This window comes from Streptomyces sp. NPDC048441 (assembly GCF_043200235.1).
Classification (GTDB): Bacteria; Actinomycetota; Actinomycetes; order Streptomycetales; family Streptomycetaceae; genus Streptomyces.
This window is the reverse complement of sequence record NZ_JBICXM010000001.1, coordinates 735026-847271: the sequence shown is the minus strand read 5'-3', so window position 1 is coordinate 847271 and position 112246 is coordinate 735026. Positions and strand designations below refer to the sequence as shown.

Sequence of the window (112246 nt, the reverse complement as noted above, 5' to 3'; positions counted from 1 at the left end):
GTCCCAGACCAGGAGCTTGTGGTACGCCCGCACCGGCAGCGCCTTGTCGTTGTCCACGCCGAACGCGCACTTCAGCCACCAGTACGGCGCGTGCAGCGCGTGCGCGTGGTGCGTGCCGTACGGCTTCAGGCCCGCTTCCCGCATCCTGCCGAGCAGTTCGTCCGCCTTGTAGATGCGGATGTGGCCGCCCTCGACCTCGTGGTACGCGTCGCTGAGCGCCCAGCAGACCTTCTCGGGGCCGTAGCGCGGGACGGTGACCGCGATGCGGCCGCCCGGCTTCAGCACCCGGACCATTTCCGCGAGTACGCCCTTGTCGTCGGGGATGTGCTCCATCACCTCGGAGATGATCACGACGTCGAACGACGCGTCGGGGAAGGGCAGGTTGAGCGCGTCACCCTCCATCGCGGTGGCCGTCGCGCCCTCCGGAGCCTCGCCCGCCTCCTTCATCGCGGCGAACCACTTGGCGACCTCGCGGATCTCCTCGCCGTTCTGGTCGAGTGCCACCACCTGGGCCCCACGCCGGTAACACTCGAAGGCGTGCCGGCCCGCGCCGCAGCCCAGGTCCAGGACGCGGTCGCCCGCGGCGAGCGGGAAGCGGGTGAAGTCGACGGTCAGCATCAGCTAGGGCTCCCGGAGTACGTCGGGGTGGTGGCCGCGGGGGTGATGGCCGCGGGGCGGCCGGATCGCGGGGCGGCGTTTCTTCCGGCGGCGATCGCCGCGCGGTACAGCTCTGCGGTGCCCTGGGCCGCGCGGGCCCAGGTGAATTTCGCAAGGACGCGCTCACGTCCCGCCGCGCCGAGGCGGGCCCGCAGCTCGCGGTCGCCCAGCAGGCGGTTCAGGCCCGCGGCGAGCGCGCCGGGGTCGGCGGGCGGCACGGCGAGGCAGGTCTCGCCGTCCGGGCCCGCGACCTCCGGGATCGCGCCGCCGGTCGTCGCGAGGAGCGGCGTCCCCGTCGCCATCGCCTCCGCCGCGGGCAGCGAGAAGCCCTCGTAGAGCGAAGGGACGCAGGCGACCTGGGCCGAGCGGACCAGGTCGACCAGCTCGGCGTCGGTGATGCCCTTGACGAACTCGATGGCGTCCTCGAGGCCGTAGCGCTCGATGGCCTGCGCCACCGGGCCGTCCTCGGCGCGCTTGCCGACGACGACGAGGTGGGCGGCGGGGTTCTCGGCGCGGACCTTGGCCAGCGCCTCGATCAAGTAGATGAGGCCCTTGAGCGGGACGTCGGCGCTCGACGTGGTCACGATCCGGCCCGGCACCTCGGCGATCGCCGGATCCGGCGAGAAGAGGTCGGTGTCGGCGCCGATGTGGACCACGTGGATACGTTCGTCGCGTACGCCCAGGTGCTCCACGATCTCCTGGCGCGAGGTGCCGGAGACCGTCAGCACGGAGGGCAGACGGCGGGCGACGCGCTTCTGCATACGCGTGAACGCGTACCAGCGGCGCACCGACATGCGGCGCCGCCAGCCGGGCGCCGCGTCGAGGTCCAACCGCCGGTCCACGGTGATGGGGTGATGGATCGTCGAGACGAGCGGGGCGCCGAGGTCGCCGAGGAGGCCGTAGCCGAGCGTCTGGTTGTCGTGCACGATGTCGAAATCGCCCCGCCTCGCCAGCAGATGGCGCCGGGCGCGCAGGCTGAACGTCGCGGGCTCGGGGAAGCCGCCGGTCCACATCGTCGCCACTTCGAGCGCGTCGACCCAGTCGCGGTACTCGCCGCGCTTCGGGGTGCGGAAGGGGTCCGGCGAGCGGTAGAGGTCGAGGCTCGGCAGCTCGGTGAGCTTGAGGCCTTCCAGACCTTCACCCTCGTCGAGGACGGGGTAGGGCTGCGCTCCGATCACCTCGACGCTGTGGCCGAGGCGGGCGAGCTCGCGGGACAGATGCCGTACGTAGACGCCTTGTCCCCCGCAGAACGGGTTCCCTTTGTACGTGAGGAGAGCGATGCGCAACGGACGGTCACCATCGGCGTCCGGCCCCGTCCGGGGGCCCGCCTCCATGGCCTCAGCGGTCACTCTCGGCCCCCTTCTCCCTGCGGTTGTCCGCGAGGTTACGCCGGGACGGTAATCTAGAACAAGTTTCAGACTTGATCGCTGAATGATTGTTCAATGATCGCTGAACGAGCTTTGAATCTACCGGCAGGTAGCCGCGCTGTAAGGCTCGGATCAGGTGATTCGCGCCACGGCCGGTGCCCTGCCATGCTGGCCGACCACGTGATCTGAACCGGACAACGAAACCGGGACTACGGAACAACGGGACATATGACAGCGGAAGCCAAAGCAGCGGAAGTCGCAGCAGCTGATCCGGCGTCGCCACCCCTGACCGAACGGCAGGAGGCGCGCCGCCGCCGGATCCTGCACGCCAGCGCCCAACTCGCGAGCAGGGGCGGATTCGACGCGGTGCAGATGCGCGAGGTCGCCGAGTCGTCGAGTGTCGCCCTCGGCACGCTGTACCGCTACTTCCCCTCCAAGGTGCATCTCCTGGTCGCCACCATGCAGGACCAGCTGCAACACATGCACACGACGCTCCGCAAGCGCCCGCCCGCCGGTGAGACGCCCGCCGAGCGGTGTGCCGAGACGCTGATGCGGGCCTTCAGGGCCCTACAGCGCGAACCGCATCTGGCGGACGCGATGGTGCGGGCACTGACCTTCGCCGACCGCTCGGTGAGCCCCGAGGTGGACACCGTCTCGCGGCTGACCACAGCGATCATCCTGGACGCGATGGGCCTGGCGGAGGCGCCGACCCCCGAGCAGCTCTCGGCGGTCCGGGTCATCGAGCACACCTGGCACTCGGCGCTGATCACCTGGCTTTCGGGACGGGCCTCGATCGCGCAGGTCAAGATCGACATCGAGATGGTGTGCCGCTTGATCGACCTGACGTCGCCCGAGGCCGCTTAGCCCGTCGGGCATCGATTCAGGGGCGCACGGGGCGCACACTCGCCTGGCAATTGCGCCCCCCGAGCCTCTCCTCCTCCCGCTTGGCCAGTTCTCGCGCCCGCGCGGGCGGTCGGCGCGGCTATTAATGGTCTACGTGCTGAACGAAGCAACCGGAAACCGACAGCGGGGAGCTGGAGGATCTGAGAGTGATCCGGGTACTTCTCGTGCACGATGCCTGTCTGCTGCGATCGGCCCTGGCGGAGCGACTCGCCCGTGAACAGGACCTGGAGGTGTTCCATGCACCGTGGCACAGCGCCCGCGCCCGTACCGGCGCGGTGCGTCCCGACCTCTGCGTGGTCGACCCCGACGGCGATGCGGCGTACGCGTCCTCCGAGTTCGGGGAGCACTCCCATCCCGTGACCGGCGGCCTCGGCTGCCCGCTCCTCGTCCTGGTCACCGGAAACCGGCCAGGGCTGCTCCGCCGGTGCATGGAGGCGGGCGCCCTGGGCTATGTGGACAAGTCGAGCCCGCCGGACCGGCTGCTCGCCGGGATCAGGCAGGTCGCGGCCGGCCGGCGGTTCGTGGACGAATCGCTTGGATTCGGTTTCCTGAAGGCTTCTCAGATGCCGCTGACCCAGCGGGAGTTGCTGGTTCTCTCACTCGCCGCCGGTGGCGCCCCGGTCGCCGAGATCGCGCACCGCCTGCACCTGACCAACGGAACGGTGCGCAACTACATGGCCGCCATCACCCGCAAGACCGGGGCCCGCAACAGGATCGACGCCATACGGATCTCGCGCGGGGAGGGCTGGGTGTGAAGTGCCGTTCACCGGGCCCCAGTTACCGGCCAGGTCGCGGTAGAGCGAGGAGCGTTCGATGAGCTCCTCATGGCTGCCGCACAGGGTGCGCGGGCCGTCCATCACCAGGATCCGGTCCGCCCGGCGAGCCGAGCTGATGCGGTGGGCGATCACCACCAGAGTGCCGCCAGGGCGGGCCGCGAACGCCCGCTCGGCGCGGGCCTCCGCCACCGGGTCGAGGTGGCAGGTGGCCTCGTCGAGCAAGGCGAGGGGCGCGTACGAGACATAGGCGCGGGTCAGCGCGATGAGCTGCCGCTCACCTGCGGACAGCGCGGCGGGATCCACGGGGGCGTCGAGTCCGCCGAGCCGCTCGATCACCTCGCTGAGCCCGACGGCTCGCGCGGCGGAGAGGAGTCCGGCGTCCGACACCTCGTCCGACACCTCGACCAGCACCGCCTCCGACACCGCGTCCGCGCGCAGGTACGTCAGGTTCTCCCGCACCGATCCGCTGAAGACGTAAGCCTCCTGCGGGATCAACACCCGCCGCGCGACGGCCCCCTGCCCGTACACGGACCGGCCGTCCACGCGGACGACGCCCTCCCCCGGCTCCAGCAGACCGGACACCAGACCGGCCAGCGTCGACTTCCCGATCCCGCTGGGGCCGACGACGGCCAGATGGCCACCACGGGGGACGGTGAGCGTCAGATCGCGTACGACGGGCTCCGCGCGCGGCCCGTAAGCGAAGCTGACGGAGGCGAGGTGGAGGGCGGGTTCGCCCTCGGGGCCGGGGGCGGACAGCTCCTCGGGCGGCACGGGCGTCGTCTCCGGCGGGGCCCAGGCCAGGCGGCGCAGGACGATCGCCAGGCGGGAGCCGCTCGCGCCGAGGCCGTGGATCAGGTTGTGCAGGGCGGGGAGCAGGGCCTGGGTGACGTAGGCGATGGCTCCCACCAGGGCGCCCGGCGACACTCCGTGGTCCAGGAGCCAGGGGGCCGTGGCGAGGAGCAGGACGAGCGGGAGCTGGCCGCCGGTCGTCAGGGCCGCCGCGCGCAGGATGCCCCAGCGGGCGAGGCTGCGGGCCGCCGCGTACTCGGTGGCGACGCCCCGGTCCAGGTCATCGGCCACGTCCCGCTCGGCGCCCGCGGCCGCGATGTCCCGCAACCCCGGGCAGACCGCGCCCAGTTGGCCGGCGATGCCCTCGTTCGCGACGAGGAACGTCTCCTGGCGTCTGGCCAGCGGACGCAGCGTCGCCACGAAGATGCCGATGCCCGCGAGTAGCGGCGGAGCGACCACCAGGAGCAGGAGCGGAGCCAGCGAGAACAGGCCGACCAGGGCGCCCACCGCCGTGAAAACGAAGGAGCGGGACACGAGCACCAGGCCCGCGAACGTGTCCCTGGCGATCTCCACCTGCTGGGTGAGCCGGGACACGGCGGCCCCGTCCGCGTCCCGCAGTCCGCGCCCCACGACCTGCCGTACAAGGGTGTCCCGCAGCGGCTCCACCAGGTCGGCGACCGCGCGGTACACGCGCCCCGTGCCGTACGCGGCGACCACCACACCGAGCGCGGCCCCGCCGAGCCACCCCAGGCCGACCGCCTCATGCCCCGCGAGGAATCCGTCGTCCAGGGCGCGCGCGAGGGCGTACCCGGTGAGGAAGGTCTGCCCGGTCTCCAGGACGGACCAGAGCGCGAGCCGCAGCACCACCGGCCATCTGCGCCACAGGAAGCGGACGCCACGGCGGTAGGGGCCCTGCGGGGGCGGCGTGGAGTCGCTCGGGGGCGGCGAGGACTCGCCGAGCGACGACCTCACGCGCCGAACACCTCCCGGTACTCCGGCCGCTCCCACAGCTCCTCGTGCGACCCCACCGCCCGGATCCGGCCGTCGTGCAGCCAGGCCACCGCGTCCGCGCGGGCCGCCGTCGCCGCACGGTGGGCGATGATCAGGCGGCTGCGGTGCGGGGTGTGGTGGAGCAGGGCCTCGGCTATGTGGTGTTCCGTCACTGTGTCCAGGCTCGACATCGCGTCGTCCAGGATCAGGAGCCGCCCGCCACGGGCCAATGCCCTTGCCAGGCCCAGGCGTTGGACCTCGCCGCCGGAGAGGGGCGCCTCTGCGCAAGGCGTGGCGTAGCCGTCGGGGAGGCGGGTGATGAAGGTGTCGGCGCGGGCGGCGCGGGCCGCTTCGCGGATGTGGGATGCCGCGGGGCGCGGGGCACCGAAGCCGATGGTGCCCTCCAGGGTCGTGCCGAGCAGCGCGGGCCGCTCGAAGGCGTAGCCGACCTCGCGGCGCAGCTCCTCGCGGCTGAGCGAGCGCAGGGGGACACCGTCGAGGCGTACGTCCCCTTCGTCGGGGTCGGTGAGCCGCCCCGCGATGGACGCGAGCAGCGACTTGCCCGCACCGGAGCGGCCGACCACGGCGAGCGTGCCTCCCGCGGGCACCGTCAGATCGACGCCGTCGAGCACGGTGCGTCCACCACGGGTCGCCTTGATCCCCCGGACCTCCAACAGGCCGTCCCCGAGCGGGAGTTCACCCTCTCCGTAAGAAGCCACCGGTTCGGCGAGCACCTCGCCGAGGCGCCGGGCCGCCGCCCTCGCCCGGACCAGCGCGCCCAGCTGCCCGACGAGCACGCCGATCCCGGTGGCGAGCACCGCGTACCGGGACGCGGCGAGCAACTCACCGACGCTGATGTGCTGTTGGACCACCAGATGACCCGCGACCGCGACGACCGCGATCTGTAGGAGCGGCGCGACCGCGACGGCCTGCGCCTGGGAGCGGCCCTGTACCCGCCACATCCGGTGGCCTTGGCGGGAGAGCTCGGGCAGGGCGTCGAGGACACGCCCCGCCTCTTTGTCCTCGGTGTGCGCGGCCGCGATGGTCCTCGCACCGCCGATCGCCTCGCTCAGGCGGCCCGCGATGCTCCCCTGGACCTGCTGATAGCGCGCCACACAGTCGGAGGAGACGCGCACGAAGGCCCGCAGGAGCAGTACGAGGACGGGCGCCCCGACGATGAACACCACGGCCAGCCGGCCGTCGATCAGGGCGAGCGCCACCACGGCTCCGACGGGCGTGACCAGGGCGGCGAGGGTGGCAGCGAGGGTGGCGGGCGCGACGCCCGCGTGTGCCGCGTTGTCGATGAGGCGGGCCACCAGGTCACCGGGGGCGAAGCGTGCGGTGGTGCGCGGCCCGACGGCGAGCACATGGCGTGCGACACGGCCGCGCAGCCAGGCCGTGGTGCGGGCGTTGGTGGTTCCGGTGAGGACGCTTTCCGAGGCGTCCAGGAGGGCGCTCGCGGCGACGAGAGCCGCGCACACGAGGACCCAGCGGGTGGCGTCACCGCCGCTTTCGCCGGTCGCGTGGCCGGTCAGGACGGCGTCCAGGGCGCGGCCGATGGCGAGCGGCAGGAGGAGGCTCGCGCCCGCGCTCGCGACGGTGCACAGCACCATGGCCGTGCAGCGGGTGGCGCTGTAGCGGGTCGCGGCACGCAACAGGCCCGCGTCGTGGTCGTGTTGGTGATGCGGACGTGGGGTCGTGGTCGCCATGCGGTCCGGGTCCTCGCAGTCCTCGTGTCCGTGGCGGAGTGGCCGTGACGTCGGCGGATCCGGGCGGACCTCTAGGGAGAGGCCCGCCCGTTCCATTAGATTCCGTGCTGCGAAGGCACGGGCAACATCACAGACAGAGCAGCACGCTGGCAGCACTCCAGCAGAGGAGCAGGCTCACCTGACTGCCGCCGCCACCGTGGCCGCCACCGGTCATCTCGTCGGATTCCATGCTCTGCAGGTCGAGAAGCGCCATGATCTTCCCTCTCTTTTGGGGACGTTTCTGTCCTTATGGGTGGTGTCACGACCCCGCGGTGTGGCGGGACCGGGTCAGAGGCCGCCGTAGCGGCGGCAGGAAGGGGACGTGTGCGCGGCCGTCCCCCAGCGCGGCGGCGAGGGCGAGGAGACAGCCCGCCGTTCCGGTGTGGAGGTCCATGGAGAGACGTAGCAACTGGTGGCCTGGGAAGGCGAGTTGGCCCTCGTACGACATGGCGAACCAGCCGAGTCCCTCGATCTGCTCGGCGACGTCCTCGGGCGTGATGCCCGGCGTGGTGCTGCGGTTGACGTGCAGCAGGAGTCCGGCCCGCCCTTGGACCAGGCCGGGCTGCACGCAGAAGCGTGAGCGCGCGGCGGCCAGGATGCCGGGCCGTGCCGCCTCGAACTCCGGGTCGTCCCGGTGCGCGAGATAGTCGTCGACGACCATCCCGATGCCTACGCTGCCGTCGCCGAGGTAGGGCATCGTGCGCCACCCCTCGTCCACCCCGAGGCTGCCGTCCGGCCGCGCCACGCAGCGGGCGAGGTCCGCGCGCAGGGCCCGCGCCGCCAGGTCCAGGAATTCGGGGTCACCGGTCCGCTCGTAGAGCCGCAGGAAGAGCAGTGCGGGGCCGGTGTCGCCGCGCTGCAAGCCTGCCCGGCGGCGCGCGTTCGGCGGCCCTTCCGCCGTGAGCCGCTGCCCCTGCCCCTGCCGCTCGCCGAGCAACTCGCCCGCCCGCAAGGCGTGTCCGGCGAGTCCGCCCTCGCCGGTGCTCTGCGCGAGGGCGTCAAGGACGAGGCCGAGGCCTGCGAGGCCGCCGTCGAAGTCGGAGGGGAGCCGCTGCCAGTTCTCCCGGAGGATGAGCTCCATCAGGTCCAGGGCCCGCGTGTGGTGGCCGAGTCGGTCGAGTACGTGGGCGATGCCCGCGAGGCCGTCGTTGAGCCCGAGAGGGATGCCCTGCGCGGCGGGTTCGGTGTGCTTCAGGAGCCAGCGCTCGCCCTCTTCGTAGCGTTCGGCGCCGCTCTCGGCGAGGGCGAGCAGCACGCCGGCCGCGCCGTGCGCGAGGCCGAGACCGCCGCCGTCGGAGAACTGCGCGATGTCGCCGGGGAAGAGCCGGTCATCACGCTCAGGCGTCGCCGACGCGAGGATGGCCTTGGCCATCGAGTCCCTGCTGTGCGGCCAGTCCCCCAGCTCGGCGGGGAGCGCACCGGCCCCGGCCGCATACGCCTGCCGCGGGGCCGCCGTCTCCCGCCCGATCTCCGTCACCGCACCGTCGAGGAACTCTCGTGGCACAGCAGGGAACTGACGGGCAATCACCTCGGCGAGATGTGCCGCTTTGCCCCGGTCGATGCCGAGCAGCGTGGTGACGGGCAGGAAGAGTGCGAGCCGCAGGCAGGCCAGGGCGTAGCGGTCGATGTCGGTGCCGGTGCGGTCGGGCGGTGCCAGGAACCCGGGGTGTGCGACGACCTGGCGCCCCGATTCGCCCACGGAGGTCGCCGCTTCGAAGTCGACGAGCGCGACGGACTTCTCGTCGGGCGCGACCATGATGTTGAACATGTGGAGGTCGTTGAAGACGACGCCCCGCCCGTGCAGGGCGGCGACGGCCTCCTCGACGGCTCGGTGGATGTGCAGCGCCCAGTCCGTGTACGCGGCGATCGCCTCGGGGTCGGGTTCGCTGACGCAGAGCGGATGGCGGTCCGCGAAGAAGGAGTTGAGGGTGCGGCCCTCGATGAAGTCCATGACGAGGAAGCGGTGGCCGCCGAGTTCGAACCAGTCGCGCACCTCGGGCGCGACGCCGAGCCCCGCCAGCTTCCCCAGCGCGTCCCGCTCGCGCTCCAGGCGGGCCACGGCGTCTGCCCCGTCGGAGGCGAGGCCCGCGTGCGGCCTGCCCTCCTTCAGGACGACCTTGCGGCCGTCGCGGGTGTCGGTGCCCACATAGACACCCCCGCCGTTCGAGAAGTGCAGCGCCTTCTCCATGCGGTACGGCAGGTCGGTCACCGTCGTGTTGTTGCGCGCGGCGAGCTGCGGTTCGAGGAACGACGGCAGCGTCACCCATGCGGGCACCTTGAAGGCGGGGTCGCGCGGGTCGGGGACGAGCGTGCCGCGGTCGTCCTCGATGGCGGGGACGAGGGCGCCGCGCTCGTTGACGCACACGCGGCGGGTGAAGGCGCCGTATCTGACGTAGAGCGGGCCTTCCTGCCAGCGCAGGTCGGTGAGGATGTACGGACCTTCCGAACCTTCGAGAGTCCGCCCCACCTCCCGCAAGATCGCGTGAAGTTGCTCGTCGTCGGCCGGGTAGATCGTCGCGAACTTCCCGCTGCCGTCCCGCCCCGCGTACTTGCTGTTGCGCAGGTGGAGCAGGGCCCGTCCCGCAATGAACTTGAAGGGGATGCCGCGCGGCACGCAGTAGTCCCATACCGCCGCCGCTGCCCGGTCCGCGTTCCGTAGCGTGGCGGACACGTGGATCTTCCAGCCCTGCTGGGGCGCGGGCCGCACCGAGCCGTCCTCGTCGAGCGGGACGAACGTCAGCCAGTCGCCGGCGCGGGCCGAGCGCCAGCCTTGCGGGACCGCGCGTCCCGCCGTCTCGAACTCGGGGGCGCTCACGCCCGCGGACAAGCGGTCCGGAGTCTCGTAGAAGTGCCTGTCGGCCAGACAGTAGACCTCGTACCGCTTGTCCACGGCGTCCCCCTCCCCAGGTGGTGTGGCAGAGAGATTTCCACGCCGCAAAGGGGGGCGGACAGTCACGGATGTCATCGGATCGCCATGCGGAACGCATACGTAAAGTCGTGTTCGCACACGTTCGAGCGCACATAACGCTCACGGCATTCGCACGGAGCGTTGGCCTTAGCATCACAAAAGCGAAGGCACTCTCCTGGTTACTCAAACGCCGGGCGGGCTCAAGGAGTTGAGCCCGCCCGGCGCACACGTACCTGCTGCAACTCCTCCTAGTCCCCCTAATCCTCCGGCGGGAAGACGACCTCCCCGCTGTCCGCCAGCGTGATGGTGATCGCCTCGACCGGACACCCCTCGGCCGCCTCGAGCACCTTCTCGTTGGCGTCGGTCTCGGGGTCCGCGGGGTGCGACTGACGGGCGGAGTCGAGCGTGAAGCCGCCCGGCGCCGTGATCACGCACATCCCGGAGCCGATGCACACGGACCGGTCCACCTCGACGTGCCAGCGGTCACCCATCAGGCACCTGCCCCCTCATAGCCCGCGGGCAGGTGGATCATCTTGTGCTCGAAGTACTCGCCGTACCCCTCGGGCCCGAACTCCCGCCCCAGACCGGAGTTCTTGTAGCCGCCGAACGGGCCGAGCATGTCGAGGCTGAAGGTGTTCACCGAGTACGTTCCGGTGCGCACCCGCCGCGCGATGTCGATGCCGCGCTCCGTGTCCGCCGTCCACACACTGCCGCTGAGTCCGTAGTCGGAGTCGTTGGCGATCTTCACGGCCTCGCTCTCGTCGCCGTACGGAAGAAGGCAGATGACGGGGCCGAAGATCTCCTCGCGGGCGATGCGCATCGAGTTGTCCACGCCGCCGAAGAGCGTCGGCTCGACGTACCAGCCGTCGTCGAGTCCGGCCGGACGCCCGCCGCCCGTAAGGATCTTGGCGCCTTCCTCCTGGCCGATGCGGATGTAGTCGAGCGAGCGCTGCTGCTGGCGCTTGGCGACGAGCGGGCCGAGTTCGGTCTCTGGATCAAGCGGGTCGCCGACCTTGAGCGCGGAGGCCGCGGCGGCGAAGGCCTCGGCGAACTCGTCGTAGCGCGAGTGCGGCACGAGGATGCGGGTCTGGGCCACGCACGCCTGGCCGTTGATCATCCAGGAGAAGGGGACGATGCCCGCGACCGCGGACGCCGCGTCCGCGTCCGGCAGGATCACCGCGGCCGACTTGCCGCCCAGCTCCAGTGTCACGCGCGTGAGGTTGCGCGCCGCGACCTCCATGACGCGCTTGCCCGCGCCGACGGAGCCGGTGAAGGACACCTTGTCGATGCCGGGGTGCCCGACGAGGTACTCACTCACCTCGCGGTCCGCCGAGATGATCGACAGCACGCCCTGCGGGAGCCCGGCCTCGGTGGCGATCTCGGCGAGTATGTACGCGTCGAGCGGCGCTTCCGGCGAGGTCTTGAGGATGACGGGACACCCGGCGAGCAGCGCGGGCGCGAGCTTGGCCGCCGCGGTGAACTGCGGGACGTTCCAGGGGACCACGGCCGCCACGACGCCGACGGGCTCACGCCGGACGAGGATCTTGCCGAGCGCTCCGTCGCGTGCCTCCTCGTACGTGAAGTTCCGCGCGACTGTGAGCGCCGAGTCCCAGACCATCATCGCGGCGAGGGCCTGCACCATCACGCTCGATGTGTACGGGGTGCCGTTCTCGGAGCTGATGACGCGGGCGATCTCCTCGTGCCGTACGGCGAACGCGTCCTTGATCCTGGTGATGACCTCGATCCGCTCGTCGAGCGTCATCCGGGGCCAGGGTCCCTCGTCGAACGCCTTGCGCGCAGTGGCGACGGCCCGGTCGACATCGGCGGGCGCGGCGTGCGGCACCCGCGCGAAGACCTGGCCGGTGTGCGGGGAGACCACCTCGATGACGTCCTTGCCGAGGGGGTCCACCAGCTCTCCGCCGATGAAAAGCTGTCCGTGTTCCACGATCTCGGTCATGGCTGACTGCCTCCTGCGGGATTCCGCCGTACGCGGCACGCTTTCTGACACTGTTTCAGAACTGATACCAGTTCTAGTTCCAGTAGTCCACGGAGGGCAAGACTCAAGTAGCCTGACGAAACAGTCGACTTAGGCGATCATTGGAACTAGTTCTAGTTACGGACGAGAGAAGAAGAGGGCGCCCGATGACGCAGGTGACCGAGCACGGCGGGGGCGTATGGAGCATCAAGGTCCCGATCCCGGACAATCCCCTTGGCTTCACCCTCGTCCACCTCCTGGACACCGACAACGGCCCGGTCCTCATCGACACGGGCTGGGACGACCCCACGTCCTGGGACGCCCTCGCCACCGGGCTCGCCTCCTGCGGTACGTCCGTCGACGCGGTGCACGGCATCGTCATCACCCACCACCACCCCGACCACCACGGCCTCTCCGCCAAGGTCCGCGAGGCGTCGGGCGCGTGGATCGCGATGCACGAGGCTGACGCGTCGGTCGTACGCCGCACGCGGACCGGGCCGCCCGCGCGCTGGTTCGACTACATGGTGGAGAAGCTGACGGCCGCGGGCGCCCCCGCAGACCACCTGGCCCCCCTGCTCGCCGCCCGTGACGCGGGCCGCGCGCCCCGGCTTCCGGGCATGGCCGCCGCGCTCCCCGACCGGGACATCACGCCGGGCGAGCTGATCGACCTGCCGGGGCGCAGGCTCCGCGCGATCTGGACCCCCGGCCACACCCCAGGCCACGTCTGCCTGCACCTGGAGGAGGAGCACCCGGCTCAACTGCCGGGCCACGGCCGCCTGTTCTCCGGTGACCATCTGCTCCCCGGGATCACTCCGCACATCGGCCTGTACGAGGACCCGGACGACGAGACCATCACCGATCCCCTCGGCGACTACATCGACTCCCTGGAGCGCATCGGCCGCCTGGGCCCCGCCGAGGTGCTTCCGGCCCACCAGTACGCGTTCACAGACGCCCCGGCCCGCGTGCGGGAGATCCTGGCCCACCACGAGGACCGCCTGACGGACCTGCTCGCCCTCCTCGCCGAGCCCCTCACCCCCTGGCAGCTCGCCGAGCAGATGGAGTGGAACCGCCCCTGGGCCGAGATCCGCTACGGCTCGCGGAACATCGCGGTCTCCGAGGCGGAGGCCCATGTGCGGCGCCTGGTGAAGCTGGGGCGCGCGGAGGCGGTGGGCCATGATCCGGTGCGCTATCGGGCGGTGTGACCCCGGGCGGGGGCAGGCGCCACGGGCCGCCTCCCCTACGGGCCGGTAGAGTGACCCCGTCGTCATCATGCCCGTACGGGGGGAAGCCGGTGCGAATCCGGCGCTGACCCGCAGCCGTTATCCGCGGCCTTCAAGGCCCAGCGGAGAGCCGGATTGCCCCGCCCGGAGCATGACCGGCTCGCTTCATCGGGGCCCCCGATGAGTGGCACCGTCGAGGTATACGGAGCCGGAGCCGCCCGGTGCCCGTGCCCCTTACGTGCCCGTGCTGCCCCGCTCCCCGCAGGGAGAGGCACCCGCCGCATCATGAACGTTCGCCGCAGCGCAGCGGTCCTGGCCGCCGTCGCCGTGTTCGGGTCGGCAGCCGCCCCGGCCGCCTTCGCTCAGAGCGCGTCCCCGTCGCCGTCCGCCGCGCTTCCCTCCGGTCTGTACGGCGACGCGGACCCCAAGTTCGACGGGGTGTTCCGGCAGTCCTATGCCCTGCTCGCCCAGGACTCGGCCGGCGTGAAGCCCGCCGCGAAGTCCATCGACTGGCTCACGGGACAGCAGTGCGCGAGCGGCGGCTTCGCCGCGTACCGCGCCGACGCGAGCGAGCCGTGCGACTCCAAGACCATGGTCGACAGCAACATGACCGCGTCCGCCGTGCAGGCGCTCGCCGCGCTCGGCGGCCAGGACAAGACGGTCAAGAAGAGCGTCGGCTGGCTGAAGTCCGTGCAGAACCAGGACGGCGGCTGGGGCTACAGCCCGGGTCTGCCCTCCGACGCCAACTCCACCGGCATCGTGATCGGCGCGCTCGCCGCGACGGGCGAGAAGCCGGAGGGGGTGAAGGCCCAGAGCGGCAAGACGCCGTACAGCGCGCTGCCCGCGCTCTCGATGAGCTGCGGCAAAGACGGCGGCGCCTTCGGCCTCGCGGACATGAAGTCCGGCAAGCTCGCGCCGAACGCGGACGCCACGGCGGCCGGTGTCCTGGGCGCCCACGGCAAGGGCCTGGTCGTGGACCCGGCCAAGAAGGCGGCTGCCACTCCCCAGTGCGAGAAGGCGGACACCGCCGAGCAGGCGGCTTCGAACGGCACGGGCTACCTGCTGAAGACCCTCGCCGCGAGCGACGACCACCTGATGTCCTCGATGCCCGGCGCCAAGAACATGCCCGACCTGGGCAACACCGCGGACTCCGTGCTCGCGCTCGCCGCGGCCGGTCAGCCTGAGCAGGCCGAGAAGTCGGCCGAGTGGCTGGCGAAGAACTCCGCGGACTGGGCCAAGAAGTCAGGCCCCGCCGCCTACGCCCAGCTGATCTTCGCCGCCCGTGCGTCGGGCCTCGACCCGCGCGACTTCGGCGGCGCGGACCTGGTCAAGCAGCTCAACGCGACGGGTCCTGCCCCGCAGTCGGCCGAAAAGGCCGCCGACGAGAAGAAGGACAGTGACGACGACGGTGGCCTGAGCATCTGGTGGATCATCGGCGTCGGCATGGTCGCCGGTATCGGCATCGGCTTCCTGTACAGCGGCAACAAGAAGAAGCAGCAGCTGTGACGCGGGGTCGCGTGCGGTGCGGGCGCCTGCTGATCGGGGCGCTCGTCGCCGCCCTGCTCGGCGTCATCGCCGCCGCCCCCGCCCAGGCCGCCGGCTACCGCTACTGGTCCTTCTGGGACCGTGACGGCGCCAAGTGGACGTACGCGAGCCAGGGGCCGAGCACCGCGCGCCCCGACGACGGTGCCGTCCAGGGCTTCCGGTTCTCCGTGTCCGAGGACTCGAAGGACTCCGCGAAGCCGCGTGGCGGTACCGCGGACTTCGGCACCATCTGTGCCAGGACCCCCGCCAAGGACGACCGCAAGCGGGTCGCCCTGGTCATCGACTTCGGTACGCCGGGTGACGCCCCCGGCGGCGAGACCCCGCCGAAGCCGCGTACCGCCTGCGCGCAGGTCGCGGACGACGCGACGAGCGCGGACGCGCTTGCCGCGGTGGCCAAGCCCCTGCGCTACGACCCCAACGCGCTGCTGTGCGCCATCGCGGACTACCCGAAGTCGGGCTGCGGGGAGCAGGTCTCGGGCGACGGGCAGTCCGAGAAGAAGCCGACGGCGAGCAAGTCCAGTGCGTCCGCCGACAAGGAGAGCGACTCCGGTGGTCCCTCCCTCGGCCTGATCGCGGGCGTGGCCGCCATCGCCCTGCTCGGCGGGGCCGCCGTCTGGCAGGCACGCCGCCGACGCGGCTGACCCGCACGATGAGCGATCTCCCGAACACCGCTCCCGGTGCGCTGCGGCGGCGTCTGGCCCCCGAAGCGCACCGGAGCAACGCGCTGCACCCGGGCGCCTGGTGGGTGTGGGCGCTCGGCCTCGGCGTCGCGGCGTCCCGCACCACGAACCCCCTGCTGCTCGGTCTGCTCATCGGGGTCGCGGGCTATGTCGTCGCGGCACGCAGGACGTCGGCGCCGTGGGCGCGGTCGTACGGCGCATTCGTGAAGCTGGGCTTGGCCGTGATCGCGATCCGGCTCGTCTTCGCCGTCGTCCTCGGCTCCCCCATCCCCGGTACGCACGTCATCGTGACGCTCCCCGAAGTGCCGCTGCCCGACTGGGCGAAGGGTGTACGGATCGGTGGCCGCGTGACGGCGGAGGGCCTGCTCTTCGCCCTCTACGACGGGGTGCGCCTCGCCGGGCTCCTCATCTGCGTCGGCGCCGCCAACGCCCTCGCGAGCCCGGCCCGGCTGCTCAAGTCGCTGCCGGGCGCGCTGTACGAGGTGGGGGTGGCCATCGTCGTCGCGATGACGTTCGCGCCGAACCTGATCATGGATGTGCAGCGGCTCCGGGCCGCGCGACGCCTTCGTGGGCGCGCGGACAGCGGCATCCGAGGGCTGCTCCAGGTCGGACTGCCGGTCCTGGAGGGCGCGTTGGAGCGGTCGGTCGCCCTGGCCGCCGCGATGGACGCACGCGGCTTCGGCCGCAGCGCGCCGGTGCCCGCCGGGGTGCGCAGGACGACGGCGGTACTGACCCTCGGCGGCCTGATGGGCGTCTGCGCCGGAACGTACGGCCTGCTCACGGCGGGAGGCACGGGCTACGGTCTGCCGGTCCTGGCTGCCGGGCTGCTCGCCGCTCTGGCCGGACTTCGCCTCGGCGGCCGACGCTCCGTGCGCACCCGCTACCGCCCCGACCCCTGGGGCATCCGCGCCTGGCTCGTCGCCGGGTCGGGGGTCGCGGTGGCGGGCCTGATGATCTGGGCCGCCTCGTACGACGCGTCCGCCCTGCACCCGGGAGTGGTCCCCCTGACGGCACCGACGCTTCCGCTGTGGCCCGCGGCAGCGGTCCTCGTCGGACTGCTGCCCGCCTTCGTGGCGCCGGTGCCCGCCGATTCCACCGCCCCCGTCTCCGCTCGCTCCGAGGAGCCCTCATGATCCGCTTCGAGGATGTCTCCGTGACGTACGAAGGGGTCGCCGAGCCCACCGTGCGCGGGGTCGATCTCGCCGTGCCCGAGGGCGAGTTGGTGCTCCTCGTCGGGCCCTCCGGGGTCGGCAAGTCGACACTGCTCGGCACGGTGAGCGGGCTCGTGCCGCACTTCACCGGGGGCACCCTGCGGGGCCGGGTGACCGTGGCGGGGCGCGACACGCGTACGCACAAGCCGCGTGAACTCGCCGACGTCGTCGGCACCGTGGGCCAGGATCCGCTCTCGCACTTCGTGACGGACACGGTCGAGGACGAGCTGGCGTACGGCATGGAGTCGCTGGGGCTCGCCCCCGACGTCATGCGCCGCCGGGTCGAGGAGACCCTCGATCTGCTCGGCCTCGCCGATCTGCGCGAGCGCCCCATCGCCACCCTCTCCGGCGGTCAGCAGCAGCGCGTCGCCATCGGCTCCGTCCTCACCCCGCACCCCCAGCTCCTCGTCCTCGACGAACCGACGTCGGCCCTCGACCCGGCCGCCGCCGAGGAAGTCCTCGCCGTACTCCAGCGTCTCGTCCACGACCTCGGCACGACGGTCCTGATGGCCGAGCACCGTCTTGAGCGAGTCGTGCAGTACGCCGACCAGGTGCTGCTGCTCGCGGCGCCGGGCGAGGCTCCGGTGCTCGGAGATCCGGCCTCGCTGATGGCCGTCTCGCCGGTCTACCCGCCGGTGGTGGGCCTCGGCCGCCTCGCGGGCTGGTCGCCGCTGCCGCTGACTGTGCGGGACGCACGGCGCAGGGCCGGTGCGCTGCGGGAACGGCTGACTCTCGCCGGGGCCGAGCCGCCCGAAGAGACCGCGGTCGCAAGTACCAAGCACCAGGCGGCGACGCGCTGGGCGCGGCTTCGGGGGCGCACGAAGACCGGTACCCCGGAAGCGGCTGCCGCCGCCGTCTCGGGCCTCGCCGTCCGCCGCGGCCGGGTCGAGGCCCTGCGCCGCGTGGACCTCACCGTCCGCGCCGGAGAGACGGTGGCCCTGATGGGCCGCAACGGCGCCGGGAAGTCCACGCTCCTCTCCACCCTGGTCGGCCTCCTCGAACCCACCTCGGGGTCGGTCCGCGTCGGCGGCGCGGTCCCGCACCGCACGGGCCCGCGCGAACTGATCCGCCACGTGGGCCTCGTCCCCCAGGAACCACGCGACCTCCTGTACGCGGACACGGTGACCGCCGAGTGCACGGCGGCGGACCACGACGCGGGCGCCACGCCGGGCACCTGCCGCGCCCTGGTCACGGAGCTGCTCCCCGGCATCGCGGACGACACCCACCCCCGCGACCTCTCCGAGGGCCAGCGCCTCACCCTGGCCCTGGCCATCGTCCTGACGGCCCGCCCGCCCCTTCTCCTCCTGGACGAACCGACCCGGGGCCTCGACTACGCGGCCAAGGCCCGCCTGGTCACGCTCCTGCGCGGTCTGGCCGCCGAGGGGCACGCGATCGTCCTGGCCACGCACGACGTGGAGCTGGCGGCGGAACTGGCCCACCGGGTGGCGATCCTGGCCGACGGCGAGATCGTCGCGGACGGACCGACCCCGGAGATCGTGGTCTCGTCCCCGTCCTTCGCCCCGCAGACCACCAAGATCCTGGCCCCGCAGAAGTGGCTGACGGTCGCGCAGGTCCGGGAGGCGTTGCGTACGGAGGGTGGGAGCACGTGAGCAGCGCCCCTCCGGAACGCATGAGCACCCCAGCTCCCGCCCGCCAGGCCCGCCCCATCCGCCTGGGCCCCCGCTCCATCGGCGCCCTCGTGCTCGTCAGCGCGGTCGGTGTCGTCGCCTTCGGGTGGCCGCTCATCGCAGGCGGCGATTCGGGGCTCAGCGCACACGCCCAGGACGCGCCCTGGCTCTTCGCGGCCCTGCTGCCGCTCCTTCTCGCCGTGGTCGTGGCCACCATCGCCGACGTCGGGCTCGACGCGAAGGCCATCGCGATGCTCGGGGTGCTCGCCGCGGCCGGGGCGGCGCTGCGGCCGCTGGGGGCGGGGACGGCCGGGATCGAGCCGATGTTCTTCCTGATGGTGCTCAGCGGGCGCGTGCTCGGGCCCGGGTTCGGGTTCGTGCTCGGTGCCGTGTCGATGTTCGCCTCCGCCCTGCTCACCGGGGGTGTCGGGCCGTGGATGCCGTTCCAGATGCTGTCCATGGGGTGGGTCTGCATGGGCGCGGGGCTGCTGCCGGGCCCGGACAGCCTGCGCGGCCGGCGTGAGCTCTGGCTGCTCGCCGCGTACGGGGCCGTCTCGTCCGTCCTGTACGGCACCGTCATGAACCTCCAGGGCTGGCCCTACATCGGCGGCCTCGCGACCGGCGTCTCCTTCGTGCCGGGTGACCCCGTCGGCGAGAACCTCGGCCGCTTCATCGCGTACTGCCTTGCGACGTCCCTCGGCTGGGACCTGCCCCGCGCCGTCGTGACCGTCCTGCTGAGCCTCGCCCTCGGCCCCGCCGTCCTGAAGGCGCTGCGCCGGGCCACGCGCCGGGCCGCGTTCGAGGCCCAGGTCACATTCGAGGGTCCGAAGGCGTAGGCGACCGCTGACTCTCCGTCATCCGGAGCACCCTTCGCGGTGAGGCGGCCCACAGGACTTTGGTCCTCTACTAAGCAGGGCCGTAGATCATCTCCTCTGACGCGGACGCGTCAATATCCCCCCTGACCTGGGGATTGAGAGCCACGTCACACGAAGGACCTTCCGCCCACATGCGACACCAACTAGTAAAAGGGGGCATTGCGGAGACGTGGTCGCCCTGTTTCTCTGGATCGAGTCGCACAGCGCCGATGACCTTCGGGTCCAAGGCGCAGACGCATTTCCCCCGCCAGTTCGCATGGCCACGAAGCGTCCGCGACACCATGTCCCCCACGGAAGGTCACGCTTTGTCCGCCACGCTCCTCCGCCGCATCGCCACCCCGAAGAAGGCCCTCACCGGTGCCGCCGTGGCCGTCGCCACGACCGGCATGGTGCTCGTAGCGGGTCCGGCCCAGGCAGCGGCCCCGGCCGCTGCCCCGACCGCCGCGAAGGCTGCCGCTCCGGCCGCCGTCACCGCCGCGACTCCTTCCTCGGCGCAGGCGATCGCGAAGAAGAAGATCCCGGACGCTGCGCAGTTCCAGGCATTCAGCAAGATCGTGGAACACGAGAGCGGCTGGGACGCCAACGCCTCGAACTCCTCCTCCGGCGCGTACGGCCTCGTCCAGGCCCTGCCCGGCTCGAAGATGGCTTCGGCGGGCTCGGACTGGAAGACCAACCCCGAGACCCAGATCGAATGGGGCCTCGACTACATGAACGACCGCTACGGCAGCCCCGTAGGCGCGTGGAACCACTGGCAGGCCAACGGCTGGTACTGAGCCGCCGAGACGGCCTGAGCCACACGAAGGCGGCCACCCCTGGAGAGGGGTGGCCGCCTTCGTCGTACGCGAGAACCTCTCGAAAGTCCGCTCAGAGCCGCTCGACAAGGCCACTCAGAGCCGCTGAATGATCGTCCCCGTAGCCACAGCCCCGCCCGCGCACATCGTGATCAGCGCGAACTCCTTGTCGCGGCGCTCCAGCTCATGCAGCGCGGTAGTGATCAGCCGCGCCCCGGTCGCCCCGACCGGGTGGCCGAGCGCGATCGCGCCCCCGTTCACGTTCACCTTCTCCAGGTCCTGCTCGAAGACCTGCGCCCAGCTGAGGACCACGGAGGCGAAGGCCTCGTTGATCTCCACGAGATCGATGTCCTTGAGCGACATCCCCGCCTTGCCGAGCACCGCCCGCGTCGCGTCGACGGGTCCGTCCAGATGGAAGTGCGGATCGGCGCCCACCAGGGCCTGCGCCACGATCCGCGCCCGCGGCTTCAGCTTCAGGGCCCGTGCCATCCGCTTGGACGCCCACATGATCGCCGATGCGCCGTCCGAGATCTGCGAGGAGTTGCCGGCCGTGTGCACCGCGGTCGGCATCACCGGTTTGAGGCGCTCCAGGCCCTCCATCGTCGTGTCCCGCAGCCCCTCGTCCCGGTCGACGAGCCGCCACATGCCCTGCCCCGTGGCCTGCTCCTCCTCGGTGGTCGGCACCTGGACGGCGAAGGTCTCCCGTTTGAACCGCTCCTCGGACCAGGCGATGGCGGCGCGCTCCTGCGAGATGAGGCCGAGCGAGTCGACGTTCTCTCGCGTGAGGCCCCGGTGGCGGGCGATCCGCTCGGCCGCCTCGAACTGATTGGGCAGGTCGACGTTCCACTCCTCGGGGAACGGCTTCCCCGGACCGTGCTTGGAGCCCGACCCCAGCGGCACCCGTGACATCGCTTCGACGCCACAGCTGATGCCCACGTCGATGACCCCGGCCGCGACCATGTTGGCGACCATGTGGCTCGCCTGCTGCGAGGAACCGCACTGACAGTCCACCGTCGTCGCCGCGGTCTCGTACGGAAGGCCCATCGTGAGCCAGGCCGTGCGCGCCGGGTTCATGGACTGTTCCCCGGCGTGGGTCACCGTCCCGCCGACGATCTGCTCGACGCAGTCGGCATGGATGCCCGTACGTCCGAGGAGTTCGCGGTAGGTCTCGCCGAGCAGATAGGCGGGGTGGAGGTTGGCGAGCGCGCCACCGCGCTTGCCGATAGGCGTGCGTACGGCTTCGACGATGACAGGTTCCGCGACCATGGGCTCGTCCTCTCCATCCACATCCCGCGGGGCGTCCCGGCGACCCGCGAGAGAACTAGTACGCGTTCTAGTTCTTCATGCAGTCTGCTGAGCCCGACCCCGGCGCCGCAAGGGTCTTGCACGTACCTTGCGCACGACCTGCACGAAAGGAGCCCGTCAAGGGCCTTGCCAGTTATAGAACCCGTTACTACCTTGCGGGGCATCTCCTGATGGACCGTCAGAACCTTGCCAGTGCCTCACCAGAACCTCGCCAGAGCCCAGAACTGAACTCCTGGAGTTGCCGATGCCCTGTCCAGCGCTGCCCGACGGGTTCGACTTCACCGACCCCGACCTGCTTCAAGACCGCGTGCCCCTCCCGGAGTTCGCCCAGCTGCGGCAGACGGAACCGGTGCGCTGGATCACCCAGCCGCCGCGCATATCCGGCTTCGACGACGCGGGCTACTGGGCCGTCACGCGGCACGCGGACGCCAAGTACGTCTCCACGCACCCGGAGTTGTTCTCCTCCAACCTCAACACCGCGGTCATCCGCTTCAACGAGACGATCACCCGGGACCAGATCGAGGTCCAGAAGATGATCATGTTGAACATGGACCCGCCCGAGCACACCCGGGTCCGCCAGATCGTGCAGCGCGGCTTCACGCCCCGCGCCATCCGGTCCCTCGAAGACACCCTGCGCAACCGGGCGGGCTCCATCGTCGAGACCGCCCTGGCGAACGCCGCATCCGACGGCTCCTTCGACTTCGTCACCAACATCGCGGTCGAACTCCCCCTCCAGGCCATCGCCGAACTCATCGGCGTACCCCAGGACGACCGGACGAAGATCTTCGACTGGTCCAACAAGATGGCGGCCTACGACGATCCGGAGTACGCGATCACCGAGGAGGTCGGCGCCGAGGCGGCCATGGAGCTCGTCTCGTACGCGATGAACCTCGCCGCCGCCCGCAAGGAGTGCCCGGCCAAGGACATCGTCAGCCAGCTGGTGGCCGCCGAGGACGAAGGCAACCTCTCCTCCGACGAGTTCGGCTTCTTCGTCATCCTGCTCGCGGTGGCCGGCAACGAGACCACCCGCAACGCCATCACCCACGGGATGCACGCCTTCCTCACCCACCCCGAGCAGTGGGAGCTCTTCAAGCGCGAGCGCCCGGACACCACCGCCGAGGAGATCGTGCGCTGGGCGACCCCCGTCGTCTCCTTCCAGCGCACCGCGACCCAGGACACCGAGCTCGGGGACGTGACGATCAAGCAGGGCGACCGCGTCGGGATCTTCTACTCCTCGGCCAACAACGACCCCGAAGTCTTCGACGAGCCGGAGAAGTTCGACATCACCCGCGACCCGAACCCCCACCTCGGCTTCGGCGGCGGAGGCCCGCACTTCTGCCTCGGCAAGTCGCTCGCGGTCCTGGAGATCAACCTCATCTTCAACGCGATCGCGGACGCGCTACCCGATCTGCGTCTGGTCTCCGACCCTCGTCGGCTCCGCTCGGCCTGGCTCAACGGGGTCAAGGAACTGCAGGTCAGCACCGGCTGAACTGCGGTCAGGGAGGCAGGGGCGACCTTCCCTACGCCCCGCCCCTGCCTCCTCGCCCGGCCTGCGCACCCGGCCTGCGCACCCGGCCTCCATATCCGGCCTCCATATCCGGCCAAGAGCCGCCAGGAGCCAACGTTTCCATTGCGTTACGCGTCTTGTGAAGCAAACCTTGCTTCACCAAGACTTCGAACGGAAACGGTTGCTGTGGTCTCCGCCGGGTTCCCTCTCGCGCCATCGGGCAGCAGCACACCCACTGAGCGGAAGAGGGCCTTCCGGGCACTCTGCCAACGCCACAGGATCCCGCTCATCGCCACCCTGCCCACCCTTCCGCTGTACGCGGTGTGGGCGGCGTTCCTCGCCACCGGCGGCGGCGACCTGGCGGCCCAGGAGGCCTGGGCGCGCTTCGCGTCCGAGCATGGGGCTTCCGCGTACGGCCTGTTCTGGTACGGCGGTATGCACACCGCCAACTACAGCCTGATCTCCCCCTACTTGATGGCCGCCGTGGGCGTGAAGACGGTGACGGTGGTGTCGGGCCTCGCCGGTGCCTGGCTGGTCGCCGCGCTCATCGCGCGCTCCGGAATCCGGCGTCCGCTGTGGCCCGCGGTGCTCGCCTCGCTCGCGGTGTGGTGCAACGTCGCGTCGGGGCGCACGACGTTCGCGCTCGGCATCGCCTTCGGGTTCGCGGCGTGCCTGGTGCTCGTGCGGGAGCGGCGCATCGGGGTCGCGGTGGTGTGCGGGGTGCTCGCCGCCATGTCGAGCCCGGTGGCGGGGCTCTTCCTGATGGTGGCGGGCGGGGGCTATTTCCTCGTACGTGACTGGGCGCGGGCCGTGGCGCTGCTCGTGCCGCCGGTGGTGGTCGTGGGGGCGACCACCATCCTTTTCCCGTTCACCGGCGAGCAGTTGATGCCGTTCGACCGGATCTTCCCGCCCGTCGTCTTCGGCCTCGCGCTCGTCGTGGCGGCCCCGCGCGAGTGGCGGGCACTGCGCTGGGGCGCCGCCGTGTACGCGGCGGGGACGGTCCTGACGTATCTCATCCCGTCCCCGATCGGCACGAACGTGGAGCGCCTAGCCGAACTGCTCGCGCCCGCCGCGCTGCTCGGCGCCCTGCTGATGCCCGCGCTCTCCCGCTCCCGCGTGCGCAGGACCGTGCTCACGATCGCGCTCGTGCTTTCGACGGCCTGGGTGGCGCAGAAGACGGCCGACGATCTGACGGTGTCGACGACCGTGCCGAAGTGGGCTGCCGACACCCACGGCGTGGTGGGCGAACTGGAGCGGCTCGGCGCGGACCGGGGTCGCGTGGAGGTGGTCCCGGCCCGCAATCACCGCGAGGCCACCGCCCTCGCCCCGTACGTGAACATGGCGCGCGGCTGGAACAGGCAGCTCGACATCGAGCGCGGCCGGCTCTTCTACGACGGGTCCTTCTCGGCCGCCACCTATCGGGCGTGGCTCGACAAGTGGGCGGTCGGCTATGTGGTGCTGCCGTCGGGCAAGCCGGACGGGTTCGCCGAGGACGAGGCGGCGCTCGTCGCCAGTGGGCCCAAGTGGCTGGAGCCGGTGTGGCGGGACGCGCACTGGCGGGTGTTCAAGGTGCGTGACGCGGTGCCGATGGTGTCGAGGCCCGCGTCCGTCGTGCGGTCCACCGGTTCGGACATGGTGGTCCGCGTGCCCACGCGCGAGCCGGTGACGCTGCGCCTGGTGTACTCGCCGTGGCTTCGGGCAGAGGGAGCCTGCCTGAAGCGGCACGGCGAGTACACCCGTCTCACGGTGTCCACGCCGGGGACCTACAAGATCAGCTCGGGGTACGGTCCTTCGCCGAGTCCTTCGTCATGTCGATGACCGGCTCCGCGCCCATGACCGGCTCCGCCCCCGTAGCCACCTTCAGGGTCCTGCCCACCCGGGGTCCGGCCAGGAGGTAGCCGAGGCCGAAGCCCGCGCCGACGACGGTCGCGCCGCCCACCGCGTCGAGGACCCAGTGGTTTCCGGTGGCGACGATCGCGGAGACCGTGAACAGCGGATGCAGCAGGCCGAGGGCCTTCATCCACCACTTCGGCGCGAGGATCACGATCACCACACCGCACCACAGCGACCAGCCGAAGTGCAGCGAGGGCATCGCCGCGTACTGGTTGGTGAGCGCGGTCAGCGTGCCGTACTCCGGCTTGCTGAAGTCCTGCACGCCGTGGACCGTGTCGATGAAGCCGAGTCCGGGCATCAGGCGCGGCGGGGCCAGCGGGTAGAGCCAGAACCCGACGAGCGCGAGCAGCGTGGCGAAGCCGAGCGCGGAGCGCGCCCAGCGGTAGTCGGCGGGGCGCCTGATGTAGAGGATGGCCAGGATGCTCAGCGGCACCACGAAGTGGAACGACGTGTAGTAGAAGTTGAAGAACTCCTTGAGCCAGGAGACGTTCACCACCGCGTGGTTGACCCAGTGCTCGATGTCGATGTGCAGGAACTGCTCGATCGCGTAGACCTGGTCGCCGTGGTGCTCGGCGGTGGCGCGCCCGCCCGAGTTGGTACCGCCCGTCGCGGCGAGCCGCGCCTGCTGGTAGGCGGAGTAGCCGACACGGATCAGGAGCAGTTCGAGGAGCAGGTTCGGCCGGGTGGTGACCCGGCGCCAGAACGGGACCAGCGGCACCCAGCTCCAGCGCGCGGGTACGGGCTCGGCGTAGTCGGTGGGGATGAGGGCCTGGTACTGCGGAGCCGTACGGGAAAGGAACGGGACCACGGTGGCGGCGGCGAGCGCGGCGATCAGCACGACGTTGTCGCGGATGGGCTCCACGACCGGCATGTTCGGCAGCATCATCTTCGCGGGCAGCGTCGACACCAGGACGACGGCCACCGGCCACATGTACCGGTCGGACTGCTTCTTGCCGACCCGGCCGACCACCGCGAGCAGCACCCACAGGAGCTGGTGCTGCCAGGTCGTCGGCGACACGGCGACAGCGACACAGCCGGTGATCGCGACGGCGAGCAGGAGCTGCCCGTCCTTGGCGTAGTGGACGGCGCGGCGCAGGCCGAGGTAGCCGACGGCCACGCTCAGGGCCACGAAGAGGCCGATCTCCAGGGGCCCTTCGACGCCGAAGCGGAGCAGCGCGCCGTGCAGCGACTGGTTGGCGAGGCCACCCGGGCGCGCGCCCAGGCCCGCGCCCGCCAGGTGGTGTATCCAGTACGTCCAGGAGTCGTGCGGCATCGCGGCCCAGGCGAGCGCGGTGCAGGCGAGGAAGGTGGCGCCGGTGGAGAGGGAGGCGCGCCTGCGTCCGGTGAACCAGAAGAGCGCGGCGAAGAGCAGCACGGTCGGCTGGAGCGCGGCCCCGATGCCGATGAGGATGCCGCTGGCGCGTTCCCCGCGTACCGCGAAGCAGCCGAGCAGGACGAGCAGCACGGGAATGATGCTGGTCTGGCCCAGATACAGGGTGTTGCGCACGGGCAGCGACAGCATCAGGAGACAGATCGCTATGGGCGCGGCGAGGAGTGAGGTGCGCCGGGACACGGGCTGCGGCAGGGCGCGGGCGGCGACCAGGCCGAGGACCACGACCAGGGCCAGCGTGCCGAAGGTCCAGCCCCAGCCGAGTGCCTGCTCGGCCGCGCGGGAGAACGGCTTGAGCACGAGTCCGGCGAAGGGGGTGCCGGTGAACTTGTCCGTGTCGTAGAAGGAGCCGTTCACATGCAGGACGCCGTCAGGACCGATCCAGGTCTCGAGATCGATGAGCCGCTCGCCCTCCGGCGTACGCAGGACGACGACCAGTTGCCGTACCGCCAGCAGGGCGGCCATCAGCCAGAGGGCGACGCGCACCGCCGCGATCCGCGCTGTCGGTGTACCGGGGGCTCCCGGCCCGAAGGCATTTCCCGGTCCCGGCCCTCTGTGCTCAACATTCGCCACGCGCTGTCGGCCCTCCCGCCCCGCTCGTCATCTGTCTCCTCGGTCCCTCGTACGGCGTCCCTCGTACGGCGTCCCTCGTACGGCGTCAGGTCGGCGCCGAGGTCTCCGTCGGTTCCGCGAGTGCCCACGCCCTAAGGAGAGACGCGCGCAACCCCCATTTCACCTGGCAGCCATACCGCTTTCTACCGGCTTTTGCGCGGAGTACCTAACTGACGGTTTCGGCCAGATGGCTACCGGATGTCCCGCTGGCCCCCTTTGGCTGGTCACACTCCCCCCACCAGGCATCCATGAGGCACCCGCCGCCCGTTGCGGCGCGGTTCCGCGCACCATGCGCGACATAGATCACAAACGCGCCGCGCCGCCGCCGCCGGAAGCGGAACCATCTGACCTGGATAGCGGCACTTTCCGGGCGGTATGCGGTCATCCGGACACCGCCCGTAATGATGCCACCTACACCTATGGTCGTCTGCGGGCCGCCCCTTACCGGGCGGCTCTGTCCTTGTCGTCAACCGAGAGGCAGGCGAGCGAACCCTTGCCGACCGCCACACCCGTCGCACACGCCGAGCACGCCGAGCACGCCGAGCACGCCGCACGCGTCGCACCGCAGACCGACGCCCCGCCGTCCACGGAGGCGTCCGGTTCCGCAGAGGTGTCCGGTTCCGCAGAGGTGTCCGGTTCCGCAGAGGTGTCCGCGGAGGTCACCGTCGTCGACCCGGTGCTGGTCAAGCGGGCAGTGAAGGCGGCCGCACTCGGCAACGCGATGGAGTGGTTCGACTTCGGCGTCTACAGCTACATCGCTGTGACGCTCGGCAAGGTCTTCTTCCCGTCGGGCAACCCCACGGCCCAACTGCTCTCCACCTTCGGCGCCTTCGCGGCCGCGTTCCTGATCCGCCCGCTCGGCGGCATGGTCTTCGGCCCGCTCGGCGACCGCATCGGCCGGCAGAAAATACTCGCCCTCACCATGATCATGATGGCGGCGGGAACCTTCGCGATCGGCCTGATCCCCTCCTACGCGACGATCGGCGTGGGAGCGCCGATCCTGCTCCTCCTGGCCCGCCTGGTGCAGGGCTTCTCAACGGGCGGCGAGTACGCGGGCGCGTCCACCTTCATCGCCGAGTACGCCCCCGACAAGAAGCGGGGCTTCCTCGGCAGCTGGCTGGAATTCGGCACGCTGGCCGGCTACATAGGCGGCGCGGGCCTGGTCACCCTGATGACGGCGCTCCTCTCCTCCGACGACCTGCTCTCCTGGGGCTGGCGCATTCCGTTCCTGATCGCGGGCCCGATGGGCCTGATCGGCCTCTACCTGCGGATGAAGCTGGAGGAGACCCCGGCGTTCGCGGCGGAGCTCGCCAAGGCGCACAAGGACGAGCAGTCCCGTCCGAAGGTGCGCCTGCGCGACATGGTGACCGGCCAGTGGAGGGCCCTCCTCCTCTGCATGGGCCTGGTCCTGGTCTTCAACGTCACGGACTACATGCTGCTCTCGTACATGCCGAGCTATCTGACGAGCGAGCTCAAGTACGACGAGACGCACGGCCTCCTGGTCATCCTGGCGGTGATGGCGCTGATGATGTGCGCCCAGCCGTTCGTGGGCGCACTGACCGACCGGGTGGGCCGCCGCCCGGTGATCGCCGCGGGCTGCGCAGGCTTCCTGCTCTTCTCCATCCCCGCCCTGCTCCTGATCCGCGAGGGCTCACTCTGGGCGATCGGCCTCGGCGTGGCAGCACTCGGCCTGCTCCTGGTCTGCTTCACGGCATCCATGCCGTCGGCGCTCCCCGCCCTGTTCCCGACAAAGGTCCGCTACGGCTCGCTCTCCATCGGCTTCAACATCTCCGTATCAATCTTCGGAGGCACGACACCGCTGGTGGTGACGGCGCTGATCGGGGCGACGGGGAACATGATGATGCCCGCGTATTACATGATGGCGGCGGCTGTGGTGGGCGGTATCGCGGTCTGGTTCATGAGCGAGAGCGCGGGCAGGCCACTGCCGGGGTCGCCTCCGGCGGTGGAGCGGTAGCCCGGCTGCAGCGGCATAGATCCATGGCCCCTGTCCATTGCCCCGCAGGGCCCTCCCCTCCCCCTCCTCACCCCGGCACACCCGCCTGCCAGGCGGTGAACAAGGGCACCTCTCCACTCCCATCGAGCACCACAACCCCGAACGGCCGATTCAAGGCAACCCACTCGATCCGCCGAGCCCGATAAGGCGCCCCGCCGGGAGCCATAGGCACAGCCGTGACTGCCGCCGCCTCGACCCCCTCCTCCGCGACCTTCACCACCGCCTCCTGCACGACCTGCGATATCGCGAGCCGCTCCGGCGACATCCCGGAGAAGTCGGCCCCCTCGCTCATCGCCCACCGCACCCCGAGCGCGGCCAACTGCTCCGTGGCATCGATCCGCGTACGCAAGGACATCCGCGGCACCGCCATATTGATCTGCTCCGCGTCGATCCCGGTCCACCGCCCCTCAGGCGCCCACGCGAGCGGCAACACCTCGGCGGCCCCCGCCCCCGGCTCACCGAGCACGAACCGCACGCGGGCCGGAGCCCGTCCGCCCTCCGCCCGGCACCGCAGCTCGACGACGCTCGCACCGCCCACCGTCCAGGCGCAGTTCAGCGGGACGGGCCGGTGCATGGTGGGCACCCGATGCCGCACCCCGAACACGTCCGTGAACTCCTGATCGCGTGTACCGGCACCTTCGAAGGGGATCTCCCAACGCGCTTTGAGAGCAAGCGCGTTGACAAGGACGAGCAGCACATCCGGAGTGATCACCACCGGCAGCCGCTCGATCAGACCGCCCGTGGCCTCCCGCACCCACGCGTCGATGCCGTCCGGGTCCATCGGCCCGAATCCCACATCCGGCAGCGCTTCCCGATAAGCGCGGTACACCGGAACCCGGCTCCACACCCGGGTGGCGACGGCCACCGCGTCCGTATCACCCAAGGCCCGCGCGACTCCCCGCACCGCACCGGCAGCGTCCTCCCCCGCGACCCCGAGCAACTCCCGCAGCTCCCCAGCGGTTTCCTCCCGGGCACCCACCGCGACGGCGGCCAGCGCGAGCCAGAGCCCGGCGGGCGAGCACACGAAGTCCCCCGCATCCGCGCCACTTCCCTGACCCGCACCCGGCGAAGCCATCATCGGCAGCCACCGATCGGCAAGCCCCCGGATCACCGACGCGGGCAACACCTGCCCAGTCCCGTACGTCATCTCAACCCACCCCCGCAGCCCACAGCCCATGTCCCGCCAACACAGCCCGACGAACCCAGTATGCGAGTCACCACTGACAATCGACCCCCACCCCACTAACATTGTTAGCGAACCTAATGAACACCCGGAAAGGCCCTCATGACCCAGCAGCAATGGAACGCGGTGGACACCTACTTCACCGACCTGCTCACCCCCGCCGACGAGGCGCTGACCGAGGCCCTGCGCGACAGCGACGCCGCCGGTCTGCCGCAGATCAGCGTCGCGCCGAACCAGGGCAAGCTGCTCCAGCTCCTCGCCCAGATCCAGGGCGCGCACCGCATCCTCGAGATCGGGACGCTCGGCGGCTACAGCACGATCTGGCTGGCCCGCGCCCTGCCCGCGGACGGCCGCCTTGTCACCCTGGAGTACTCACCGGTCCACGCCGACGTGGCCCGCGGCAACCTCGCCCGCGCAGGCCTCGACAAGCTCACCGAGGTCCGCGTGGGCCCGGCTCTCGACTCGCTCGCCGCGCTGGTGGCCGAGGACGCGGCCCCGTTCGACCTGGTCTTCATCGACGCGGACAAGGCCAACAACCCGCACTACGTGGAGTGGTCGCTCAAGCTCACCCGCCCCGGCAGCCTGATCATCGTCGACAACGTCGTACGCAGCGGTGAGGTGTCCAACGCCGACAGCACCGACCCCAGCGTTCAGGGCACGCGCAAGGCACTGGACCTCATCGCCCAGCACCCGAAGTTGAGCGGCACGGCGCTGCAGACGGTAGGCACGAAGGGCTACGACGGCCTCGCGCTGGCCCGCGTACTGGACTGAGAACCGGCACGCCCCCAAGCAAGCCAGGACGCGACGCCCCTCAACCCTCCTGATAGAAACCGACATTCACGCTGCGGGGCCCGGCCAGGTCCTGGATGACCACCTCACCGGCCCCGCCCCGAGGCAACGGCACCGTCCCCCCGTACTCAAGAGGCGACGCCACCCCACCCACCATCAACCGCACCTCCGAGGCGGGATCGGGATGCGAACCACGCAGCCAGGTGACGTTCCAGGCACCGTCGGTCCCGCAGCGGAACTCAAGATGCGTACGCGACACGAACAGCCAGTCGTCCGGCGGCACGAGACGACAGACACCGCGATCACGCCCCACGCACAACACGGCTCCCGGCGCGCTCGGCGCCTCAGCCATGATCAGGCCCGCGGTCGCCCCCTCGTCCGCTCCAGGCAAGGAGGCCATGGTCAGCTCCAGCACGTACGCTCCCCCACGCTCGACGACCGAACGCACGGCCCCGGAGCACACCCCGACCCGCTCCACACCGCGCCGCCGCATCCTAAGTCGCCCCTCGCGCGAAAGCACGACCCCCTGGGACAATGAACCCATGACCGAACGGAAGCCACCTGGAGTCAACTTCGAGTCGTGGATCGACAAGCAGATCCGTGAGGCGGAAGAGCGCGGAGACTTCGCCACCCTGCCGGGCCGCGGCAAGCCACTGCCGGACGGCTTGGACGCACCGTACGACGAACAGTGGTGGGTCAAACAGAAGATGGCCCGCGAGGGCCTCTCCTACCTCCCCCCGACCCTCGCCCTGCGCAAGGAGGCCGAGGACGTCCTGGCCGCCGTACCCGACGCCCCTTCCGAACGCGCGGCACGCCAACTGGTGACGGACCTCAACGAAAAGATCCGCGAGTCCCTGCGCAGGCCCCCACCGGGCCCTCCCCTGGGCCTGAAGCCCTTCGACGTCGACGAGGCGGCCCGCACCTGGCGCGAACGCCACCCGGGCTGATCCGCCGGGAGGCATGCGCGAGGATGGGCACATGAGCATCGTGAAAATCAACGTCCTGGCCGTGCCGGCCGAGCAGCGCGAGGTCCTTGAGCAGCGCTTCGCGTCCCGCGCCGGAGCCGTGGAGAACTCCGACGGGTTCGAGTGGTTCGAGCTGCTGCGCCCCATCGAGGGCACCGACGACTACCTGGTCTACACGCGGTGGCGTGACGAGGAGTCCTTCAAGGCGTGGATGGAGGGCCCGATGAAGTCGGCGCATCAGGGCGGTGGCGCAGACGGCGGGGAGCGGCCCAAGCCCGCGTCGAGCAGCTCCGCGGTGTGGTCCTTCGAGGTCGTGCAGCAGGCCGCGCCGAAGAGCGAATAGCTCTCTCAGCGGTAGCTCATCGCCAGGCGATACCGCCAGAACATGCGCACCGCCACGCACGTGGCCGGTCAAGTTGCAACACCAGGGCCCTTGGAGACCAGGGCCTGCCGACCGCCCGAAGCCAGAGCCCGCCGCCAGCGGTTCGACGACATCCGGCTCACCCGGAACCGCCGGGGCCACCTCTCCGTCACTGGCCCCGGCCTCAATCAAGTCAGCGGCCGCGAGACGGACTTGCTCACGCCGGGCCCGCTCCTCCGCCGTCAGCCCACCGCCATCGGGATACCTCATCCCTCCGGCATACCGCGGCCCACTACAGACGTCACGACCCGACGTAACCCACACCGTTAAAGATCTCTAGACGCCCCTAGACCAGTCGCGGACGGCCGTCGTTGATACGAACCCTGGCACTGACAATTTCCGGGCATCACGCAGAAAAGTCCCCCCTTCTCATCTCTGCGATGTGACGTCAGCCATCTGGGACGGTCACCCGGTCCGGGAGCCGAGATGGGACCTCACATTTTGCCTGCTTGTGGGTGGTGTGAGCGAAGTCCAGGGCCAGGTCGATGAGCTTCTGACGCTTTCCCTTGTCGGAACCACGAAGAGATTGCGGCGCGTGGGCATATACGGCCAAGTGGTACGGAAGTTTGTCGAACTTTCCGCTGCCATAGCAAGGTACAGAGATCCCGGCCAAGTTGGATGCCGAGGTACCTTTTATGCCAGCATCGAAATGCCTAATCTCACCGCGGGAGAGAGGCTTGAATACATCACCATCCCATTCCTTCCCGTTACTTTTCTTAGGTTCGGTAGCGGTGAGAAACGCGTTCAAGCGAAGGAACGACTCACCGTCATCTCCTCGCACCTCACAATCGGCACCGTAGTACTCGACCGTTGCACCCTTCGAAGCCTGGATGACGCTGTATTTATTGGACTGCGGAAATAGAGAGTTGAAGATATCGGCGGCCGCTTGCTTGTTGCGCAGATTCTTACAGACGTCACTGGATTCAAAGTGATCACTAGACTTTGAGTCGAACGCTCCCAGAAAATAGGCTAGGAGCAGGGAAATAACGACAGCCGAGCCAGCGGCAGCCAGGAGGTAGACACGAACTCTACGGACAGACATACGGTCACTGGATCCCGTCATAGCAGAGCGCCTCCGGCGCCCTAGGGCTTAGCTAGTGAAACGTTCCTCGGCATGATACTGATCAACTCTGCTATTGGATTCGGAGAATCCCTCGCCAGCGTCACCTCCAGCTTCGGATGCGGCGCCGTCACTGCCGGTGGCGGCCTTCACCGCCTCCTGGGAGGTGCGGAGCACCGAATCCTTGACGTTACCTATAAGTTTCGCATTCTGGTAGACCTGCGCTTTCGCCTCTTTCCCGCCGTCGTCGCCAAAACCGTCAATTATACCCTCGAAGATCTTACCTGCTGCCGTTCCGGCCAGGCCCCCTACCACTACACCTGTGGGACCACTGTACGGTTCAGTCGCAATAGTCACCGCGCTGCCGACAACTGAAGCAATCATCCATCGTGACCACGCAAGAGGCGGTAAAGGCTGCCACTGGCTCAGAGAATCTTGAGTCTCAAGCTGGAGGCGAGGCCGGCCGAGGGTTCGCCGATGCGGATGCGGCGATCCACCAAAGTAAGGCCGAACACACCGTCAAATAGTGCAATATCGATTGGATCACCCATCATGGAAGAAGCGAATGGCCGGAAGCCGGCCAGAAATCTCCGCACCTTCGGCTTGATCGCTGTGACCGTCGTCGGCGCCATCTCCCTGGCCCTAATTTACCACTTCGGGGTATTCGACTCCGAGTCTCGAGGCCATATTAAGGCTGACAGCGTCTGCGAGAATTTGCACGACAGAAAGGGAGCCGCAGAGGTCTTCAACTCAGCGCTGCCCCAGTTCAGCAGCTACGACTTCCAGGAACAGCTGAACCCCCCAGCAGATTATTCCTACCGCAGCAATTGCGAAGTGTTGGGCAATCAAGATACGGCACTCCTGGATTTGACTGCGAACATGGCTTTCGCCGAAGCCTGGCAAAAATGGGAGAAAAAGGTAATCAAACCGCGTTCTCACGGCGAGATCACATACTTCGATGCTGGCATCAGAGGGGTCTCGTCATCCAACCTTGCGGGAATCTACGTGCCTTGCTACACACGTGAGAGGTCAAGCAAACAGGCACACAACCTCAATGTAATCGCGCTGGCAATCGAGCCTTTGCAAGGATCCGAAAAAACAAAGCGCCAGAAACTCATCGCCCTCGCACTGGACTACGCCCACACCGCCCACAAGCAAGCCAAGTGCGATCTCCCCTCCAAACTCCCGAACCGAGTACTCAGGTTGAACTCGTGATGTCCGCGCCCCGGTGACGTTCCTTGATCCCTGCGGTACGAGGGCTCTATGCGGTATGCGCAAGGGGGCGGACTGACGCCCGGCGAGCAGGAGAAGCGGGAACGGCTGCGGCTGGAGGCCGCCGAGCGGTTCGCTTCGCACGCGGTGAGAAGACCGAGGTCATCGCGAAGGCCGCCAGTCCCGAGGTCCGTCATCATTCCGCAGCGTTCGACGGGTCCGGTGTCCGTCGAGCGGCTCAGTGCCCGGCAATGGACACGGCTGGAGCAGGAGTTGAGGCGAGGCCCGCTGGCGCACGGCTGGGATGACGAGTTCCAGGGCTGGACGCTCAAGCGGGTGAAGCTGCTGATCGGGCGGACGTTCCACAGGGACGCCCGGCCGGGCGGCGGCTGCCCGGCGCGCCCTTGAGTCGTCGCGAGCTCTTCATGGCCTTCGGCCGATTCCTAAGACGGCAAGTACCACGGTCAGTAACCCGCCGAGCGAGCCCGCCGTACTTGCACTGTCTTGTTTGCCGATCACGACCAGGACTCCATTGACTCTTTGATAGATGACGTAGACGATCAATCCGTCCAGGCGCTGGCCCTAGGGCCTCTCGGCTGAGCGCGGCCCGGAGCGGGAAAAGCGCTATCGGCTCGCACCGTCCCCGTGGTGCGATGGACCCCATGATGTCCACCGACCGGATACTCGCCTTCGCCGCCATGTCGTTCCTGCTCATCGTGATTCCCGGGCCCAGCGTCCTGTTCGTGATCGGGCGGGCGTTGGCGCAGGGGCGTCGTGCCGCGTTGACCACCGTGGTGGGGAACACCGTCGGGGCGTACGTGCTCGTCGTGGCCGTCGCGCTCGGGGTCGGGTCCGTCGTCGAGCGTTCCGTCGTCGTCTTCACCGTGCTCAAGCTGGTGGGCGCCGCCTATCTGGTCTTCCTCGGTGTGAAAGCCGTGCGTCAACGCGCCTCGTTGCACTCGGCGTTCACGGGTGACGGGCCTGCTCACAGCGGCCTGCGTACGTTGTGGGAAGGGTTCGCCGTCGGTGTGGCCAATCCCAAGACCATCGTCTTCTTCGCCGCCGTGCTGCCGCAGTTCGTCGATCGCGGGCAGGGGCATGTGATGGCGCAGATGCTGTTGCTCGGCCTCGTCTTCAATGTCATCGCGGTGGCCTGCGACAGCGTGTGGGGGCTGGTGGCCGCCACCGCGCGCGGCTGGTTCGGGCGTTCGCCGCGGCGGCTCTCCATGGTCGGTGGGGCCGGTGGGGTCGCCATGATCGGGCTCGGCGTCAGCGTCGCCGCCACTGGGCGCACGGACTGACCTACCTCAGTATGAGGTGGGCGGTATGAGGTGGGCGGTATGAAGTGGGGGCGTAATTCGCTTGCGGGGTGCCGCCGTCGTCTCCCGAGAATGGCCCCCATGAGCCCCATGAGCCCCATGAGTCACGTCGAAACCAGCACCCCCGCACCCGCCTCCTGGACCATCGCCCCCGAAGAGGTCGACTCCCCTGTCGCCGCCGCACTCTGGCGCGCGTACTACACGGACGTCAGCGACCGTTACTACCTGCTCCATGAGGGACGTACGACGGCCCCCGAAGAGCTCGAGCGCGAGGTCGCCGCCGAGACGGGGGACGATCTCCGGGCGCCCACCGGAGTTCTACTAGTAGCCCGTTACGGGGGCGAGCCCGCCGGGACCGCCGGGGTGCGGCTCATGGGCCCGGCCGGAGGGGGCACCACCGCCGAGCTCAAGCGCGTCTTCCTCCGTGCGGACATGCGCGGCAAGGGCGGCGCCGGCCTCCTCCTCGCCGCAGCCGAGGATGCCGCCCGCGCGCTCGGTGCCGAGCAGATCATCCTCGACACTCGCCTCGATCTCGTCGAGGCCAGGGCTCTGTACGCGCGCCACGGCTACGAAGAGACCGCCCCCTTCACCGAGCGGATGTACGCCGAGGTCTGGTACGTCAAGAAGCTTGCCCCTGCGACTACGACTGCGACTGCGGCTGCGGCTGGTTGAACGTCGGTTTGCCGTTGTGCGGCCGTTCGGCGTCCGAGCCGCACATCTCGGCGCCCAGCTCCTCGACGAGTTTGACCAGGTCGGTGGGCCGGTCCGGGCCCCACCAGTCGCCGAGCAGCTCAGACAGCGACTGCTCGCGGGCCTTGGACAGGTCGGCGACGACCGCGCGGCCCTCGTCGGTCAGGGTCAGGCCCATCCCCTCGCGCCGCGCGAGCCTGCGCTCCTCGACCTGGCGGGACGCTGCCGTGATCACGTGCAGCGGCACGGCGCTCCGCTCGGCGAGCGTCGCCGGTTCGACGTGGCCGTGGCGGCTGATGCGCAGGAGGAGCCAGCTGGCGGCGGGCAGCAGGTCGTAGCCCGCGCGCTCGGTGATGCGTACGTAGATCTCGCGGCGGCCCTCCCGCGTGCCGAGGACCGAGAGGGCCCTCGCCACCTCGTCGTACGACGAACGCTCGACGGGATTGCTGGCGAGCGTCTGCGTCGGATCGGGCGCCGTGACCGAGCCACGCAGCTTGTCCTCCTTCAGGAACCAGGCCAGGAGGAAGGCGACAAGGGCCACCGGCGCCGCGTACAGGAAGACGTCCGTGATGGACGACGCGTACGCGTGTACGACGCCGGGGCGCAGAGAGGCGGGGAGTTCCGCGATGCCGCGCGGGTCGGACTTGAGGGAGTCCGCGCTGACGCCGGGCGGCAGTTGTCGGCCCGCGACCGCGTCGGAGAGGTTGGTCACCAGGCGGTTGGCGAAGATCGTGCCGAAGATGGCGACACCGAACGAGGCGCCGATCGAGCGGAAGAACGTCGCGCCGGACGTGGCGACGCCGAGATCCCCGTACGGGACCGCGTTCTGCACGATGAGCACCAGGACCTGCATGACCAGGCCGAGTCCGAAGCCGAAGACGAAGAAGTACGCGCTCATCTCGCCCGTGCCGCTGTTCTCGTTCAGCTGGTGCAGGAGGAGCAGGCCCAGGGCCGTGACTCCGGTGCCCGCGATCGGGAACACCTTCCAGCGGCCCGTACGGCTGACGATCTGGCCGGACGCGGTCGACGAGATCAGCATCCCGATCACCATCGGCAGCATGTGCACGCCCGACATCGTCGGCGAGACGCCCTGGACGACCTGGAGGAACGTCGGCAGATAGGTCATCGCACCGAACATCGCGAAGCCGACCACGAAGCTGATGATCGCGGAGAGCGTGAACGTCCTGACCCGGAACAGCTTCATCGGGATGACCGGTTCGGCCGCCCTGCGCTCGATGGACACGAAGGCCGCGGCGAGCGCGACTCCGAGCACCGCGAGGCCGATGATCTGCGGCGAATCCCAGTCCCAGGTGGTGCCGCCGAGCGAGGCGACGAGGACTAGGCAGGTGGCGACGGCCGCGATCAGGAAGGTGCCGAGGTAGTCGATGGTGTGCTTCTGCGAGCGCACCGGGATGTGCAGGGCCGCGGCGATGACGATGAGCGCGACGACGCCGATGGGCAGATTCACGTAGAAGACCCAGCGCCAGCTGAGATGCTCGGTGAAGAGGCCGCCGAGCAGCGGTCCGAGGACGCTCGTCGCGCCGAAGACCGCGCCGAACAGGCCCTGGTACTTGCCTCGTTCACGCGGCGAGACGATGTCGCCGACGATCGCCATCGACAGGACCATCAGGCCACCGCCGCCGATTCCCTGGAGCGCTCGGAAACCGATGAGCTGCGGCATGTTCTGTGCCATGCCGCAGAGCGCCGAGCTGACCAGGAAGATCACGATGGCCAGCTGGAACAGCTTCTTGCGGCCGTACTGATCGCCGAGCTTGCCCCAGAGCGGCGTCGCGGCCGTCGCGGCGAGGAGGTACGCCGTGACGACCCAGGACAGGTGCTCCATGCCGCCGAGCTCGCTGACGATGGTCGGCAGTGCGGTCGAGACGATGGTCTGGTCGAGGGCGGCGAGCAACATGCCGAGCAGGAGCGCGCCGATGGAGACCAGTACGCCGCCGTGCGCGTGCTCGTCCGGCGGTCCGGGGACGGGATCGGGCTCCGCTCCCATGGGGCGGGCGCTGACGTCCTGCGTCATGGACACCTCCTGAGGGGCGCCTCCTGGGGGGCACCTGCGTGCGCCTCCTGCGTGCCCTGCGGGGCCTCTCCCTCTCCATCCTGGTCCGTGTGACCCGTTATGGCCTGTTGAAGCGGGGCCCGGATACGTGAGGGTCTGCATAATCGCTGGAGTTCTCTGGAGTTCTCTAGAGTTCTCTAGGGGTGGGGTGCGACGGGTGGGCGGCGAGGAAAGACGTGAGGATGGCGCGACGGGTGGCGCGAAGGACGGCTCGGAGGGTGGCGCGAAGGACGGCTCGGAGGGTGGCCGGGGCGGTCAGCTGTGTCCTGAATGCGGTACGTCGCGGGATGCGGGCAGCGCGCCTGCCTGCGGCTGTACGGAGCGGGCCGCCGATGCGGCGCGGGACGCGAGGTCCGCGGACGCCGCCGCCGCAGAGGACTTCGATCCACTGCGGATCCGGCCGTATGTGACGCTGCCCGAGCCTGGGCCTCCGGCCGGGGAGGCGATGGAGGCGGTGGAGGCGGTGGCGGTGGTGGCGGCGGCCGGGACGGGGGCGGAGGAATCCGCGGCCGTTTCCCCGTCGGCGCCGGTGGCCCCGGCACTGCCCCCGCCCCCGCCCGCTCCCCCTCACTCGTACGACGACGAACCGGAACCGCGGCGCGGTCGGCGCGGTCGTATCGGCCTGTACGCGGGCGTCAGCGCGGTGGCCGTGGTGGCAGTGGCCGTCGTGGTGCTCGCGGCGGTCCTGCTCGCGCCCGACAAACCGCAGCGGGATCAGTCGCTGCCGGACGTGCCGACGCGTGTGGTGCACACCCCGTCCGACACAGACACCGGCAGCGAGTCGGCGACGGCTTCCCGGTCGCCCTCCGCGGCACACAAGGCGAGCCCGCCCCCGTCCCCGTCCCTCTCACGCACGGTCTCGGCCAAGCCGGGCCCCACCCCGTCACCGATCCGCTCGACGGCACGGGCGACGGGTTCGGTGGAGTCGGCGTCACCGTCGATCGGCGGCGTACTGAGCCAGGGCGACAGAGGCCCGGAGGTCACGGAGCTCCAACAACGCCTGCAACAGCTGTATCTGTACGTGGACGAGGCCGACGGCATCTACGACACCCCGGTCGCGGACGCGGTGGCCCGCTACCAGTACGCCCGGGGGACGCAGAGAGACGGAGAGGGGGTCTACGGGGAGGAGACGCGGGCGGCGCTGGAAGCGGAGACTTCGGAGCCGCGATAGCCGCCTCGTTGTCCCGCCATGCCGCTGTAGGCAGGCGTCAACATGCAGGTTCAGCCGAACGTCAGCCGAAGCGCCCCGTCCCCGTCAACGGAAACCCGCACCTGCGTCAAGTCATCGACCTGCACAGTGGGCCCGAACTCCGCCGCACGAGGGCCGACCCCCACCACCCGCATCCCCGCAGCAAGCCCCGCCGCGATCCCCGCCCCGGAGTCCTCGAAAACAACGCAGTCCGCGGGGTCAAACCCCAGCTCAGCGGCCCCCTTGAGGAAACCCTCGGGGTCAGGCTTGCTCGCGCCCACGTTCTCCGCGGTGACGCGCACCGCGGGCAGCGGCAGACCCGCCGCGGCCATCCGCCCCGTGGACAACGGCACATCGGCGGACGTCACGAGAGCGTGCGGAAGCCCCTCGAGCGACGCCAGGAAAGCAGCGGCCCCCCGCACCGGAACGACACCCTCCATGTCAGCCGTCTCCGCGGCCAGCATCTCGCGGTTCTCCGCGTAGTTCTCCTCCATGGACCGCTCAGGCAGCAGCACCGCCATGGAGGCGTACCCCTGCCGCCCGTGGACGACCTTGATGACCTCGTCGAAGTCGAGCCCGTGCCGCTCGGCCCAGACCCGCCAGCAGCGCTCGACCACCGCGTCGGAGTTGACGAGGGTCCCGTCCATGTCCAGGAGAAGGGCTCGGGCGGTCAGAACAGAGGCAGTCTCAGCCGTCATCGACGTACTCCAGAGCGCAGAAGGAGATGCAGAGGGATATGAAGAGGGAGGTTCCGCGGAGGAAGAGTCAAGGCGGCTCCGCCCGCCGGTCAGGGAACACGGGCGGAGCCACTTTGTTCCTCCACGATACAAAAAGGGGGCACCAGACGCCAACACCGCAGGTCACACCCACCGCGAGGCCCCGGCCAGAGAGAGCCAGGCAGAGCCAGACAGACCCAGACGCCTCAAGCAATCGCCTCGTACAAGCTCCACACCCCGAGCCCCAGCATCAGCAGCGCCGCGACCTTCGTGATGAGCGCAAGCGGCACCCGCTTCATCAGGGCCTTGCCGCCCACGATGCCGAGCCCGGCGACCGCCCACAGCGCGAGCACCGCGCCGAGGCCCACGGAGAGCGGGTCGTCGTAACGGGCGGCCAGGTTCGCGGTCATGATCTGCGTCAGATCACCGAACTCGGCGACCAGGATCAGCATGAAGCCCGCGCCGGAGACCTTCCAGAAGCTCTGATCCTTGGGCTCACGGACGTCCTCCTCGTCCTCGCCGCCCTTGAGCAGCAGCACCGCCGCGCCTCCGAGGAAGAGCACGCCGGTCAGGGCATGCAGGAGCTGCTGCGGCAGGAGCGTCAGTACGCTGCCCGCCGCCACGGCGAGCACGACATGGACGACGAAGGCGGCCGCCACTCCGACGAAGACGTACGAGGCGCGGTAGCGCGTCCCGAGGACGAGCCCGGCCAGCGCTGTCTTGTCCGGGAGTTCGGCAAGGAAGACGACGCCGAAGACGACCGCCATCACGCTGAAGCTGATCAAGGTTCCTCAATCGGTCGGGGCTGCCCCACCGAGAGTCATCTGTACTTCACGTACGACACCTCGGCACGGCAGCGCACACAGACGTACAAGGGCATGTATGTCACGGACGCACACAGGTGTGTACGTCAGGCACTGCTTGCCGAAGGTCTCGCTGGCCGACCACGTCGATGACGAGGCCTGCCTCCGGGCGCCGGCTCAGCGAGCTGAGCAGTATGTCGACGGTCCGGCGAAGAGCTACTCCCCTTCTGCGCCATCCATCGTACGGGACGCCCCGGCGGCCCGGACCAGGGTCTTTCGGCCCTCTGGAAAGTGACCCGGACCACACCCCCAGGCTGAACTCCGTGGACATTCGGACGCCCGTTCGTCAACTCTCATACAGATGAATGGACATGACACAGCGCCAGAACCCTTGAACTGACCACCCGATTGACGCGACCCTGTCACCTGACGCACACCCGCAGGAAACCCCACCGCGTCAGCATGGCCGCTCCAACGGCCAACATCCCCCCACACCCAGGGAGTTCGTATGTCCGCTGTCTACGCGCGTCGACGTCTCGCCACCCTCACCGCCCTGACCGCCCTCGCCTCCGCCGCGACCTTCCTCACCGGCGCCCCCGCCCAGGCCGCTCCCCCGGAGCCGGTCTCCGCCGCCACCGCCCGCACCTACCTGGGCCAGCTCACGGAGAAGGCCGAGGGCTCGTCCGACGGCTACAGCCGTGAGAAGTTCCCGCACTGGATCACGCAGTCCGGCGCCTGCAACACCCGCGAGGTCGTCCTCAAGCGCGACGGCACGGACGTCCAGCAGGACTCCAGCTGCGCGGCCACATCGGGCACCTGGAAGTCCCCCTACGACGGCGGCACCTGGACCGCGTCGGGTGATGTCGACATCGACCACGTCGTCCCGCTCTCCGAGGCCTGGAAGTCCGGCGCGAGCGCCTGGACCACCGCCCAGAGGCAGGGTTTCGCCAACGACCTGACCCGCCCCCAGCTGATCGCCGTCACCGACAACGTCAACCAGAGCAAGGGCGACCAGGACCCGGCGAAGTGGCTGCCGCCCACCGCGTCGTACCACTGCATGTACGCGCGGATGTGGGTGGACGTGAAGCACCACTACAGCCTCACGGTGAACCCGGAGGAGAAGAGCAAGCTGTCCTCGATCCTCAACGGCTGCTGAGCAACGGCTGCTGAGCAACGGCTGCTGAGGAACGGCTGCTGAGCAACGGCTGCTGAGGAACGGCTGCTGAGGAACGGCTGCTGAGGCCACGAGCCGCTCACCGACCGGTAACCGAGGGCTGAGGTCACCAGGCTGTAACCAGCGGGAATCCGCGGAACCTCGCCACCGCCCTCCGTCGTTCCGTACCGTACGGGGCGACGGAGGGGAGTGATCATCGTGGCACGGCTGCGCCTGGGTCCACTGCTGAGGTATGTCGACGGTTCGGCGGCGACGGTCTGGGTCGAGACCGACCGGCCCTGCACCGCCGAGGTGCGGTGCGCGGACGGCGCCAAAGGCACGGCGAACACCTTCCAGGTGGCGGGCCATCACTACGCGCTCATCCCGGTCACGGGACTGCGGCCGGGCGCGGAGACCGCGTACGAGGTGCGGCTCGGCGACAGCGGCGCCCCCGTGTGGCCGCTGCCCGACTCGCCCTTCCCGCCGAGCACCATCCGCACGCCGGGCGGGGGCGACGACGAGGCGCTCCGGGTCACCTTCGGGTCCTGCCGCTGGGCGGCACCGCCGAGCGGGGAGCACGACCCCGTCGGGCCCGACGCCCTCGACACCCTCGCCGCGAGGATCGCCACCGGCACGGCCGCCGACCGCCCCGACGTCCTGCTCCTCCTGGGCGACCAGGTGTACGCGGACAACACCTCCGCCGCGACGCGCCGCTGGCTCGCGGCACGGCGGAACCTGAGCGACCCGCCGGGCGACCAGGTCGCGGACTACGAGGAGTACACCCACCTCTACTACGAATCGTGGCTCGACCCCGAGGTGCGGTGGCTGCTCTCCACCGTGCCCAGCTGCATGATCTTCGACGACCACGACGTCATCGACGACTGGAACACCAGCGCGGCCTGGCTCGCCGAGATGCGCGCGACACCCTGGTGGCGCGAGCGCGTGCTGAGCGGCCTGATGTCGTACTGGGTCTACCAGCACCTCGGCAATCTGCCGCCCGCCGAGCTCGAGCGGGACGAGTTGTACGCCGCGCTGTGCGCTTCGCCGGACGGCACGGACGAGCTGCGCGCCTTCGCCGCCGCGTCGGACGCCGACCCGACCGCGACCCGGTGGAGCTACCGCCGGGACTTCGGGCGCGTACGCCTGCTCATGATCGATACGCGGGCCGCGCGCGTCCTGGACGAGCAGGACCGCAGGATGATCGACCCGGACGAGGCGCGCTGGCTGCGCGAGCAGGCCCTGGAGGGTGCGGGGGGTCCGGACGGCTGCGACCACCTCCTGATCGGCACGTCACTGCCCTGGCTCCTTCCCCACCTCATCCATGACGCCGAGGGCTGGAACGCCGCGCTGTGCCGTGGCGAGCGCGGCGAGCGCTGGGCCCGTTTCGGCGAGAATCTGCGCAGGCGCTCGGACCTGGAGCACTGGGCGGCGTTCCCCTCGTCCTTCGACGCGCTCACCGACCTGATCGCCGAAGCGGGCACGGGGGCGGGAGCCCCCGCGACGGTGTGCGTGCTGTCCGGCGACGTCCACCACGCGTACATCGCGGAACCGAGCTGGCCGGGGGGCGGCGGCCCGGACTCGCGTGTCCTGCAACTGACCTGCTCCCCCGTCCACAACTCCATTCCTACGTCGATAAAGCTGGGTTTCCACTTCGGCTGGAGCAGGGTGGGCCGGGCCCTCGGCCGCCGCTTCGTACGGCACGGCAGGGTGACGCGTGCCGCCATCAACTGGCGCAGAACGGGCGGCCCGTGGTTCGGCAACCAGCTCATGACGCTGACGCTGCGGGGCCGTTCGGCCGGCGTGCGGCTTGAGCAGGTGCGGGTGGTGAAGGGGGTCGGGGAGCGCCTCGAGACGACGCAGGAGTCGCGCCTTTCGTGAGGTCCTTATGCGCCCGTTTACGTGAGGACTTATGAGCCCGTTTTCGTGAGGTCCTTATGCGCCCGCTTACGTGAGGTCCTTATGCGCCCGCTTACGTAAGGTCCTTATGCGCCCGCTTACGTAAGGTCCTTATGCGCCCGTAGCGCTCATAACTTCCCGGTAGTTCCCATAGTCCCGCAAAGGCGACCGGCGCCCCCCGCACCCCACGTGACGCACCCCACACCCCGGTGGTGATCCTCCGCTCCGGGGTTCGACTTCCGGCCTTCCGGCGGCATGATGAAGCGGACCGTCCGCTTCCAGCACCCCCCACGCCCGGGAGTCACGCCTTTGTCCGCACCATCCGCAGCGACCGCACCGGAACATGACGTTGCTGTCGCCGTCGTCGGCGCGGGGCCCCGCGGCACAAGTGTCCTGGAACGCCTCTGCGCATCGGCCGCCGAACTCCTGCCGCCCGCGGCACGGCTGACGGTCCACGTCGTCGACCCCTCGCCCCCGGGACCGGGACGCGTCTGGCGGACCGCCCAGCCTGCCGAACTGCTCATGAACACGGTCGCCTCCCAGGTGACCCTCTTCACCGACGAGAGCGTCGACTGCGCGGGGCCGATCCGGCCGGGGCCGAGCCTGTACACGTGGGCCGCCGCCGGTCACGCGCCGGAGCTCGGCCCGGACGACTATCCGACGCGTGCCTGTTACGGCCGCTATCTGGAGTGGGTCTTCACCGAGACCCTGCGCGGCGCCCCCGGCACGGTCCGGGTGGAGGTGCACGCGGCGCGCGCCGTGCGGCTCGACTCCGCGGACGGTTCGGGCGACGGCGACCAGACCCTCGTACTCGACAGCGACCGTGCACTCACCGGGCTCAGCGCGGTCGTCCTCGCACAGGGTCACCTCCCGGCGGTCGGCGACGCGGGGCAGGAGCACCTCACCTCGCACGCCGCGCGGCACGGCCTGCGCCACATACCGCCCGCCAACCCCGCCGACGTCGACCTCTCAGCCATCGCCCCCGGCGAGCGCGTCCTGCTGCGCGGCCTCGGCCTGAACTTCTTCGACCACATGGCGCTCCTGACGAGGGGCCGTGGCGGACGCTTCACTCTCGCCGCCCCGGGGGGCGGCCTGCGCTACCAGCCCTCCGGACGCGAGCCGAAGCTGTACGCCGGGTCGCGGCGCGGCATCCCCTACCAAGCGCGCGGCGACAACGCGAAGGGCGCGTACGGACGGCACGAGCCGCTCCTCCTCACCCCCGATGTCATAGCCCGGTTCCGCAAACGCGCGGAGAGCGGTGACGCTCCGGACTTCCTCGACGAGATATGGCCGCTGGTCGCGAAGGAGGTGGAGACGGTGTACTACACGGCTCTCGTCCAACCCTCCGGGCGGGCAAGGGATTTCCGCGAGAAATTCCGGTGCGCCTTCCTCGCCGCGCCGCACCACACTCTCCAAGAGGCCCTGGTCCTGGACCGGTTCGGGCTGCCCGAGACCGCCCGCTGGTCCTGGGACCGGCTTGCGCGGCCGTACTCCGGCCGCACCTTCCGCTCACCTGACGACTTCCGGGCCTGGCTGCTCACGTACCTGCGCGAGGACACCGCGCAGGCCGCGCTCGGCAATGTCGCGAGTCCGCTGAAGTCCGCCCTCGACGTGCTGCGCGACCTGCGCAACGAACTCCGCGGAATCGTCGACCACGGCGGCCTGACCGGCGCGTCGAGGCGCGATCACCTGGACCGCTGGTACACGCCGCTCAACGCCTTCCTGTCGATCGGCCCGCCCCGGCGCCGCATCGAGGAGATGACGGCGCTGATCGAGGCGGGCGTCGTCGAGGTGCTCGGCCCACGTCTCGATGTGCGTCCCGCCCCGGACGGGGGGTATCTCGCGCACTCCCCCGATGTGCCGGGGTCGGATGTGCGCGTCACCACACTCATCGAGGCGCGGCTCCCCGAACCGGACGTGCGGCGCACCGCGGACGAGCTGCTCGGGCGGCTCCTGAGGACGGGGCAGTGCCGCGCCCACACAGTCGACGGCCACGAAACCGGAGGAGTCGACGTCACACCACGCCCTTACCACCTGATCGACCGTCAAGGCCGCGTCCAGACAAAGCGGTTCGCATTCGGAGTGCCCACGGAGGGCGTGCACTGGGTGACCGCGGCAGGGGCCAGGCCCGGCGTCGACTCCGTGACCTTGTCGGATGCGGACGCCGTGGCGCGGGCCGTGCTGCGGACGGCGGCGGGAGCGCTGGAGACCCCTCCGGCAACTCCGGCAAGGGGAGCAACTCCTTCCGCGAGTGAGGTGGAATCTCCCGCGAGGGAAGTGGAATCTCCGGATTGGCCAGATGTTGAACTTGCAAGCATCGATTAGGTTCCCCTAACCTTGGGCCTCCGCTCGGTTACCGTCCCCCCAGCCGAAGGAGTCCCCACCATGACTGGACGTCTCAACAGCGCCCAGCCCTACGCCCTCGGGCTTTTCCGTATCGTCATCGGCCTGCTCTTCGCCTGCCACGGCGCCGCTTCGCTCTTCGGAGTGCTCGGTGGCGCGGCGGGCGGCGGCACGATCGACGCCGGCACCTGGCCCGGCTGGTACGCGGCCGTCATCCAGCTGGTCGGCGGCACCCTGGTCGCCCTCGGCCTCGGCACCCGTGCCGCGGCGTTCATCTCGTCGGGCTCGATGGCGTACGCCTACTTCAAGGTGCACCAGCCGGAAGCGCTGTGGCCGATGCAGAACGGCGGAGAGGCCTCGGCGATCTTCTGCTGGGCCATGCTCCTGCTCGTCTTCACCGGTTCGGGCGCACTCGGCGTCGACCGGCTCTTCGCATCGCGCGGCGAGCGCGAGGCGAAGGCGGCGCCGGAGCGGACTCCGGTGGCTGCCTGACGAGTACTGCCCCGAATGTGACGGTGCCCCTTTCCTCGTACGCGTACGAGGAAAGGGGCACCGTCACATTCACGCTCACGCTCAACACTCAAGGGCTACATCCAGCAAGGGCTTCATTCAGCCGCTGGGAACGAACGGAACCGTGAAGCACGCCACCCGGTCCCCGGCGCCGCCCTGCTCGCGGTGCAGCACGACGGATCCGGCCCCGCCCTTCCTGAACTCCCAGTCATGGCGGGCGCTCGCCGTGCCCGAGCCGTCCGGGCCCGCGGTGAAGTCCAGCCACACCTCGTTGTCCGGATTGACGTAGGCGGGGTCCTTCGACGGCTGGACCGGGTCCTTGTGATCCTGGTAGTGCCCGCCCGCCGCGGCCGGATCGGCGCCGCACGGCTTCTGATGCACATGGGCGCCGTACGCGTGGCCCGGCTTCATGCCCTTCACCCGGACAGTGACGGACATGTCCCCGGGTCGGCCGCGCTGCACGACCTGGATCCAGGAGGCCGCGGGGACGAGCCTCTTGTCGTACGTGATCGCCGATGAGGGGATGAAGGCCGTGGGCGGCGCGAACCGCGCCTCGGTCCGTACCCAGTAACAAGGTTCCCCGTCGCCGCCTGCCACGCCGCCGCCCGCGGCGAGCACCGCCGTCGCCACGGCCCCGGCGAGCATTCCTGCCACCATCGCCCCGCTCCTTCCGTAGTGTCCGTTGACTCTGCTGGTGACTCCGTTCGTACGGGACTTCGGCGCCGTACGCCGCGTCGAAGGCGGCAGCCGGGTGAACGTGATGTAGCGAACAAATGAGCCCCCTGTGGATCTCCGGCGGAGAGCGCCGCGTACGCTGTACAGCTGTCACCAAGCCGCCCCTGCCGCTCCCCCGCGACGTCGCGGCAGTCAAGTCGTCGACCGGGGAGTTACGGGGAACTTCGGTGCAGATGAGTCTGGGCGCGCTGACCAGCAGCCCATGGATCTACGCGGTAGTGGCACTGTCCGTGCTCTTCGACATCGTCCTGCCGGTACTGCCGAGCGGCGTCCTCGTCATCACGGCAGCCACCGCGGCGGCCGCGGCGGGAACAGGTGCGGGGAGCGTCCCGCACGAGGTCCCCGACATCCTGATCCTCATGCTCTGCGCGGCCACCGCATCGGTGCTCGGCGATCTCGCCGTCTACCGCCTCGCCTGGCGCGGCGGCGAGCGCCTCGACCGCGCCATCGCCCGCTCGCGCCGCCTGACCACCGCGCAGGAACGACTCGGCACGGCGCTCTCCCGGGGCGGCGGTGCTCTCGTCGTCATCGCGCGCTTCGCCCCCGCGGGCCGCTCGATCGTCTCGCTCGCGGCGGGCGCGGCGCACCGCAAGGTGCGTGAGTTCCTACCCTGGTCGGCGCTCGCGGGCGTGGCCTGGGCCGGGTACAGCGTGGCGCTCGGCTACTTCGGCGGGCAGTGGCTCGGCGCTACGTGGCTGGCCACGGGCGTCTCACTGCTCGCGCTGTTCGCGGCGGGCGCGGGCGCGGCGTTCCTGGTGCGACGGCCTCGTACGGCTGCGAACTAGGCATCTAGCCGTCTGGGCGTGTTGGCGCCTGGGCGTGTTGGCGCCTGGGCGTGTTGGCGTCTAGACGGCAGGCGCCTTCGCGGCGGGCTGCTCGGCAGCCTGCGACTTGGCGCCACGCACCTCGATTCCGGCGAGCAGTTCGGCGGTGGCTTCGGCGACGGCGTCCACGGCGCGGTCGAAGACCTCTCGGTTGTGCGCGGCCGGGGCGCGGAATCCCGAGACCTTGCGCACGTACTGAAGCGCGGCGGCCCGGATCTCCTCCTCGGTGGCGTCCTCGGGGATGGCGGGCGGACGGAGCGTCTTGATGCTGCGGCACATGCTTACAGCTTGCCGCGTATGAGGCGCGGGCGGGAAGTCGTCACGCCCCCGAGAGTTCCCCCGCGCCCCTGAAGCGCCCTGAAGTTCCCCGATGCCCCCGAAGTTCCCCCCACATCAGGCGTGGCGGCTCTCGCCCTCGAAAATCGAACAGGAGTACCATTACCGCGTGCCTGCAACCCCTGCATACGACTTCCCGAGCGACCTCCTAGCGGGTCAGGAGGAACTGCACCAGGTCCGGGCGGAACTCCTCGCCCTGCTGAAGCGGCTCCCCTGGTCGGTCGAGCCCCTCGACGGCTTCAGCGACGACCACGGCTGGCGCAAGGTGGAGCGCCCCGCATCGCCGGGCTGGACCCCCGACGAACAGGCGGAGGTGGAGAAACTCCGCGATCGGGAACGGGAGTTGGCGGTGTTCGTCACCTGTCATCGCTTCTGGGATCAGGTGGCGGGCCCGGACGCCGTGGCGGCTCGCGCGCGGCTGAAACACGTACACGAGAAAGCCATTGACACGGAGTGACGGCGGGCGTTGACTCCCTCTACGCCGAGGAGGTGCTGCCATGAATGTTCTCTTGGTCGTCCTGGTCCTTGCACTGGTCAGCCTGGGTTTCACCCAGCCACTCCTGTGGCTGGCCGCCGCGGCGCTCGTCTTCTTCATGGTCCAGCAGCACGACCGCAGGGGCTCGGGCAAGAGCAGCGGAAGCGGCGGAGGCGGAAGTGCCGGTGCTGGAGGTGCCGCTGGGGGCGGTGGAGCCGGCGGAGGCGGCGGCGGTGGAGGCGGCGGCGGCTTCCCCAAGACCTACCGCGACTACCGCCTCCGTAAGGAACGCCAGGAGCGCTGGGACCGCAGGTACCGCAGGACGCATCCGGGCTCGGGGCGCTGAGGACGAGCGCCGCGCCACCCGGTACGACTAGTCAGCATTTCGGGTGACACGGCGCTTACCTGCGCGAACGGTGGGGATTGAGGTCATGCACAACGCATCGACCACCCCCGGGAGCCCACGCACATGCGCCTCACAACCGCCGCAGTCACCGCCGCCCTCGCGGCCGTCCTGACCGCGGTCGCCCCCTCGGCCACCGCCGAATCCCACGTCGCCACGCCCCCCGGCCGGGTCTGCTTCTGGTCCCAGCCCGGCATGATGGGCCAGTCCTGGTGCTACGGCCCGCCCGGCTACGCGGAGGCGGAGAACGGCACGCAACGCCAAGCCCACTCCTTCGAGTCGCGTTACAACGGCACTGTCTACGCCATCAGTTACGGCTCCGGAAGCAGCTGCGTCTACCGGGAGATCCGCTCGGACGACTACGACGAGGACTGGTCCTGGGCCACAAAGCTGGACGGTGTCAGCCACGAAACCATGGGCTGCGAACCGGGCTGACGCACACCGATGACTCAGCACCCGCGCCTGCTGCCGCGCACCCCGCTCCTCACCCTCACCCTCACCCTCCTTCTCCTCTCACTCCTCCTCCTGAGCGCGTGCGCACCATCACCGTCGCCCGCGCCCCCCGCACCCCCTCCGGACGACATCATCAAAGCCGCCCAACAGCAGCTGACGGACGGCTGTTTGAAGCGTCAGGGCCTGACGCCACCGCGTCCGGGAGGCGGCCAAGGGCAGGACCCGGCCCTGCAACAACGCACTGCGGCAGCCTTGTTCGGCACGGGCCGCACAGAGCTGACCATCAAACTTCCCACCGGCTACTCCGTAGGCGCCCACACCGACGGCTGCCTGGCCGCGGCGCAGCGCACGCTCTACGGCGACCAACGGCGCTGGTTCCAGGTCTCGACGATCGCCAACAACCTCAAGCCGGAGGCGGCCTACCGCCACCGCACCCTCGCCTCGGTCCGCGCCAAGCACCGTACGGAACTGGCCGACCTGCGAAGCCTGCGCACACACGCGCTGCATCAGGCCACAGCCCAACTCGCCGCCCATCAACAGAAAGAGAAGCCCGCACAGTGATCAGCAAGCACAAGACCACGGCCCTGCTCGCCGCCACGCTCCTGGCGGTCGGCGCCGCCGTGACCACGTCCGCCGCAGCCGAGGCGGCCTCGTGCCCGAGCGGCCAGTTCTGCGCATGGACGGACGCGAACTTCGGCGGCCAGCGCACCAACTGGTCGGGCGACGACGGCGACTGGGAGGACCCCATCCAGGACCAGGACTCCTCCTGGGCCAACCACGGCATCTCCGGCCCCGGCATCAAGGACCACGTCCAGGTCTACGAGAACCCGGGCTGGGTCGGCTTCGGCACGGTCTGTCTCAGCCCCGGCCAGGAGATCGCAAGCAATGGCTGGGCCAACGACAGCGGTGACTCCCACACATGGAAGATGGAGTGTTGACGGGGCGTCAGTGCTGACGACACGGCACTGACACCACTTCCCCCTCAAGGAAATCAGCCCCCTGCGGCGCCGCGCCATCTTGGCCGGCGCCGTAGGTGCGCGCGCCCAGGGTGTGCGTCAGTCGTCCGGAGTGCTCTCCTGCAAGAAGCGCTCCACTTCACTGGCGACACCGGAACGCGATGTCGACGCACGGGATTCGGTGCGTGTGGAGCCCTCGTGGACACCGAGGCCGCCGACCCACACGTAGCCGAACGACGGCTCACTGTCGATCGCCGCGCTGATCTGGATGTCCATCTGCTTGAGCTTCGCGGCGGTCGCCGCGACATAGAGCGTGGCCGTCACCCGGCGCTGCGGATAGAGGTTGAAGTCACGGATGCCGTCGGCGCCGTACTCGTCGACGAACGCGCCGTGGCCGTCCCGCCCCACGCGGACGTCGTAGTGAGCAGAGTGCGAGCGCAGGTCGATCGAGAAGAACTCGGAGCCCCGATTCTCGAACGTGACCTGAAAGCTGACGTACGTCAGCCCCCGGGCGCCGCCATCACGGCCCCGTGAAGGAATGGCCTTCCTGAGGCGATGCACACGCACGCGCAGCCCGGCCCACTCCTCGGACTGGTACTCCTGCCAGTCCCCGACAACATTCGGCACGTCCATGGTCCACCCCTTCGGCTTGCGAACGCCTGGAACCAACGCCTGATCACAGCACAATCCACGAGCGGGGACCAGGTGGCATGGACCGCGCCGTCACTTCTCCACGGCTGGGATCCAGCCGGGCTTCGCCCACCTGCGTCTGCCCGACGGCGCCACGGGCAACGCCCCCGGCGTAGAGAAAATGCGCAGGGCGCACTCCGCTTTACCTGCCCCTAGGGAGGACCCTGAAGGGAGGCAGCGCCGACCACGAACGAGCTCCCCTCCACGGCCGGTTCACCTCGAACGTGGGCGTCGGCACCGCGGGAATGTGCCGATGCCCACGGTCTGCCTCGGCCACGGGGGCAGGCGACGCGGGAGTGTGCCAACCTCCATGGGAGTTCAGGCCGGTGGCATCGGCGCGCCTTCTCTGCTGCCGCTGATACTGCTGGTGCTGCCGCAATAAATCCAGGTGTTGCTCATGAGGTCACGAGCGGATACTTCAACTCGGCATCGGCATAGCGTGGTTACCGAGAAAGGGGGCTCAAGTCCGTGCCGACCAACTCCGCGATACTCGTCGTCGACGACCACAAGGACACCCTGTTCGCACTGGAGAGCGCGTTGGCCCCGCTCGGCCGCCGGCTGGTGAGCGTAACCAACGGCGACGACGCCCTCAGGGTGATCCTGCGGGGAAACATCGGGCTCATCCTGCTCGATGTGCACATGCCGGATGTGAGCGGCCTCGACGTGGTGCGCTACGTACGCCGCCTGGACCAGACACGTTCCATCCCCATCGTCCTGCTCACCGGTTTCGACGTCAGCCGCGAACTGGCCGCCACTGCCTTCCTGCTCGGCGTGGCCGACATCGCCCTCAAACCCATCGATCCGCTGACCCTGCGCACCAAGGTCCGCTATCTCTTCGACACCCACCAGCAACTGAAATCCATGCAACAGGAAATCGACGATCTCCGGGCTCAGCTGAAGGACGGAATCATCGAAACGCGAGACAGCGTCGAAGACCCCCAGCCGTGATCGACTGGGGGTCTTCGTCCGGGTGGGCGCGGACGGTTTCGAACCGCCGACATCTGCCTTGTAAGGGCAGCGCTCTACCACTGAGCTACGCGCCCGGGATATGGCGACAGCCTACCTTGCCGGTGGCCCCGCCCCGCAAACCCGTAGGGGGTAGGAGGCGGCTGACCCCGGCAGCGGTCCGGGAGCGGGCCGGATCCCGGGCGGCCTGGTGTCCGCCCGTAGCGAAGGCGGCAAAGTCGCGGTGCGCGGCGCGAACTAACCGGCCCGTGTGTTCGTCATTAACCGGTGGGAGAATGTGACACCGGGCAAGGCGGATGACAGCACGGGAGAGGGATAGTGACGGCGACACCTTCGCAGCCGTACACACCGGATATGCCGGACACGCCAGTCGTAGCGGATGTCGTGGATGCCGTGCCGGATGAGGATGTACGCCCCTGCGGGAGCGTGCGGCCGCATCCCCGCAAGGCCGCCGTCCATCAGGCCTCGCGCCAGACCCCTCGCCAGACCTCACGCCACGCCCCTCGCCACAGTGCCCTGCGCGATGCCATAGGGCTCGCCCTCCTGCCGCTCCCCCTCCTCGCCCTCGCCCTCCCCGCGGCCTTCGCCGGCGGCGGCACCCGGCGGTGGTTCGGTGGGCGCGGGGAGAGTGTGCGGGCCGACGCCCAGGCAGCCAAGGACGCGGCGGCCGCTGCCTTCTACGAGCTGGACACCGCCCAGCGGGATCTGCGGATCTCCATCGAGACCATCGTCGCCGTCGACTCCACGCCCGCCGCACAGCGTGCGGTCTCCGACTTCGAGGCCATCGGGCGGCGGATCGACGAAGTCAGCCTTCAGTACATCAGCGCGGTGGACGCGCACGACCTCGACCGTGATGATCTCGAGGCAGCCGTCGCCGCCCGCGCACGCACCGAGCTCACCCAGGCCAAGGGCGAGCTGGACAGGACCAAGCAGGATCTGGACCGGTTCCAGCAGGGGCTCGGGCCGCTGCTCGACAAGGCGGAGACACAGCTCGCCCGGCTCGCCCCGGCCATCGAGCGCGCCCGGCAGACCCTCCTCGCCGCCTCCAACGCCCTCGATTCCGTACGGGGAGCCGGGCTCAAGGCCGATGATCTGGCCACCCGCCTCGCCGCGCTCGGGCCCGAGCTGACCAAGCTCAACCAAGGGGCCGGGCAGCACGGTGTGCCGGAGACGTTGCAGCGCGCCGACCGCGTCCTGCGCGACGCCGAAGCCGTGCGGGCCGAGGCCGAGCGGCTGCCCGAGCGGGCCACCGAAATAGACCGCCGCCTTGTCTCGCTGCGTACGCGCGCGCAGGCCCTGACCACCCGCAGCGGTCAGGTCGAGCCCGTCCTCAGCGAGTTGCGGCGGCGGTTCACGGCCGCCTGCTGGCAGGACCTCCAGCACGTCCCCGACCAGGCCGCTGAGAACGTACGGCAGGCGGAGACCAAGCTCAAGGAAGCCAAGCAGGCGCGCGAAGAGCAGCGCTGGCCCGACGCCACCTCCCTGCTGTCGACGGTCCGCGCCCTGCTGAACTCGACGGACGAGGCCGTATCGGCCGCCGGTGACCGGCTCCATCGGCTGAACGCGGTGGCGAAGGATCCCCAGCAGGAGATCGAGCGCACCCGCTTCGCGATCCGTGACGCCCAGCGGCTGGCCATGGCGGGCCGCCATACGCCGGAGCAGCGGCACGCCCGCCCGCTGGACGAGTCCGTCGCCCGCCTGGACCGTGCGGTGTCCTCCCTGGAGGGCCGCCACCCGGACTACTGGCACTTCCTGACCGAGACCGAGGCCGTGCGGCAGACGGTGGCGGGCGTGGTGACGCAGATCCGGGAGGAGCGGGGGCAGGGGGCGTAAGAGGGACGAGATTCCCTAGGGATTTCCCAGGGATTCCCTAGGGATTTCCCAGGGGCGTAAGGGATCCGGCGGTGTCTTTCGGCGGTCGCGGCTCGCGGGCATTGGCGGTCCGCGGCTCATGGGCGGATCCTTGAGTTACGTACGCAGCGATGCCCTCCGCACGCACCAAGGGAGGCGGACATGGCCACGCATGTACTTCACCCAGGGGCGAGCCGGCCCAGGCGGCGCGTCACACTCGACGAACATCTGCCCGTCGACCACCGCCTCAGCACGGTCTACCGCGTCGGCGCGGGGCTGATGGGGCTCGTCCTGCTCGCGTTCGGCGTCTTCGGCCTGATCGACAAGGTCGGCTTCTTCGACACCCGCGGCGACACCGTCGGCGGTCTGAACACCAACGGCGCGCTCAGCGTCCTGTCGATCTGCGTCGGCCTTCTCCTCTTCGTCGGCATGGTGATCGGCGGCAACTTCGCCTCGACGCTCAACATGGTCCTCGGCTGCGCCTTCGTCCTCAGCGGCTTCGTCAACCTCGCCCTCCTGGACACCGGCCTCAACTTCCTCGCCTTCCGCATCCAGAACGTGCTGTTCAGCTTCGTGGTGGGAGTCCTGCTGATGATCTTCGGGATGTACGGGAGGGTCGGCTCTGCCCTGCCGCACGACAACCCGTACTGGAAGGCACGCCACCCCGAGCAGGTGCGGCACGCCGAGCACCGGCACACGCCTCACCCTGACCAGGCACGCTGAACGCCCTGTGCGAGCCTGGAGGCATGTCCGACCCGAGCACACCCCTCGCCACAGCCTTCAGCGCGGCCCTGCGGGCCCACCGCCTCGTCGCCATCGTGCGCGGCACCGACGCCGAGGCGTCCTTCCGGACGGTCATGGCGCTCGTCGAGTCCGGCATCCCACTCGTCGAGGTCTCCCTCAGCGGCACCGACACAGTGGGCGTCCTGCGCCGGGCGCGCGCCGAACTGGGTGAGGCGGCGTGGCTCGGCGCGGGCACGGTACTCACCGCGGACGACGCGCGGCGGGCCGTGGACGCCGGGGCCAATCTCATCGTGACGCCGGGGCTCGGAGCGGGAGTGGACGAGGCCCTGCGGCGTGAACTGCCTGTCGCCGCCGGGGTGTTGACCCCCACCGACGTGATCGCGGCAAGCGACGCGGGCGCGACCGCGCTGAAGATCTTCCCCGCTTCCGCGATGGGCGGCCCCGCCTATCTCAAGGCGCTGCGGGCCCCCTTCCCCGACCTGCCCTTCGTGCCGGTGGGCGGCGTGGACGCGGCCGCCGCCGAGGAGTACTTGGCGCTCGGCGCGGTCGCGGTGGGCGTCGGCTCCCCCCTCATCGGGGACGCGGCGGACGGCGGGGATCTCGCCGCGCTGCGTAAGCGGGCTGCGGAGTTCGTGGCGGTCGCGGGGGCCGCGGGGGCCGCGGGGGCCGCGGGGGTCGGTCGATGAGCGCCACCACCCGTAGGGCCGCCTCCGATCTCTCCGGTGTATCCGGTGTATCCGGTGTATCCGGTGTATCCGGTGTATCCGATGTCCTCACCTTGGGCGAGAGCATGGTCGCCCTGCGCGGCAGCGGCCCGCTCAAGCTGGGCGGTTCGATGGACGTGTCCGTCGCGGGTGCCGAGTCGAACGTGGCCATCGGCCTGGCCCGGCTCGGCCACCGGACGCGGTGGGCGGGCGCCGTCGGCGATGACGAGGCGGGCGAGCTGGTGCTCCGTACGCTGCGTGCCGAGGGCGTGGACGTCAGCGGCGCGACCCGCGATCCGGACGCGCCCACGGGCCTCATCCTCTTCGAACCGCGGCTGCCCGAGGTGACCCGCGTGCACTACTACCGTGCGGGCTCCGCCGGTTCACGCCTCACGGCTGCCTCGGTCGAGCGCGTCTTCGCCAGTGCCGAGGCACCCCGCGTACTGCACCTCACCGGCATCACCCCGGCCCTCGGCCCCTCCGCCCTGACCGCCTGCCGCCGCGCCATCGAACTGGCCCGGGAGCACGGCACCACGGTCTGCCTCGACGTCAACTTCCGTTCGCGGCTGTGGAGTTACGAGGACGCCGCCGCGGTCATGCGTTCCTGGATTCCGTACGTCGATGTCCTCATCGCCTCGGACGACGAACTGCCGCTGTGCGTTCCGGAGGCCGCGGCCGCCGGTGATGCCTCGGCCCTGGCCAAGGCGCTCCTCGGTCTGGGTGTCCGCGAGGTCGTGGTCAAGCTCGGTGCCGACGGGGCCACCGGATACACCGCAGACGCACCCGGCGGTGCGCTGCACACTCCGGCGCGCCCGGTGCGGGCGGTGGACGCCGTGGGTGCGGGGGACGCGTTCGTCGCCGGGTATCTGTCGGCGCTGCTCGACGGGGACGACATGGCGGGGCGCCTCGACCGGGCCGTGACGACGGGCGCCTTCGCCGTGGCGTCGCACGGGGACTGGGAGGGGGCGCCCACGCGGGCGGAACTCGAGCTGCTCGGGGCGGGGCCTGGGACTGTGGTCCGGTAGCGCTGGGCGTGCGGGGGCGCGCCCTGCGTGCGGTGATGGATCCGCGCGGGCCGGTGGGGGCTGGGCGCGCAGTTCCCCGCGCCCCTTGCGGGGCCCCAGCTAGCCGCAGCAGCCTCCACCACAGCAGCCGCCTCCGCCACCACCGCCGCCGCTTTCGCGCGAGGCCGGCGCCGAAGCCGAGGCCGTGCCACCGACGGCCACAGTCGAAAGCAGCTTCACCGTGTCCTCGTGCCCGGCAGGGCACTTCGCGGGGGCGGCGGACTCGGCCATCGGACGGCTCAGCTCAAAGGTGTCGCCGCAGGAACGGCAGCGGTACTCGTATCGGGGCATGGGCCCAGGCTAGCGGCAGCGAGAAACGCTCGCCGCGAGGAACCCCCGCAGGATCTCCTCCCCCGCCGCCACCCCACGCTCCGGCAGCACGGTGAGCCCCGGCGCGGTCCATCCCGTATCGGCGAGCTCGCCGTGCCCCGGGCGCCACGAACGATCGGCGGCGAGCAGCAGATCGGCGTCGAGGAGCGAGTCCCCGGCGGCGAGGATCTCGTCGGCGCCGATCCGGCGAGCGACCTCGCGGACCGCCGCGCTCTTGGTGAGCGGCTTCGGCACGGCGTAGATCTTGCGGCCCTGCAATGAGACAGTCCAGCCACGGCCCTCCGCCCACGCGGCGAGCTCCTTGACCCACCCCTCCGGCAGCAGGGAACGCTCGACGACCAGATAGGCGAAGAGGTCCTCGGCCACCCGCTCCTTCAGGAGCCACGCCGGGTCGGCGGTGCGCACCATGTGCGCGCGGACCTCCGCCAGCGAGGCGCACTCGGCGGCAAGGCGGCGGTCGACGCCCGCCCGCCACTCGGGGTCGGCCACACCGTCGACGAGCAGCTGCCCGCCGTTGGCGCAGATCGCGAACTTCGGTGCGGGGCCCGGCAGATGGATGCGGCGGTACTGCTCGCGCGTACGCGTGGTCGTGGGTACGAAGACCGTGCTGCGGCCGAGCTCGTCGAGGAGCCCGGCGGCGGTCTCGGTGACGTACGACAGGGGCTTGCTCTCGTACACCTCGACGCAGAGCAGGCGCGGGGCCTGCGCGTCGGGCATGGTGAGGCCGAGGGCTGCGGCGGAGTAGATGAGGGTGCGGTCGAGGTCGCTGGCGACAAGCACCGTCTGGGGCGTGTTCACTTGGCTGCCACCGCCTTGCCGTCCGTGCCGGTGGCGCCGCGGGTGAACTTGGGGTGGATCAACCCGACGCAGGTGTAATGGAGTTCGTCCACTTCCTCGACCGGTACGCCGCGCTGTTCCGCAAGGAGTCGTACGTGGTCGAGGTCGGCCCCCGCGCCCGCCCTGGCGAGGATCTTCCAGGGAACTCGCCGCAGCAGTACGCGTGTTGTCTCGCCGACACCCGGCTTGACCAGGTTCACATCGTGGATGCCGTACTCCTCGCTGATCCGCTCGACGGCGGCCCAGCCCTCCCAGGTCGGGGCCCTGTCCGCCGAGAGCAGCTCCTTGACCTGGGCGTCGACGGTCTCGGTGACCTCGTCGAAGTGGGCCGCGACGGCGTCGAGGAAGTCGACGGAGACATCACCTTCGGCCAGCTCGCGGTAGAACTTGGCGCCGTGGAAGTCGTCGGGGCCGACCAGGTCCGCACGCAGGACGGTGCGTGAGATGAGGCCCGAGACCGTCGAGTTGAGGCAGGCGGAGGGGATGAGAAAGTCCTCGCGGGTGCCGTAGGTGCGCACGCAGGAGCCGGGGTCGGCGAGCACGGCGATCTCCGGATTGAATCCGACGGGACCACCGGACTCCTCGAACTCCTTCACCGCGTCGGCCAGTTCACGCGTGATCGCACCCTTGCCCGTCCAGCCGTCGACGAAGACGACATCGGCCGGGTCGTGGTGGGCGGCGAGCCAGCGCAGCGCGTTCGCGTCGATGCCGCGGCCTCGCACGATCGACACGGCGTAGTGCGGCAGGTCGAGGCCGTGCCGATGCTGGGCCCAGCGGCGCATCAGGACGCCGACGGGGGTGCCCGCTCGGGCCAGCGAGACGAGCACGGGGCGCGGCAGGGGGGTCCCCGCGCGCTTTCGGCTGTCGGGGAGCTCGGCGAGCACCGTCTCGGTGACCGTACCGACGGCCTGTGCGATCCGCGCGGCGGAGGTGCCGAGCGCCGCGTGGAACAGCTCCTGGTACTGCGGGCTCGGCTGGTACTCGACCGGCAGCGACTCGGCGTAGTGCGCGCCACCGCTCTGTATCGCTTCCTCGCGCTCCTCGGTGGGCGCCTCGAGCTGTACGTCCGAGAGGTCCTGGAGCAGCCAGCCGACGTCTTCGGCCGCGTACGAGGAGAAGTCGGGGCCGCGGAGGGGCTCGGGCAGCATGGAGGGCCTTTCGGGGACGTACTCAGGGACGTACGAGGGCACTACGGCAAGCAGGACCTGCGGGGCGTGCACAGCCAGCTGCGCCAACAGGCCATCGGGAGCGTGCAGTTCGGGACGGTCGCCCGCCGAGTCGACCACGATGACTATCGCGTCGAAGCCACCGCCCGCGACGTTGTACGCGTACCGCTCGCCCGGTCCGTCGGCGGGGTCGTCGTGCGCGGGGAAGACGAGGCGGCTGCGGATGGCGTAGCCGGGGTCGTCGACGGCGAGGACGGGCGAGCGGGTGGTGGTGGAGTACCGCACCTCCGCGACACCGGCGGGCAGCCGCTCCTCCAGGGCGACCCCGAGGGCGAGCGGCGCGTACATCAGCTCTTCGAAGCCGAGTACGAGGACGCGGGCGCCGCGGCGCGGTGCCGCGTCAGGACCAGCGGACCCCGCGAGACCCGGAGCCAGCGCTTCCGCGATCCGGGCCGCCATCCCCGGCAGCGCCGCATCGAGCGCGAGGCGCTGCTCGGGCGCGAAGCCATGGCGCCCGCCGTCCGGCACTCCGGCGGGCCAGCCGAGGTCGACCCGGGACACCGAGCCGCGCTCCCTGCGCGGCGGAGCGGGAAGCGCCACCGCCTCGTGCTCCGCGACCAGCGCCTGCCCCTTCTCAAGCACCCCGTCCGGCAGGCGGACCGTGCCGGACGCCATCGCGATCAGGTCGACCCGCGCGCCGATCTCGCGGGCGAATTCGGCGAGGCGACCCTGGTCCTGTGGGGAGCGCATGTCGACGAGCGCCACGATGACGTACCGCTCGCGCGGATACCGCTCGTGCAGTGCGCGGATGGTGTTGAGGACCGTGTTGCCGGTGGAGAACTCGTCGTCCACGAGCACCAACGGGCCATTCCCCGCGAGAAGTTGACGATCGGCGGGCAGCAGCAGATGCGAGGTCGCATGCGAGTGGGACTCCTCGAAACCGCCCGCCTGGCGCACCCCGTCGACCGGGCGGCGCGTCGAGTGGAGGTAGGGCGCGAGGCCGATGCCGTCCGCGACACAGTGGCCGAGGCCGGTCGCCGTCTCCGCGTACCCGAGGACGACCGCACGCCGGGCCTGAGCGTCGCCCAGGAGCGCGCGCACCCGGACACCGAGGTCGCGCCCGGCCGCGTACACGACCGAGGGCCGCTGCGGCACGTGCTTGCCGAGGACGTTCGACACCAGGAGGTGCGCCCGCTTCGGGTTGCGGCGCAGGGCGAGGCCGAGCAGGCCGCTCAGCCCCTCGTCGCCGACCAGCTCCACACCGAGCCGCTCGGCGACCCACGTCCCTGACCACACCACGTCGTCGTTCACAGTCCTCGCACAGTCCTTACGTTCCTTACGTTCCTTGCGGTGAGCCGAAGCCGACCAGCCCGGCGAAACGAGCCGTCAGCCGGAGAGCCCGGCGGTGAGCAGCTCCACGAAGCCGATGTCCTCCCGTGCGACGCCGAAGACCTCGGCACGCTGGAGGGTCCGCTCGGCCCACGCGCGGTGCGGCTTCACCTCGTTCATCTTGTTCGTGTACGCCGAGCGCATGACTCCGCCGCCGCCCCGCTCGGGGCGCAGGATGTCCTCGGCGTCACTGAACTCCTCGTGGCTGACGACCGAGAGCGCGTGCACGGGCAGGACGTGCGAGGGGTGGATGCAGGTCTTGCCGGTCAGGCCGTTCGCCCGGTCGAGCTCGATCTCGCGGAGCAGGCCGTCGATGTCGTGCTCGATGAGCGCCTGCCGCAGTTCGTCCGCCCGCCCCTCCAGGAAGGGGCTGCGGCGCAGCTGCGGCTTGAACATTCTCTCCTGGACGCGGAAGTACTCCCACACGGGGCCGGTCACGATGAAGCCCGTGCCGTCGGCCCGGCCCAGGTGATTCACCACGTCGGCGATGACCGAGGCCACGATGTGTACGTCGTACGCGGTCATGTGCGGCGGCCTGCGGAGCCCGTACGCCGAGCAGAAGTCGGTGACACCGAGGCGCAGCGCGAGCACGTTCTCGCGGTATTTGTCGACGGTGCGGGCGATCCCGGCGAGCGTCTCCGTGCGGCTTTCCAGGTGGAGGAGCTCGGGTGATTCGAGGACCGGCATCGCGAAGAGCCGCCGGCCGCTGGCCGCCCCCGCCGCCGTGAGCGACTCCAGGAAGGCGACGCCGCGCTCCTCGGTGAACTTGGGCAGTACGAATCCGGACAGCAGCCGGACGCTGGGGCCGAGGCGGTGCGCCAGGTCGGCTATCTGCTCCGGCGCGCGGACCCGGATGAAGAGCAGCGGCGGCTCGACGCCGTCCCGCTCGGTCCGCTCGGCCAGGTCGGCGAACTGCCTGACCAGGTTCTCCTCGGCGCCGACGACCTCCGTGTCATCGATCGAGTCCTCCAGGCAGAGGACCATCGAGATCACGCCACGCCCGGCCTGCTTCAGGATGTCGTCGGCCAGGCGGGGGCGTGTCGCGGGGCTGTAGAGCGTGGCTCCCAGGGCGGCTGCGAGCAGGCGCGGGGGGGAGTCCGCGGTGAAGGTGCACGGCTCCCGATGGAAGAGACGCTGTCGCACCTCTGGGGCTATATGCCCGAAATGACGCATTATTTCCCCTGTACTCGTCGGTGCGATCCGACGTGATGTGGCCGGTAATAGTACGTAGGGAGGGGTGTCAAGGGTTCCCCATGGGCATGAAATTCAGGTAACCCGGCCATGTCAGACACACGGACCACACACCGTCACCCCCGCGTTGTCCCGTCGACCACCGGGAAGGCAGGATGACCGCATGACGCACGCGATGTTGAAGGGGTCGAACGTCCCGCTCGAAGCCACGGCCGTCCGCGCAGTGCTGCGCTGGACCCCGGGACAGGGCGTCCCCGACGTCGACGCGTCGGCGCTTCTGCTCGGCGCCGACGGCCGCGTGCGGTCCGACGAGGACTTCGTCTTCTACAACCAGCCGCGCCATCCGTCGGGCAAGGTCTGGCGGCTCGGCAAGAAGCGCGTCGCCCAGGGCCTCGCCGAGGGCCTCACCGACACCGTCCAGACGGATCTGGCGGGCCTTGATCCCGCGGTGAGCCGAGTCCTGCTCGTCGCCTCCGCCGAGAACGTCGCCTTCGAGCACGTACGCGCGCTGCGCATCCTGCTGTACGACGCCGGGGTCGGCGATGGCGAACCGCTGGCGTATTTCGACATCACCCCGCAGACCGGCTCCGAGACGGCCCTGATCTGCGGCGAGCTCTACCGACGCGGTGACGTCTGGAAGTTCCGCGCCCTGGGTGAGGGATATCTGAACGGCCTGGAGGGTCTCGCCGGCGACTTCGGCATCTCCGTGGACGAGTCGGAAGCCGTGCCCGAACCGACGGCCGAGGCCTCGCTCCCCCAGCCGTATCCGCACACGCATCCGCAGCAGCCCGTGGCGCAGCCGTTCCCGGGTCCGGCCGCCCCGACCGCCGCCATCCCGGCTCCGGCCCGGCAGCCCTTCCCCGCACCGGCCCCCCAGCCCTCGTACGGCTACCCGCCCGAGCCTCCGCGCCACCAGCCCGCTCCGCAGCCTTCCTACGGCTATCCGCAGCACGCGCCCGCCCATCAGGCGCCGGCCGCGCAGCCCTCGTACGGCTATCCGCAGCCCGTGGCCCCGATGCCCGACCCGAACTTCCGGCTGCCGCCGCAGGGCCCGCAGTTCCTGGCGCGCTGAAGCGGCTGTGCGGACGGCCGGTGCGCGCCATGGCACTCAGGCGCCGCCCACCTTCGACTTGTAGCCACGGCCCCACTGCAGGCCCCAGCCGTAGAGCCGGTCGAGCTCGGACTGGAAGCCGTACACGAACTTCACCTCGCGGCGCACGACCAGCTCGTCCTTGACGTTCTCCAGCGTGAACACGGCACAGGAGCGGGCCTGCGGATGGCGCTCGTCCAGGTCGATCTCGATCCGCGGGCCGTTGCTGGGATAGAGCGTCACCTTCGCGTGCGTACGGTCGAAGGCCGGGGTCTGGTCGTAGATGTACGCGAAGAACAGCAGCCGCTTGATCGAGTCGCGGTGGTCGAGGTTCACATAGAGCGTCTCGCCGGACGGCGAACCGAACCGGTCGTCGCCGCTGAGCTTCACGTACGGCGGGGCGTTGAGGGTCCCGAAGAAGCTGCCGAGCGGCTGTACGACGCCCTTGGCCCCGTCCGCCATCTCGTACAGGCAGCCGAGGTCGAGGTCCACGTTGACCACACCCTGCGTGTGCGCCTGCACCACGTCGGGCTGGAGCATCTTGAAGGGGTGCCGCAGCAGGCCCCCGCCCTGGCGCTGCTTGCCGATGATGTCGGACGTACGCATCTGCCAGTGCAGGTTGACCCGGAGGTTTCCGGTGGCCGCGCCCTGTTTGTTGAGCGAGACCGTCGGGTGCCGCTTGGTGAGTTCGATGGAGTTGGTCGCGGCGCTGCCGGACTCGAAGTCCATCGAGCGCCCACGCCACAACCCGTCCCAGAAGGACATTGCCGCCCCCAAAGTGCCAGTGCCCTCATGGGCCCTTACGAATGACACGGGGCGGCCAGGAGGACGCGTCCTCGATGGCCGCCCCGTTCAGAAGCGTTCCTCAATCAGCCCCGGGTCACACTCCGGACGAGACCTCAGTCTTCTCGTCCGAGCCCGAGTCGTTTCCCCCCTCGGCCGCCGCCAGCGCCTTGTTGCGGCGCACGGAGGACCAGAAGGACCAGAAGATCAGGAGGACGCCGACGGAGCCGGTGATGACCTCGTGGATCTCGTACTGGATCGTGATGAGCAGGATCACGGAGAGGGCGCCGATCGCGTAGTGCGCGCCGTGCTCCAGGTAGACGTAGTCGTCGAGAGTGCCCTGGCGGACCAGGTAGACGGTGAGGGACCGGACGTACATCGCGCCGATACCGAGACCGAGCGCCATCAGGACGATGTCGTTCGTGATCGCGAAGGCACCGATGACACCGTCGAAGGAGAACGACGCGTCCAGGACCTCGAGGTAGAGGAACATGAAGAACGCGGCCTTGCCCGCCATGACGATGGCAGGAACCTTCTTGCCGCTCTTCTGGGCCTCTTCCTCCTCCTCGTGCTCGCGCTCCTCTTCTTCCTCGAGCTTGTTCTCGAAGAATCCGGAGAGACCGCCCACGATGAGATAGGTGATGAGTCCGGCGATGCCGGAGATGAGCACCGTCTGTGCCTTGTCCACATGCGCGCCACCATGCTGGTGGGCGTGGGTGGCCACGGTCATCGAGGAGATCAGGAGCACGACGAGCGCGATGCAGACCGACAGCATGTCGACCTTGCCGAGCTTGGCGAGCGGGCGCTCCAGCCAGCCGAGCCACTTGATGTCACGGTCCTCGAAAATGAAGTCGAGGAAAATCATCAGCAGGAACATGCCACCGAACGCGGCGATCGACGGGTGGGCGTCGGTCACCAGCTGCTGGTACTTGTCCTTGTCGTTGAGAGCCAGCCGCACGGCCTCGATCGGGCCGATCTTGGCGCTCATGGCCACGATCGCGACGGGGAACACCAGCCGCATACCGAAGACGGCGATCAGCACACCGACGGTGAGGAAGATTTTCTGCCAGAAGGCACTCATCTTCTTCAGGATCCCGGCGTTGACCACCGCGTTGTCGAAGGACAGCGAGATCTCGAGGATGGACAGGATCGCCACGATCCCGAAACCTGTCCACCCCCCGTAGAGCACCGCCGCGACCAGGCCGAGCGCGGTAACCGCGAACGACCAGCCGAAGGTTTTCAGAAGCACTGGCTACCCAATCGTGTGTGTACGGGCTCCCGTGTAGCGGTCTCCCCCGCGCCGGTCCCCAGCTTTACGAAACATTGACCCCGAAGTCTAGAGCGATGCCCCGCAGACCCGACGCGTACCCCTGCCCAACGGCACGGAACTTCCATTCGCCGCCGTATCGGTAGACCTCGCCGAAGATCATCGCGGTCTCCGTGGAGGCGTCCTCGCTGAGGTCGTAGCGCGCGAGCTCCTGGTGGTCGGCCTGATTGACCACCCGGATAAAAGCGTTGCTGACCTGGCCGAACGTCTGCCCGCGGTTGTCCGCGTCATGGATCGAGACAGGGAAGACGATCTTGTCGCAGTTGGCGGGAACCTTGGAAAGGTCGATCAGGAGCGACTCGTCGTCCCCGTCACCCTCACCCGTGAGGTTGTCGCCGGTGTGTTCGACGGAGCCGTCCGGGCTCTTGAGATTGTTGTAGAAGACGAACCACTCATCGCCGATGACCCGGCCCGAGTTGCACATCAGTGCACTGGCGTCGAGGTCGAAGGGGGCTCCTGTGGTGGAGCGCGCGTCCCAGCCGAGGCCGACCAGGACCTGTGTGAGGTTCGGTGCGGCCTTGGAGAGGGAGACATTGCCTCCCTTGGCGAGCGTGACGCCCATGATGTGGTCCTCCCCGTGGTTCGAAACATTCGAAGCATGATTCGTTCGAGATCAAGAGTCCGGCGGTTTTGAGCATGTCCAGCGGCTCTGGGCCGCATACCCAGCTGTTTTTCGAGCCGCGTACCCAGCTGTTCTGAGCACGTCCGGCGCCGCACTCGTAGCGTGCGGCGCCGGACGACAAGGCGGAGGACGTTACTCGGCTCAGACGTTGACGCCGAAGTCCTGCGCGATGCCGCGCAGGCCCGAGGCGTAGCCCTGGCCGACCGCGCGGAACTTCCACTCCGCGCCGTTGCGGTACAGCTCGCCGAAGACCATCGCCGTCTCCGTCGATGCGTCCTCGGAGAGGTCGTACCGCGCGATTTCCGCGCCGCCCGCCTGGTTCACGACGCGGATGAACGCGTTGCGCACCTGGCCGAACGACTGCTGACGGGACTCGGCCTCGTAGATCGAGACCGGGAAGACGATCTTGTCCACGTCGGCCGGGACGGCCGCCAGGTTGACCTTGATCGCCTCGTCGTCGCCCTCGCCCTCACCGGTGGTGTTGTCACCGGTGTGCTCGACGGATCCGTCCGGGCTCTTCAGGTTGTTGAAGAACACGAAATTGCCGTCGCTGCTGACCTTGCCCTCGGCGTTGGTCAGAATGGCGCTGGCGTCGAGGTCGAAGTCCGTACCGGTGGTGGTACGGACGTCCCAGCCCAGGCCGATCAGCACCGCGGTCAGGCCGGGTGCCTCCTTGCTCAGGGATACGTTGCCGCCCTTGCTGAGGCTGACTCCCACAAATCCTCCCAATATTTGTCCAGGGGCGGGGAGCCCCAGTCGTGCTTTGCCATCGGATCAACGAGTGGATCCTAGTGACCGGTTCCCGGCCGCCACAGGCTCTGCACCTGAAGAATCGCAGGGTGTCACCCCTGAGGAACCCCAGGGTGTCACCCTTGGGGAATCACAGGGTGTCGAGCGCCCTGACGTACTCGTTGAGGTCGCGGGCGTCCGGCAGGCCGTTGACGACGGTCCAGCGCACCACGCCCTCCTTGTCGATGATGAAGGTGCCGCGCACGGCGCAGCCCTTCTCCTCATCGAAGACCTCGTACGCGCGCGACGCCTCTCCGTGCGGCCAGAAGTCCGAGAGCAGCGGATACTCCAGGCCTTCCTGCTCGGCGAAGACGCGCAGGGTGTGGATGGAGTCGTTGGAGACCGCGAGCAGCTGGGTGTCGTCGTTGACGAACTTCGGCAGTTCGTCGCGGAGCGCACAGAGCTCGCCGGTGCAGACGCCGGTGAACGCGAACGGGTAGAAGAGCAGCACCACGTTCTTGTCGCCGCGGAAGTCCGACAGCTTCACGGCCCGGCCGTGGTTGTCCTTCAGCTCGAAGTCCGGAGCTTTGGTGCCGGTCGCGATTCCAGCGAGCGCCATGAGTACGCATCCCTTCGATGGAGCTGTTCGGGTGACGACCACCCTACGCACTGGGCATTTCGTCCGGTCCGCCCGCATCGCGGGCGGCGCCTTCCGTCCGCGCGCATGCGTAAGCCCCCACCGACGCGTGTCGGCGGGGGCTCACAGCGATTGGCTCAGTCGACTTCCTGCTGCCTGAGCGGCAGCTTCACCGCTTCTTGGCTGCCGCCTTCGGCGTGACCAGACGGCTGCCCGTCCAGTCCTTGCCGGCGCTGATGGTCCTGGTCTGCGCAAGGCCTGCGGTCGTGGCTGCTTCATTGATGTCGCTCGGCTCGACGTAACCGTCGCGGCCGGTCTTGGGCGTCATCAGCCAGAGGTCGCCGCCCTCTTCGATCAGCTGGGTTGCGTCGACCAACGCGTCCGTCAGGTCGCCGTCGTCCTCACGGAACCACAGCACCACAGCGTCGGCGGTGTCGTCGTAGTCCTCATCGACGAGCTCACTGCCGATCACCCCTTCAATGGCCTCGCGGAGCTCCTGATCGACATCGTCGTCGTAGCCGATCTCCTGGACCACCTGCTCGGGCTGGAAACCCAGCCTCGCGGCAGGGTTGGTCCGCTCCTCCGCGTGGTCCGCGGTCGCGCTCACGGCTTGCCTCCTGATCATGTTTTCGGGAATGCCTTCACCCACGCGCGTGCGCGGGGCATTGGCGGTAGTCCACACGGGCGGACCGGATCGCGCAAGTACCCGGCCGTCAAGACCGCCGAAACGGTGACGTTCCCGGCCGTGTCGCCGCAACAGAAGGCCCACCTGCCAGATCCTTCTTCGCTCGCACTTCGCTCGTACGACGCCGAACGGAACTGAGGTCCGAACGGCCTTACGAACCGGCTAGGCAGGATGGGCGTATCGTTGCGATTTGGCCGAGCCTACCTCAGGGCCGCCGGGCGAACCCCTCGGTTACCTCTCAGTAGAGATGACGATTCCGCCCACGCGGTACACGATGGGGAACGTCTCACAGCCAGGCAGAACCCAGGCGAAAGCCCCAACAGCGAAGGAACAGCGTGGCTTCCGGATCCGATCGCAACCCGATCATCATTGGCGGCCTGCCGAGTCAGGTCCCGGACTTCGATCCCGAAGAGACCCAGGAGTGGCTCGACTCCCTTGATGCCGCGGTCGACGAACGCGGTCGCGAGCGGGCCCGCTACCTGATGCTCCGGCTCATCGAACGCGCGCGCGAGAAGCGCGTCGCCGTGCCCGAGATGCGCAGCACGGACTACGTCAACACGATCGCCACCAAGGACGAGCCGTTCTTCCCCGGCAACGAGGAAATCGAACGCAAGGTCCTGAACGCGACCCGCTGGAACGCCGCGGTGATGGTGTCACGCGCCCAGCGCCCCGGCATCGGGGTCGGCGGCCACATCGCCACCTTCGCCTCATCGGCCTCCCTCTACGACGTGGGCTTCAACCACTTCTTCCGCGGCAAGGACGAGGGCGACGGCGGCGACCAGATCTTCTTCCAGGGGCACGCGTCCCCCGGTATCTACGCCCGCGCCTTCCTCCTCGACCGGCTCTCCGAGCAGCAGCTCGACGCGTTCCGCCAGGAGAAGTCGAAGGCTCCGAACGGCCTCTCGTCCTACCCTCACCCGCGCCTGATGCCGGACTTCTGGGAGTTCCCCACCGTCTCCATGGGCCTCGGCCCGCTCGGCGCGATCTTCCAGGCCCGGATGAACCGCTACATGGAGGCGCGCGACATCGCCGACACCTCCAAGTCGCACGTCTGGGCCTACCTCGGCGACGGCGAGATGGACGAGCCCGAGTCGCTCGGCCAGCTCTCCATCGCCGCCCGCGAGGGCCTGGACAACCTGACCTTCGTCGTCAACTGCAACCTCCAGCGGCTCGACGGCCCGGTGCGCGGCAACGGCAAGATCATCCAGGAGCTGGAGTCGCAGTTCCGCGGCGCCGGATGGAACGTCATCAAGCTCGTCTGGGACCGCAGTTGGGACCCGCTGCTCGCGCAGGACCGCGACGGCGTCCTGGTCAACCGGCTCAACACCACGCCCGACGGCCAGTTCCAGACGTACGCGACGGAGACCGGCTCGTACATCCGCGACCACTTCTTCGGCGACGACCACCGCCTGCGCTCCATGGTCGAGAACATGACCGACGAGCAGATCCTGCACCTGGGCCGCGGCGGCCACGACCACAAGAAGGTCTACGCGGCCTACGCGGCGGCCAAGGCCCACAAGGGCCAGCCGACCGTCATCCTGGCGCAGACGGTCAAGGGCTGGACACTCGGCCCGAACTTCGAGGGCCGCAACGCCACGCACCAGATGAAGAAGCTGACGGCCGACGACCTCAAGGGCTTCCGCGACCGCCTGCACATCCCGATCACGGACAAGGAGCTCGAGGGCGGCGCCCCGCCGTACTACCACCCCGGCCGGGACTCCGAAGAGATCCAGTACATGCACGACCGCCGCCAGGGCCTCGGCGGTTACGTCCCGACCCGCGTAGTGCGCTCGAAGCCTCTCCAGCTGCCCGAGGACAAGACGTACGCGGCCGCGAAGAAGGGCTCGGGCCAGCAGTCGATCGCCACCACCATGGCGTTCGTCCGCATTCTGAAGGACCTCATGCGGGACAAGGAGATCGGCAAGCGCTTCGTGCTGATCGCCCCCGACGAGTACCGCACCTTCGGCATGGACGCCTTCTTCCCGAGCGCGAAGATCTACAACCCGCTCGGCCAGCAGTACGAATCCGTCGACCGCGAACTGCTCCTCGCCTACAAGGAGTCCCCGACCGGTCAGATGCTGCACGACGGCATCTCGGAGGCAGGCTGCACGGCGTCCCTCATCGCCGCGGGTTCGGCCTACGCCACGCACGGCGAACCGCTGATCCCGGTCTATGTCTTCTACTCGATGTTCGGTTTCCAGCGCACCGGCGACCAGTTCTGGCAGATGGCCGACCAGCTGGCCCGCGGCTTCGTCCTCGGCGCCACCGCCGGCCGCACGACCCTGACCGGCGAGGGCCTCCAGCACGCGGACGGCCACTCGCAGCTGCTCGCCTCGACCAACCCGGCCTGCGTCGCCTACGACCCCGCGTTCGGCTACGAGATCGCGCACATCGTCAAGGACGGCCTGCGCAGGATGTACGGCCCCGACAGCGAGGACGTCTTCTACTACCTCACCGTCTACAACGAGCCGATCCAGCACCCGGCCGAGCCCGCCGATGTGGATGTCGACGGCATTCTCAAGGGTGTCTACCGCTTCAAGGCGGGCGAGCAAGGTGCCATCCCGGCGCAGATCCTCGCTTCCGGAGTCGCGGTCCCGTGGGCGGTCGAGGCCCAGCAGATCCTCGCGTCGGAGTGGAACGTCAAGGCGGACGTCTGGTCGGCGACCTCCTGGAACGAACTGCGCCGCGAGGCGGTCGAGGTGGAGCGGCACAACCTCCTGCACCCCGAGGAGGAGCAGCGCATCCCGTACGTGACGCGCAAGCTCTCCGGCGCCGAGGGTCCGTTCGTGGCCGTCTCCGACTGGATGCGGAGCGTCCCCGACCAGATCTCCCGCTGGGTCCCCGGGACGTACCAGTCCCTGGGAGCCGATGGCTTCGGCTTCGCGGACACCCGCGGTGCGGCTCGCCGCTTCTTCCACATCGACGCGCAGTCGATCGTCGTCGGCGTACTGACCGAGCTGGCCCGCGAGGGCAAGCTCGACCGCTCCGTACTGAAGCAGGCCATCGACCGCTACCAGCTGCTCGACGTCGCGTCGGCCGACCCGGGCGCCGCTGGAGGCGACGCCTAGTCCGTTGGTCCGTCAGTCCGTGCGGTGTGCGGCAGTACGTAGGTGGTTGTTGGGAGGGCGGTGGGCCGAAGGGCCCGCCGCCTTCCGGCGTTTCCTGCGCGAGTCCCCCTCCAGTCAGCTCTCCCAGACCTTGAACGCCCGTACGCGATAGGGCGATTCGGGGGCCCAGGTCCCACCGCCCGGGTACGTGTCGAACTCGCCGGTCTCGGCGCACTCCGCGGACTGGTAGGTGGTGACCGGCCGGCCCGTTCGATTGGCGAGAGCTTGAGCGCTGCCCCCCTCGGGCAGCGCTACGCAGCTCTCGATGTCGATCTCGGACAGCTCATACGTCTGTCGGGCGCCGTGGAAACCCGGCTTCTTCCATAGGCAGAGCTCCCCTGGCCCGCAGCCGGCGAGCATGGGTGGCCCGGCGGTCCGCGCGTGCCTCGCGGGTGCTGTGAGTGCCGTGGGCGCTGTGGGTGCGGGCGTCGCGGAGTCGGGGTGTGCGGACGGTGTCGTGGCCCCGGCCTGTGCGGGTGCCAGGATCACGGCGGCGAGTGCGGCCGCGGCGACAGTCTTGGGCATGGTCGTACGCATCTGCTTCAACTCCCGTGTCAGGTGGATCACTTGCGAGAACTGTGACCCACTCGCCAGCTCCGTCGGAAGGGGTACGGATGTGCGCCACCCAGATAGGCGAAAGCCCCCCAGTTGAACCCTGAGGGGCTTTCCCTGATGCGTGAGCGCCGGGCAGCTGCAGCTCGGCGTACGCCCTGGATGCGTGGGGCGTACGCCTGAACATGTCCGGCCGTGAGCGCTAAATGTGTCCGGCTCCAGCGCCCGCCTCGGCGTTGGCGCCTCGCTTGGTCAACGTGGCGACGAGGGCCGCGACCACCGCGACGACGCCGGCGACGGTGAAGGCCAGGCCCATGCCGGACACGAACGTGTCATGGGCGACCGAGGTGATCGCTTCGGCGGCCGGTGCCGGAGCCTTCGGCGGGACGGGGGCTCCGCCCATCTCGACCACAGCGGACGCCTGGTCCAGCTGCTCCGGCGTCATGGGGGGAAGCTTGGCGTCGGCCCAGTTCGCGGGAAGGTCGCTGTCGACCCGGGCTGCCATCACCGCGCCGAGCACCGCCGTACCGAGAGCACCGCCGACCTGCATTCCGGCCTGCTGCAGGCCACCCGCGACGCCGGAGAGCTCCAGCGGGGCGTTGCCGACGATGACCTCGGTGGCTCCGACCATCACCGGCGCGAGTCCGAGCCCCAACATGCCGAGCCAGAGCGACATCGGCAGCGTCGCGGTGTCCGTGGTCATCGTGGACATGCCGAACATTGCGATGGCGGTGGCCACCATGCCACCGACCAGCGGCACCCGCGGCCCGAACTTGGTGATGAGCGCACCGGCGATCGGCGACGCCACGATCATCATGGCCGTCAGGGGCAGGAGGTGAAGTCCGCTGTCGACCGGGCTCATGCCGTGCACGTTCTGCAAGTAGAAGGTGACGAAGAACAGCCCGCCCATGAAGGCGAAGGCCATCAGCACCATCAGGACCGTACCGGCGGACAGCGGGACGGACCTGAACATGCCCAGCGGGATGAGCGGCTCCTTGACCTTCGTCTCCCAGAAGGCGAAGAGCGCGAAGAGAACCACCGCGCCCACCAGGAAGAGCAGCGTCCGTGAGCCGCCCCAGCCCCACTCCGAGCCCTTGATGAGGGCCAGGATCAGCGCGAACATGCCACCCGACAACAAGACGATGCCAGGGATGTCGAAGGACTTCGGCGCGTTCTCGGCGCGGTGGTCCTTGAGGATCACCAGGCCGAGGACGAGAGCGATGACACCGACGGGCACGTTGATGAAGAACACCGACTGCCAGCTGACGTGCTCGACGAGCAGGCCACCGACGATGGGGCCACCCGCGGTCGAAGCGCCGATGACCATGCCCCAGATACCGATCGCCATGTTCAGCTTCTCGGCAGGGAAGGTGGCGCGCAGCAGACCGAGCGCGGCCGGCATCAGCAGGGCTCCGAAGAGTCCCTGGAGCACCCGGAAGGCGACGACCAGGCCGACGCTGCTGGAGAACCCGATGGCGCCGGAGGCGATGGCAAAGCCCGCCACACCGATCAGGAAGGTCTGGCGGTGGCCGAACCGGTCACCGAGCTTGCCCGCGGTGATCAGCGCGACGGCGAGCGCGAGGAGATAGCCGTTGGTGATCCACTGGACACCGGCCATCGTGGTGCCGAGGTCCTTCGCGATGGCCGGGTTGGCGATTGCCACGATGGTGCCGTCAAGGGCAACCATCATCACGCCGATCGCGACGGAGATGAGCGTCAGCCAAGGGTGGCCGCGGAGCCCCTTGGCCGGGTTCGGAGCGGACGATGGCTCCGGCGCCTTGTCCGCCTTGTCGACGGTGATCTGACTAGTCATGCGCTGGAGATTAGTGTCAGCCACTGACAGTTGACAAACCATTTCACAAGTCGGTAACTGTCACGTACCTCACAGGTATGGTGAGCCGGTCAAACAGGCAGAAAGAGGGCCATGGCGTGAGGACTGAGCAGCGAGCGATGGACCCCGTGAAACTGCAGGCCGAGGCCTCCGGAGACGTCTCCAGCGAGCCCTCGCGGCCCGGACTGCGCGAGCGCAAGAAGCAGCGCACCCGCGACGCCCTCCTGCGCGCGGCGCTCGAGCTCTTCACCACCAAGGGGTACGAGGAGACGACGATCGACGAGATCGCCGAAGCCGTGGACGTCTCCCAGCGCACGTTCTTCCGCTACTTCACCAACAAGCAGGAGACCGCCTTCGCCGTACAGGAGATGGTGGAGCGGCGGTTCGTGGAGGTCCTGCGCGAACGCCCCGCCGACGAGGCGCCGTTCACGGCGCTGCGCGGAGCCGTCATCGGCGCCTGGGACGCGATGGGACGGTCCATCGAGGAGGTCGTTCCGGTCGAACTCCACATGCGCACCTACCAGATGATCGAGTCCACCCCCTCCCTGCTCGCCGCCCATCTGCGGCGCTCCATCGAGATGGAGGAGGAGATCGCGCGAGTGATCGCCGAGCGCGAAGGTCTCGACCTGGACACCGACCCACGACCGCGCGTGGTGGTGGCCGCCTTCAGCGGAGTGATGCGGGTGACCGGGCGACTGTGGGGAGCCGGCGAGGACTCCAGTGTGGAATCGATCCGTGCGATCACCGAGACATACCTCGACCACATGGGGCCCGCCCTGGCAGAGAATTGGCGCACAGAGTGACCGTGCACGCACTCCACGTCGAGGTACGCGGACAAGGCGTCGAGGGTGAACCACGAGGTGCATCACGGGTGACCACGGGGCGAATCGCGGAGCGAATCAGCACACCGAGTAACTCCTTGATACACCGTCAGTAACGGTAAAGCCTGGGCGCACTGCGCCCACGCACGCCTACGGAGCGTAACGAAACGCCCAGCCGTGCGCCCACTTTGCCTCAATTACCCCACAGGAAACGTGATCTGCCTCACCCGGTGCACGGTAGGCATCACGCTTCTCCTAGGGTGGTCCGTAGTGACTTCCTTCGACTCCTCCCCTCAACTCAACGTCTGGCGCGCACTGCTCGCGCTCGCCGTCGTGTTCGTCATGCTGGCGACCACGGGCTGGACCGCAGTGCGCCACCACAGAGACGCCGCGTCGCCGCTCGCGGCCTCGCTCTCCGCCTGGGATCAAGGGCACGTCAACGGACGGGCCCTGCCCGACGCTGACGCCCCGGCCGGTCGGCTCGCCCATTTCTTCGCCTCGCTCAACGCACAACAGCGCACCCGGCTCGCCACCCGCTATCCCCTTGCGGTCGGCAATATGAACGGTGCGCCCGTAGAGCTGCGTTATCGCGCGAACCACGTCGCCCTGGAGCAGGCCCGCAAGATCGAGCGACGACGGATGCACGACGACCGGCTCACCCCTCTCGGGCAGCAGGAAGCGGAGCGCAGAATGAAGCGCTTCGGCGTGATGATGCACCCGGGTCGGCAGGTCCTGTCCTTCGACCCCATGGGAACGGGGCGTATAGCGGAAGTCTTCGGAGACCTCGACCAGGCCTCCAGGGTGTCGGTCGTGGTGCCCGGTGTGGACACCAACCTGCTGACCTTCGAGCGGACGTACCGCAAGTATTCCGCGCCCGTCGGCATGGCCAAGGCCCTGTACGGCGCTGAGCGCTCGGCGAACCCACGCGCGCGTACCGCTGTGATCGCCTGGGCCGACTACACCGCGCCGGTCGGCCTCGGCGTCGACGCGGCCACGTCCATGCGCGCGGATGACGGCGCGGTCCGACTCAATTCCCTGGTGCGCGGACTCCCGGGGCACTCACCTGTCGCGCTGTACTGCCACAGCTACGGCTCGGTGGTGTGCGGAGTCGCCGCGCGAGCGCTGCCCTCCCGCGTCTCCGACATCGCGGTGGCCGGCAGCCCCGGTATGCGCGCCGACTCGGCGTCGCAGCTGGACACAGGTGCCCGGATCTGGGCCACCAGGGACGGCGACGACTGGATCCAGGATGTGCCAAACATGGAGGTCGGCGGGCTCGGCCACGGCGCCGACCCGGTCTCTCACGACTTCGGCGCGCGGGTACTGTCCGCGCGGGGCGCGATCGGCCACACCGGCTACTTCGAACCGGGCACGGAAAGCCTCAGCAACTTCGCCGACATCGGTATCGGCTCGTACCGCTCGGTGCGGTGCGCGAGCGGGGATGACGCGTGCCGGAAGGAATTTTCCGGAACGACAGCGGCCTGACGCGCGTAGAAATCGACAAAACAGCGGCACGCCGCAGGAGGGACGGAGGCGCGCGTGCCGCCTACGATGAGCCGCATGGGTGACGTACTGGCCGGATTTCATGCCGCCTGGGAGTTCGAGTCCGACTCCGTGCTCATCCGCTTCGAACGGGGGATCCGTACGCCGAAGCTGCTCCAAGCGCTCGGTGAACGCCGCATCCCGCACGAGGCGATCGCGGCGGTGACGCTCACTCCCGGAAAGCGCGGGACGGTCGTCCTGCACGCCGTGCCGAGACCGGGCGCGGATCCGCTGATGGAGGCGGCCGCAGGACAGCTCAAGGACGGCTGCGACCCGTATCGGCTCGTGCTGCCCGCCGAGCGGGAAACGCTCGCCGAGTATTACGCCGACGAGCTGCGGGCCCGGCTCACACAGGGCGACTGCGGGCCTCCGGACCGCTATCTGGTCGCGGCGCCGGAGACTCCGCTGCAGTTCAAGGCGTACGACGGGAAGGCGTCCTTCGACGGCAAGTCGGTCGCCTTCCGGTGGTTCTGGACGGGTGCTTCGTCGGCGAAATGGAAAGCCGGCGACCAGAGTTTCCTGGTCACAGACCTGAGCGGCGTCGAGTGGCGCTCTCCCGAGGTCTTCGAGGGGCACCTGCGGCTGCTGCGCCGGGAGACCCCGCTGGCCCAGCCCGCGCAGGCGGACCAGGATCCCGCGGCCGTCGTCTTCGGACTCGGGTACGGCCCGGTTCACGAGTCGCTGCCGTTCGCGGCGTCGGTGCTCGCCTCGGTGCGGGCTTCGGGCCCGGCCCTGACCCCCGGCACCGTCCCCACCTCGGCTCCGGTGGCCCGGCGCGACCCGGCGGACATCGCGGAACGCATCAGGCACCTCGGCGAGCTGCACCAGGCGGGACTGCTCACGGACACGGAATTCACCACGAAGAAGGCTGAGCTGCTGGCTGAGCTGTGATCCGGCGGCGCCGCGGGGTGGCAGAGCTGTGGCCTGCGGAGCGGGGGTCGGGTCATACCTGGGTATCGCGGCGAGCTCGGTTCGTACCTGGGTATGAGGTGCAGGTCAGCTCTGCGGTACGACGGCGTGCGGGGTGCTTCATGCCTACGCTGATCAGGCCATGAGCAGCGCATCGACACCACCGGACCAGGATCCCCGCCCACCGGCCGCCGAGCCGGGCAGGCACGGGATCACCCTTCAGCGCGCGACCGCGGGCGTCCGCGAAGGGCTCGGCAGGGCCGGGGCGTTCCTCGCGACGCCCCCGGGCCGGGCCGAGCCACTGCTGTCCCGGTCACCCAGGCGTTGGGTGCGGCTGCTGCCCTTGCTCATCGCGTTGGGCTTCGTCGCGGTGCTCATCCCGGTCACCACCCAGGTCCTTGCGAACGACTATGGGGTGAGTGGAGGTCTGGCGGGCGCCTTGGCCGTCGCCCAGTCCGCGCCGCTACTGCTGGCGATCAGTCGACCGCTGGCCGCGTGGTGCATCGTGATCGTCGCGGATGTCCTCGGGGCGATCGTGACGCTGTCCACGGGCCATGACCGCCCCGCCCCCTGGACGGTCATGATCATCGTGGGGTACGTGGTCGTGTGCCTCCTGCTGTCACTGCGGGAGAGTCGCCGCACTCTCCTGGGGATCTGGCTGGTCACCGTCGTCGTGAGCCTCGTCCTCGGTGCGTTCAGCGACGACGGCAGCCAGGACACCGGTGTGCTCATGATCGTGCTGAGCGGTGGCGCGCTGCTCCTCGGCGCGCTGCTGCGTGAGCGTGGCGACGCACAGCGCAGACTCATCGAGCAGGAGACCATCAGCGAGGCCGAGCGCGCCCAGCGCACTCTCCTCGAGGAACGAGCCCGAATCGCCCGGGAGTTGCACGACGTCGTCGCCCACCACATGTCGGTGATCACGGTGCAGGCCGACTCCGCGCCCTACCGCCTCGACGGCCTGCCGGAAACGGCGCGCGAGGAGTTCGGGAGTATCGCGGCGAGCGCCCGCGAATCCCTCACCGAGATGCGGCGGCTGCTCGCGGTCCTGCGCAGCGAGGACACACCGGGCGAGCGGGCACCGCAGCCAGGACTCAGCAGGCTGCCGCATCTGGTGGAGGCGACGGTGCGCGCAGGGATACCGATCGACCTGTCGCGCCCCGAGCTGGCAGTGCTCACACAGCTGGCCGACGTGACACCGGCCGTCGACCTGTCCGCATACCGCATCGTCCAGGAGGCCCTGTCGAACGTGATGCGGCACGCGCCGGGAGCGCGCACCACCATCACCGTGACCCTGGATGAGCAGTATCTGCTGATTCTCGTGGTCAACGGCCCGCCCACCGAGACACCCGACTCGTTGGAGGGCAGCGGCACAGGCCACGGACTCGTCGGTATGCGCGAACGCGTACGGTTGGTCGGCGGCACGGTCGACGCCGGGCCGCTGCCCGACGGCGGCTTCCGCGTAGCAGCCCAGCTCCCCCTCCTCAAAAAGGACTCCGGCACCGCATGACCATCCGCGTGATCATCGTCGATGACCAGAACATGGTGCGGGCCGGCTTCGCCGCACTGCTGGCGGCGCAGAGCGACATCGACGTCGTGGGCGAGGCACCGAACGGCAAGAAGGGTGTCGACGTCAGTCGACACACCCATCCCGATGTCGTCCTGATGGACGTCCGGATGCCGGAGATGGACGGACTCGCCGCGGCCCGTGCCCTGCTGGACCCGCCACCCGGCGTCGTGCATGTACCGAAGGTGCTGATGCTCACCACCTTCGACGTGGACGACTATGTGTACGAGGCGTTGCGCGCCGGAGCCTCGGGCTTTCTCCTCAAGGACGCCCCGCCCGCCGATCTGATCTCGGCGGTACGCGTAGTGGCGGCGGGGGACGCACTGCTCGCGCCGTCGGTGACACGTCGGCTGATCACGGACTTCGCCAAGCAGCGGCAGCCGCGCACCGACCAGTCACTGCGGCTGAATGGTCTGACGCCGCGTGAGACCGAGGTACTGGTGCTGATCGCGCGCGGTCTGTCCAATCAGGAGATCGCCGAGCGTCTGGTGCTTGCCGAGCAGACGGTGAAGACCCATATCGGCAAGGTGCTCTCCAAGTTGGACCTGCGGGACCGCGCGCAGGCTGTGATCTTCGCCTATGAGTCGGGCCTGATCAGCCCCGGCGAGCAGTAGAGCGCCCAACCCCCTACCGCGGTATCAGTTCCACATACCCCGGTATGACCTGCGAGTTGGCTCCCCAGTGTGAGGCGCCGCCGGGCACCGTCTCCCTACCTTTCCCCTCGTCACGCCAGAGCGTGCCACGAGATGGGGAGGGAGACGGGCCATGCGCCTTCGTTCTTGGAAAGCTCTCAGTAGCTGGAAAGCCCGCAGCAGGCGGACTTTGATCGCCGCGGCACTCATGACGACGATCGTGGCCGGTACGGCCGGCTGGGCCGTCGGTAACGAGCAGCAGCCCCTCACGGGACCACCACCGGGCACACAAGCCTGGCGCGCGGACCATACGTTGGGGGTTCGGCTGCCGGAACCGGCGTCCGCATCCCCCGCCCGCGTGGCCGCGTTCTTCGCCTCGTTGAGCAAGGCCCAGCAGCACCGTCTGGCCGCGCGGCACCCCACGGTCGTCGGCAACCTGGACGGTGCCCCGAATGCCCTCCGGTACGAGGCCAACGCCCTTTCCCTGAAAGCCGAGCGCGCCCGCGAACAGGGCCGCGAGACCGACCCGAAGCTCACTCTGCAGGACCACGAGCGAGCACGTTCCCTGGTCGGGCGCTATGAAGAACTTCTCGGTCCCGGCCGTCAGATCCTCGCCTTCGACCCGCGCGGCAGAGGCCAAGTGGCCGAGGTGTTCGGGAACTTGGGGAGAGCACACCACGTGTCCGTCGTCGTGCCCGGATCCGACATGGATCTGAACACCTACGACCGCTCCAGGGACGAGTACGGCACACCTGCCGGGATGGCGCGTTCCCTGCACGTCGCGGCGGGTGACCGCACGGCCGTGGTGGCCTGGGTCGGGTACACCACCCCGGTCGGGCTCGGCCCCGACGCCGCGACGGGACGGCTCGCGGAGGCGGGCGCACCGCGGCTCGCGCGGTTCGTGGGCGGACTGAACGCCTCCGGCGCCCCTCGCCCCGTCGTGTTCTGCCACAGCTACGGCTCGGTGGTGTGCGGCCTCGCGGCTCCACAGCTGAAGGCGTCCGACCTGATAGTGCTCGGCTCCCCCGGTATGCGCGCGGACAGCGTGGCCGATCTGCGCACCACCGCGCGTGTCTGGGCGGCCAGGGACGACAGCGACTGGATCTGTGACGTGCCGAACGTCGAGGCGTTCGGCCTCGGCCATGGCGAGGACCCGACCGACCCGGACTTCGGCGCTCGACGCATTCCAGCAGAGCGAGCCGAGGGCCACACCGGTTACTTCGCACCGGGGACGGATTCCCTCAAGGCCTTCGCCGACATCGCGGAGGGCACAGAGGTCACCACCACTCACCACACACCGGACAACGGCACAGACGGCACAGACGGCACAGACGGCACAGAATCTGCCGCCGGCGCCCACCACATCGGAGCACGGTCATGAGCCTCACTCCCCTGACCACCCTGCGGAAGACCGCATCGGCGATCGATGCCAGGACTCCGGCACATCGAGACCGGGCCATAGACGGGCTGCGTGCGCTCGCCCTGCTCGCCGTGCCGACCGGGCACTGGCTGCTCGGCGGCTTCACCCTCGACGCGGGAGGCGCGCTGCACAATGCCAGCCCTCTTGCCTCGTTCGGATTCTTCGCGCCGCTCAGCTGGGTGCTCCAGATGCTCGGCATCTTCTTCCTGGTCGGTGGTTACGCCTCGGTTCTCTCGTACCGCCGGGCGGTGGCGCGCGGCGAATCAACGGGGCGTTGGTTGCGCGGGCGGGTGGCGCGGCTGGGTCGCCCGGTGCTCGGGGTGACGGCCGTATGGGCGGCGTTGATCCCGGTGCTGTACGCCATGGGGGTGCCGGGCACGACTCTGCGCACGGGGTCCACGCTGGTGATTCAGCCGCTGTGGTTCGTCGGGATCTATGCGGTGATCACCGCGCTCACTCCCTGGTGCATAAGAGCGGCCGAGCGGCTCGGTGCCTGGGCCGCGGCGCCACTGATCGGCTCGGTCGCCGTCATCGACTTCCTGCGCTATGGCCCATTCGGGGACGCCATGCCGTCCTGGCTGAGCCTGCTGAATCTGCTGCCCGGCTGGATGTTCGCCTATCAACTGGGCGTCAGTTGGGGCGAGAAGAAGCTGGGCAGACGGGGCGCGTGGCTGCTGCTCGTCGGAGGGACCGCCCTCTTCGCCGCCCTGCTGTTCGTCTTCCACTACCCGGCGTCGATGGTGGGCGTCCCGGGTGAGGCACGGACGAATTCACACCCCCCGTCACTGCTGGTCCTGGCCCTTGCCGCCGCGCAGAGTGGTGCGGCGATCCTGCTGCGCGAGCGCATCGGCAAGTTGCTCCGCAGGCCCGCGCTGTGGGCGCCGGTCATCGTCATCAATCTGTCGGCGATGACGATCCTGTGCTGGCACCAGACGGCGATGCTCGCGGCGGCTGTGCCCGCCTCGTTCCTCGGCGGCACGGTGCCTGGATTGACGGCAGGTCCGGACACCTGGGGCTGGATAGCCGCCCGGGTCGCCTGGCTTCCGGTCTTCGGAGCACTCCTGCTGCTGATAGGCCGCTATACCCGGCACTTCGAGGAGCCGTGGAAGCGGGCCACTCATGCGCGACGTGCGCTCACCGGCCTCCTGGCGGCCGGGTTCGCGGTCTTCGCACTGGGGCTCGCGTGAGCGGCTTGACCTCGCGGTGGGACCCCGCAGTGAAGCCCCGCGGTGAGGCACCGCAGTGAAGCCCCGCAGCGGGGCCCAAGACACGGGCCTCACCGGGGAAGCCGGGGTGCGGTCATCAGTTTCAGCGCCTCTCCGGCGCAGGGCGGGCGTCAGCGTAAAAGTTGATCTTGTAGTCGAGTACGGCGAGCGTGCCCTGGAGTTCTGTGATGCGGGTGCGGACGTCGCGGCGTGTCTGTTCAAGGAGTTCGTGGCGCTGGGTGAAGGTGTGGTCGCCCTCACGCACCAGCTCGGCGTAGCGGACCATGTCCGCCACCGGCATACCGGTCAGGCGGAGCTTGCCGATGAAGGTGAGCCAGTCGAGATCGCGGTTGCGGTAGCGGCGCTGGCCCGTGTGGGAGCGGTCGATGTGGGTCATCAGGCCGATCCGCTCGTACCAGCGCAGGGTGTGCGCGGTCAGGCCGATGAAGGCGACGACCTCGCTGATCGTGTAGTGGTCCTGTCCGGCCGGGCATGGGTGCGCGGTGGGTGCCGAGGCGCAGGAGTCCGCCTTCGAACCAGCGCTGTCCGTGGTCTCAGTCTCCATCACCGTCATGACCACCACGCTAGAACCTTGGAGTGCACTCTAAGCAAGCAGAACCAGGAGGAAATATGTGACGGAAACAGGGGCTGGGAAAATCGGGGGACATCGCTTCGTACGGTGACTACGGTGCCGATCATGAGTGTTGTACGTCGTGCCACGCAAGAGGATGCCGAGGAACTGATCAGACTGCGGCAAGTGATGATCGACTCGATGTTCGCGAACGGGTCCGCGTCCACGTCCCGGTCCGCGTCCGGGTCCGCATCCGCGTCCGACATCGGGTGGCATACCGAAGCCATCTCGACCGTACGGGCCAAACTCGCCGACCTGGAGGGGGACTTCGCGGCCTTCGTCGTCGACCAGCCCGGCCAGCCCGGCCAGCCCGGTCAGTCCAGGAAGCTTGCGGCTCTGGTGGTGGGGACGTTGGACTATCGCATCGGGCGGGAGGGGAATCCGCAGGGCGTCAATGGCTCTGTGTTCAGCGTCGCCACCGATCCTGGCCAGCGGCGGCGGGGGTATGCGCGGGCCTGCATGGAGGTGCTGCTTGACTGGTTTCGTGAGCGGGGTGCCAAGAGTGTCGATCTCAATGCTTCAGCGGAAGCGGAGCCGCTTTACGCCTCGCTCGGCTTCGCCCGGAAGCACGACCCCTCCATGCGGCTGAACCTGTAGGGCGCTTAGGCTCATGCGTATGCAGAGCCTGGCGTTGATCGAGAACTGGCCGGTCCCTACCGCTGCCGCCGCCGTCGTACGCGCGGACGGCACGGTCGCCGGGGCGCATGGGCCCACCGGGCACCGTTTCGCGCTCGCCTCGGTCACCAAGCCGCTGGCGGCGTACGCGGCGCTCGTGGCGTACGAGGAGGGGGCGATCGAACTCGATGAGCCCGCCGGGCCTGAGGGGTCGACCGTGCGGCATCTCCTTGCGCACACCAGCGGTCTCGCGTTCGACGAGCATCGGGTGACGGCGCCCGCCGGGACGCGGCGGCTGTACTCGAACGCGGGGTTCGAGGTCCTTGGAGATCACATCGCCAAGGCGACGGACATTCCCTTCGGGGAGTATCTGCGCCAGGCTGTGCTCGAACCGCTGGGGATGGGTTCCACCTCGCTCGACGGGGACGCGTCGCCCGCGAAGGACGGGGTGTCCACGGTTGATGACCTGGTGAGGTTCGCTGCTGAGGTGCAGGGGCCGCGGTTGCTTGATCCGCGGACCGTGGCGGAAGCGATGTCTGTGGCGTATCCGGGGCTGAAGGGTGTGCTTCCCGGGTACGGGCATCAGAGTCCCAATGACTGGGGGCTCGGGTTCGAGATTCGGGACTCCAAGTCGCCGCACTGGACGGGGAGTTCGTCGTCACCTCGGACGTTCGGGCACTTCGGGCAGGCCGGGACGTTCCTCTGGGTCGATCCCGATGCGGGGGCGGCGTGCGTCGCTCTGGCGGATCGGGCGTTCGGGCCGTGGGCCGTTGAGGCGTGGCCCTCGTTCACCGACGCGGTGCTCGCCGAGCTCTGAGGTTTCGTCAGCGCCCGTGCCGCCCCAGCGGCACGACTGCCCACAGCAGCGGGGCTCAGCCGGACATTTCCCACACCAACAGCTCCGCCGCACCCGCACCCGTACCCGCACCCGCACCCGTAGCCACCGCCTCCAAGCCCTCCGCGGCCGTGATCCGTGCCCCGTCTCCCGTGCTCAACTCCTCGCCGCCCAGGCGGACTTCGCCGCGCACCACATGGACGTACGCGAAGGGCGCGTCCGGGATCGCCGTGCGCTCCCCCGCTGCGAGCCGCCGGACATGGAGGAGCGCGCCCGCTGCCGGAACCGCGTACGGAGTCGAGTCCGCGATGCCGTGGACCAGCTCGTAGGAAGGGTCGCCGCCCGGCGTCAGCGGGGAGAGCCACATCTGGATGAAGGTCAGCGGGGTCGCGCCGTCGTTGCGTTCCACGTGCCGGACGCCGCCGCCCGCGCTCAGGTGCTGGACGTCCCCTGGGCGCACGACCGAGGCGTGGCCCGAGGAGTCGCGGTGGGTGAGTTCGCCCTCGGCCACCCAGGTCACGATCTCCGTATGGCTGTGCGGGTGTTCCTCGAAGCCCGCGCCGGGGGCGAGACGCTCCTCGTTGCAGGCGAGTATCGCGCCGAAGCGGAGGTTGTCGGGGTCGTAGTGCGGCCCGAAGGAGAAGGCGTGGAAGGTCTCGATACCGGTACCGGGCTCCCCGCCGCGGTACCGATCGCCGGAGCGCCGTACATCAATCACACACCCACGTTAGACCGGACACGACCCACTCCCGCCCGGAATCACCCGGAATCACGCACACCGCGCACCTCACGCAAGACCGCTGGCGCGCTCCCCCTCCCCTCCGGGACCTCCGGAACCCTCCGGAACCGCGCGCCCCGCCCGCTCCGCCCGGAACCGCACCTCCCGGCCAATGCCACACCCGACGTCAGACCCGGCACCGCACTCCCCCGTCCCGATAAGGCAGTCTTGTCCCCGTGCCCGAACCCTCTGCGAACGAACCCCGCCAGGACGCCCATCAGGCAGCCCATGACGAAGCCGCACGCCACGAGGAAGCCGCGCGTCAGGACGCGCACCGGAAGGCGCACGCCCATTCGGCGACGCTGAAGCGCCTCGAGCAGTCAGCCGGGAGTCTCGCGGCGCAGGCCATCGCGCGCATGGACGAGACGCTGTCCTGGTACCGGGCGATGCCCCCCGAGAACCGGTCGTGGATCGGTCTGGTCGCGCAGGCCGGTATCGCCGCGTTCACCGAATGGTTCCGGCGTCCCGACGCCCCCCAGGCCATCTCGACCGACGTCTTCGGCACCGCCCCGCGCGAGCTGACCAGGGCGATCACTCTGCGCCAGACCGTCGAGATGGTGCGTACGACGATCGAGGTGATGGAGTCCGCGGTCGACGAGATCGCGGCCCCGGGAGATGAGTCCATCCTCCGCGAGGCACTCCTCGTCTACGCCCGCGAGATCGCCTTCGCCACCGCGCAGGTCTACGCACAGGCCGCCGAGGCACGCGGTGCCTGGGACGCCCGGCTCGAGTCACTTGTCGTCAACGCTGTCCTCTCCGGAGAGGCCGACGAGGGTGCGGTGAGCAGGGCCGCCGCGCTCGGCTGGAACTCCCCCGAGCATGTGTGCGTCGTCCTCGGCACCGCGCCCGACGGCGACAGCGAGCTCACCGTCGAAGCCATCCGCCGCGCCGCCCGGCACACCAAGCTGCAGGTCCTGACCGGTGTGCTCGGCGATCGTCTGGTCGTCATCGCGGGCGGCAGCGACAATCCGCTACAGGTCGCGAAGGGTCTGATCGGTCCGTACGCGGCCGGGCCCGTCGTCGCCGGGCCCGTCGTCCCCGACCTGCTCGCCGCCACCCGGTCCGCGCAGGCAGCGGCCGCCGGGCTCAAGGCGTGCGCCGCCTGGCAGGACGCTCCGCGACCGGTCCTGGCGGACGATCTCCTGCCGGAACGCGCGATCGCGAGTGATCCGGCCGCGCGCGACCAGTTGGTGGAGGAGATCTACAGACCGTTGGAGGAAGCGGGCTCCGCGCTCCTGGAGACGCTGAGCGTCTATCTGGAGCAGGCGAGCAGCCTCGAAGGGGCGGCGAGGATGCTCTTCGTCCACCCCAACACCGTGCGCTACCGGCTGCGACGTGTGACAGACGTCACCGGCTGGTCGCCATCGGACGTACGCTCCGCATTCACGCTGCGGATCGCGCTGATCCTGGGGCGTCTCGCCGACGGAGATCTCCAACCATAAGATTTTGTCGAGCCCCTACAATTCCGCCAGCGGTTCTTCGTCCCTGTCCCCACGGGCGGCCCACACCGTCCACAAGAGAGAGTGTGAGAGTGCTCGTACTCGTCGCTCCCGGCCAAGGCGCCCAGACGCCCGGCTTCCTGACCCCCTGGCTCGATCTCCCCGGCGCGGCCGACCGTCTCGGCGCGTGGTCGGAGGCCATCGGCCTTGACCTCACCCACTACGGCACACAGGCCGACGCGGAAGCGATCCGCGACACCGCCGTGGCGCAGCCCTTGCTCGTGGCCGCCGGTCTGCTCTCCGCCGAGGCACTCAGTGACGCCCTCACCGCGAACAAGCCCGGTGCGGTCGCGGGACACAGTGTCGGCGAGTTCACCGCGGCCGCGTACGCCGGTGTGCTCACCGACGACGCCGCACTCGGCCTCGTACGCAAGCGGGGTCTGGCCATGGCCGACGCCGCCGCGATCACGGAGACCGGCATGGCGGCGCTGCTCGGCGGCGACCCCGAGGTCACCATCCCGCATCTGGAGAAGCTCGGTCTGACGCCGGCGAATGTGAACGGAGCCGGGCAGATCGTCGCCGCGGGCACCGTAGAGCAGCTCGCCGCACTCGCCGAGGACAAGCCCGAAGGCGTCCGCCGCGTCGTACCGTTGAAGGTGGCGGGCGCGTTCCACACGCACCACATGGCTTCCGCCGTCGCCACGCTCGAAGAGGCCGCCAAGGCCCTCGACCCGGCCGACCCGAAGCTGACGTACGTGTCGAACCGTGACGGCCAGGCCGTGCCGACCGGCACCGACGTCGTGTCCCGCCTGGTCGGCCAGGTGGCCAACCCGGTGCGCTGGGACCTTTGCATGGAGACGTTCAAGACCCTGGGCGCCACGGCGATCATCGAGCTGTGCCCCGGTGGCACGCTGACCGGCCTCGCCAAGCGTGCCCTGCCCGGCGTGCGGACAGTGGCCCTGAAGACGCCCGACGATCTCGACGCCGCTCGTGCGCTCATCGCCGACGCCTCATCCGACACCTCATCCGCCGCCGACACCTCATCCGCCGCCGACGCGGCGGGTGCCTGAGAAGGAGCAGGAGAGCATGTCGAAGATCAAGCCCAGTAAGGGCGCCCCGTACGCGCGCATCATGGGTGTCGGCGGCTACCGCCCGACCCGTGTCGTGCCCAACGAGGTGATCCTCGAGACGATCGACTCGTCCGACGAGTGGATCCGCTCCCGCTCCGGCATCGCGACCCGCCACTGGGCCTCCGACGAGGAGACCGTGGCCGCGATGTCCGTCGAGGCGTCCGGCAAGGCGATCGCCGACGCGGGCATCACCCCCGAGCAGATCGGCGCGGTCGTCGTCTCGACCGTCTCGCACTTCAAGCAGACCCCGGCCATCGCGACCGAGATCGCGGACAAGATCGGCGCGGGCAAGCCCGCCGCGTTCGACATCTCCGCGGGCTGCGCGGGCTTCGGCTACGGCCTGACGCTCGCCAAGGGCATGATCGTCGAGGGCAGCGCGGAGTACGTTCTGGTCATCGGCGTCGAGCGGCTCAGCGACCTGACCGACCTGGAGGACCGCGCGACGGCCTTCCTGTTCGGTGACGGCGCGGGCGCCGTGATCGTCGGCCCGTCCCAGGAGCCGCAGATCGGCCCCACCATCTGGGGCAGCGAGGGCGACAAGTCCGAGACCATCAAGCAGACCGTGGCGTGGGACGAGTTCCACACCGGCGATGCCTCGAAGCTGCCGCTCGACAGCGAGGGCAACATCAAGTTCCCTGCGATCACGCAGGAGGGCCAAGCGGTCTTCCGCTGGGCCGTGTTCGAGATGGCGAAGGTCGCCAAGGAGGCGCTCGACGCCGCCGGCCTGAGCCCGGACGACCTGGATGTCTTCATTCCGCACCAGGCCAACGAGCGGATCATCGACTCGATGGTGAAGACTCTGAAACTGCCGGAACACGTCACGGTCGCCCGTGACGTGCGCACCACCGGCAACACGTCGGCTGCCTCGATCCCGCTCGCGATGGAGCGGCTTCTGGCGACCGGCGAGGCGAAGAGCGGCGACACCGCGCTCGTCATCGGCTTCGGGGCGGGTCTCGTGTACGCCGCCACGGTCGTTACCCTCCCCTAGGCATCCCGTCCGGATCATCCGGTCCGGTGCAGATGCCGCCACACCCTCTGAATACATAGAAGGAGCGCCAACATGGCCGCCACTCAGGAAGAGATCGTCGCCGGTCTCGCGGAGATCGTGAACGAGATCGCCGGCATCCCGGTCGAGGACGTCCAGCTGGACAAGTCCTTCACCGACGACCTGGACGTCGACTCGCTGTCCATGGTCGAGGTCGTCGTCGCCGCCGAAGAGCGCTTCGACGTCAAGATCCCGGACGACGACGTCAAGAACCTCAAGTCGGTCGGTGACGCGACCACGTACATCCTCGAGCACCAGGCCGCCTGACCAGGTTGCTCTGCTGTCGCCACCCGGCGGTGGCGCCGCTGATCCCCTCAACACCGTGGAGAATTTTCCTGTGAACTCGACCAATCGCACCGTGGTCGTCACCGGTATCGGCGCAACCACACCGCTGGGTGGCGACGCAGCCTCGACCTGGGAAGGTCTGCTCGCGGGCCGCTCCGGTGTCCGTCTACTCGAACAGGACTGGGCTGCCGAGCTTCCGGTCCGCATCGCGGGCCAGATCGCGGTCGAGCCGGGCGAGGTCATTCCCCGTCCGCAGGCCCGCAAGCTGGACCGTTCGGCGCAGTTCGCGCTGATCGCGGCCAAGGAGGCCTGGGCCGACGCGGGTTACACCGCGAAGGCGGGCGAGGACACGTCGGTCGACCCCGACCGCCTCGGCGCGGTCATCGCCTCCGGCATCGGCGGCGTCACCACCCTGCTCGACCAGTACGACGTGCTCAAGGAGAAGGGCGTACGCCGCGTCTCCCCGCACACCGTGCCGATGCTGATGCCCAACTCCCCGTCGGCCAACGTCGGCATCGAGCTGGGCGCCCACGCGGGTGTGCACACCCCTGTGTCGGCCTGTGCATCGGGTGCAGAGGCCATCGGCTACGCGATCGAGATGATCCGCACCGGCCGCGCCGACGTCGTCGTCGCGGGTGGCACGGAGGCGGCGATCCACCCGCTGCCGATCGTCGCGTTCGGCAACATGATGGCGATGTCCAAGAACAACGACGACCCGGCGGGCGCCTCGCGCCCCTACGACGCCGACCGCAACGGCTTCGTGCTCGGCGAGGGCGCCGGCGTGATCATCCTCGAGTCCGAGGAGCACGCCAAGGCCCGCGGCGCGAAGATCTACGCGGAGGCCGTCGGCCAGGGCATCTCGGCCGACGCGCACCACATCACGCAGCCCGAGCCGTCCGGCAACGGCATCGCCGCGGCGCTGCAGAACCTCATCGACGGCACGGACCTCAAGCCCGCCGAGATCGTGCACGTGAACGCGCACGCGACCTCGACGCCGCAGGGTGACGTCGCCGAGATCAAGGCGCTGCGCAAGGCGTTCGGCGACGACGTCGACCACATGGCGATCTCCAGCACGAAGTCGATGACGGGCCACCTGCTCGGCGGCGCGGGCGGCGTGGAGACCGTGGCCACGGTCCTCGCGCTGAAGAACCGCCTCGCCCCGCCGACGATCAACATCGAGAACCTCGACCCCGAGGTCGACGCGGACATCATCCGCGACGAGCCCCGCGCGCTGCCCGAGGGCACGATCGCGGCGCTGAACGACTCGTTCGGCTTCGGCGGCCACAACGTGGTGCTCGCGTTCCGGAGCGTCTGAGCAGTCGGCTGTACGTAGCTCTGACGTGCACGCGAGGGGCCCCCACCGCATGGTGGGGCCCCTCGTCACATCCGCCGGAAGTGCGCGGAAGTACGTCAGACGACCTGGTGCAGCCACCGCACCGGCGCGCCCTCACCGGCGTACCTGAAGGGCTCGAGCTCGTCGTCCCAGGGTTTGCCGAGCAGTTTGGGGAGCTCGGCCTCCAGGTCGCTCTCGCCGCGCTGGGAGCGGGCCAGGGCGGCGCGCAGGCGGTCCTCCGGGATAAGGATGTCGCCGTGGATACCGGTGACGGCGTGAAAGATGCCGAGGTCAGGCGTGGCGCTGTACCGCTCGCCCTCGGCCGTGGGGCAGGGCTCCGACGTGACCTCGAAGCGCAGCAGCTGCCAGCCGCGCAGCGCGGACGCGAGTTTGGACGCGGTGCCCACCGAGCCCCGCCAGGAGAACTCGGATCTCCAGGTTCCGGGTGCAGCGGGCTGGCGGATCCAGTCGAGGTTGACGCGCGCGCCTAGTACGCCCGCGACTGCCCATTCGACGTGCGGACACAGCGCGCGCGGTGCGGAGTGCACGTACAGAACTCCACGTGTCGTCACCGGGACCTCCAGTGTGGGTCGAGGTTCGCCTTCCCCAGCGGCCTCGGGCCCGTGCCGAGCGTTGTTCCCCTGAATTCGGAAACTCCCGAATGAATTCGGAAACTCCCAAAAACGGGACAGATGTGACGTGATGTAATTTAGCGGAACCGGAACAGCAGAGTGCCACTGGGTGGCGAGGCTACCGTGCGGCGGCGCAAGGAGTGTGACGTACCGTCGGTCCCAAGGCCAGGAATCGCCCACCATTCACTCGCAGGAGCGCCTCGGCGCGCAACCGGCGTACGCCTACAGAGGGGAACCTGGGATGCGGAACCGAAGGCACCGCTCACGTGCCGTCGTCGCCACCGCGACGGCGGTTCTTCTCGGCGCCACCGCACTCACGGCGTGCGATGCCTCCGGTGGCGACTCCCCCGCGCCCAAAGGACCGTCGGCGCGCGACAAGCCCTCCCCCAAGCCCACCCCCACCTGGGACTCGACCCCGGACTCCCTCGCGGCCGTCGGCGACTCCATCACGCGCGGCTTCGACGCCTGCTCGGTGCTCGCCGACTGCCCCGAGGTGTCCTGGGCGACCGGCACGGACTCCGGGGTGCGCAGCCTGGCGACCCGCCTGCTCGGGAAGGAGCGGGCCGCCGAGCACAGTTGGAACTTCGCGAAGACCGGCGCCCGTATGGAGGATCTCCCCGAGCAGGTCGCGGAGGCCACGGCCAAGCGCCCCGAGCTGCTCACGGTGATGGCCGGCGCGAACGACGCCTGCCGCGATTCGGCGGAATCCATGACCCCGGTCGCCCGGTTCCGCGCCGACTTCGAGGAGTCCATGCGCACGCTGCGGCGCGAGCTTCCCAAGACGCAGGTGTACGTCACGTCCGTGCCGGATCTGAAGCGGCTCTGGTCGAAGGGGCGTACCAACCCGCTGGGCAAGCAGATCTGGAAGCTGGGCATCTGCTCCTCGATGCTGGCCGACCCGGACGCGCGGGACGCGTCGGCCACGGAGCGGCGGGCCACGGTGCAGAGCCGCGTGGTCGCGTACAACAAGGTGCTCAAGGACGTGTGCGCGAAGGATCTGCGCTGCCGGTACGACGGCGGGGCGGTCTTCGACTACCGCTTCGACGGCGACCAGTTGAGCCACTGGGACTGGTTCCACCCCAGCAAGGACGGCCAGTCGCGCCTCGCCGAGCTGGCTTACCGCCAGGTGAAGGCCAAGGATCCCAAGGCCTGAAGTCGCGCAGGCCCGGCGTAGGGTCGCGATCATGCGCAGTGAACTCTTCGGGAGTCTCCCCGACGGCACGCCCGTCCATCGCCTGACCCTGGAAAGGGGCGGGGCGCGGGTACGCGTCCTGACGTACGGCGGGATCATCCAGTCGGCGGAAGTTCCGAGCCGGTCGGGGCGCTGCGAGCCGGTGGCTCTCGGATTCGACGGCCTTCAGGGCTATCTCGACCATCCGGGGCCCTATCTCGGAGCACTCGTGGGCCGGTACGCGAACCGGATCGCGGGCGGTGAGTTCGTGCTCGACGGCCGTACGTACCGCCTGGCGCGGAACAACGGCTCCAACGCCCTGCACGGCGGCGCGGCCGGTTTCGACAAGCGGGTGTGGGACGCGGCGGAGGCCGAACACGGGGTGCGGCTCTCGCGGGTGAGCGCGGACGGCGAGGAGGGGTATCCCGGGCGGCTCGCGGTCTCGGCGACGTACACGCTGGACGAGAAGGGCGCACTGCGGATCGCGTACGAGGCGACGACCGACGCCCCGACGGTCGTGAACCTCACCAACCACACGTACTGGAACCTGGCGGGTGCGGGCAGCGGCAGCGCGCTCGGCCACGACCTGCGGATCGCGGCGGCGCGGATCACGCCGACGGACGGTGCGCAGATTCCCACGGGTGAGTACGAGGAGGTGGCGGGGACGCGGTTCGACTTCCGCAAGGCGCGGAGGGCCGGGCCCGGCTTCGACCACAACTACGTACTGGACAAGGGACGGACCGAGCTGCCGGTCGAGGTGGCGGAGATGTCGGACCCGGCGTCCGGCCGTGTACTGACCGTCTTGACGACGGAGCCGGGTCTTCAGCTGTACACGGCGGATCACTTTGAGGAGGGCCTTCCCTTCGCACCTGGCGATGGGATCGCTCTGGAGGCACAACACTTCCCCGACTCCCCCAACCGGCCGGAGTTTCCTGGGACGGTGCTGCGGCCGGGTGGGGTGTATCGGTCGGAGACGGTGTACGGGTTCTCTGTGCGGTGATCGACCTGCGGGCCCGTGGGGGGCGGGGCGCGCAGTTCCCCGCGCCCCTGCGGGGCGTCAGGCAGTGATCGTCTCGTTGAGGCGGATGTCCGCGATCGAGCGGCCTACCTGGATCTCGTACGAACCACCCTGGTGCGCCCAGGCGTTGGCGCCCTCGTCCCAGATCTCGAAAGCTCGGCGCGGGAGTTCGATCCGTGCCTCCACGCTCTCGCCCGGCGCGGCCTCGACGCCCGCGAAACCGGCCAGTCGGCGGTCCGGGGCCAGGTAGACCTGGATGACCTCGCGGCCCGTGCGCTGCCCGGAGTTGCGGACGCGGACCGTGGCCGTGGTGCCCTCCACGGTGAGGGACTCGTAGGTCCAGTCGGTGTAGCCGAGGCCGTGACCGAAGGCGTACGACGGAGAGGCACCGGTCTTCTCCCAGGCTCGGTAGCCGATGAACACGCCCTCGGTGTAGGAGAGTTCGCCATCGGTCGGAGTGACCTGGGTGACCGGCGCGTCCGCGAAGGCGCCCCATGTCGTGGGGAGTCGCCCTCCCGGCTCGCGCGCACCGAGCAGCACATCGGCGAGCGCCGCCCCGCCCTCCTGTCCGGGGAACCAGCTCAGGAGCACCGCCGCGACGTCCTCGCGCCACGGAAGCTCCACCGGAGAACCGGAGTTGACGACCACGACCGTACGGGGGTTGGCCGCCGCCACCGCCCGCACCAGGTCGTCCTGGCGCCCCGGAAGGCGCAGGTCCTGCCGGTCGAAGCCCTCGGACTCGACGCGCTCGGTGGTGGCGACGACCACGACCGCCGTGTCGGCGCCCCGTGCCGCGTCGACGGCCTCCGCGATCAGTTCGTCGGCGTCACGCTGCGGCTCCAGGTGGACGAAGGAGAACACGACGCCGGGCAGCGGAGCCTTGTACGCCTTGTCGAGCGGGTGGAGGAGGGAGACCTCGACCGTCTCGCCCGCTGCCAGACGGACCTTGGCGCGCTCGACCGGTGAGCCGAAGAACGCCTCGAAGGGGTCGGAGTCGGCGCCCATCGCCTCGGTCCCGTCGAAGACGACTTCGCCGCCGACGGTCAGCGTGAAGGCCCCCAGACCGCGCGTGCCGAACGCGTGCTCACCGCTCGTGCGCGGTGTGAACGTGCCGACGACCTCGATGGAGGCCATCGTCTCGTGGGTGACGCCGTCGGGCAGGTCGTCGCCGATCCACTGGACCTGGCCGGAGGGGAGATTGCCCTCGCCCAGGATGCCGTCGTCCGCGTCGCGGCAGATGGCACGCAGCTCGAACCCCTTGTCCGCGGGGGCGAGTTCATCGCTCGGGTCGGCGCCGACGGCGTACGTCAGGGCGTCCTCGCCGAGCGCGGTCGTGAGGCCGTCGAGCGGGGAGACCACATGGGCGGGGAAAACGGTGGCGGAGCCGCCGCCCAGGACGCGGGCGTCGCGCGCGGCGGCGCCGATGAGGGCGACGGACGCGGCGGGGTCGAGCGGCAGCACTTCGCTCTCGTTGCGGACGAGGACGAAGGCGCGGTGGGCGATCTCGCGGGCGAGCGCCTCGCCGTCGATCTCGGCCGGGACGTCGGTGACGACCGGCTCGGCACCCTCGAGGATGCCGACGCGGGCGGCGAGGCGCAGGACGCGCCGCACGGCGTCGTCGACCGTCGACTCCTTGACCCGGCCCGCGCGCACGGCATCGGCGAGCGGCCCGCCGTACACGGTCCGCGGCCCCGGCATCGCGACGTCGAGGCCGCCCTCGATGGCTCCGGTGGTCGAACGGGCGGCCATCCAGTCGGAGACGTTGTAGCCGTCGAAGCCCCATTCGCCCCGCAGGACCTCATTCACCAGGTAGCGGTGCTCGGTCATCGTCGAGCCGTTGACCTGGTTGTACGCGGTCATGATGCCCCAGGGGTGGGCGTTGGTGACGATCGCCTCGAAGGGCGCGAGGTACAGCTCGCGCAGGGTGCGCGCGCCGATCACGTTGTCGACGGTGAAGCGGTCGGTCTCGGCGTCGTTCGCGACGAAGTGCTTGACGGTCGTGCCGACACCGCCCGACTGCACGCCCTGGACGTAGCCGGTGCCAATGACGCCGGTCAGATACGGGTCTTCGCTGTACGCCTCGAAGTGCCGGCCGCCGAGCGGCGAGCGGTGCAGATTGACGGTGGGCGCGAGGAGGACGTGCACGCCCTTGCGGCGGGCCTCCTGGGCGAGGAGGGCGCCCGCGCGGCGGGCGAGGTCCTGGTCCCAGGTGGCGGCGAGCGCGGTCGGTGACGGCAGGGCGATGGACGGGTCGTCGGCGGTCCAGCGGGTGCCGCGCACGCCGATCGGGCCGTCCGACATCACGAGGGACTTCAGACCGATCTCGGGCAGCGCGTGCAGCGACCACATGTCGCGCCCGCCGAGCAGTCGGGCCTTGGCGTCCAGCTCCAGCGCGGCGAGCGCGGCCTCGACGACCACCTCGCGCGCCTGGTCGGCCTGGGTGGCTCCGGGGCCCTGGGTTCCCGCCATGGCGGTACCTCCTCGTTGAAGTCAGGTCAGTTCCGTACGTCGTTCCGTACGTCGGCCTCTCCATCCTGCCTCGCCTACCTGTAGGTCGGTAGGTTTCGTAACCTGGACGTTATATTGATATCGGCATGACGTACGGTCGTCACGCGAGCAGGACCGAGAAGGTGAAGGGGCAGACACGATGGCGCCCAAGGCCAGAGCCACGAGCAGCACCACGCCCAGACCCACGCCCAGGGCCACATCCAGGGCCAGAAGCGAGGAGCGGCGGGCGGAGATCCTCCGGGCCGCCCTGGAGGTGATAGCCGAGCGCGGCTACCGGGGCGCGAGCCTGGCCGCCGTCGCCGAGCGCGTCGGGCTCACCCAGCAGGGCCTGCTGCACCACTTCCCCACGAAGGAAGCCCTCCTCGTCGCCGTCCTGGAGGCCCGCGACCAGTGGGACGCGGTGCCTGGCAACGAGATCCGCCTCGATCTGCTCGGCTCGCTCGTCGAGTACAACGTGATGCGCCCCGGCATCATCCAGACCTTCTCCGCCCTGCTCGGCGAGAGCGTCACGGACGGGCATCCGGCGCGGGAGTACTTCACCGAGCGGTACGGATCGGTGCGGGAGAAGTTCGCGGCGGTCCTGCGCGCCGAGTACGGGGAGCGGCTCCCCGGCGGGCTCACACCGGAGGCGGCGGCGCCGCTCCTCGTCGCGGTGATGGACGGGCTCCAGTACCAGTGGCTCCTGGACCCCGAATCCGTGGACATGGCGGGGGCGTTCAGGGACTTTCTGGGGCTGCTGGGGGCGGGAGCGAGGGCGGAAGTGAGTGATCAGGACGTCTGAACGTCCCGGCCCCCGGCCCGGATGTGGTCGACCGCTCGCGCGATGTCCTCGTGGACGACGGCCGGGTCGGCGGCGGCCGCTTCGTAGTGCGCCAATACGGCTTCCATGGCCGGGAGCCGAGTGACTTCCGTCGCCAGCGCCACGTCCTTGACGGCGAGGTCACTGCCGAAGTGCACATCCGTGGCGAACGCACGGCCCACCGCGCCCCCGAGCGGCCCCGCGGCAAGCGCCCCCTTCGCGGTCTCCTCGTCGAGGCCGAGCGCGTCGGCCAGTCTCATCGCCTCGGCGACCAGGGCCACGCCCCCGATGACGGCGGTGTTGACGACCAGCTTCAGCGCGGCGCCCGAGCCGAGCGGGCCGGTACGGGTCACCGGTCCGAAGCAGGCCAGGACGTGCGCGACCCCGTCCGCCTCGCCTCCCGCGAGGATGCCGAGCTGCCCCGATGCGGCCTTGTCCGTGCTGCCCATGACGGGCGCGTCGACGAGGGTCACGCCGTCCGGCACCCTCGCCGCCAACTCCCGTACGACATCGGGCCCGACGGTGGACATCTCCACCCAGTGCACCCCGGCCGACAGCTCCGGCACGATGGCGTCGGCGACAGAGCGCACCGCGTCCGGCCCCGCCAGCATGGTGATGACGACATCGGCGTCACGCACGGCGTCCGCGGGGTCGGTGGCGAGCCGAGCCCCCGCCCCCACCAGCGGCTCCGCCTTCTCGGCTGTCCGGTTCCATACCGTCAACGGATGCCCCGCGGCGATGAGTTGGCGAGCCATGGGCGCGCCCATGTGCCCCAGTCCAAGAAACGCGATCTTCTCCATGTGACCGACGCTAAGACGGCTACGCGCGCTACTCAAGTCGCATCGCGGGGCGGGGCGCCTCTACCAAGGTCACCACGCCGTAGACCAATGGCGGACGAGACGACGCGCCCCCGTTGCCGAGACTGGGCCTGACCGTACGCGACGTACGGACGGGCAGGACGGGCAAGACGGACACAAGGGAGGCACCGTGCCGAGGGACGGGATCAACCGGGCGCAGTTTCTGGCGGGAGCGGGGGCCGTGGGCGCCGCGGCGGCGGCAGGGGGACTGCTGGGGACGGCACCGGCCTCCGCGACACCCTCCCGATCGCGGGGCCTTACCTATCGAGGCGTCTGCTACGAGGTGGGCGCGGGGGAAACACCCGCCACCGGCTGGAACGCGGGCCGGATGCGCGAAGACATGTGCGCGATCGGGGACCGGCTGCACGCCACCACCGTCTCCGTCTTCGGTGACGGCGTCGAACGGCTCGGCGCCACCGCGACGGAGGCCGCCGAACGGGGACTGCACGTCTGGCTCCAGCCGCGCCTGGCCGACCGCCCCGAGCGGGAGATCCTCGACCACCTCGCGGAAACGGGACGGCACGCCGAGCGGCTGCGGCGGCAGGGCGCTGCGGTCCATCTGAGCGTGGGCTGCGAGTTCGTGCTCTTTGTCCCGGGGATCGTGCCGGGCGACAGTGCGGTGGAGCGGATCGAGAACATCACCAAGGGGAACTACGACCCGGTTCTGATGCAGCGGCGCCTGAAGCGGTTCATCGGGCGGGCGGCGGCGGTCGGCAGGTCCGTCTTCGGGGGCAGGCTGACGTACGGGGCGGCGGAGGGCGACGAGGTCGACTGGCGCCTGTTCGACATCGTGAGCGTCAACTACTACGCGTACCACCGCAGTCGGGCAGCCTACGTCCGTGACCTGACGCCCTATCGGCGCTGGGGCAAGCCGGTGGCGATCACCGAGTTCGGCACGTGTACGTTCCGGGGCGCGCCGGAGCAGGGCGGCATGGGGTGGGACGTCGTCGACTACACCAAGGACCCGCCAGAGATCAAAGGCGGTCTTGTCCGCAGTGAGCGGACCCAGGCGTCGTACATCACCGACGTACTGGACGTCTTCGAGTCGATGAACCTCTACTCGGCGACGCTGTACAACTTCGTCAGCCCCGACGCCCCGCACAGGCCTGAGCCGCGCCACGACCTCGACATGGCGAGCTACAGCATCGTGAAGACCATCCAGGAGGGGTCGTCGGGTGGCTGGCACTGGGAGCCGAAGCAGGCGTTCCACGCGGTGGCCGAGCGGTACGGACGGGCAGCGCGGGATTCATGACGGCCGCGGATCACGCTGCCGTGGACCGTTAGCCCCTATCGGTGCCCGCCTCTCTGCCGGGATACTGCGGCAACCCCACCGGCCACGGAAGGACTCCCGTGTCACGCAAGCTCGCACTCGGCATCACCCTCCTGCTCTCCCTCGCCGCGGCGCCCGCGTCGGCGACCGCATCGGCGACCGACGCCCCTACAGGCACCGCCGAGGAGCAGCGCCTCGACCGGGCAGCCCCGCAGGAGATCCTGCGCCGCAGCGGGTTCGACGCCGTGGCCCCGGAGTTCGCGCGGGCGCTCGGCCGGGCGCACTCGTACGGCGAGGCCGAGCGCGTCGTCGAACGACAGGGTTCCGCACTGTGGCAGCGTGCCGTCGACCGTGCGCAGGGGCGGGGGGCCGTGAACGCGAAGGCCGGGGACCTGAGCCGGGACGACGACCGGCCCTTGTACTGGGCCAGGATCGCGATGACGCGGGAGCTCCGGCAGTGGGAGCCGACCGGCTTCGGGGTGAGTGATACTCGGCACAGCCGTCTCATACGGGTGTTGGAGTCCACCTCGCGCGGGCACGACTCCATCCGCTACCCGAAGTCGGACCCCGCGGGCCACCGCCTCAAGCGGATCCTCGTCACGGGCTTCGACCCCTTCACGCTCGACCGGGACACCCGCATCAGCAACCCCTCCGGGGCCACCGCTCTGGCACTCGACGGCACCGTCATCGACACCGCCGACGGCCCCGCCCGCGTCGAGACCACCGTCTTCCCCGTCCGCTGGGACGACTTCGCGGAGGGGACGGTCGAGCGCACCCTGCGCGCCCACCTCCCCCGCGTCGACCTCTTCACCACCATCAGCCAGGGCCGCGCGGGACGCTTCGACATCGAGCGGACCAACGGGGCCTGGCGCGGCGGCTTCCCCGACAACGAGAACCTCTCGCGTACGGAGACCGTCCCGGTGACCGACCCGGCCTCGCAGCCGCAGTGGACGTCGACGACCCTCCCGTACAAGGAGATCGTGAGCGCCGAGACCGGCCGCTTCCCCGTGTACGACAACACGAAGGTGACCGAGATCCCGGCCGGCCAGACCGCTCCTGTGGTCCGGCCCGACGGTCCTACCGACGGTTCCACGGCCCGCGAGGGCGGCGGCGGGAACTACCTGTCGAACGAGATCGCCTACCGGGCGACGCTCCTACGCGACCGGCTCGGCCTGCACGACCGGCTGCCGGGAGGCCATGTGCACACGCCGATCCTGGAGTTCGGCGCGGGCAACACCGACCCGGCGACGGGAGAGATCACCGATCCCGAGTTCGTGCGCAACCGGCTCGACATCATCGCGCAGGTGCGGCAGATACTGACGACCGCTATGAACGCCCGCCCGTAGTAGCAGCAGCAGCAGCAGCCGGATCGTCCGTCCCGGCCCCGCTCTCCTCCCCGACCAGCTCCCGCGCCATCAGCGTCGCCCCGGCCACCGCTCCCGGCATCAGGAACACCGCGACGAACGGGATCAGGAAAGCGACGGCGAGCGGGGTGCCGAAGCCCCAGGCCAGCAGCTTGCGGCCGCGCAACAGTGTGAGCCGGTCACGGAGTTCCACGCCGCGGCGCTGGAGCGCGACCGCCGTCAGCTCCTCGACCAGGAAGAAGCCCGTCACGCAGAAGCCGATCACCGGGACCGCGGTCTGGCCGATGACCGGGATGAAGCCGAGGGCGAAGAGCAGGATGCCCCAGACCGCGGCCCGTACGAGAATGCGGAGGCTGTCACGTGCCGAGATCAGCAGTTCGCGCCAGAGCGGCAGGCCCGACTCGGGGGCGTATCCGGCGACGGAGATGTCGACCTTCTCCGAAAGGGACTCGTAGAAGGGCTGACCCACCAGGAGCGTCACCGCCGTGAAGGTGATCACCGACAGGAGGAGCGCGAGGGCGAAGAGCAGCGCCGTGAGGAAGCCGCGGAACAGGCCGGGCCACGGCGTCGACCAGTCGTCCGCGAAGGGCGTCGCCCAGCCGACGAAGTCGGTGCCCCAGAGCGCGAGCCCGGTGAGCGCGGCCGCGTAGAGAAACAGGGTGATCAGGCCGGGCAACAGGCCGACTCCATACTGCTTGCCGTGCTGGGCGACCCAGCGCTGGCCCTTCAACAAGTAGCCGAAGCCCCGTCCTAGATCACGCATGGGGCACACCTTATCCGCCGGTGTAGGGGTCCAAGGCGGGACGGTAGGCGGGGCGCGCGACAGGGTGGGGCGTGTGGGGCTCAAGGCCCTCTTGTTGTACGGGTGTTGAAACGGTAGACCACGCGTACCGACTCATCTACGGAGGTACGCATGGGCATATCCCGGCCGTCCAGACCCATTCTGCTCACGACGCTCGCCTCGGCGGGCGCTCTCGTCCTCACCACGCTCGTCCCGGGCAGCGCGACCGCGGACCCGAGTCCGCGCGGCCACGACATCCGCCGTGAGGGCTCGCCCCTGAGTTCCACGGAGCGCGCCGCCAAGACCCCCGAGAGCGCTGCGGACCGGGCGCTCGGATCCGCCGGCAGCCCCGGCCTCACGGACCTCACGGACCCGAAGAACCGCGGCTACCCCCGCGAACAGAAGCTGACCCCGCCTCCCGCCAATCCAGCCGACAAGTCGATAAAACTGGGCCTGGCGCCCTATCACTCCCTGGCCCCCACGCTGAATGACATCCAGGGCATCGGCGACCGCGTCAGCGTGGAGATCGCGGGCCGTTCGGCGGGTGGCCACCAGCTCTACCTGGTGACCGTCACCGCCCCCGAGTCGGCCAAGGAGACGGCACGCCAGGAGCGTATGCGCGAACTCATCGAGCACGCGCCGGGCGCCGCGGCCAAGGACCCGGCGGTCAAGTCCTCGTACAAGACGCCGGTCTTCGTCAACAACAACATCCACGGCAACGAGTGGGAGGGCACGGACGCCGCCCTGAAGCTCATCACGAAGCTCGCGAAGGCCAAGGACGGCGATACGGGCGACCTCCTCGCCCACAACCGCCTCTACTTCAACGTCACGGCCAACCCCGACGGCCGCATCGCGGGCACTCGTGAGAACGCCAACGGCTTCGACCTCAACCGTGACTTCATCACCGCGTCACAGCCCGAGGTCCGCGCGATGCGGCAGATCGCCATCGACAAGCAGCCCGCGGTCATGATCGACCTGCACGGGTACGTCAACGGCACCCTCATCGAGCCGACGACTCCCCCGCACGGCGAGAACTACGAGTACGACCTCTTCCTCAAGAACTCCTACGCCAACGCCCTCGGCATGGAAGCCGCGGTCAACGGCCTCGGCTACACGCCCGAGAAGGACGGCGTCGAACCCGCCGTCATCCCCTTCCGCGACCAGGAAGAGGGCTGGGACGACTGGCCGCCGATCTTCACACCGCAGTACATGCCGTTCCACGGCGCGGTCGCCGCGCACACCATCGAGTTCCCGATGACGGTCAACAACGACGAGTACGACGATCTGCCCGTGGCCGAGCTGCGGAGGCGGTCCGCGATCAACGTGGACATCGCGGGGGCGGCGATGTCCGCCACGCTCAAGTACACGCAGGAGCACCGGACTTCGGTGATCGCCGATCAGATCGAGATGTTCCGGCGGGGCACGGCGGGTGCGAAGCAGGTGCCGGTGTCGCCGGAGACCGTGCCGGGGGTGCCGGGTATCGGCCCGGAGGACGTCTACACGACTGACTTTCCTCGCGCGTACGTGATTCCGCGGGGGAAGGGGCAGCGTTCGGCCGCGGCGGCCTCACGTCTTGTGGGGCATCTGCTCGACAATGATGTGGAAGTGCGGCGTGCGACAAGGGACTTCAGGCTGGGCAAGACCTCGTACGCCAAGGGTTCGTACGTCATCGACATGCGTCAGGCCAAGCGCGGGATCGCCAATGTGATGCTCGCGGACGGGCGGGACATCAGCGACAAGGTGTCCACCATGTACGACATCTCGGGGTGGAGCCTCGGGCGGTTGTGGGGCGCGACGGTGGACTCGGTGAAGGAGAGCTCGCCGGCCGGGGTTCGCTCGCACGTCGTGGATGCCGCCTCGCGCGTCGGGTACGTCGCGCCGCGTGGAGATCTTCGGTTGCGGCTCGATGATGCGCGGGAGGTTGCCGCGCTCAACTGGGTTCTGGAGAAGGGCGTTTCCGTTCGTCGGGCTGATGACGGCAGCGTGATTCTGCCGTCGGAGGCGCGAGGGGCGGCGGTCGTCGCGGCGAGGAAGTATGACGTCGCCTTCGAGGCGACCAGGGCGAAGGGTGGAGCAGTCGTCCACCGCACGCGGGTGGCGGCGGCCGCCACTCCCGGCGAGCTGTTCGCTCTGCGGGAGATGAACTTTGATGTGGTGCCGGTTTCGACGGCTGCCCTCAACGCCGGTTTCGACTGGAAGAAGTCGGGAGCCGATGTGTTGTTCGTGTCGGCCGGGCTTTCCTATGGCGAGCTGAACTCCGGGGCGCGGGGCGGGCTCGACGAGTTCCTCGCCGGTGGAGGCGGGCTTGTCGGGCGTGGCGCGGAGGGGGCCGCGCTGAACTCCGACGCGAAGTTGCTTTCCGTCGCGGCGGTCGCTGGGAACGGGGATGCGAATGGGGTGGTGCGGGTCGTCAATTCCGGCGGGCCCGTCACTGGGGGCGCCATCGCGCACTCCTTCGTGTACGCGCCCATGTGGTTCACGAAGCTGGGGAGTGGGGTGCGGATCGAGCAGTCCTATGGGGCTGGGAATCCGCTCCTGTCGGGGCACTGGCGTCCCGTGGACGGTGCGGGTGGCCCTTCGGACGCCGCGGGTCAGGCTTCTGTCGTCAGTGGGGCTGCCGCGGGGGCCCGTGTGGTCCTCTTCGGGACCGAGCCGCTGTTCCGTGACCACCCCAAGGGGGTGTTTCCGCAGGTGGGGCGGGCGTTGTTGAGTGTGAGCTGAGGTCCGGGCGAGATCGGGGAAGAAAACCGCTCCCACCCGCAGTTGCGAGGGACAGGAGGACTGAACACATGACCCGTGAAATCAAGGTGCAAGGCACCACCGCGGCCGGATACGAGGCCGTCAGGGACGAGTTCACCGCCGTACTCTCCGGCGAGAAGCCCGACCATGCCTCTCAACTCGTCGCCTACGTAAGGGGAGAGCAGGTCGTCGACCTGTGGGTGGGGCCGGACACTGACGGCGAGACGCTGTTCGGGGTCTACTCGTCCACGAAGGGCGCCGCCCACCTCACCATGGCCCTGCTCGTCCAGGACGGAATTCTCGACCTGGATCGCGAAGTGGCTGACTACTGGCCAGAGTTCGCCGCCGAGGGCAAGGGAGACATCACCCTCCGGACGCTCCTCTCGCACCGCGCGGGCATCATCGGCTCCGACACCGGCTTCACTCCGGAGGAGATCGCCGACGACCACGCCATCGCCACCCGCCTCGCGACCCAGCGCCCCTACTGGCGCCCCGGCACCGCCTTCGGCTACCACGCGTTGTCCATCGGCGCGCTGGCCGGTGAGGTCGTCCTGCGGGTCACCGGGCGGACACTGCAGGATGTGTACGAGGAGCGCGTCCGCGCACCGTACGGTCTGGACTTCTACCTCGGGCTCCCGGAAGCACTGGAGCCCCGCTTCCGTTCCGTACTGCCGATGATGCCGTCCCCCGAGGAGCGTGCCTTCCTCGACGCGCAGCCCCCGCAGCCGGGCAGCCTGCCGTCCATCGCCTTCAACCGCAACGGCGCGCAGCCCACCGACCTCGAGTCGCTCCCCAACTCCCGCCTGGTGCGCGCCAAGAGCCCCGCGTCCGCCGGTGGTGTCGCGTCCGCGCGCGGTCTCGCCGGGATGTACGCGGCGGCGGTCGGGGGTCTTGACGGGCGGGAGCCGCTCCTGAAGGCGAACACCGTGGCCGAGTTCGGGCAGATCCATTCCAACGGGTTCGACCTGGTCACGCGGGCCCACAGATCGTTCGGGGTGGGGTTCCAGAACGTCGCGGAGGCCTGGTACCCGTTCCTCGGCGCGGGGTCCATCGGGCACAGGGGCGCGGGCGGCTCGCAGGCGTTCGCCGACCCTCGCAGCGGGCTCGCCTACGGGTACACGCGGCGCCGCTTCCCCTCACTCGGCGGACCGGCCCCGGAGGACGAGCGCCTGGTGCGGGCCATCCACACGGCGGCACTCACCCGCTGACCGGCATGGCGGAGGGCCGCACCCCTGTTCCGGGGTGCGGCCCTCCGTCACGTGGCCGTGGAGGAGACGGTCAGGCGACCGAGAGCTCCACCTTGATGTTGCCGCGCGTCGCGCTCGAGTAGGGGCACACCTGGTGCGCCTTCTCGATGAGGGACTGCGCGGTGGCCGCGTCCACGTTCGGGATGGTGGCGCTGATCGCGACGTCGAGGCCGAAGCCGCCGGCCTCGTTCTGGCCGATGCCGACCTTGGCGGTCACGGTCGAGCCGGAGATGTCGGCGTTCTCCTTGCGGGCGACGACGCCGAGCGCGCCCTGGAAGCAGGCGCTGTAGCCGGCCGCGAAGAGCTGCTCGGGGTTGGTGCCTTCGCCGCTGCCGCCCATCTCCTTCGGCGGGTTGACGACGACGTCGAGCTTGCCGTCATCGGTGGCGACACGGCCGTCACGGCCGTTCTCGGCGGTGGCGACGGCGGTGTACTTGACGGCTATCTGCTGGATGGACATAAGTGCCTGTTCCTCCTGAGATGTGCCGCTCTGCGCGCCCACAGTCGCGGCAATGTGGAATCACATTATCGGATGCCGGAAGATCGGCACCGTCCCGCCTCAGGTGAGCGATCAGGCCAGGGAAACGATCATCTTTCCCGTGTTCTCGCCACGCAACATGCCGAGGAACGCCTCGACGCCGTTCTCGACGCCCTCGACGAACGTCTCGTTGTACTTGAGCTCGCCGGAGCGGATCCACTGGGCGACCTCGGACACGAACTGCGGCTGCAACGCCTCGTGGTCCCCGACCAGCACGCCCTGGAGACGCAGACGCTTGCCGATGATCATTGCCATGTTGCGCGGACCCGGCGTCGGCTCGGTGTCGTTGTAGCCCGCGATCATGCCGCAGATGGTGGCGCGGCCGTGCACGTTCATGCGGCTGATGGCCGCTTCGAGGTGCTCTCCGCCGACGTTGTCGAAGTAGACGTCGATGCCGTCGGGGGCCGCCTCCTTCAGCTGCTCCACGACCGGGCGCGGGTCCTTGTAGTTGAACGCGGCGTCGAAGCCGTACTCCTCCACGAGGAGCTTCACCTTCTCGTCCGAGCCCGCCGAGCCGACGACGCGCGAGGCGCCCTTGAGCCTGGCCAGCTGGCCGACCTGGGAGCCGACCGCGCCCGCGGCGCCGGAGACGAAGACCGAGTCGCCCTCCTTGAAGGAGGCGACCTCGAAGAGGCCCGCGTACGCGGTCAGGCCCGTCATGCCGAGCACACCCAGGTACGCCGAGAGCGGCACGGACTGCCCGTCCACCTTGATGGCGTGCTTGGCCGGTACGGTCGCGTACTCGCGCCAGCCCGCGAAGTGCAGGACGTGGTCGCCCACCGCGAGGCCTTCGGCGTTCGACGCGACGACCTCGCCGACCGCACCGCCCTGCATGGGCTCGTCCAGCTGGAACGGCGGGGTGTACGACTTCACGTCGTTCATCCGGCCCCGCATGTACGGGTCCACGGAGAAGTGCAGGTTGCGGACCAGGACCTGGCCGTCGGCCGGGGCGGTGACGGGGGCCTCGCGCAGCGCGAAGTCCTCCGGGACCGGCCAGCCGTGCGGGCGGCGGACGAGGTGCCATTCGCGGCTGACGGCGGGGAGCTCGGACCGGTCGGACTCGGGGGTGACGGACATGCGGGGCGTCCTCCTACTTCACGAAATGCTTCATGTTCTGAAACAACCATGCTCCTACATGTTTGATGATGTCAAGTATCGGGGTAACCTGGAGAGCATGGCCACCACCAGCTCCCGCACCCCGCGCACCGACCCCCTGACACTCGAAGTCGTGGAGCTGATCGGCACGGTCGTCGCGCGTTATTACGAGGAGTACGACGCCGCGGCGGGCAAGCACGCCCTCACCGGGGCACAGGCACGCGTCCTCGGGCTGCTGTCCCTCGAGCCCCTGCCCATGCGCCGCATAGCCCAGAAGCTGAAGTGCGAGCCGTCGAACATCACGGGGATCGTCGACCGGCTGGAGGCGCGCGGCCTCGTCGAGCGGCGGCCCGACCCGGCCGACCGCCGCGTGAAGCTCGCGGCCCCGACGGGCGAAGGCCTGACGGTCGCCCGCAGCCTGCGCGACTCACTGGACTTCGCGCGGGAGCCGCTGGCAGAGCTCTCCCACGAGGAGCGGCTCTCGCTGCGCGGGCTGCTGCGGAGGATGATCGGCGAGGACGCGGACTGACCATCCGCGGCCCTGCTCCCTGGGCGAACCGCCAGGGCCCTAGGGCCCTAGGTGCACCACCACAGGAAGCGGTCACACGTGGGGGACGGCTCCGGCTCAGGCCTCGGATCCGGCTGCTGCGAGCTCGGCGGGGGCGTGGGGCGCGTGGTCCTGGGGGCGTCCGGAGTGTCCGGAGCGGAGGACGCGGCCGGGGGCGCCGAATCGGACGCGTCGCCGTCGGTGCCGCCCGTCTCGCCGTCCCGTGCGTCACGTGCGTCCTTGGCATCCTTCGCCTTCTTGGCCGCCTTGGACGCCTCGGCCGCCTTGTCCGTCGCGGACGCCGATGGCGCGGCCGATGTTGCCGCCGTGGACTCGGATCCCGCCTCCGTGGCGCCGTCCGGGGCCGCCGGCTTCCGTGACTCCGGACGTTCGCTCGCGTCCCCGTCCGGCGCGGACGCCGCCGACGGGTCGTCCGAGGGCCCCTCGGTCCCGAGCTCGGCCAGGCTCAGGCCACCGGCCGCGAGCGCGAGCCCGGCGGTGATCAGCAGGATCTTGCGGCGCCTGCGGCGGTGCGCCCGGCGTCCGCGCTCCCGGCGGCGGCCCCGGGTGCGCGGTGCTTCGTCGTCGTACGCGTGCTCGGCGCTTTCCGGCTCGTGCTGCGCGGCGACCGCCTTCGCGTACTCACGGCAGGCTTCGGCCGGGGTTCCGCACCCCGGGCAGGCCAGGGCACCGTTGAGGTGCCTGTGGCACGGGTGGCAGTAGTCCATGAGGCCTGGAGGCTAAGTGAGCCGCGGGGGACAGAGGAAGCCGCTGCCGTGAATGTTGTGTGCGGAATCGAATGTTCCAGCGACACCCGTATCGGCTACGCGCATCGGCTGCCCGCATCAGACCCGCGTCAGACCCGCACCAGACCCGCACCAGACCCGCATCAGCTACCCGGCGAACGCCGCCTGCTCCACGCCCTGCCCCACGCCCGGCAGCACGAGCACCGATCCGGACAAAGGGTGCGGCGCCTCAAGTCCCGTACGGGCGGAGGTGATGTAGAGGTCACGCAGCCCCGCGCCGCCGAACGCGCACGCGGTGGGGCGGGTCACCGGGAGCTCGATCACCCGGTCCAGGTCGCCGGACGGGGTGTAACGGCAGATGGCGGCGCCGTCCCACAGAGCCACCCAGATACAGCCGTCGGCGTCGACGGTGAGGCCGTCCGGGTATCCGGCCGCGGCCTCGATCGTGATCAACGGATGCCTGGAGCGCGGGAGTTGATCGTCGCGCAGTTCCACCACGTCGATGCACCGGGTCGGGGTGTCGATGTAGTACATGAGCCGTCCGTCCGGGCTCCAGCCGATGCCGTTGCTGACGGAGATACGGGAGAGCACATCGGTCGAGGTGCCGTCGCCGGTGATCCGGATCAGGTTGCCGCCGCCCTTCCCCTCGTCGTAGCGCATACTGCCCGCCCAGAGCGCGCCGTCGGGGGCGACCGCCGCGTCGTTTCCACGGCGGCCCGGTACGACCTCGTGGTGCAGCCAGCGGAACGCGCCGCCGTCCGCCATGGAGTCGTAGAGGCCCACGCCGTCCCTGAGATTGACCACGAGGCCGCTGCCCGCGCGCGGCTTCGCGGCGCCGACGTGCTGCTCGGTGGCCAGGACCGAGCGGTGCCCGGTCGACGGGTCGTACGTGTGGACGCGTGAGTTCAGGATGTCGACCCAGATGAGCCGCTGAGCGTCGGAGTCCCAGGTGGGGCCCTCGCCCAGAGCTGCCTGCGCGTGCACCGCCACGTCCACCGCTATGTCCATGGCGGCAGGCTACCCGCACGCCCCCGCTCAGCCCACCCTCCCCAGCTCACCCCGCAACCGCCTCGCCCTGAGGACCAGTTCCAGTTCGAAGCGGCGGTCCGGATCGTCGACCTCGTCGCCCCACAGTTCCCTGATCTGGCGGAGGCGGTAGCGAACCGTCTGCGGGTGCACCCCCAGGCGGGCCGCCACCTCCGGTGCGCCGCCCCGCGTCTCCAGCCAGGCCAGCAGCGTCTCGGCAAGGCGGCGGCCGTGCGCGGGTCCGCAGTGCGCGAGCGGGGCGAGGCAGCGGCGGGCCAAGTCCTCGATGAGCTCCTCGGGTTGGAGCAGGACCAGGGCCTCGGTGTGCTGCGTGCAGTGCAGGACCTCGCCGGAGGGCAGCAGGCCGCGTTCCATCAGGCGCACCGCCACCTCCGCCCAGCGCAGCGACTTCGCGGCGTCGGCGAGCGGTACGGGCGGACCGATCGCGCCGGACCAGCCCGCCATGGCGCGCCGCAGCAGCTCGGGGCGGCCCGCGGCGTCCGGGTCGGGGACGACCATGCGGGGCTGTTCGGTCTCCATGTCGAGCAGGACGCCCTGTCCGACGGCGGGCGCCACGGCTTCCCTCGCGGGGCGGAGCAGCACGCCGACGGCGACCCGTTCGGGCAGTTGCCAGCCGACGCGGGCGGCCCGTTCGTCGAGTGCGCTGCCGGAGGCGGACCCCGGCGCGGGGTCCCCGCGCCGCTCGGAGAGCAGCAGTTCCATCAACTTCCGCTGGAGGCGCAGCCGTTCGCCCTCCTGCCGGGCCGCCGCCTCGGCGTATCCGCGTACGGACTGGTCGACGAGGCCGTCCAGATACTCGAAGCCCGATTCGGCGAGTTCGTACATCGCGGGTGGCGGGATCTCCATCTGCTGGCCGATCTCGGCCAGACGCCGCCAGGCCAGGCGTACGCCGAGGCGGTAGATCGCCTGGAGCGAGTCGAGGCTGCGGCCGTGCAGGCCCTCGCCCCTGCCGAACTCCTGGAAGACCTCGAGCGGGTAGCACGGCCGTCCCTCGGCGGACGCGATCTGCTGGACGAACCCCTCCAGGGCACGGCGGATGCCGATGAGTGCCATGGGCTCGCCCGAGTCGTCGAGGACCACGGGCAGGCCGGGGTACTCGACGCGGATCTCCCGCAGGATGTCCTGGGCGAGTGCGGGCACTTCATCGAGGGCGAGCGCGGCGAACTGCCGTACCAGCAGGGGCGGTACGTCCAGCCACGCCGACCTGACGGACAGCGAACCCTGGCTCTCGGTCACGGGGACGGCCACTCACTGTCCCCGAGGGGCAGTCTCGTAGTGCACAAGGGGCGTATTGGGCTGGTCCGGTGTCGCGTTCAGGACAGCGACGATGCCGAAGGCGGCGGCCACGGCGAGAACCGCGCCGGCTACGACGGTCAGACCTGCGGCGAGCAATCGGTGCATGTCAGGGTCAGCCTCTCTGCTGGAGGTCGTACCCACCCTGGTCGCGCTGATGTCGATCGCACAGTCCATTACCGGCCCCGCCCGGCAAGTGCACAGTCTCATCAACGCATTGACACTTCGTCAAGGGTCCGCCTAGCGTCACGGCCCCATACGGCTCGGTAACACTTCTCACCCGCCCCCAGGAGTGCCGGATGCGCCGCACAGCCTCGCCCCTCTCGCTGATCCTCCTCGGACTCGGCGCTTTCATGCTCGTCCTGGCGCCGATGCTCGCGTGGTACGTCGAGCCACGCGCGAAACGCACGCCCGTCGACATCGACACCATCACTGTCTTCAAAGGCAAAGGCAGCTATTTCGACACCGAGAAGATCAAGACGGTGCACGACAAGAACCTCACGGTCACGCGTCAGGTGCGCGGTGACGTGGCCGACAGCACCAAGGAACACGCTGTGTGGGACGTGGTCACGTCCATCGATCCGGACAAGTCCCTGCCGGCGTCGGACCCGCACGATTCGCTCCAGTTCACGACGGAGCGCTGGGTCACCGACCGCGAGACGAACAAGCCGGTGCACTGCTGCGACGAGAAGCCGTACTTCGAGGGCGAGGCCTACCTCAAGTTCCCCTTCGACGTGCAGAAACGCTCCTACACCTGGTGGGACAACACCCTGGGCGCGACCGTCCCGCTGACCTTCCGCGGCACGAAGAAGATCCAGGGGTACGAGGGCTACCGCTTCACCGCCGAGGTGAAGGCCGCGAAGACCGGGACGCGTCTGGTGCCGGGCCGCCTGGTGGGCCAGCCCAAGCGCAGCAACGTACTGGCCGAGGAGTGGTACGCCAACCACGGCGTCGAGTTCGTCGCCGACAAGCGGACGGGCCGGATCATCTACGCCGCCACCGGCCCCCGCAAGACGCTGCGCGCACCCGGCTCGGACAAGGACGCGACGGTGCTCCTCGACAGCGAGCGCATCGCGTTCACCCCGAAGACGCAGAAGGCACAGGTCAAGCTCGCCGACGACGACAGCAGCCGGCTGAAGCTGGTGGGCGAGACGCTGCCCTTGGGGGTGGGTGTGCTGGGTGTGGTCCTCGCGATCGCGGGGGGCGTACTCGTCGTACGCGGACGCAGGTCGGACAGTGGGGCGGACGGGCGCGGTGGATCCGACGGGCTCGATGGGCCCGGTGGGTCCGATGGGCCGGGCACGGCGGCGGAGCCGAACGGTCCGCATACCGATACGTCCCCAACCCCCCTGCAACCCACCACGATGTGATGAGACGTCAGCTGTTGAAACCCCCAAAATTGTCACTTCGGTGAGTAGCCGCGTCGAACGGGGCGGCGAACACTGACCACCCCACCCACGCACAGTCCCCGCACCACCTGAGCACGGCCCCCGCACAGACTCAGCACGGCACCCCCGCAAGCGAACCCGAACCGGATCCACCCCCCACGGTAGTTCCGCACCCTGAGACGAGTTGGAGCACGCATGCCCCAGCACGTGCCATCTCCGCTGCGCGCCGCCACCCCTCGGGTCGCGCAACGGCTTCCGGCGCCTCCCCCACAGCCGCGCCGGATCGTTTTCCTAGCCCGCCGCGACCTCGGCAATCCGGCCGCCGGCGGGTCCGAACTGCTCGTCGACCGGCTGGCCGACGGCCTGAGCAAGCTCGGCCATCAGGTCACCCTGCTGTGCGGGGGCCCGGCCGCCTTCCGCGACTACCGCGTCGTATCGGCGGGCGGCGACCTCGGGCACTATCTGCGCTCGCGCTCCGCCTTCACCCGGCAGGTCGGCGACTGCGATCTGCTGGTCGAGGTCTGCAACGGGATGCCGTACCTGGCGCCGTTGTGGCATCGCGGACCCACGCTGTGCCTGGTCAACCACGTCCACACCGATCTGTGGGGGATGCGCTTCCAAGGAGCGCTCGCCCCCGCGGCCCGGCTCGGCCGAAGACTCGAACACTGGTCGCTCTCCGGCGCCCAGCGCGGCAATCTCCTGGTGGCCGTCTCGCCGTCGACGGCCGGCGCACTGCGGGCGATAGGCGTCGAGCGTGAGCGAATACGCATAGTCCACAACGGAGTCGAGGAGCCAGGGCCGCTCCATCCCCGCTCGGACGAGCCGCTGTTCCTGGCGATGGGCCGGCTCGTCGAGTACAAGCGCATCGATCTGCTGCTCCGGCTCTGGGAGCGCGTCAGACCCGTCACCGGCGGACGCCTCGTGATCGTCGGCGACGGGCCCGAGCGGGAGCGGCTTCAGCAACAAGCGGGTCCTGGCGTCGAGTTCAAGGGTCACGTCTCCGAGGCGGAGAAGCACCGGCTGCTCTGTGAGGCGTGGATGCTGCTCCATCCCTCGGCCGTGGAGGGCTGGGGCCTGGTCATCACCGAGGCGGCGACCCGTTCCACCCCCGCGATCGGCTTCGACGTGCCGGGCGTACGCGACTCCATCGAGGACGGTGTGACGGGGCTGCTCGCCCGGGGTGAGAGCTCCTTCGCCGCCGCCTGGTGCACGTTGGCGCTGAGCGCCGAGCGCAGGCAGACCTTCGGCAAAGCCGCCGGTGAACGGGCCACCAGCTTCCGGTGGGCCAATTCCGTACGGGAGTTTCAAGCGGTGGCCTCCGAGGCGATCGCCACACACAAGTCATCCCAGGGGTCCGCGTGAAGGACCCGTCCCTGCGCCGTTCCCTCACCCTCTTCCGGGCCTTTCTGCGCGAGCAGCAGGAGCCGGAGCGGTGTTACACCCT

Annotated in this window: 105 protein-coding genes, 1 tRNA gene, 1 pseudogene and 1 riboswitch (2 of these 108 cut by a window edge); of the genes and pseudogenes, 62 read left to right on the top strand and 45 right to left on the bottom strand. The window is 69.7% G+C overall.

Annotated features, from left to right (window positions below; genetic code table 11):
• Both ACGFSB_RS03765 and ACGFSB_RS03760 read right to left on the bottom strand, forming a co-directional pair.
• Positions 1–618, bottom strand: the 5' portion of a protein-coding gene (locus ACGFSB_RS03765) for a methyltransferase domain-containing protein (protein WP_393393465.1). The gene continues 180 nt to the left of window position 1, outside the view; 618 of the gene's 798 nt are visible here — the first part of the coding sequence; the start codon lies at positions 616–618; its stop codon lies beyond the left edge, outside the window.
• A complete protein-coding gene (locus ACGFSB_RS03760) occupies positions 618–2006 on the bottom strand; it encodes a glycosyltransferase family 4 protein (protein WP_393393462.1) in 1389 nt (462 codons plus the stop codon). The genes ACGFSB_RS03765 and ACGFSB_RS03760 overlap by 1 nt, the downstream gene beginning before the upstream one ends.
• A gap of 246 nt (positions 2007–2252) precedes the next feature.
• Here ACGFSB_RS03760 and ACGFSB_RS03755 point away from each other — a divergent pair, with 246 nt between their 5' ends.
• Together ACGFSB_RS03755 and ACGFSB_RS03750 are read left to right on the top strand one after the other, a co-directional pair.
• Positions 2253–2888 carry a TetR family transcriptional regulator gene (locus tag ACGFSB_RS03755; protein WP_393393459.1) on the top strand — a complete coding sequence of 212 codons (636 nt, stop codon included), beginning with the start codon at positions 2253–2255 and terminating at the stop codon, positions 2886–2888.
• 467 nt (positions 2889–3355) lie between these two features.
• A pseudogene (locus ACGFSB_RS03750) lies at positions 3356–3598 on the top strand (LuxR C-terminal-related transcriptional regulator); the annotation flags it as partial.
• Here ACGFSB_RS03750 and ACGFSB_RS03745 read toward each other — a convergent pair.
• The 6 genes from ACGFSB_RS03745 to ACGFSB_RS03720 form a co-directional block, all read right to left on the bottom strand.
• Positions 3524–5464: an ATP-binding cassette domain-containing protein gene (locus ACGFSB_RS03745; protein WP_393393457.1), complete on the bottom strand. Its 1941-nt coding sequence runs from the start codon at positions 5462–5464 to the stop codon at positions 3524–3526. The pseudogene ACGFSB_RS03750 and the gene ACGFSB_RS03745 overlap by 75 nt on opposite strands.
• Positions 5461–7191: an ABC transporter ATP-binding protein gene (locus tag ACGFSB_RS03740; RefSeq protein ID WP_393393454.1), complete on the bottom strand. Its 1731-nt coding sequence runs from the start codon at positions 7189–7191 to the stop codon at positions 5461–5463. The genes ACGFSB_RS03745 and ACGFSB_RS03740 overlap by 4 nt, the downstream gene beginning before the upstream one ends.
• Positions 7192–7318: 127 nt before the next feature.
• Positions 7319–7444, bottom strand: coding sequence for a SapB/AmfS family lanthipeptide (locus ACGFSB_RS03735; RefSeq protein WP_393393451.1), 126 nt, complete (start codon positions 7442–7444; stop codon positions 7319–7321).
• 45 nt (positions 7445–7489) lie between these two features.
• The gene (gene lanKC, locus ACGFSB_RS03730; RefSeq protein WP_393393448.1) at positions 7490–10120 is read right to left on the bottom strand and encodes a class III lanthionine synthetase LanKC; all 2631 of its coding nucleotides are present in this window, start codon (positions 10118–10120) and stop codon (positions 7490–7492) included.
• A 275-nt stretch (positions 10121–10395) separates the two neighbouring features.
• Positions 10396–10629 carry a ferredoxin gene (locus tag ACGFSB_RS03725; protein WP_383320179.1) on the bottom strand — a complete coding sequence of 78 codons (234 nt, stop codon included), beginning with the start codon at positions 10627–10629 and terminating at the stop codon, positions 10396–10398.
• On the bottom strand, positions 10629–12095 hold the full coding sequence (locus ACGFSB_RS03720) for an aldehyde dehydrogenase (RefSeq protein ID WP_393393445.1): 1467 nt from the start codon (positions 12093–12095) through the stop codon (positions 10629–10631). Before ACGFSB_RS03720 ends, ACGFSB_RS03725 begins: the two co-directional genes overlap by 1 nt.
• 185 nt (positions 12096–12280) lie before the next feature.
• Between ACGFSB_RS03720 and ACGFSB_RS03715 the strand changes: the two genes are divergently transcribed.
• The 7 genes from ACGFSB_RS03715 to ACGFSB_RS03685 all read left to right on the top strand — a co-directional run bounded on the left by ACGFSB_RS03715 (position 12281) and on the right by ACGFSB_RS03685 (position 20045).
• Entirely contained in the window at positions 12281–13315 is a 1035-nt protein-coding gene (locus ACGFSB_RS03715; RefSeq protein WP_393393443.1) for an MBL fold metallo-hydrolase, read from the top strand.
• A 79-nt stretch (positions 13316–13394) separates the two neighbouring features.
• Positions 13395–13474: riboswitch (cobalamin riboswitch) on the top strand.
• Between the two features lie 144 nt (positions 13475–13618).
• Entirely contained in the window at positions 13619–14839 is a 1221-nt protein-coding gene (locus tag ACGFSB_RS03710; RefSeq protein ID WP_393393440.1) for a prenyltransferase/squalene oxidase repeat-containing protein, read from the top strand.
• Entirely contained in the window at positions 14836–15519 is a 684-nt protein-coding gene (locus ACGFSB_RS03705; protein WP_393393438.1) for an SCO2322 family protein, read from the top strand. The genes ACGFSB_RS03710 and ACGFSB_RS03705 overlap by 4 nt, the downstream gene beginning before the upstream one ends.
• 8 nt (positions 15520–15527) lie before the next feature.
• Positions 15528–16691, top strand: coding sequence for an energy-coupling factor transporter transmembrane component T (locus tag ACGFSB_RS03700; protein ID WP_393393436.1), 1164 nt, complete (start codon positions 15528–15530; stop codon positions 16689–16691).
• Positions 16688–18379 carry an ABC transporter ATP-binding protein gene (locus ACGFSB_RS03695; RefSeq protein ID WP_393393433.1) on the top strand — a complete coding sequence of 564 codons (1692 nt, stop codon included), beginning with the start codon at positions 16688–16690 and terminating at the stop codon, positions 18377–18379. Before ACGFSB_RS03700 ends, ACGFSB_RS03695 begins: the two co-directional genes overlap by 4 nt.
• Before the next feature lie 20 nt (positions 18380–18399).
• A complete protein-coding gene (locus tag ACGFSB_RS03690) occupies positions 18400–19233 on the top strand; it encodes an ECF transporter S component (protein WP_393393834.1) in 834 nt (277 codons plus the stop codon).
• A 344-nt stretch (positions 19234–19577) separates the two neighbouring features.
• Positions 19578–20045 (top strand): transglycosylase SLT domain-containing protein, encoded by a 468-nt coding sequence (locus ACGFSB_RS03685; RefSeq protein ID WP_393393430.1) that lies wholly within the window; start codon positions 19578–19580, stop codon positions 20043–20045.
• Between the two features lie 114 nt (positions 20046–20159).
• Here the strand turns inward: ACGFSB_RS03685 and ACGFSB_RS03680 are convergent, their stop codons facing one another.
• Positions 20160–21329, bottom strand: a complete 1170-nt coding sequence (locus ACGFSB_RS03680) for a steroid 3-ketoacyl-CoA thiolase (RefSeq protein ID WP_393393427.1) — start codon at positions 21327–21329, stop codon at positions 20160–20162.
• Between the two features lie 283 nt (positions 21330–21612).
• On the opposite strand from ACGFSB_RS03680, the gene ACGFSB_RS03675 reads away from it, so the two are divergent.
• Complete coding sequence (locus tag ACGFSB_RS03675; RefSeq protein ID WP_393393425.1) at positions 21613–22857, top strand: cytochrome P450; 1245 nt, start codon at positions 21613–21615, stop codon at positions 22855–22857.
• A 204-nt stretch (positions 22858–23061) separates the two neighbouring features.
• Positions 23062–24693 carry a hypothetical protein gene (locus ACGFSB_RS03670; protein WP_393393422.1) on the top strand — a complete coding sequence of 544 codons (1632 nt, stop codon included), beginning with the start codon at positions 23062–23064 and terminating at the stop codon, positions 24691–24693.
• Here the strand turns inward: ACGFSB_RS03670 and ACGFSB_RS03665 are convergent.
• The gene (locus ACGFSB_RS03665; RefSeq protein WP_393393419.1) at positions 24647–26731 is read right to left on the bottom strand and encodes a bifunctional glycosyltransferase 87/phosphatase PAP2 family protein; all 2085 of its coding nucleotides are present in this window, start codon (positions 26729–26731) and stop codon (positions 24647–24649) included. The genes ACGFSB_RS03670 and ACGFSB_RS03665 overlap by 47 nt on opposite strands.
• Before the next feature lie 649 nt (positions 26732–27380).
• Between ACGFSB_RS03665 and proP the strand changes: the two genes are divergently transcribed.
• The gene (gene proP, locus ACGFSB_RS03660; RefSeq protein ID WP_393393831.1) at positions 27381–28745 is read left to right on the top strand and encodes a glycine betaine/L-proline transporter ProP; all 1365 of its coding nucleotides are present in this window, start codon (positions 27381–27383) and stop codon (positions 28743–28745) included.
• Positions 28746–28812: 67 nt separating this feature from the next.
• Here the strand turns inward: proP and ACGFSB_RS03655 are convergent, their stop codons facing one another.
• Positions 28813–29931, bottom strand: coding sequence for a serpin family protein (locus tag ACGFSB_RS03655; RefSeq protein ID WP_393393417.1), 1119 nt, complete (start codon positions 29929–29931; stop codon positions 28813–28815).
• A 138-nt stretch (positions 29932–30069) separates the two neighbouring features.
• Here ACGFSB_RS03655 and ACGFSB_RS03650 point away from each other — a divergent pair, with 138 nt between their 5' ends.
• The gene (locus ACGFSB_RS03650; protein WP_393393414.1) at positions 30070–30738 is read left to right on the top strand and encodes an O-methyltransferase; all 669 of its coding nucleotides are present in this window, start codon (positions 30070–30072) and stop codon (positions 30736–30738) included.
• 40 nt (positions 30739–30778) lie between these two features.
• Here ACGFSB_RS03650 and ACGFSB_RS03645 read toward each other — a convergent pair whose 3' ends face one another.
• Complete coding sequence (locus tag ACGFSB_RS03645; protein WP_393393411.1) at positions 30779–31171, bottom strand: hypothetical protein; 393 nt, start codon at positions 31169–31171, stop codon at positions 30779–30781.
• Positions 31172–31298: 127 nt separating this feature from the next.
• Between ACGFSB_RS03645 and ACGFSB_RS03640 the strand changes: the two genes are divergently transcribed.
• Both ACGFSB_RS03640 and ACGFSB_RS03635 read left to right on the top strand, forming a co-directional pair.
• Positions 31299–31703 (top strand): DUF1992 domain-containing protein, encoded by a 405-nt coding sequence (locus ACGFSB_RS03640; protein ID WP_393393408.1) that lies wholly within the window; start codon positions 31299–31301, stop codon positions 31701–31703.
• A 31-nt stretch (positions 31704–31734) separates the two neighbouring features.
• The gene (locus ACGFSB_RS03635; RefSeq protein ID WP_393393406.1) at positions 31735–32064 is read left to right on the top strand and encodes an antibiotic biosynthesis monooxygenase family protein; all 330 of its coding nucleotides are present in this window, start codon (positions 31735–31737) and stop codon (positions 32062–32064) included.
• A gap of 466 nt (positions 32065–32530) precedes the next feature.
• Here the strand turns inward: ACGFSB_RS03635 and ACGFSB_RS03630 are convergent, their stop codons facing one another.
• Positions 32531–33184 carry a hypothetical protein gene (locus tag ACGFSB_RS03630; RefSeq protein WP_393393403.1) on the bottom strand — a complete coding sequence of 218 codons (654 nt, stop codon included), beginning with the start codon at positions 33182–33184 and terminating at the stop codon, positions 32531–32533.
• A gap of 48 nt (positions 33185–33232) precedes the next feature.
• Entirely contained in the window at positions 33233–33586 is a 354-nt protein-coding gene (locus ACGFSB_RS03625; RefSeq protein WP_393393400.1) for a hypothetical protein, read from the bottom strand.
• A gap of 168 nt (positions 33587–33754) precedes the next feature.
• Between ACGFSB_RS03625 and ACGFSB_RS03620 the strand changes: the two genes are divergently transcribed.
• The 4 genes from ACGFSB_RS03620 (at position 33755) to ACGFSB_RS03605 (ending at position 36405) form a co-directional block, all read left to right on the top strand.
• The gene (locus ACGFSB_RS03620) at positions 33755–34417 is read left to right on the top strand and encodes a hypothetical protein (protein ID WP_393393398.1); all 663 of its coding nucleotides are present in this window, start codon (positions 33755–33757) and stop codon (positions 34415–34417) included.
• A gap of 219 nt (positions 34418–34636) precedes the next feature.
• Entirely contained in the window at positions 34637–34822 is a 186-nt protein-coding gene (locus tag ACGFSB_RS03615; protein ID WP_393393395.1) for a hypothetical protein, read from the top strand.
• 245 nt (positions 34823–35067) lie between these two features.
• Complete coding sequence (locus ACGFSB_RS03610) at positions 35068–35715, top strand: LysE family translocator (RefSeq protein WP_393393392.1); 648 nt, start codon at positions 35068–35070, stop codon at positions 35713–35715.
• A gap of 117 nt (positions 35716–35832) precedes the next feature.
• The gene (locus ACGFSB_RS03605) at positions 35833–36405 is read left to right on the top strand and encodes a GNAT family N-acetyltransferase (protein ID WP_393393389.1); all 573 of its coding nucleotides are present in this window, start codon (positions 35833–35835) and stop codon (positions 36403–36405) included.
• Here the strand turns inward: ACGFSB_RS03605 and ACGFSB_RS03600 are convergent.
• On the bottom strand, positions 36374–38428 hold the full coding sequence (locus ACGFSB_RS03600; protein WP_393393828.1) for a DHA2 family efflux MFS transporter permease subunit: 2055 nt from the start codon (positions 38426–38428) through the stop codon (positions 36374–36376). The two genes, ACGFSB_RS03605 and ACGFSB_RS03600, sit on opposite strands and share 32 nt — an antisense overlap.
• A 223-nt stretch (positions 38429–38651) precedes the next feature.
• Between ACGFSB_RS03600 and ACGFSB_RS03595 the strand changes: the two genes are divergently transcribed.
• Positions 38652–39665 (top strand): peptidoglycan-binding protein, encoded by a 1014-nt coding sequence (locus tag ACGFSB_RS03595; RefSeq protein WP_393393387.1) that lies wholly within the window; start codon positions 38652–38654, stop codon positions 39663–39665.
• A 50-nt stretch (positions 39666–39715) separates the two neighbouring features.
• On the opposite strand, the gene ACGFSB_RS03590 is transcribed toward ACGFSB_RS03595, so the two are convergent.
• Both ACGFSB_RS03590 and ACGFSB_RS03585 read right to left on the bottom strand, forming a co-directional pair.
• A complete protein-coding gene (locus tag ACGFSB_RS03590; RefSeq protein WP_393393385.1) occupies positions 39716–40381 on the bottom strand; it encodes an HAD-IA family hydrolase in 666 nt (221 codons plus the stop codon).
• A gap of 224 nt (positions 40382–40605) precedes the next feature.
• Positions 40606–41184 carry a TMEM165/GDT1 family protein gene (locus ACGFSB_RS03585; RefSeq protein WP_393393383.1) on the bottom strand — a complete coding sequence of 193 codons (579 nt, stop codon included), beginning with the start codon at positions 41182–41184 and terminating at the stop codon, positions 40606–40608.
• 526 nt (positions 41185–41710) lie between these two features.
• On the opposite strand from ACGFSB_RS03585, the gene ACGFSB_RS03580 reads away from it, so the two are divergent.
• The 4 genes from ACGFSB_RS03580 to ACGFSB_RS03565 all read left to right on the top strand — a co-directional run bounded on the left by ACGFSB_RS03580 (position 41711) and on the right by ACGFSB_RS03565 (position 47086).
• Positions 41711–42358, top strand: coding sequence for an HNH endonuclease family protein (locus ACGFSB_RS03580; RefSeq protein WP_393393380.1), 648 nt, complete (start codon positions 41711–41713; stop codon positions 42356–42358).
• Positions 42359–42574: 216 nt separating this feature from the next.
• Positions 42575–44233 (top strand): alkaline phosphatase D family protein, encoded by a 1659-nt coding sequence (locus tag ACGFSB_RS03575; RefSeq protein WP_393393378.1) that lies wholly within the window; start codon positions 42575–42577, stop codon positions 44231–44233.
• 276 nt (positions 44234–44509) lie between these two features.
• Complete coding sequence (locus ACGFSB_RS03570) at positions 44510–46576, top strand: FAD/NAD(P)-binding protein (protein WP_393393825.1); 2067 nt, start codon at positions 44510–44512, stop codon at positions 46574–46576.
• 60 nt (positions 46577–46636) lie between these two features.
• A complete protein-coding gene (locus ACGFSB_RS03565; protein ID WP_393393376.1) occupies positions 46637–47086 on the top strand; it encodes a DoxX family protein in 450 nt (149 codons plus the stop codon).
• Positions 47087–47203: 117 nt separating this feature from the next.
• Here the strand turns inward: ACGFSB_RS03565 and ACGFSB_RS03560 are convergent, their stop codons facing one another.
• Entirely contained in the window at positions 47204–47761 is a 558-nt protein-coding gene (locus ACGFSB_RS03560) for a superoxide dismutase family protein (protein WP_393393374.1), read from the bottom strand.
• Positions 47762–48012: 251 nt separating this feature from the next.
• Between ACGFSB_RS03560 and ACGFSB_RS03555 the strand changes: the two genes are divergently transcribed.
• Positions 48013–48624: a DedA family protein gene (locus ACGFSB_RS03555; RefSeq protein WP_393393823.1), complete on the top strand. Its 612-nt coding sequence runs from the start codon at positions 48013–48015 to the stop codon at positions 48622–48624.
• A gap of 60 nt (positions 48625–48684) precedes the next feature.
• Here ACGFSB_RS03555 and ACGFSB_RS03550 read toward each other — a convergent pair whose 3' ends face one another.
• Complete coding sequence (locus ACGFSB_RS03550; protein WP_393393371.1) at positions 48685–48942, bottom strand: DUF2277 domain-containing protein; 258 nt, start codon at positions 48940–48942, stop codon at positions 48685–48687.
• Between the two features lie 166 nt (positions 48943–49108).
• On the opposite strand from ACGFSB_RS03550, the gene ACGFSB_RS03545 reads away from it, so the two are divergent.
• From ACGFSB_RS03545 to ACGFSB_RS03525, 5 genes are all read left to right on the top strand, one after another.
• The gene (locus ACGFSB_RS03545) at positions 49109–49456 is read left to right on the top strand and encodes a hypothetical protein (RefSeq protein WP_393393368.1); all 348 of its coding nucleotides are present in this window, start codon (positions 49109–49111) and stop codon (positions 49454–49456) included.
• A gap of 40 nt (positions 49457–49496) precedes the next feature.
• Positions 49497–49820: a hypothetical protein gene (locus ACGFSB_RS03540; protein WP_393393365.1), complete on the top strand. Its 324-nt coding sequence runs from the start codon at positions 49497–49499 to the stop codon at positions 49818–49820.
• 123 nt (positions 49821–49943) lie between these two features.
• Positions 49944–50312, top strand: a complete 369-nt coding sequence (locus ACGFSB_RS03535; RefSeq protein ID WP_393393362.1) for a hypothetical protein — start codon at positions 49944–49946, stop codon at positions 50310–50312.
• A gap of 9 nt (positions 50313–50321) precedes the next feature.
• Entirely contained in the window at positions 50322–50891 is a 570-nt protein-coding gene (locus tag ACGFSB_RS03530; RefSeq protein WP_393393359.1) for a hypothetical protein, read from the top strand.
• Positions 50891–51268, top strand: coding sequence for a peptidase inhibitor family I36 protein (locus ACGFSB_RS03525; protein WP_393393820.1), 378 nt, complete (start codon positions 50891–50893; stop codon positions 51266–51268). The genes ACGFSB_RS03530 and ACGFSB_RS03525 overlap by 1 nt, the downstream gene beginning before the upstream one ends.
• A gap of 117 nt (positions 51269–51385) precedes the next feature.
• Here the strand turns inward: ACGFSB_RS03525 and ACGFSB_RS03520 are convergent, their stop codons facing one another.
• A complete protein-coding gene (locus ACGFSB_RS03520) occupies positions 51386–51919 on the bottom strand; it encodes a hypothetical protein (RefSeq protein ID WP_393393356.1) in 534 nt (177 codons plus the stop codon).
• Positions 51920–52444: 525 nt separating this feature from the next.
• Between ACGFSB_RS03520 and ACGFSB_RS03515 the strand changes: the two genes are divergently transcribed.
• Complete coding sequence (locus ACGFSB_RS03515) at positions 52445–52924, top strand: two-component system response regulator (RefSeq protein WP_393393354.1); 480 nt, start codon at positions 52445–52447, stop codon at positions 52922–52924.
• A 23-nt stretch (positions 52925–52947) separates the two neighbouring features.
• Here the strand turns inward: ACGFSB_RS03515 and ACGFSB_RS03510 are convergent.
• Positions 52948–53019: transfer RNA gene (locus ACGFSB_RS03510), tRNA-Val, on the bottom strand.
• Positions 53020–53260: 241 nt separating this feature from the next.
• Here ACGFSB_RS03510 and ACGFSB_RS03505 point away from each other — a divergent pair.
• The 4 genes from ACGFSB_RS03505 (at position 53261) to ACGFSB_RS03490 (ending at position 57266) form a co-directional block, all read left to right on the top strand.
• Positions 53261–54775, top strand: a complete 1515-nt coding sequence (locus ACGFSB_RS03505) for a hypothetical protein (protein WP_393393351.1) — start codon at positions 53261–53263, stop codon at positions 54773–54775.
• Between the two features lie 180 nt (positions 54776–54955).
• Positions 54956–55516: a DUF4383 domain-containing protein gene (locus ACGFSB_RS03500; protein ID WP_393393348.1), complete on the top strand. Its 561-nt coding sequence runs from the start codon at positions 54956–54958 to the stop codon at positions 55514–55516.
• A gap of 23 nt (positions 55517–55539) precedes the next feature.
• Complete coding sequence (locus tag ACGFSB_RS03495; RefSeq protein ID WP_393393345.1) at positions 55540–56223, top strand: bifunctional 4-hydroxy-2-oxoglutarate aldolase/2-dehydro-3-deoxy-phosphogluconate aldolase; 684 nt, start codon at positions 55540–55542, stop codon at positions 56221–56223.
• A 104-nt stretch (positions 56224–56327) separates the two neighbouring features.
• Complete coding sequence (locus ACGFSB_RS03490) at positions 56328–57266, top strand: sugar kinase (protein WP_393393817.1); 939 nt, start codon at positions 56328–56330, stop codon at positions 57264–57266.
• A 99-nt stretch (positions 57267–57365) separates the two neighbouring features.
• Here ACGFSB_RS03490 and ACGFSB_RS03485 read toward each other — a convergent pair whose 3' ends face one another.
• The 4 genes from ACGFSB_RS03485 to ACGFSB_RS03470 form a co-directional block, all read right to left on the bottom strand.
• Entirely contained in the window at positions 57366–57596 is a 231-nt protein-coding gene (locus ACGFSB_RS03485) for a zinc ribbon domain-containing protein (RefSeq protein WP_393393342.1), read from the bottom strand.
• A 9-nt stretch (positions 57597–57605) separates the two neighbouring features.
• Positions 57606–58433, bottom strand: coding sequence for an HAD family hydrolase (locus ACGFSB_RS03480; RefSeq protein ID WP_393393340.1), 828 nt, complete (start codon positions 58431–58433; stop codon positions 57606–57608).
• A complete protein-coding gene (locus ACGFSB_RS03475; RefSeq protein ID WP_393393337.1) occupies positions 58430–60949 on the bottom strand; it encodes a phosphoribosyltransferase in 2520 nt (839 codons plus the stop codon). The genes ACGFSB_RS03480 and ACGFSB_RS03475 overlap by 4 nt, the downstream gene beginning before the upstream one ends.
• A gap of 75 nt (positions 60950–61024) precedes the next feature.
• Positions 61025–62200, bottom strand: coding sequence for an HpcH/HpaI aldolase/citrate lyase family protein (locus ACGFSB_RS03470; RefSeq protein WP_393393334.1), 1176 nt, complete (start codon positions 62198–62200; stop codon positions 61025–61027).
• Between the two features lie 181 nt (positions 62201–62381).
• Here ACGFSB_RS03470 and ACGFSB_RS03465 point away from each other — a divergent pair, with 181 nt between their 5' ends.
• Complete coding sequence (locus ACGFSB_RS03465) at positions 62382–63290, top strand: TerD family protein (RefSeq protein ID WP_393393331.1); 909 nt, start codon at positions 62382–62384, stop codon at positions 63288–63290.
• Between the two features lie 36 nt (positions 63291–63326).
• Here ACGFSB_RS03465 and ACGFSB_RS03460 read toward each other — a convergent pair whose 3' ends face one another.
• From ACGFSB_RS03460 to ACGFSB_RS03435, 6 genes are all read right to left on the bottom strand, one after another.
• The gene (locus ACGFSB_RS03460) at positions 63327–64073 is read right to left on the bottom strand and encodes a Tellurium resistance (protein WP_393393328.1); all 747 of its coding nucleotides are present in this window, start codon (positions 64071–64073) and stop codon (positions 63327–63329) included.
• 115 nt (positions 64074–64188) lie between these two features.
• Positions 64189–65340 (bottom strand): DUF475 domain-containing protein, encoded by a 1152-nt coding sequence (locus ACGFSB_RS03455; RefSeq protein ID WP_393393326.1) that lies wholly within the window; start codon positions 65338–65340, stop codon positions 64189–64191.
• Positions 65341–65404: 64 nt separating this feature from the next.
• A complete protein-coding gene (locus tag ACGFSB_RS03450; RefSeq protein ID WP_393393324.1) occupies positions 65405–65980 on the bottom strand; it encodes a TerD family protein in 576 nt (191 codons plus the stop codon).
• A 201-nt stretch (positions 65981–66181) separates the two neighbouring features.
• Entirely contained in the window at positions 66182–66757 is a 576-nt protein-coding gene (locus ACGFSB_RS03445) for a TerD family protein (protein ID WP_393393322.1), read from the bottom strand.
• 163 nt (positions 66758–66920) lie between these two features.
• Positions 66921–67388 (bottom strand): peroxiredoxin, encoded by a 468-nt coding sequence (locus ACGFSB_RS03440; protein ID WP_393393320.1) that lies wholly within the window; start codon positions 67386–67388, stop codon positions 66921–66923.
• A 187-nt stretch (positions 67389–67575) separates the two neighbouring features.
• Complete coding sequence (locus ACGFSB_RS03435; protein WP_393393317.1) at positions 67576–68013, bottom strand: DUF3052 domain-containing protein; 438 nt, start codon at positions 68011–68013, stop codon at positions 67576–67578.
• A gap of 413 nt (positions 68014–68426) precedes the next feature.
• On the opposite strand from ACGFSB_RS03435, the gene aceE reads away from it, so the two are divergent.
• Positions 68427–71159 carry a pyruvate dehydrogenase (acetyl-transferring), homodimeric type gene (aceE, locus tag ACGFSB_RS03430; protein WP_393393314.1) on the top strand — a complete coding sequence of 911 codons (2733 nt, stop codon included), beginning with the start codon at positions 68427–68429 and terminating at the stop codon, positions 71157–71159.
• A 114-nt stretch (positions 71160–71273) separates the two neighbouring features.
• Here the strand turns inward: aceE and ACGFSB_RS03425 are convergent, their stop codons facing one another.
• Complete coding sequence (locus ACGFSB_RS03425) at positions 71274–71735, bottom strand: peptidase inhibitor family I36 protein (protein WP_393393814.1); 462 nt, start codon at positions 71733–71735, stop codon at positions 71274–71276.
• A 217-nt stretch (positions 71736–71952) separates the two neighbouring features.
• A complete protein-coding gene (locus tag ACGFSB_RS03420; RefSeq protein ID WP_393393312.1) occupies positions 71953–73563 on the bottom strand; it encodes an MFS transporter in 1611 nt (536 codons plus the stop codon).
• 137 nt (positions 73564–73700) lie between these two features.
• Between ACGFSB_RS03420 and ACGFSB_RS03415 the strand changes: the two genes are divergently transcribed.
• The 7 genes from ACGFSB_RS03415 (at position 73701) to ACGFSB_RS03385 (ending at position 81653) form a co-directional block, all read left to right on the top strand.
• Positions 73701–74384: a TetR/AcrR family transcriptional regulator gene (locus tag ACGFSB_RS03415; protein WP_393393310.1), complete on the top strand. Its 684-nt coding sequence runs from the start codon at positions 73701–73703 to the stop codon at positions 74382–74384.
• Positions 74385–74672: 288 nt separating this feature from the next.
• Positions 74673–75884, top strand: coding sequence for an alpha/beta hydrolase (locus ACGFSB_RS03410; protein WP_393393307.1), 1212 nt, complete (start codon positions 74673–74675; stop codon positions 75882–75884).
• 75 nt (positions 75885–75959) lie between these two features.
• The gene (locus ACGFSB_RS03405; RefSeq protein ID WP_393393305.1) at positions 75960–76832 is read left to right on the top strand and encodes a DUF4429 domain-containing protein; all 873 of its coding nucleotides are present in this window, start codon (positions 75960–75962) and stop codon (positions 76830–76832) included.
• A 160-nt stretch (positions 76833–76992) separates the two neighbouring features.
• Entirely contained in the window at positions 76993–78357 is a 1365-nt protein-coding gene (locus ACGFSB_RS03400; RefSeq protein ID WP_393393302.1) for a sensor histidine kinase, read from the top strand.
• Positions 78354–79028 carry a response regulator gene (locus ACGFSB_RS03395; RefSeq protein ID WP_393393299.1) on the top strand — a complete coding sequence of 225 codons (675 nt, stop codon included), beginning with the start codon at positions 78354–78356 and terminating at the stop codon, positions 79026–79028. Before ACGFSB_RS03400 ends, ACGFSB_RS03395 begins: the two co-directional genes overlap by 4 nt.
• Positions 79029–79254: 226 nt before the next feature.
• Entirely contained in the window at positions 79255–80427 is a 1173-nt protein-coding gene (locus ACGFSB_RS03390) for an alpha/beta hydrolase (protein ID WP_393393296.1), read from the top strand.
• Positions 80424–81653: an acyltransferase gene (locus ACGFSB_RS03385; RefSeq protein ID WP_393393293.1), complete on the top strand. Its 1230-nt coding sequence runs from the start codon at positions 80424–80426 to the stop codon at positions 81651–81653. Before ACGFSB_RS03390 ends, ACGFSB_RS03385 begins: the two co-directional genes overlap by 4 nt.
• A gap of 121 nt (positions 81654–81774) precedes the next feature.
• Here the strand turns inward: ACGFSB_RS03385 and ACGFSB_RS03380 are convergent, their stop codons facing one another.
• A complete protein-coding gene (locus ACGFSB_RS03380) occupies positions 81775–82245 on the bottom strand; it encodes a MerR family transcriptional regulator (RefSeq protein WP_393393290.1) in 471 nt (156 codons plus the stop codon).
• A 123-nt stretch (positions 82246–82368) separates the two neighbouring features.
• Here ACGFSB_RS03380 and ACGFSB_RS03375 point away from each other — a divergent pair, with 123 nt between their 5' ends.
• Both ACGFSB_RS03375 and ACGFSB_RS03370 read left to right on the top strand, forming a co-directional pair.
• Complete coding sequence (locus ACGFSB_RS03375) at positions 82369–82899, top strand: GNAT family N-acetyltransferase (RefSeq protein WP_393393288.1); 531 nt, start codon at positions 82369–82371, stop codon at positions 82897–82899.
• A gap of 13 nt (positions 82900–82912) precedes the next feature.
• On the top strand, positions 82913–83734 hold the full coding sequence (locus tag ACGFSB_RS03370; protein ID WP_393393285.1) for a serine hydrolase domain-containing protein: 822 nt from the start codon (positions 82913–82915) through the stop codon (positions 83732–83734).
• A 55-nt stretch (positions 83735–83789) separates the two neighbouring features.
• Here the strand turns inward: ACGFSB_RS03370 and ACGFSB_RS03365 are convergent, their stop codons facing one another.
• Entirely contained in the window at positions 83790–84470 is a 681-nt protein-coding gene (locus tag ACGFSB_RS03365; RefSeq protein WP_393393282.1) for a pirin family protein, read from the bottom strand.
• Between the two features lie 362 nt (positions 84471–84832).
• Here ACGFSB_RS03365 and fasR point away from each other — a divergent pair, with 362 nt between their 5' ends.
• The 5 genes from fasR to fabF all read left to right on the top strand — a co-directional run bounded on the left by fasR (position 84833) and on the right by fabF (position 89744).
• Entirely contained in the window at positions 84833–85972 is a 1140-nt protein-coding gene (gene fasR / locus ACGFSB_RS03360; RefSeq protein WP_393393811.1) for a fatty acid biosynthesis transcriptional regulator FasR, read from the top strand.
• An 89-nt stretch (positions 85973–86061) separates the two neighbouring features.
• Complete coding sequence (locus tag ACGFSB_RS03355) at positions 86062–87039, top strand: ACP S-malonyltransferase (protein ID WP_393393279.1); 978 nt, start codon at positions 86062–86064, stop codon at positions 87037–87039.
• 16 nt (positions 87040–87055) lie between these two features.
• Positions 87056–88087: a ketoacyl-ACP synthase III gene (locus tag ACGFSB_RS03350; RefSeq protein ID WP_393393276.1), complete on the top strand. Its 1032-nt coding sequence runs from the start codon at positions 87056–87058 to the stop codon at positions 88085–88087.
• A 72-nt stretch (positions 88088–88159) separates the two neighbouring features.
• The gene (locus ACGFSB_RS03345; RefSeq protein WP_393393274.1) at positions 88160–88411 is read left to right on the top strand and encodes an acyl carrier protein; all 252 of its coding nucleotides are present in this window, start codon (positions 88160–88162) and stop codon (positions 88409–88411) included.
• Positions 88412–88481: 70 nt separating this feature from the next.
• A complete protein-coding gene (gene fabF, locus ACGFSB_RS03340) occupies positions 88482–89744 on the top strand; it encodes a beta-ketoacyl-ACP synthase II (RefSeq protein ID WP_393393271.1) in 1263 nt (420 codons plus the stop codon).
• Positions 89745–89839: 95 nt separating this feature from the next.
• On the opposite strand, the gene ACGFSB_RS03335 is transcribed toward fabF, so the two are convergent.
• Entirely contained in the window at positions 89840–90334 is a 495-nt protein-coding gene (locus tag ACGFSB_RS03335; RefSeq protein ID WP_393393268.1) for a DUF3145 domain-containing protein, read from the bottom strand.
• Positions 90335–90635: 301 nt separating this feature from the next.
• On the opposite strand from ACGFSB_RS03335, the gene ACGFSB_RS03330 reads away from it, so the two are divergent.
• Both ACGFSB_RS03330 and ACGFSB_RS03325 read left to right on the top strand, forming a co-directional pair.
• The gene (locus ACGFSB_RS03330; RefSeq protein ID WP_393393265.1) at positions 90636–91547 is read left to right on the top strand and encodes an SGNH/GDSL hydrolase family protein; all 912 of its coding nucleotides are present in this window, start codon (positions 90636–90638) and stop codon (positions 91545–91547) included.
• A 31-nt stretch (positions 91548–91578) separates the two neighbouring features.
• Positions 91579–92565, top strand: a complete 987-nt coding sequence (locus ACGFSB_RS03325; protein WP_393393262.1) for an aldose epimerase family protein — start codon at positions 91579–91581, stop codon at positions 92563–92565.
• A gap of 57 nt (positions 92566–92622) precedes the next feature.
• Here ACGFSB_RS03325 and ACGFSB_RS03320 read toward each other — a convergent pair whose 3' ends face one another.
• Positions 92623–95052 carry a glycoside hydrolase family 3 protein gene (locus tag ACGFSB_RS03320; protein WP_393393259.1) on the bottom strand — a complete coding sequence of 810 codons (2430 nt, stop codon included), beginning with the start codon at positions 95050–95052 and terminating at the stop codon, positions 92623–92625.
• Positions 95053–95230: 178 nt separating this feature from the next.
• Here ACGFSB_RS03320 and ACGFSB_RS03315 point away from each other — a divergent pair, with 178 nt between their 5' ends.
• Entirely contained in the window at positions 95231–95872 is a 642-nt protein-coding gene (locus ACGFSB_RS03315; protein ID WP_393393257.1) for a TetR/AcrR family transcriptional regulator, read from the top strand.
• Here the strand turns inward: ACGFSB_RS03315 and ACGFSB_RS03310 are convergent.
• Positions 95860–96726 carry an NAD(P)-dependent oxidoreductase gene (locus ACGFSB_RS03310; RefSeq protein ID WP_393393254.1) on the bottom strand — a complete coding sequence of 289 codons (867 nt, stop codon included), beginning with the start codon at positions 96724–96726 and terminating at the stop codon, positions 95860–95862. The two genes, ACGFSB_RS03315 and ACGFSB_RS03310, sit on opposite strands and share 13 nt — an antisense overlap.
• 151 nt (positions 96727–96877) lie before the next feature.
• Between ACGFSB_RS03310 and ACGFSB_RS03305 the strand changes: the two genes are divergently transcribed.
• Both ACGFSB_RS03305 and ACGFSB_RS03300 read left to right on the top strand, forming a co-directional pair.
• Positions 96878–97999, top strand: a complete 1122-nt coding sequence (locus tag ACGFSB_RS03305) for an abortive phage infection protein (RefSeq protein WP_393393251.1) — start codon at positions 96878–96880, stop codon at positions 97997–97999.
• Between the two features lie 98 nt (positions 98000–98097).
• Complete coding sequence (locus tag ACGFSB_RS03300; RefSeq protein ID WP_393393248.1) at positions 98098–99363, top strand: pyroglutamyl peptidase; 1266 nt, start codon at positions 98098–98100, stop codon at positions 99361–99363.
• Here the strand turns inward: ACGFSB_RS03300 and ACGFSB_RS03295 are convergent.
• Positions 99344–100144, bottom strand: coding sequence for an EI24 domain-containing protein (locus tag ACGFSB_RS03295; protein ID WP_393393245.1), 801 nt, complete (start codon positions 100142–100144; stop codon positions 99344–99346). The two genes, ACGFSB_RS03300 and ACGFSB_RS03295, sit on opposite strands and share 20 nt — an antisense overlap.
• Before the next feature lie 150 nt (positions 100145–100294).
• Between ACGFSB_RS03295 and ACGFSB_RS03290 the strand changes: the two genes are divergently transcribed.
• Entirely contained in the window at positions 100295–102883 is a 2589-nt protein-coding gene (locus ACGFSB_RS03290) for a M14 family zinc carboxypeptidase (RefSeq protein ID WP_393393242.1), read from the top strand.
• A gap of 68 nt (positions 102884–102951) precedes the next feature.
• Positions 102952–104109, top strand: a complete 1158-nt coding sequence (locus ACGFSB_RS03285; RefSeq protein ID WP_393393239.1) for a serine hydrolase domain-containing protein — start codon at positions 102952–102954, stop codon at positions 104107–104109.
• A gap of 70 nt (positions 104110–104179) precedes the next feature.
• Here the strand turns inward: ACGFSB_RS03285 and ACGFSB_RS03280 are convergent, their stop codons facing one another.
• Positions 104180–104608: an organic hydroperoxide resistance protein gene (locus tag ACGFSB_RS03280; protein WP_393393236.1), complete on the bottom strand. Its 429-nt coding sequence runs from the start codon at positions 104606–104608 to the stop codon at positions 104180–104182.
• Positions 104609–104719: 111 nt separating this feature from the next.
• Positions 104720–105763, bottom strand: a complete 1044-nt coding sequence (locus ACGFSB_RS03275; RefSeq protein ID WP_393393233.1) for an NADP-dependent oxidoreductase — start codon at positions 105761–105763, stop codon at positions 104720–104722.
• A 97-nt stretch (positions 105764–105860) separates the two neighbouring features.
• Between ACGFSB_RS03275 and ACGFSB_RS03270 the strand changes: the two genes are divergently transcribed.
• A complete protein-coding gene (locus ACGFSB_RS03270) occupies positions 105861–106310 on the top strand; it encodes a MarR family winged helix-turn-helix transcriptional regulator (protein WP_393393230.1) in 450 nt (149 codons plus the stop codon).
• A gap of 47 nt (positions 106311–106357) precedes the next feature.
• Here ACGFSB_RS03270 and ACGFSB_RS03265 read toward each other — a convergent pair whose 3' ends face one another.
• From ACGFSB_RS03265 to ACGFSB_RS03250, 4 genes are all read right to left on the bottom strand, one after another.
• Complete coding sequence (locus ACGFSB_RS03265; protein ID WP_393393227.1) at positions 106358–107056, bottom strand: hypothetical protein; 699 nt, start codon at positions 107054–107056, stop codon at positions 106358–106360.
• 165 nt (positions 107057–107221) lie between these two features.
• Positions 107222–108082 (bottom strand): SMP-30/gluconolactonase/LRE family protein, encoded by an 861-nt coding sequence (locus ACGFSB_RS03260; RefSeq protein WP_393393224.1) that lies wholly within the window; start codon positions 108080–108082, stop codon positions 107222–107224.
• Positions 108083–108109: 27 nt separating this feature from the next.
• Positions 108110–109357, bottom strand: a complete 1248-nt coding sequence (locus ACGFSB_RS03255; protein ID WP_393393221.1) for a helix-turn-helix domain-containing protein — start codon at positions 109355–109357, stop codon at positions 108110–108112.
• A gap of 12 nt (positions 109358–109369) precedes the next feature.
• Positions 109370–109522 (bottom strand): DUF2613 family protein, encoded by a 153-nt coding sequence (locus ACGFSB_RS03250; protein WP_393393219.1) that lies wholly within the window; start codon positions 109520–109522, stop codon positions 109370–109372.
• A 191-nt stretch (positions 109523–109713) separates the two neighbouring features.
• Between ACGFSB_RS03250 and ACGFSB_RS03245 the strand changes: the two genes are divergently transcribed.
• From ACGFSB_RS03245 to ACGFSB_RS03235, 3 genes are all read left to right on the top strand, one after another.
• Complete coding sequence (locus ACGFSB_RS03245) at positions 109714–110784, top strand: DUF3068 domain-containing protein (RefSeq protein ID WP_393393216.1); 1071 nt, start codon at positions 109714–109716, stop codon at positions 110782–110784.
• Between the two features lie 213 nt (positions 110785–110997).
• Complete coding sequence (locus ACGFSB_RS03240) at positions 110998–112164, top strand: glycosyltransferase family 4 protein (protein WP_393393214.1); 1167 nt, start codon at positions 110998–111000, stop codon at positions 112162–112164.
• Positions 112161–112246, top strand: the start of a protein-coding gene (locus ACGFSB_RS03235; RefSeq protein ID WP_393393211.1) for a class I SAM-dependent methyltransferase. 634 nt of this gene lie beyond the right edge of the window; the window shows 86 of its 720 coding nt (coding positions 1–86); it begins with the start codon at positions 112161–112163; its stop codon lies beyond the right edge, outside the window. The genes ACGFSB_RS03240 and ACGFSB_RS03235 overlap by 4 nt, the downstream gene beginning before the upstream one ends.

Excerpts from the sequence above, each read along its gene's own strand:
- ACGFSB_RS03755 (WP_393393459.1), top strand. The coding sequence starts at position 2,253 with ATGACAGCGGAAGCCAAAGCAGCGGAAGTCGCAGCAGCTGATCCGGCG.
- ACGFSB_RS03740 (WP_393393454.1), bottom strand. The coding sequence starts at position 7,191 with ATGGCGACCACGACCCCACGTCCGCATCACCAACACGACCACGACGCG.
- ACGFSB_RS03735 (WP_393393451.1), bottom strand. The coding sequence starts at position 7,444 with ATGGCGCTTCTCGACCTGCAGAGCATGGAATCCGACGAGATGACCGGT.
- ACGFSB_RS03725 (WP_383320179.1), bottom strand. The coding sequence starts at position 10,629 with ATGGGTGACCGCTGGCACGTCGAGGTGGACCGGTCCGTGTGCATCGGC.
- ACGFSB_RS03720 (WP_393393445.1), bottom strand. The coding sequence starts at position 12,095 with ATGACCGAGATCGTGGAACACGGACAGCTTTTCATCGGCGGAGAGCTG.
- ACGFSB_RS03715 (WP_393393443.1), top strand. The coding sequence starts at position 12,281 with ATGACGCAGGTGACCGAGCACGGCGGGGGCGTATGGAGCATCAAGGTC.
- ACGFSB_RS03710 (WP_393393440.1), top strand. The coding sequence starts at position 13,619 with ATGAACGTTCGCCGCAGCGCAGCGGTCCTGGCCGCCGTCGCCGTGTTC.
- ACGFSB_RS03700 (WP_393393436.1), top strand. The coding sequence starts at position 15,528 with ATGAGCGATCTCCCGAACACCGCTCCCGGTGCGCTGCGGCGGCGTCTG.
- ACGFSB_RS03695 (WP_393393433.1), top strand. The coding sequence starts at position 16,688 with ATGATCCGCTTCGAGGATGTCTCCGTGACGTACGAAGGGGTCGCCGAG.
- ACGFSB_RS03690 (WP_393393834.1), top strand. The coding sequence starts at position 18,400 with ATGAGCACCCCAGCTCCCGCCCGCCAGGCCCGCCCCATCCGCCTGGGC.
- ACGFSB_RS03680 (WP_393393427.1), bottom strand. The coding sequence starts at position 21,329 with ATGGTCGCGGAACCTGTCATCGTCGAAGCCGTACGCACGCCTATCGGC.
- ACGFSB_RS03675 (WP_393393425.1), top strand. The coding sequence starts at position 21,613 with ATGCCCTGTCCAGCGCTGCCCGACGGGTTCGACTTCACCGACCCCGAC.
- ACGFSB_RS03655 (WP_393393417.1), bottom strand. The coding sequence starts at position 29,931 with ATGACGTACGGGACTGGGCAGGTGTTGCCCGCGTCGGTGATCCGGGGG.
- ACGFSB_RS03650 (WP_393393414.1), top strand. The coding sequence starts at position 30,070 with ATGACCCAGCAGCAATGGAACGCGGTGGACACCTACTTCACCGACCTG.
- ACGFSB_RS03640 (WP_393393408.1), top strand. The coding sequence starts at position 31,299 with ATGACCGAACGGAAGCCACCTGGAGTCAACTTCGAGTCGTGGATCGAC.
- ACGFSB_RS03635 (WP_393393406.1), top strand. The coding sequence starts at position 31,735 with ATGAGCATCGTGAAAATCAACGTCCTGGCCGTGCCGGCCGAGCAGCGC.
- ACGFSB_RS03630 (WP_393393403.1), bottom strand. The coding sequence starts at position 33,184 with ATGTCTGTCCGTAGAGTTCGTGTCTACCTCCTGGCTGCCGCTGGCTCG.
- ACGFSB_RS03625 (WP_393393400.1), bottom strand. The coding sequence starts at position 33,586 with ATGATTGCTTCAGTTGTCGGCAGCGCGGTGACTATTGCGACTGAACCG.
- ACGFSB_RS03620 (WP_393393398.1), top strand. The coding sequence starts at position 33,755 with ATGGAAGAAGCGAATGGCCGGAAGCCGGCCAGAAATCTCCGCACCTTC.
- ACGFSB_RS03610 (WP_393393392.1), top strand. The coding sequence starts at position 35,068 with ATGGACCCCATGATGTCCACCGACCGGATACTCGCCTTCGCCGCCATG.
- ACGFSB_RS03605 (WP_393393389.1), top strand. The coding sequence starts at position 35,833 with ATGAGTCACGTCGAAACCAGCACCCCCGCACCCGCCTCCTGGACCATC.
- ACGFSB_RS03600 (WP_393393828.1), bottom strand. The coding sequence starts at position 38,428 with ATGGGAGCGGAGCCCGATCCCGTCCCCGGACCGCCGGACGAGCACGCG.
- ACGFSB_RS03590 (WP_393393385.1), bottom strand. The coding sequence starts at position 40,381 with ATGACGGCTGAGACTGCCTCTGTTCTGACCGCCCGAGCCCTTCTCCTG.
- ACGFSB_RS03580 (WP_393393380.1), top strand. The coding sequence starts at position 41,711 with ATGTCCGCTGTCTACGCGCGTCGACGTCTCGCCACCCTCACCGCCCTG.
- ACGFSB_RS03570 (WP_393393825.1), top strand. The coding sequence starts at position 44,510 with ATGAAGCGGACCGTCCGCTTCCAGCACCCCCCACGCCCGGGAGTCACG.
- ACGFSB_RS03565 (WP_393393376.1), top strand. The coding sequence starts at position 46,637 with ATGACTGGACGTCTCAACAGCGCCCAGCCCTACGCCCTCGGGCTTTTC.
- ACGFSB_RS03560 (WP_393393374.1), bottom strand. The coding sequence starts at position 47,761 with ATGGTGGCAGGAATGCTCGCCGGGGCCGTGGCGACGGCGGTGCTCGCC.
- ACGFSB_RS03555 (WP_393393823.1), top strand. The coding sequence starts at position 48,013 with ATGAGTCTGGGCGCGCTGACCAGCAGCCCATGGATCTACGCGGTAGTG.
- ACGFSB_RS03550 (WP_393393371.1), bottom strand. The coding sequence starts at position 48,942 with ATGTGCCGCAGCATCAAGACGCTCCGTCCGCCCGCCATCCCCGAGGAC.
- ACGFSB_RS03540 (WP_393393365.1), top strand. The coding sequence starts at position 49,497 with ATGAATGTTCTCTTGGTCGTCCTGGTCCTTGCACTGGTCAGCCTGGGT.
- ACGFSB_RS03535 (WP_393393362.1), top strand. The coding sequence starts at position 49,944 with ATGCGCCTCACAACCGCCGCAGTCACCGCCGCCCTCGCGGCCGTCCTG.
- ACGFSB_RS03530 (WP_393393359.1), top strand. The coding sequence starts at position 50,322 with ATGACTCAGCACCCGCGCCTGCTGCCGCGCACCCCGCTCCTCACCCTC.
- ACGFSB_RS03520 (WP_393393356.1), bottom strand. The coding sequence starts at position 51,919 with ATGGACGTGCCGAATGTTGTCGGGGACTGGCAGGAGTACCAGTCCGAG.
- ACGFSB_RS03500 (WP_393393348.1), top strand. The coding sequence starts at position 54,956 with ATGGCCACGCATGTACTTCACCCAGGGGCGAGCCGGCCCAGGCGGCGC.
- ACGFSB_RS03495 (WP_393393345.1), top strand. The coding sequence starts at position 55,540 with ATGTCCGACCCGAGCACACCCCTCGCCACAGCCTTCAGCGCGGCCCTG.
- ACGFSB_RS03490 (WP_393393817.1), top strand. The coding sequence starts at position 56,328 with ATGGTCGCCCTGCGCGGCAGCGGCCCGCTCAAGCTGGGCGGTTCGATG.
- ACGFSB_RS03485 (WP_393393342.1), bottom strand. The coding sequence starts at position 57,596 with ATGCCCCGATACGAGTACCGCTGCCGTTCCTGCGGCGACACCTTTGAG.
- ACGFSB_RS03470 (WP_393393334.1), bottom strand. The coding sequence starts at position 62,200 with ATGCGTCATTTCGGGCATATAGCCCCAGAGGTGCGACAGCGTCTCTTC.
- ACGFSB_RS03465 (WP_393393331.1), top strand. The coding sequence starts at position 62,382 with ATGACGCACGCGATGTTGAAGGGGTCGAACGTCCCGCTCGAAGCCACG.
- ACGFSB_RS03460 (WP_393393328.1), bottom strand. The coding sequence starts at position 64,073 with ATGTCCTTCTGGGACGGGTTGTGGCGTGGGCGCTCGATGGACTTCGAG.
- ACGFSB_RS03450 (WP_393393324.1), bottom strand. The coding sequence starts at position 65,980 with ATGGGCGTCACGCTCGCCAAGGGAGGCAATGTCTCCCTCTCCAAGGCC.
- ACGFSB_RS03440 (WP_393393320.1), bottom strand. The coding sequence starts at position 67,388 with ATGGCGCTCGCTGGAATCGCGACCGGCACCAAAGCTCCGGACTTCGAG.
- ACGFSB_RS03425 (WP_393393814.1), bottom strand. The coding sequence starts at position 71,735 with ATGCGTACGACCATGCCCAAGACTGTCGCCGCGGCCGCACTCGCCGCC.
- ACGFSB_RS03420 (WP_393393312.1), bottom strand. The coding sequence starts at position 73,563 with ATGACTAGTCAGATCACCGTCGACAAGGCGGACAAGGCGCCGGAGCCA.
- ACGFSB_RS03415 (WP_393393310.1), top strand. The coding sequence starts at position 73,701 with ATGGACCCCGTGAAACTGCAGGCCGAGGCCTCCGGAGACGTCTCCAGC.
- ACGFSB_RS03405 (WP_393393305.1), top strand. The coding sequence starts at position 75,960 with ATGGGTGACGTACTGGCCGGATTTCATGCCGCCTGGGAGTTCGAGTCC.
- ACGFSB_RS03400 (WP_393393302.1), top strand. The coding sequence starts at position 76,993 with ATGAGCAGCGCATCGACACCACCGGACCAGGATCCCCGCCCACCGGCC.
- ACGFSB_RS03395 (WP_393393299.1), top strand. The coding sequence starts at position 78,354 with ATGACCATCCGCGTGATCATCGTCGATGACCAGAACATGGTGCGGGCC.
- ACGFSB_RS03390 (WP_393393296.1), top strand. The coding sequence starts at position 79,255 with ATGACGACGATCGTGGCCGGTACGGCCGGCTGGGCCGTCGGTAACGAG.
- ACGFSB_RS03385 (WP_393393293.1), top strand. The coding sequence starts at position 80,424 with ATGAGCCTCACTCCCCTGACCACCCTGCGGAAGACCGCATCGGCGATC.
- ACGFSB_RS03380 (WP_393393290.1), bottom strand. The coding sequence starts at position 82,245 with ATGACGGTGATGGAGACTGAGACCACGGACAGCGCTGGTTCGAAGGCG.
- ACGFSB_RS03375 (WP_393393288.1), top strand. The coding sequence starts at position 82,369 with ATGAGTGTTGTACGTCGTGCCACGCAAGAGGATGCCGAGGAACTGATC.
- ACGFSB_RS03370 (WP_393393285.1), top strand. The coding sequence starts at position 82,913 with ATGCGTATGCAGAGCCTGGCGTTGATCGAGAACTGGCCGGTCCCTACC.
- ACGFSB_RS03350 (WP_393393276.1), top strand. The coding sequence starts at position 87,056 with ATGTCGAAGATCAAGCCCAGTAAGGGCGCCCCGTACGCGCGCATCATG.
- ACGFSB_RS03345 (WP_393393274.1), top strand. The coding sequence starts at position 88,160 with ATGGCCGCCACTCAGGAAGAGATCGTCGCCGGTCTCGCGGAGATCGTG.
- ACGFSB_RS03330 (WP_393393265.1), top strand. The coding sequence starts at position 90,636 with ATGCGGAACCGAAGGCACCGCTCACGTGCCGTCGTCGCCACCGCGACG.
- ACGFSB_RS03325 (WP_393393262.1), top strand. The coding sequence starts at position 91,579 with ATGCGCAGTGAACTCTTCGGGAGTCTCCCCGACGGCACGCCCGTCCAT.
- ACGFSB_RS03320 (WP_393393259.1), bottom strand. The coding sequence starts at position 95,052 with ATGGCGGGAACCCAGGGCCCCGGAGCCACCCAGGCCGACCAGGCGCGC.
- ACGFSB_RS03315 (WP_393393257.1), top strand. The coding sequence starts at position 95,231 with ATGGCGCCCAAGGCCAGAGCCACGAGCAGCACCACGCCCAGACCCACG.
- ACGFSB_RS03295 (WP_393393245.1), bottom strand. The coding sequence starts at position 100,144 with ATGCGTGATCTAGGACGGGGCTTCGGCTACTTGTTGAAGGGCCAGCGC.
- ACGFSB_RS03290 (WP_393393242.1), top strand. The coding sequence starts at position 100,295 with ATGGGCATATCCCGGCCGTCCAGACCCATTCTGCTCACGACGCTCGCC.
- ACGFSB_RS03285 (WP_393393239.1), top strand. The coding sequence starts at position 102,952 with ATGACCCGTGAAATCAAGGTGCAAGGCACCACCGCGGCCGGATACGAG.
- ACGFSB_RS03280 (WP_393393236.1), bottom strand. The coding sequence starts at position 104,608 with ATGTCCATCCAGCAGATAGCCGTCAAGTACACCGCCGTCGCCACCGCC.
- ACGFSB_RS03275 (WP_393393233.1), bottom strand. The coding sequence starts at position 105,763 with ATGTCCGTCACCCCCGAGTCCGACCGGTCCGAGCTCCCCGCCGTCAGC.
- ACGFSB_RS03270 (WP_393393230.1), top strand. The coding sequence starts at position 105,861 with ATGGCCACCACCAGCTCCCGCACCCCGCGCACCGACCCCCTGACACTC.
- ACGFSB_RS03265 (WP_393393227.1), bottom strand. The coding sequence starts at position 107,056 with ATGGACTACTGCCACCCGTGCCACAGGCACCTCAACGGTGCCCTGGCC.
- ACGFSB_RS03260 (WP_393393224.1), bottom strand. The coding sequence starts at position 108,082 with ATGGACATAGCGGTGGACGTGGCGGTGCACGCGCAGGCAGCTCTGGGC.
- ACGFSB_RS03250 (WP_393393219.1), bottom strand. The coding sequence starts at position 109,522 with ATGCACCGATTGCTCGCCGCAGGTCTGACCGTCGTAGCCGGCGCGGTT.
- ACGFSB_RS03245 (WP_393393216.1), top strand. The coding sequence starts at position 109,714 with ATGCGCCGCACAGCCTCGCCCCTCTCGCTGATCCTCCTCGGACTCGGC.
- ACGFSB_RS03240 (WP_393393214.1), top strand. The coding sequence starts at position 110,998 with ATGCCCCAGCACGTGCCATCTCCGCTGCGCGCCGCCACCCCTCGGGTC.